The organism is Lacinutrix gracilariae (genome assembly GCF_042684485.1).
Classification (GTDB): domain Bacteria; phylum Bacteroidota; class Bacteroidia; order Flavobacteriales; family Flavobacteriaceae; genus Oceanihabitans; species Oceanihabitans gracilariae.
This window is the reverse complement of record NZ_JBHULM010000011.1, coordinates 1,326,445-1,441,787: the sequence shown is the minus strand read 5'-3', so window position 1 is coordinate 1,441,787 and position 115,343 is coordinate 1,326,445. Positions and strand designations below refer to the sequence as shown.

At 31.7% G+C, this 115,343-nt stretch carries 114 protein-coding genes and 1 tRNA gene (2 of these 115 only partly in view); 37 read left to right on the top strand and 78 right to left on the bottom strand.

Annotated features, from left to right (window positions below):
• On the bottom strand, positions 1-229 hold the 5' end (the start) of the coding sequence (locus ACFSSB_RS13335; RefSeq protein ID WP_379905067.1) for an outer membrane beta-barrel protein. The gene continues 407 nt to the left of window position 1, outside the view; the window shows 229 of its 636 coding nt (coding positions 1-229); its start codon is at positions 227-229; the stop codon falls past the left edge of the window.
• 44 nt (positions 230-273) lie between these two features.
• Between ACFSSB_RS13335 and ACFSSB_RS13330 the strand changes: the two genes are divergently transcribed.
• Genes ACFSSB_RS13330 through ACFSSB_RS13315 form a run of 4 tightly spaced genes read left to right on the top strand, consistent with a single transcriptional unit; the run spans position 274 to position 4,005 of the window.
• Complete coding sequence (locus ACFSSB_RS13330; protein WP_379905065.1) at positions 274-1,245, top strand: lysylphosphatidylglycerol synthase domain-containing protein; 972 nt, start codon at positions 274-276, stop codon at positions 1,243-1,245.
• Positions 1,242-2,384 carry a glycosyltransferase family 2 protein gene (locus tag ACFSSB_RS13325; protein WP_379905063.1) on the top strand — a complete coding sequence of 381 codons (1,143 nt, stop codon included), beginning with the start codon at positions 1,242-1,244 and terminating at the stop codon, positions 2,382-2,384. Before ACFSSB_RS13330 ends, ACFSSB_RS13325 begins: the two co-directional genes overlap by 4 nt.
• Before the next feature lie 56 nt (positions 2,385-2,440).
• On the top strand, positions 2,441-3,277 hold the full coding sequence (locus tag ACFSSB_RS13320; RefSeq protein ID WP_379905061.1) for a hypothetical protein: 837 nt from the start codon (positions 2,441-2,443) through the stop codon (positions 3,275-3,277).
• A complete protein-coding gene (locus ACFSSB_RS13315) occupies positions 3,277-4,005 on the top strand; it encodes a Bax inhibitor-1/YccA family protein (RefSeq protein ID WP_379905059.1) in 729 nt (242 codons plus the stop codon). The genes ACFSSB_RS13320 and ACFSSB_RS13315 overlap by 1 nt, the downstream gene beginning before the upstream one ends.
• Before the next feature lie 55 nt (positions 4,006-4,060).
• Here ACFSSB_RS13315 and ACFSSB_RS13310 read toward each other — a convergent pair whose 3' ends face one another.
• A complete protein-coding gene (locus ACFSSB_RS13310; protein ID WP_379905057.1) occupies positions 4,061-4,477 on the bottom strand; it encodes a hypothetical protein in 417 nt (138 codons plus the stop codon).
• A 522-nt stretch (positions 4,478-4,999) separates the two neighbouring features.
• Here ACFSSB_RS13310 and ACFSSB_RS13305 point away from each other — a divergent pair.
• Positions 5,000-5,509: a DUF456 domain-containing protein gene (locus tag ACFSSB_RS13305; RefSeq protein ID WP_379905055.1), complete on the top strand. Its 510-nt coding sequence runs from the start codon at positions 5,000-5,002 to the stop codon at positions 5,507-5,509.
• Positions 5,510-5,788: 279 nt separating this feature from the next.
• On the opposite strand, the gene ACFSSB_RS13300 is transcribed toward ACFSSB_RS13305, so the two are convergent.
• The 8 genes from ACFSSB_RS13300 to ACFSSB_RS13265 form a co-directional block, all read right to left on the bottom strand.
• Positions 5,789-6,463 (bottom strand): DNA-binding response regulator, encoded by a 675-nt coding sequence (locus ACFSSB_RS13300; RefSeq protein WP_379905053.1) that lies wholly within the window; start codon positions 6,461-6,463, stop codon positions 5,789-5,791.
• A gap of 17 nt (positions 6,464-6,480) precedes the next feature.
• On the bottom strand, positions 6,481-8,499 hold the full coding sequence (locus ACFSSB_RS13295) for a tetratricopeptide repeat-containing sensor histidine kinase (RefSeq protein WP_379905051.1): 2,019 nt from the start codon (positions 8,497-8,499) through the stop codon (positions 6,481-6,483).
• A 116-nt stretch (positions 8,500-8,615) separates the two neighbouring features.
• Complete coding sequence (locus ACFSSB_RS13290) at positions 8,616-8,783, bottom strand: hypothetical protein (protein WP_379905049.1); 168 nt, start codon at positions 8,781-8,783, stop codon at positions 8,616-8,618.
• Positions 8,784-9,258: 475 nt separating this feature from the next.
• Positions 9,259-9,332: transfer RNA gene (locus tag ACFSSB_RS13285), tRNA-Asp, on the bottom strand.
• 82 nt (positions 9,333-9,414) lie between these two features.
• A complete protein-coding gene (locus ACFSSB_RS13280) occupies positions 9,415-10,344 on the bottom strand; it encodes a DUF58 domain-containing protein (RefSeq protein ID WP_379905047.1) in 930 nt (309 codons plus the stop codon).
• 247 nt (positions 10,345-10,591) lie between these two features.
• Positions 10,592-10,909 (bottom strand): thioredoxin, encoded by a 318-nt coding sequence (trxA, locus tag ACFSSB_RS13275; RefSeq protein WP_215966684.1) that lies wholly within the window; start codon positions 10,907-10,909, stop codon positions 10,592-10,594.
• A gap of 123 nt (positions 10,910-11,032) precedes the next feature.
• Positions 11,033-15,418 (bottom strand): DNA polymerase III subunit alpha, encoded by a 4,386-nt coding sequence (dnaE, locus tag ACFSSB_RS13270; RefSeq protein ID WP_379905044.1) that lies wholly within the window; start codon positions 15,416-15,418, stop codon positions 11,033-11,035.
• A gap of 131 nt (positions 15,419-15,549) precedes the next feature.
• Complete coding sequence (locus ACFSSB_RS13265; RefSeq protein WP_379905042.1) at positions 15,550-16,422, bottom strand: DUF6252 family protein; 873 nt, start codon at positions 16,420-16,422, stop codon at positions 15,550-15,552.
• 136 nt (positions 16,423-16,558) lie between these two features.
• Here ACFSSB_RS13265 and ACFSSB_RS13260 point away from each other — a divergent pair, with 136 nt between their 5' ends.
• The 4 genes from ACFSSB_RS13260 to ACFSSB_RS13245 all read left to right on the top strand — a co-directional run bounded on the left by ACFSSB_RS13260 (position 16,559) and on the right by ACFSSB_RS13245 (position 19,791).
• A complete protein-coding gene (locus ACFSSB_RS13260) occupies positions 16,559-17,065 on the top strand; it encodes a 30S ribosomal protein S16 (protein WP_379905040.1) in 507 nt (168 codons plus the stop codon).
• Between the two features lie 148 nt (positions 17,066-17,213).
• The gene (gene rimM, locus ACFSSB_RS13255) at positions 17,214-17,744 is read left to right on the top strand and encodes a ribosome maturation factor RimM (RefSeq protein ID WP_379905038.1); all 531 of its coding nucleotides are present in this window, start codon (positions 17,214-17,216) and stop codon (positions 17,742-17,744) included.
• A gap of 42 nt (positions 17,745-17,786) precedes the next feature.
• Entirely contained in the window at positions 17,787-18,500 is a 714-nt protein-coding gene (locus tag ACFSSB_RS13250) for a tRNA1(Val) (adenine(37)-N6)-methyltransferase (RefSeq protein ID WP_379905036.1), read from the top strand.
• 112 nt (positions 18,501-18,612) lie between these two features.
• Positions 18,613-19,791 (top strand): acyl-CoA dehydrogenase family protein, encoded by a 1,179-nt coding sequence (locus ACFSSB_RS13245; protein WP_379905689.1) that lies wholly within the window; start codon positions 18,613-18,615, stop codon positions 19,789-19,791.
• Between the two features lie 157 nt (positions 19,792-19,948).
• Here the strand turns inward: ACFSSB_RS13245 and ACFSSB_RS13240 are convergent, their stop codons facing one another.
• From ACFSSB_RS13240 to ACFSSB_RS13155, 18 genes are all read right to left on the bottom strand, one after another.
• Positions 19,949-20,488 (bottom strand): hypothetical protein, encoded by a 540-nt coding sequence (locus ACFSSB_RS13240; protein WP_379905034.1) that lies wholly within the window; start codon positions 20,486-20,488, stop codon positions 19,949-19,951.
• A gap of 79 nt (positions 20,489-20,567) precedes the next feature.
• Positions 20,568-22,928, bottom strand: a complete 2,361-nt coding sequence (locus ACFSSB_RS13235; RefSeq protein ID WP_379905032.1) for a GumC family protein — start codon at positions 22,926-22,928, stop codon at positions 20,568-20,570.
• A gap of 8 nt (positions 22,929-22,936) precedes the next feature.
• Positions 22,937-23,722: a polysaccharide biosynthesis/export family protein gene (locus ACFSSB_RS13230; RefSeq protein WP_379905030.1), complete on the bottom strand. Its 786-nt coding sequence runs from the start codon at positions 23,720-23,722 to the stop codon at positions 22,937-22,939.
• 315 nt (positions 23,723-24,037) lie between these two features.
• The gene (locus ACFSSB_RS13225; RefSeq protein ID WP_379905028.1) at positions 24,038-24,796 is read right to left on the bottom strand and encodes a glycosyltransferase family 2 protein; all 759 of its coding nucleotides are present in this window, start codon (positions 24,794-24,796) and stop codon (positions 24,038-24,040) included.
• Positions 24,797-24,811: 15 nt separating this feature from the next.
• On the bottom strand, positions 24,812-25,747 hold the full coding sequence (locus tag ACFSSB_RS13220) for a UDP-glucuronic acid decarboxylase family protein (protein WP_379905026.1): 936 nt from the start codon (positions 25,745-25,747) through the stop codon (positions 24,812-24,814).
• Entirely contained in the window at positions 25,744-26,565 is an 822-nt protein-coding gene (locus tag ACFSSB_RS13215) for a glycosyltransferase family 2 protein (protein WP_379905024.1), read from the bottom strand. The genes ACFSSB_RS13220 and ACFSSB_RS13215 overlap by 4 nt, the downstream gene beginning before the upstream one ends.
• Position 26,566: 1 nt before the next feature.
• Complete coding sequence (locus ACFSSB_RS13210) at positions 26,567-27,115, bottom strand: putative colanic acid biosynthesis acetyltransferase (RefSeq protein WP_379905022.1); 549 nt, start codon at positions 27,113-27,115, stop codon at positions 26,567-26,569.
• Between the two features lie 7 nt (positions 27,116-27,122).
• Positions 27,123-28,073, bottom strand: coding sequence for a sulfotransferase family protein (locus ACFSSB_RS13205; RefSeq protein ID WP_379905020.1), 951 nt, complete (start codon positions 28,071-28,073; stop codon positions 27,123-27,125).
• The gene (locus tag ACFSSB_RS13200; protein WP_379905018.1) at positions 28,066-29,211 is read right to left on the bottom strand and encodes a glycosyltransferase; all 1,146 of its coding nucleotides are present in this window, start codon (positions 29,209-29,211) and stop codon (positions 28,066-28,068) included. Before ACFSSB_RS13200 ends, ACFSSB_RS13205 begins: the two co-directional genes overlap by 8 nt.
• Before the next feature lies 1 nt (position 29,212).
• A complete protein-coding gene (locus tag ACFSSB_RS13195; protein ID WP_379905016.1) occupies positions 29,213-30,253 on the bottom strand; it encodes a glycosyltransferase family 4 protein in 1,041 nt (346 codons plus the stop codon).
• The gene (locus ACFSSB_RS13190; RefSeq protein ID WP_379905014.1) at positions 30,250-31,470 is read right to left on the bottom strand and encodes a glycosyltransferase; all 1,221 of its coding nucleotides are present in this window, start codon (positions 31,468-31,470) and stop codon (positions 30,250-30,252) included. Before ACFSSB_RS13190 ends, ACFSSB_RS13195 begins: the two co-directional genes overlap by 4 nt.
• Before the next feature lie 113 nt (positions 31,471-31,583).
• Positions 31,584-32,180 (bottom strand): CatB-related O-acetyltransferase, encoded by a 597-nt coding sequence (locus ACFSSB_RS13185; protein ID WP_379905012.1) that lies wholly within the window; start codon positions 32,178-32,180, stop codon positions 31,584-31,586.
• Positions 32,181-32,238: 58 nt separating this feature from the next.
• Positions 32,239-33,432: a hypothetical protein gene (locus ACFSSB_RS13180; RefSeq protein WP_379905010.1), complete on the bottom strand. Its 1,194-nt coding sequence runs from the start codon at positions 33,430-33,432 to the stop codon at positions 32,239-32,241.
• Positions 33,433-33,492: 60 nt separating this feature from the next.
• Entirely contained in the window at positions 33,493-34,857 is a 1,365-nt protein-coding gene (locus tag ACFSSB_RS13175) for a lipopolysaccharide biosynthesis protein (RefSeq protein ID WP_379905008.1), read from the bottom strand.
• A gap of 80 nt (positions 34,858-34,937) precedes the next feature.
• Entirely contained in the window at positions 34,938-36,377 is a 1,440-nt protein-coding gene (locus ACFSSB_RS13170) for a UDP-glucose 6-dehydrogenase (protein ID WP_379905687.1), read from the bottom strand.
• A 13-nt stretch (positions 36,378-36,390) separates the two neighbouring features.
• Positions 36,391-37,353 carry a GDP-L-fucose synthase family protein gene (locus tag ACFSSB_RS13165; RefSeq protein ID WP_379905006.1) on the bottom strand — a complete coding sequence of 321 codons (963 nt, stop codon included), beginning with the start codon at positions 37,351-37,353 and terminating at the stop codon, positions 36,391-36,393.
• Positions 37,354-37,388: 35 nt separating this feature from the next.
• Positions 37,389-38,504, bottom strand: a complete 1,116-nt coding sequence (gene gmd, locus ACFSSB_RS13160; protein ID WP_379905004.1) for a GDP-mannose 4,6-dehydratase — start codon at positions 38,502-38,504, stop codon at positions 37,389-37,391.
• Between the two features lie 83 nt (positions 38,505-38,587).
• Positions 38,588-39,733 carry a glycosyltransferase family 4 protein gene (locus ACFSSB_RS13155; RefSeq protein WP_379905002.1) on the bottom strand — a complete coding sequence of 382 codons (1,146 nt, stop codon included), beginning with the start codon at positions 39,731-39,733 and terminating at the stop codon, positions 38,588-38,590.
• 574 nt (positions 39,734-40,307) lie between these two features.
• Between ACFSSB_RS13155 and ACFSSB_RS13150 the strand changes: the two genes are divergently transcribed.
• Complete coding sequence (locus ACFSSB_RS13150) at positions 40,308-41,207, top strand: serine/threonine protein phosphatase (protein ID WP_379905000.1); 900 nt, start codon at positions 40,308-40,310, stop codon at positions 41,205-41,207.
• Positions 41,208-41,305: 98 nt separating this feature from the next.
• On the opposite strand, the gene ACFSSB_RS13145 is transcribed toward ACFSSB_RS13150, so the two are convergent.
• From ACFSSB_RS13145 to trmB, 7 genes are all read right to left on the bottom strand, one after another.
• Entirely contained in the window at positions 41,306-41,638 is a 333-nt protein-coding gene (locus tag ACFSSB_RS13145; protein ID WP_379904998.1) for a ferredoxin, read from the bottom strand.
• Between the two features lie 128 nt (positions 41,639-41,766).
• Entirely contained in the window at positions 41,767-42,828 is a 1,062-nt protein-coding gene (locus tag ACFSSB_RS13140; protein WP_379904996.1) for an NAD(P)/FAD-dependent oxidoreductase, read from the bottom strand.
• A gap of 216 nt (positions 42,829-43,044) precedes the next feature.
• Positions 43,045-43,287 (bottom strand): NifU family protein, encoded by a 243-nt coding sequence (locus ACFSSB_RS13135; protein WP_379904994.1) that lies wholly within the window; start codon positions 43,285-43,287, stop codon positions 43,045-43,047.
• Positions 43,288-43,290: 3 nt separating this feature from the next.
• Entirely contained in the window at positions 43,291-44,427 is a 1,137-nt protein-coding gene (locus ACFSSB_RS13130; protein WP_379904992.1) for an Mrp/NBP35 family ATP-binding protein, read from the bottom strand.
• 182 nt (positions 44,428-44,609) lie between these two features.
• On the bottom strand, positions 44,610-44,939 hold the full coding sequence (locus tag ACFSSB_RS13125) for an MGMT family protein (RefSeq protein ID WP_379904990.1): 330 nt from the start codon (positions 44,937-44,939) through the stop codon (positions 44,610-44,612).
• Positions 44,939-45,568: a LysE family transporter gene (locus ACFSSB_RS13120; RefSeq protein WP_379904988.1), complete on the bottom strand. Its 630-nt coding sequence runs from the start codon at positions 45,566-45,568 to the stop codon at positions 44,939-44,941. The genes ACFSSB_RS13125 and ACFSSB_RS13120 overlap by 1 nt, the downstream gene beginning before the upstream one ends.
• A 2-nt stretch (positions 45,569-45,570) precedes the next feature.
• On the bottom strand, positions 45,571-46,245 hold the full coding sequence (trmB, locus tag ACFSSB_RS13115) for a tRNA (guanosine(46)-N7)-methyltransferase TrmB (RefSeq protein ID WP_379904986.1): 675 nt from the start codon (positions 46,243-46,245) through the stop codon (positions 45,571-45,573).
• 68 nt (positions 46,246-46,313) lie between these two features.
• Between trmB and ACFSSB_RS13110 the strand changes: the two genes are divergently transcribed.
• Positions 46,314-47,366 carry a glycosyltransferase gene (locus ACFSSB_RS13110; RefSeq protein ID WP_379904984.1) on the top strand — a complete coding sequence of 351 codons (1,053 nt, stop codon included), beginning with the start codon at positions 46,314-46,316 and terminating at the stop codon, positions 47,364-47,366.
• Here ACFSSB_RS13110 and ACFSSB_RS13105 read toward each other — a convergent pair.
• Both ACFSSB_RS13105 and ACFSSB_RS13100 read right to left on the bottom strand, forming a co-directional pair.
• Entirely contained in the window at positions 47,349-48,392 is a 1,044-nt protein-coding gene (locus tag ACFSSB_RS13105; protein WP_379904982.1) for a sensor histidine kinase, read from the bottom strand. The genes ACFSSB_RS13110 and ACFSSB_RS13105 overlap by 18 nt on opposite strands.
• The gene (locus tag ACFSSB_RS13100) at positions 48,392-49,075 is read right to left on the bottom strand and encodes a response regulator transcription factor (protein WP_379904980.1); all 684 of its coding nucleotides are present in this window, start codon (positions 49,073-49,075) and stop codon (positions 48,392-48,394) included. The genes ACFSSB_RS13105 and ACFSSB_RS13100 overlap by 1 nt, the downstream gene beginning before the upstream one ends.
• Before the next feature lie 256 nt (positions 49,076-49,331).
• On the opposite strand from ACFSSB_RS13100, the gene ACFSSB_RS13095 reads away from it, so the two are divergent.
• The 5 genes from ACFSSB_RS13095 to ACFSSB_RS13075 all read left to right on the top strand — a co-directional run bounded on the left by ACFSSB_RS13095 (position 49,332) and on the right by ACFSSB_RS13075 (position 54,839).
• A complete protein-coding gene (locus ACFSSB_RS13095; RefSeq protein ID WP_379904978.1) occupies positions 49,332-51,113 on the top strand; it encodes a T9SS type A sorting domain-containing protein in 1,782 nt (593 codons plus the stop codon).
• 198 nt (positions 51,114-51,311) lie between these two features.
• On the top strand, positions 51,312-52,847 hold the full coding sequence (locus ACFSSB_RS13090) for a T9SS type A sorting domain-containing protein (RefSeq protein WP_379904975.1): 1,536 nt from the start codon (positions 51,312-51,314) through the stop codon (positions 52,845-52,847).
• A 151-nt stretch (positions 52,848-52,998) separates the two neighbouring features.
• Positions 52,999-53,295 (top strand): T9SS type A sorting domain-containing protein, encoded by a 297-nt coding sequence (locus ACFSSB_RS13085; RefSeq protein WP_379904973.1) that lies wholly within the window; start codon positions 52,999-53,001, stop codon positions 53,293-53,295.
• Between the two features lie 84 nt (positions 53,296-53,379).
• Positions 53,380-54,360: a LuxE/PaaK family acyltransferase gene (locus ACFSSB_RS13080; RefSeq protein ID WP_379904971.1), complete on the top strand. Its 981-nt coding sequence runs from the start codon at positions 53,380-53,382 to the stop codon at positions 54,358-54,360.
• Between the two features lie 38 nt (positions 54,361-54,398).
• Positions 54,399-54,839, top strand: coding sequence for a YHS domain-containing (seleno)protein (locus ACFSSB_RS13075; protein WP_379904969.1), 441 nt, complete (start codon positions 54,399-54,401; stop codon positions 54,837-54,839).
• A gap of 193 nt (positions 54,840-55,032) precedes the next feature.
• Here the strand turns inward: ACFSSB_RS13075 and tyrS are convergent, their stop codons facing one another.
• Positions 55,033-56,340, bottom strand: coding sequence for a tyrosine--tRNA ligase (gene tyrS / locus ACFSSB_RS13070; protein WP_379904967.1), 1,308 nt, complete (start codon positions 56,338-56,340; stop codon positions 55,033-55,035).
• Positions 56,341-56,426: 86 nt separating this feature from the next.
• On the opposite strand from tyrS, the gene ACFSSB_RS13065 reads away from it, so the two are divergent.
• Positions 56,427-57,434: an NAD-dependent epimerase/dehydratase family protein gene (locus tag ACFSSB_RS13065; RefSeq protein WP_379904965.1), complete on the top strand. Its 1,008-nt coding sequence runs from the start codon at positions 56,427-56,429 to the stop codon at positions 57,432-57,434.
• Here ACFSSB_RS13065 and ACFSSB_RS13060 read toward each other — a convergent pair.
• Genes ACFSSB_RS13060 through ACFSSB_RS13050 form a run of 3 tightly spaced genes read right to left on the bottom strand, consistent with a single transcriptional unit; the run spans position 57,431 to position 60,001 of the window.
• A complete protein-coding gene (locus tag ACFSSB_RS13060; RefSeq protein ID WP_379904963.1) occupies positions 57,431-57,913 on the bottom strand; it encodes a DUF4296 domain-containing protein in 483 nt (160 codons plus the stop codon). The two genes, ACFSSB_RS13065 and ACFSSB_RS13060, sit on opposite strands and share 4 nt — an antisense overlap.
• On the bottom strand, positions 57,913-59,259 hold the full coding sequence (locus ACFSSB_RS13055) for a dihydroorotase (protein ID WP_379904961.1): 1,347 nt from the start codon (positions 59,257-59,259) through the stop codon (positions 57,913-57,915). The genes ACFSSB_RS13060 and ACFSSB_RS13055 overlap by 1 nt, the downstream gene beginning before the upstream one ends.
• Positions 59,234-60,001, bottom strand: coding sequence for a polyprenol monophosphomannose synthase (locus ACFSSB_RS13050; RefSeq protein WP_379904959.1), 768 nt, complete (start codon positions 59,999-60,001; stop codon positions 59,234-59,236). The genes ACFSSB_RS13055 and ACFSSB_RS13050 overlap by 26 nt, the downstream gene beginning before the upstream one ends.
• Before the next feature lie 107 nt (positions 60,002-60,108).
• On the opposite strand from ACFSSB_RS13050, the gene ACFSSB_RS13045 reads away from it, so the two are divergent.
• Entirely contained in the window at positions 60,109-60,759 is a 651-nt protein-coding gene (locus ACFSSB_RS13045; RefSeq protein WP_379904957.1) for a DUF4271 domain-containing protein, read from the top strand.
• Between the two features lie 21 nt (positions 60,760-60,780).
• Positions 60,781-61,530 carry a uroporphyrinogen-III synthase gene (locus ACFSSB_RS13040; protein WP_379904955.1) on the top strand — a complete coding sequence of 250 codons (750 nt, stop codon included), beginning with the start codon at positions 60,781-60,783 and terminating at the stop codon, positions 61,528-61,530.
• A gap of 72 nt (positions 61,531-61,602) precedes the next feature.
• On the opposite strand, the gene ACFSSB_RS13035 is transcribed toward ACFSSB_RS13040, so the two are convergent.
• From ACFSSB_RS13035 to ACFSSB_RS13025, 3 genes are all read right to left on the bottom strand, one after another.
• Positions 61,603-62,496 carry a T9SS type A sorting domain-containing protein gene (locus tag ACFSSB_RS13035; protein ID WP_379904953.1) on the bottom strand — a complete coding sequence of 298 codons (894 nt, stop codon included), beginning with the start codon at positions 62,494-62,496 and terminating at the stop codon, positions 61,603-61,605.
• A gap of 93 nt (positions 62,497-62,589) precedes the next feature.
• On the bottom strand, positions 62,590-64,203 hold the full coding sequence (pckA, locus tag ACFSSB_RS13030) for a phosphoenolpyruvate carboxykinase (ATP) (protein ID WP_379904951.1): 1,614 nt from the start codon (positions 64,201-64,203) through the stop codon (positions 62,590-62,592).
• A gap of 62 nt (positions 64,204-64,265) precedes the next feature.
• Complete coding sequence (locus tag ACFSSB_RS13025; RefSeq protein ID WP_379904949.1) at positions 64,266-64,658, bottom strand: DUF423 domain-containing protein; 393 nt, start codon at positions 64,656-64,658, stop codon at positions 64,266-64,268.
• 77 nt (positions 64,659-64,735) lie between these two features.
• Between ACFSSB_RS13025 and ACFSSB_RS13020 the strand changes: the two genes are divergently transcribed.
• Both ACFSSB_RS13020 and ACFSSB_RS13015 read left to right on the top strand, forming a co-directional pair.
• Complete coding sequence (locus tag ACFSSB_RS13020; protein ID WP_379904946.1) at positions 64,736-66,100, top strand: saccharopine dehydrogenase family protein; 1,365 nt, start codon at positions 64,736-64,738, stop codon at positions 66,098-66,100.
• A gap of 208 nt (positions 66,101-66,308) precedes the next feature.
• Positions 66,309-66,779 carry an Lrp/AsnC ligand binding domain-containing protein gene (locus ACFSSB_RS13015; protein WP_379904944.1) on the top strand — a complete coding sequence of 157 codons (471 nt, stop codon included), beginning with the start codon at positions 66,309-66,311 and terminating at the stop codon, positions 66,777-66,779.
• A 121-nt stretch (positions 66,780-66,900) separates the two neighbouring features.
• Here ACFSSB_RS13015 and ACFSSB_RS13010 read toward each other — a convergent pair whose 3' ends face one another.
• The 4 genes from ACFSSB_RS13010 to leuS form a co-directional block, all read right to left on the bottom strand.
• The gene (locus tag ACFSSB_RS13010; RefSeq protein WP_379904942.1) at positions 66,901-67,626 is read right to left on the bottom strand and encodes a Bax inhibitor-1/YccA family protein; all 726 of its coding nucleotides are present in this window, start codon (positions 67,624-67,626) and stop codon (positions 66,901-66,903) included.
• A gap of 95 nt (positions 67,627-67,721) precedes the next feature.
• Entirely contained in the window at positions 67,722-68,417 is a 696-nt protein-coding gene (locus tag ACFSSB_RS13005) for a zinc metallopeptidase (RefSeq protein ID WP_379904940.1), read from the bottom strand.
• A 104-nt stretch (positions 68,418-68,521) separates the two neighbouring features.
• The gene (locus ACFSSB_RS13000) at positions 68,522-68,881 is read right to left on the bottom strand and encodes a hypothetical protein (protein ID WP_379904938.1); all 360 of its coding nucleotides are present in this window, start codon (positions 68,879-68,881) and stop codon (positions 68,522-68,524) included.
• Between the two features lie 4 nt (positions 68,882-68,885).
• The gene (leuS, locus tag ACFSSB_RS12995) at positions 68,886-71,768 is read right to left on the bottom strand and encodes a leucine--tRNA ligase (protein ID WP_379904936.1); all 2,883 of its coding nucleotides are present in this window, start codon (positions 71,766-71,768) and stop codon (positions 68,886-68,888) included.
• A 241-nt stretch (positions 71,769-72,009) separates the two neighbouring features.
• Here leuS and ACFSSB_RS12990 point away from each other — a divergent pair, with 241 nt between their 5' ends.
• The 5 genes from ACFSSB_RS12990 to ACFSSB_RS12970 all read left to right on the top strand — a co-directional run bounded on the left by ACFSSB_RS12990 (position 72,010) and on the right by ACFSSB_RS12970 (position 75,637).
• Positions 72,010-72,885 carry a cell division protein FtsX gene (locus tag ACFSSB_RS12990; RefSeq protein ID WP_379904934.1) on the top strand — a complete coding sequence of 292 codons (876 nt, stop codon included), beginning with the start codon at positions 72,010-72,012 and terminating at the stop codon, positions 72,883-72,885.
• Between the two features lie 167 nt (positions 72,886-73,052).
• Positions 73,053-73,307, top strand: a complete 255-nt coding sequence (locus ACFSSB_RS12985; protein ID WP_379904932.1) for a DUF3098 domain-containing protein — start codon at positions 73,053-73,055, stop codon at positions 73,305-73,307.
• A 73-nt stretch (positions 73,308-73,380) separates the two neighbouring features.
• The gene (locus ACFSSB_RS12980; protein WP_379904930.1) at positions 73,381-74,175 is read left to right on the top strand and encodes an undecaprenyl-diphosphate phosphatase; all 795 of its coding nucleotides are present in this window, start codon (positions 73,381-73,383) and stop codon (positions 74,173-74,175) included.
• A gap of 1 nt (position 74,176) precedes the next feature.
• A complete protein-coding gene (truB, locus tag ACFSSB_RS12975) occupies positions 74,177-74,869 on the top strand; it encodes a tRNA pseudouridine(55) synthase TruB (protein ID WP_379904928.1) in 693 nt (230 codons plus the stop codon).
• Between the two features lie 69 nt (positions 74,870-74,938).
• Positions 74,939-75,637, top strand: a complete 699-nt coding sequence (locus tag ACFSSB_RS12970; RefSeq protein WP_379904926.1) for a hypothetical protein — start codon at positions 74,939-74,941, stop codon at positions 75,635-75,637.
• Here ACFSSB_RS12970 and ACFSSB_RS12965 read toward each other — a convergent pair.
• On the bottom strand, positions 75,634-76,272 hold the full coding sequence (locus tag ACFSSB_RS12965; protein ID WP_379904924.1) for a thioredoxin family protein: 639 nt from the start codon (positions 76,270-76,272) through the stop codon (positions 75,634-75,636). The genes ACFSSB_RS12970 and ACFSSB_RS12965 overlap by 4 nt on opposite strands.
• 70 nt (positions 76,273-76,342) lie before the next feature.
• On the opposite strand from ACFSSB_RS12965, the gene ACFSSB_RS12960 reads away from it, so the two are divergent.
• On the top strand, positions 76,343-76,906 hold the full coding sequence (locus ACFSSB_RS12960; protein ID WP_379904922.1) for a DNA-3-methyladenine glycosylase I: 564 nt from the start codon (positions 76,343-76,345) through the stop codon (positions 76,904-76,906).
• Between the two features lie 27 nt (positions 76,907-76,933).
• Here the strand turns inward: ACFSSB_RS12960 and aat are convergent, their stop codons facing one another.
• From aat to ACFSSB_RS12945, 3 genes are all read right to left on the bottom strand, one after another.
• The gene (gene aat, locus ACFSSB_RS12955; RefSeq protein ID WP_379904920.1) at positions 76,934-77,560 is read right to left on the bottom strand and encodes a leucyl/phenylalanyl-tRNA--protein transferase; all 627 of its coding nucleotides are present in this window, start codon (positions 77,558-77,560) and stop codon (positions 76,934-76,936) included.
• A 95-nt stretch (positions 77,561-77,655) separates the two neighbouring features.
• The gene (locus tag ACFSSB_RS12950; protein ID WP_379904917.1) at positions 77,656-78,033 is read right to left on the bottom strand and encodes a DUF3127 domain-containing protein; all 378 of its coding nucleotides are present in this window, start codon (positions 78,031-78,033) and stop codon (positions 77,656-77,658) included.
• Positions 78,034-78,078: 45 nt separating this feature from the next.
• Positions 78,079-78,948 (bottom strand): flavin reductase family protein, encoded by an 870-nt coding sequence (locus ACFSSB_RS12945; protein ID WP_379904915.1) that lies wholly within the window; start codon positions 78,946-78,948, stop codon positions 78,079-78,081.
• A 160-nt stretch (positions 78,949-79,108) separates the two neighbouring features.
• On the opposite strand from ACFSSB_RS12945, the gene ACFSSB_RS12940 reads away from it, so the two are divergent.
• Both ACFSSB_RS12940 and ACFSSB_RS12935 read left to right on the top strand, forming a co-directional pair.
• On the top strand, positions 79,109-80,284 hold the full coding sequence (locus ACFSSB_RS12940) for a sensor histidine kinase (RefSeq protein WP_379904913.1): 1,176 nt from the start codon (positions 79,109-79,111) through the stop codon (positions 80,282-80,284).
• 2 nt (positions 80,285-80,286) lie between these two features.
• The gene (locus ACFSSB_RS12935) at positions 80,287-80,634 is read left to right on the top strand and encodes a hypothetical protein (protein ID WP_379904911.1); all 348 of its coding nucleotides are present in this window, start codon (positions 80,287-80,289) and stop codon (positions 80,632-80,634) included.
• Here ACFSSB_RS12935 and ACFSSB_RS12930 read toward each other — a convergent pair.
• Positions 80,625-81,014: an HIT family protein gene (locus ACFSSB_RS12930; protein WP_379904909.1), complete on the bottom strand. Its 390-nt coding sequence runs from the start codon at positions 81,012-81,014 to the stop codon at positions 80,625-80,627. The two genes, ACFSSB_RS12935 and ACFSSB_RS12930, sit on opposite strands and share 10 nt — an antisense overlap.
• Before the next feature lie 127 nt (positions 81,015-81,141).
• Positions 81,142-81,615, bottom strand: a complete 474-nt coding sequence (greA, locus tag ACFSSB_RS12925; RefSeq protein ID WP_379904907.1) for a transcription elongation factor GreA — start codon at positions 81,613-81,615, stop codon at positions 81,142-81,144.
• A gap of 168 nt (positions 81,616-81,783) precedes the next feature.
• On the opposite strand from greA, the gene ACFSSB_RS12920 reads away from it, so the two are divergent.
• Positions 81,784-82,221, top strand: coding sequence for a hypothetical protein (locus ACFSSB_RS12920; protein ID WP_379904905.1), 438 nt, complete (start codon positions 81,784-81,786; stop codon positions 82,219-82,221).
• A gap of 198 nt (positions 82,222-82,419) precedes the next feature.
• On the opposite strand, the gene ACFSSB_RS12915 is transcribed toward ACFSSB_RS12920, so the two are convergent.
• The 8 genes from ACFSSB_RS12915 to ACFSSB_RS12880 all read right to left on the bottom strand — a co-directional run bounded on the left by ACFSSB_RS12915 (position 82,420) and on the right by ACFSSB_RS12880 (position 89,827).
• On the bottom strand, positions 82,420-84,603 hold the full coding sequence (locus ACFSSB_RS12915) for a TonB-dependent receptor (protein ID WP_379904903.1): 2,184 nt from the start codon (positions 84,601-84,603) through the stop codon (positions 82,420-82,422).
• Between the two features lie 336 nt (positions 84,604-84,939).
• Complete coding sequence (gene arfB, locus ACFSSB_RS12910; RefSeq protein ID WP_379904900.1) at positions 84,940-85,347, bottom strand: alternative ribosome rescue aminoacyl-tRNA hydrolase ArfB; 408 nt, start codon at positions 85,345-85,347, stop codon at positions 84,940-84,942.
• Positions 85,347-86,903 carry a DUF4301 family protein gene (locus ACFSSB_RS12905; protein ID WP_379904897.1) on the bottom strand — a complete coding sequence of 519 codons (1,557 nt, stop codon included), beginning with the start codon at positions 86,901-86,903 and terminating at the stop codon, positions 85,347-85,349. Before ACFSSB_RS12905 ends, arfB begins: the two co-directional genes overlap by 1 nt.
• Positions 86,900-87,469 carry an AAA family ATPase gene (locus ACFSSB_RS12900; protein WP_379904895.1) on the bottom strand — a complete coding sequence of 190 codons (570 nt, stop codon included), beginning with the start codon at positions 87,467-87,469 and terminating at the stop codon, positions 86,900-86,902. Before ACFSSB_RS12900 ends, ACFSSB_RS12905 begins: the two co-directional genes overlap by 4 nt.
• Positions 87,430-88,062, bottom strand: coding sequence for a nicotinamide riboside transporter PnuC (gene pnuC, locus ACFSSB_RS12895; protein WP_379904893.1), 633 nt, complete (start codon positions 88,060-88,062; stop codon positions 87,430-87,432). The genes ACFSSB_RS12900 and pnuC overlap by 40 nt, the downstream gene beginning before the upstream one ends.
• Positions 88,046-88,306 carry a hypothetical protein gene (locus tag ACFSSB_RS12890; protein ID WP_379904891.1) on the bottom strand — a complete coding sequence of 87 codons (261 nt, stop codon included), beginning with the start codon at positions 88,304-88,306 and terminating at the stop codon, positions 88,046-88,048. The genes pnuC and ACFSSB_RS12890 overlap by 17 nt, the downstream gene beginning before the upstream one ends.
• A gap of 87 nt (positions 88,307-88,393) precedes the next feature.
• Positions 88,394-89,128: a geranylgeranylglyceryl/heptaprenylglyceryl phosphate synthase gene (locus tag ACFSSB_RS12885; protein WP_379904889.1), complete on the bottom strand. Its 735-nt coding sequence runs from the start codon at positions 89,126-89,128 to the stop codon at positions 88,394-88,396.
• 69 nt (positions 89,129-89,197) lie between these two features.
• Positions 89,198-89,827, bottom strand: a complete 630-nt coding sequence (locus ACFSSB_RS12880; protein WP_379904887.1) for a 4'-phosphopantetheinyl transferase family protein — start codon at positions 89,825-89,827, stop codon at positions 89,198-89,200.
• Positions 89,828-89,959: 132 nt separating this feature from the next.
• Here ACFSSB_RS12880 and ahcY point away from each other — a divergent pair, with 132 nt between their 5' ends.
• Together ahcY and ACFSSB_RS12870 are read left to right on the top strand one after the other, a co-directional pair.
• Complete coding sequence (gene ahcY / locus ACFSSB_RS12875) at positions 89,960-91,276, top strand: adenosylhomocysteinase (protein ID WP_379904885.1); 1,317 nt, start codon at positions 89,960-89,962, stop codon at positions 91,274-91,276.
• A 287-nt stretch (positions 91,277-91,563) separates the two neighbouring features.
• On the top strand, positions 91,564-92,028 hold the full coding sequence (locus tag ACFSSB_RS12870) for a DinB family protein (RefSeq protein WP_379904883.1): 465 nt from the start codon (positions 91,564-91,566) through the stop codon (positions 92,026-92,028).
• Between the two features lie 10 nt (positions 92,029-92,038).
• On the opposite strand, the gene ACFSSB_RS12865 is transcribed toward ACFSSB_RS12870, so the two are convergent.
• The 11 genes from ACFSSB_RS12865 to ACFSSB_RS12815 form a co-directional block, all read right to left on the bottom strand.
• Complete coding sequence (locus ACFSSB_RS12865) at positions 92,039-93,418, bottom strand: hypothetical protein (RefSeq protein WP_379904881.1); 1,380 nt, start codon at positions 93,416-93,418, stop codon at positions 92,039-92,041.
• Positions 93,419-93,513: 95 nt separating this feature from the next.
• Entirely contained in the window at positions 93,514-94,284 is a 771-nt protein-coding gene (locus tag ACFSSB_RS12860) for a 3-hydroxybutyrate dehydrogenase (protein ID WP_379904879.1), read from the bottom strand.
• Complete coding sequence (locus ACFSSB_RS12855; RefSeq protein ID WP_379904877.1) at positions 94,277-95,059, bottom strand: alpha/beta fold hydrolase; 783 nt, start codon at positions 95,057-95,059, stop codon at positions 94,277-94,279. The genes ACFSSB_RS12860 and ACFSSB_RS12855 overlap by 8 nt, the downstream gene beginning before the upstream one ends.
• Before the next feature lie 11 nt (positions 95,060-95,070).
• The gene (locus tag ACFSSB_RS12850) at positions 95,071-97,566 is read right to left on the bottom strand and encodes a TonB-dependent receptor (protein WP_379904875.1); all 2,496 of its coding nucleotides are present in this window, start codon (positions 97,564-97,566) and stop codon (positions 95,071-95,073) included.
• 159 nt (positions 97,567-97,725) lie between these two features.
• Positions 97,726-99,141 (bottom strand): hypothetical protein, encoded by a 1,416-nt coding sequence (locus tag ACFSSB_RS12845; RefSeq protein ID WP_379904873.1) that lies wholly within the window; start codon positions 99,139-99,141, stop codon positions 97,726-97,728.
• 36 nt (positions 99,142-99,177) lie between these two features.
• Positions 99,178-100,122 carry an alpha/beta fold hydrolase gene (locus ACFSSB_RS12840; RefSeq protein WP_379904871.1) on the bottom strand — a complete coding sequence of 315 codons (945 nt, stop codon included), beginning with the start codon at positions 100,120-100,122 and terminating at the stop codon, positions 99,178-99,180.
• Positions 100,119-101,624: a class I adenylate-forming enzyme family protein gene (locus ACFSSB_RS12835; RefSeq protein ID WP_379904869.1), complete on the bottom strand. Its 1,506-nt coding sequence runs from the start codon at positions 101,622-101,624 to the stop codon at positions 100,119-100,121. Before ACFSSB_RS12835 ends, ACFSSB_RS12840 begins: the two co-directional genes overlap by 4 nt.
• Positions 101,599-103,110: a sodium:solute symporter family transporter gene (locus ACFSSB_RS12830; protein ID WP_379904867.1), complete on the bottom strand. Its 1,512-nt coding sequence runs from the start codon at positions 103,108-103,110 to the stop codon at positions 101,599-101,601. Before ACFSSB_RS12830 ends, ACFSSB_RS12835 begins: the two co-directional genes overlap by 26 nt.
• A gap of 290 nt (positions 103,111-103,400) precedes the next feature.
• Positions 103,401-103,661, bottom strand: a complete 261-nt coding sequence (gene rpmA, locus ACFSSB_RS12825) for a 50S ribosomal protein L27 (RefSeq protein ID WP_013869859.1) — start codon at positions 103,659-103,661, stop codon at positions 103,401-103,403.
• A 42-nt stretch (positions 103,662-103,703) separates the two neighbouring features.
• Positions 103,704-104,327, bottom strand: coding sequence for a 50S ribosomal protein L21 (gene rplU / locus ACFSSB_RS12820; protein ID WP_379904864.1), 624 nt, complete (start codon positions 104,325-104,327; stop codon positions 103,704-103,706).
• A 97-nt stretch (positions 104,328-104,424) separates the two neighbouring features.
• Positions 104,425-104,877, bottom strand: coding sequence for a DUF4199 domain-containing protein (locus ACFSSB_RS12815; protein ID WP_379904862.1), 453 nt, complete (start codon positions 104,875-104,877; stop codon positions 104,425-104,427).
• A 184-nt stretch (positions 104,878-105,061) separates the two neighbouring features.
• Here ACFSSB_RS12815 and ACFSSB_RS12810 point away from each other — a divergent pair, with 184 nt between their 5' ends.
• Positions 105,062-106,381: a M16 family metallopeptidase gene (locus ACFSSB_RS12810; RefSeq protein WP_379904860.1), complete on the top strand. Its 1,320-nt coding sequence runs from the start codon at positions 105,062-105,064 to the stop codon at positions 106,379-106,381.
• A gap of 19 nt (positions 106,382-106,400) precedes the next feature.
• Positions 106,401-108,464: a M16 family metallopeptidase gene (locus tag ACFSSB_RS12805; protein ID WP_379904858.1), complete on the top strand. Its 2,064-nt coding sequence runs from the start codon at positions 106,401-106,403 to the stop codon at positions 108,462-108,464.
• 49 nt (positions 108,465-108,513) lie between these two features.
• Here the strand turns inward: ACFSSB_RS12805 and ACFSSB_RS12800 are convergent, their stop codons facing one another.
• Entirely contained in the window at positions 108,514-109,389 is an 876-nt protein-coding gene (locus ACFSSB_RS12800) for a DMT family transporter (protein WP_379904855.1), read from the bottom strand.
• A 98-nt stretch (positions 109,390-109,487) separates the two neighbouring features.
• Here ACFSSB_RS12800 and ACFSSB_RS12795 point away from each other — a divergent pair, with 98 nt between their 5' ends.
• Positions 109,488-109,997: a heavy-metal-associated domain-containing protein gene (locus tag ACFSSB_RS12795; protein ID WP_379904853.1), complete on the top strand. Its 510-nt coding sequence runs from the start codon at positions 109,488-109,490 to the stop codon at positions 109,995-109,997.
• A gap of 48 nt (positions 109,998-110,045) precedes the next feature.
• On the opposite strand, the gene gldD is transcribed toward ACFSSB_RS12795, so the two are convergent.
• The 4 genes from gldD to mutY all read right to left on the bottom strand — a co-directional run bounded on the left by gldD (position 110,046) and on the right by mutY (position 113,616).
• Positions 110,046-110,627: a gliding motility lipoprotein GldD gene (gene gldD / locus ACFSSB_RS12790; protein WP_379904851.1), complete on the bottom strand. Its 582-nt coding sequence runs from the start codon at positions 110,625-110,627 to the stop codon at positions 110,046-110,048.
• Between the two features lie 71 nt (positions 110,628-110,698).
• Positions 110,699-112,003 (bottom strand): gliding motility-associated protein GldE, encoded by a 1,305-nt coding sequence (locus ACFSSB_RS12785; protein WP_379904849.1) that lies wholly within the window; start codon positions 112,001-112,003, stop codon positions 110,699-110,701.
• Positions 112,004-112,025: 22 nt separating this feature from the next.
• The gene (locus tag ACFSSB_RS12780) at positions 112,026-112,487 is read right to left on the bottom strand and encodes a single-stranded DNA-binding protein (RefSeq protein ID WP_379904847.1); all 462 of its coding nucleotides are present in this window, start codon (positions 112,485-112,487) and stop codon (positions 112,026-112,028) included.
• A gap of 88 nt (positions 112,488-112,575) precedes the next feature.
• A complete protein-coding gene (mutY, locus tag ACFSSB_RS12775; RefSeq protein ID WP_379904845.1) occupies positions 112,576-113,616 on the bottom strand; it encodes an A/G-specific adenine glycosylase in 1,041 nt (346 codons plus the stop codon).
• Positions 113,617-113,751: 135 nt separating this feature from the next.
• On the opposite strand from mutY, the gene ACFSSB_RS12770 reads away from it, so the two are divergent.
• Together ACFSSB_RS12770 and ACFSSB_RS12765 are read left to right on the top strand one after the other, a co-directional pair.
• On the top strand, positions 113,752-114,042 hold the full coding sequence (locus ACFSSB_RS12770; protein ID WP_019386001.1) for an HU family DNA-binding protein: 291 nt from the start codon (positions 113,752-113,754) through the stop codon (positions 114,040-114,042).
• A 425-nt stretch (positions 114,043-114,467) separates the two neighbouring features.
• Positions 114,468-115,343: the 5' portion of an Rne/Rng family ribonuclease gene (locus ACFSSB_RS12765; RefSeq protein WP_379904842.1), read on the top strand. It continues 672 nt past the right edge of the window; the window shows 876 of its 1,548 coding nt (coding positions 1-876); its start codon is at positions 114,468-114,470; its stop codon lies beyond the right edge, outside the window.

The window sequence follows — 115,343 nt, the reverse complement described above, 5'->3', positions numbered from 1 at the left end:
ATTTTGCACCAAAGTTTCTGTTGAGCATACGTTGTAAGCCAATATGAACCGTTGGAAAATTAACAGGTTTCGCTTCAAAATTAGTGACAAATGCGCTTTGACTTGGGCTATTAATTCCTACTGCAAATTGTGCTTTCCAGGTACTTGTTTCTGTTTGCGAAAAACCAGAAACAGACATAAACATAAGAGCTAAAAAGCAAAAGGAGTATTTAATTTTTTGTATTCGCATAATCATATAGCAATATTGTTTTAATTTGTGCTTTTTAACATAAAATGTTTAGAGCACTACCTTACAAAACTAATCAATTCTTTTTTGTACTTATTAAATTAAGCATTGTAATTGGTGCTTTTTATTTTATCTATTTAAAACTAACTACAAATAGCGATTTAGATTTTAATGAATTTCTTTATTTTTTATCTGAAAATCATGTTTTTTCATTAAAAAACGCGCTATTTCTAGTCTTTTTAAGTGTTCTAAACTGGTTTTTTGAAATTAAAAAATGGCAAATTTTAGTTTCTTCTATTAAAAAAATATCTTTTTCTGAAGCCTCAAAACAAAGTTTAGGAGCTTTAACAGCATCGCTTTTTACACCAAACCGAATTGGTGATTATGGTGCTAAAGCATTGTATTTTACCTCTAGTTACAGAAAACGCATTGTGCTATTAAATCTTATAGGGAACCTGATGCAAATGAGTATTACAACACTGTTTGGCATTGTTGGTTTGTATTTTTTTATTTTAGAATACAATGTAGATATTGCATATTTTAAAGCCTCCAGATTTTTAATAATCATTGCTATTGTCTCTATAATATCTTTTGTAGGCTTAAAGCAAAAACGGTTTAAAATAAAAGGATTTTCTATAGAAAAGCTTAGGCATTTTATTAAAAACTTAGGCTTAAACACAATAACTTCTAGTTTTTTGTTATCTCTTTTAAGGTACTTGGTTTTCTCGTTTCAGTTTTACTTTTTACTAGGTATTTTTGGTATTGAAGTATCTTATTTTCATGCCATGGTTGCAATAACAAGCATGTATTTACTTGCCTCTATAATTCCTTCTATATTTATTTTTGATGTTATTATTAAAGGAAGCGTAGCTGTATATATTTTTACAACGGTTCATGTAAATGAATTTACTATTTTAAGCATTGTATTGCTTATGTGGATCTTAAATTTTGTACTACCAAGTATACTAGGCAGTTATTATGTACTTACTTTTACACCTCAAAAAAACAAAACGGCATGATTTTATTACTTTTTGTTATTATACTTATTAATTACGTAGTTTTAATAGGAAGTTTAGCCTTTGGTTTTGACAAAGTAAAGGGGTTTACCTTAGAAGACGTAGAAGCTAAAACTAGCTTTTCTGTTATTATTCCGTTTAGAAATGAAGCCGAAAATTTACCAGAACTTTTAAGATCTATTGCAGCTTTACAGTATCCAAAACATTTGTTTGAAATTATCTTAGTAGATGATGCTTCTGAAGATGCTTCGGTTGCAATTATTGAAGCGTTTATTGCTGCAAAAAACAAAGCTTCTGCTATAAGCAATATACGTATTATTAAAAACGTTCGTAAAAGTCATTCGCCTAAAAAAGACGCAATAACTTCTGCTATACAAGTTGCAAAATACAATTGGATAGTTACCACAGATGCAGACTGCGTACTACCAAAATATTGGCTGGACAGTTTTGATGCGTTTCTACAAAAAAACAATGCGCATTTTATTGTTGCTCCTGTTACCTATAGTAAAGTAAATTCCTTTTTAAAACGCTTTCAATTATTAGATATTTTAAGCCTTCAAGGAGCAACCATTGGTGGTTTTGGTATACAAAAACCTTTTTTGTGTAATGGCGCTAATCTTGCTTATAAAAAAGAATTATTTAATACTGTAAAAGGCTTTAAAGGCAATACTACTATTGCTAGTGGTGACGATATTTTTTTATTAGAAAAAGCATTAAAACAAGACGCAAACAAAGTACATTATTTAAAATGCGAACAAGCTATTGTAACCACAGAAGCAGAAAAAACAATAGGCCATTTAATTTCACAACGCGTACGTTGGGCATCTAAATCTACTAATTATAAAAACAGCTTTGCAAAAATTGTTGGTTTGTTGGTTTTACTCACCAACGCTTCTTTAATTTGCGCACTAATATTAAGTATTGTAGGCAGTATTAACTTTAATATTTTTCTATATCTTTTTTTAATAAAATGCAGTATAGACTTTTTATTACTGTTTAAAACCGTTCGTTTTTACAAACAAGAAACCTTTTTATCTTCTTATTTATTTAGCTGTATTTTGTATCCTTTTTTTAGTATTTACGTGGTATTTGTTTCGGTGTTTACTAATTATAAATGGAAAGGTAGAGCATTTAAAAAATAATGGTAATTCCGTTTTAAATTTTGTAGATTTACAAGAACCTACCTAAAATATATAATATGAAAAAACTATTGCTTTTACTTTGTATTATTTTCATTAGCAGTTCTGCTATAGCACAAAAAACCTACACAATAAACAATGAAGAGCTAACGCTTAAAACCGAAGTAGATGGCACTTTAGATTTACTCTGGAACACCATTGACAGCCAGTTTAGGTATTTTGTAAAAACTACAGATAATACCATTATAGAACTTGTAAATACTAAAGATAGTAACAACAAGTATCAAGAAGAATATAAAACGGTTTTAAATAAAATAACCAACAATAACGTATCTACCCAAAAAGTAAATTTAACACTACCTAGCTTAAGATCTTTTTTTGATACTTATAATGCTTCACAAAATGCTAGTTACTCACAAACCGAAAGAACAAAAATAAAAACTAGAATTGGTGTATTTGGTGGTATAACTAATAATCCTTTTGTTGAAAATCCGGATAATACAGCTTCGGTTTTATTTGGTGCAGAATTAGAGTTTTTTGAATCTAAAACCTTACCAAGACATGCAGGTTTTATTGGTATAAGACACGCTGCAGAGCATAAAGATTTTGAGTATGCTGCCACACAAATAGCTTTAGGTTATAGATATAGATTTATTAACCAGTCTAATTTTAATATATATGCCAATGTAAAATTTGCAACCTACACTATTACTAACACAGAAAATGATAGTGGTGGCGCTTTTGATGCTCCTTTTATTTTTGGCTTAGGCTCAGATATTAAAATTAATGAAAACGGCTTTATAACTTTTACCTACAACGAGTTATTCTCTATTTTTATTGATAACCAAGGTAATTTTCCAATAGACTTTGCTGTTGGTTACAAGATGAATTTATAATGCGGTTAAACAAAACTTCGAACCCAGCTTTTACAGATTATTTTTGGAATGACAGAAAATCTTCTGCCCTAAAAATGACTATTACAGGTATTCTTTTTAAATCCCTTTTATGTATTGCCATAATTGCTACAATTACAGTAGGCATCTGGAAACTTAATAGCCTAGGATATGACATAGAATGGTTTTTGTATGGAGGAATTATTTCTTCTATTATAATTAGCATTGTTATCTCTTACAAAAACAATTGGGCTCCTTTTTTAGTACCTGTTTATGCGATAGCCAAAGGTTGTTTTTTAGGAGGAATAAGTAGTTTTGCGCATGCTAAATTCCCCAATATGCCATACCAAGCTGTTGGCGTTACCATTATTACCTTTTTTACCATACTCTTTTTGTACCAAACAAGAATTATTGTAGTTACACAAAAGCTAAAAAGCATTATTATTACTGCTGCTGCTAGTATATTTTTAGTGTATATTATTTCTTGGATTTTAAGCTTTTTTGGTATTCAGTCTTTTATTGGCGGAACCTCACTTATTGCCATTGCTTTTAATATTATTGCTGCCATTGTAGCGTCACTTACACTTCTTTTAGATTTTCAATATATAGAAAGACAAAAAAACAAAGCTCCTAAAAACAAAGAATGGCTAGCCACTTGGGGACTTTTAGTTTCTTTGGTTTGGTTGTATGTAGAAATTTTAAGATTAATGAAAAAATTAGCGATTAGATAAACCGTTTCTTTTCTTGATGGAAAAACCTTAAAACAAGAAAAAAAAAGGAATCAGACTAATTTACCTGAATACGTATAGGCAAAGTAAATTGTGTTTTTACTTGCTGTCCTCTTTTAATAGCTGGATATATTTTGGGAAGAAAAATTAAACCTTGGTGTAATAAAATTTCAAGATTTGGTATTTCTGCCATGGTAACAGAATCTATTTCTGCATCTACAAGTTGCAGCTCGCCTTTTTCTGAAATTTGAAAACGCACCTTTACAGTATCTGCAATGTCTTGACTTACCACTATTTTTTCTGAAGACAAGGTTTTATAAATAGTATTTGTGATTGTGGTTTGAAAACATTTTTTCTTACCAGCATTGTCTAATAACAAATCACAAGTTTCAAAACTTGGATAGACATCTACCTCGTTCCAATTAAACGCTTGTAGCTCTTCTTCAAGAATAGCTTCTGAAGATGTTTTCTTCACATTAAAATAGCTACACGACGTGAAACTTATAAGAATAAAAAAAATAATAATTCTTTGCATACTATTATTAAGAAACCGAAATGTACAATTTTATATTTAAAATCCTTACTTCTTTATAACAAACAGGTTAGAATACATCCTCTAGCTGTATGTATCTTTTAAAAGCACCAATTGCTCCTGCTTATTTTTTAAAAATAATATTTTAAAAAAGGTACTTTTATACTGTTGGCTTCAAATTTAAAAAAAGGATTTCGGTTTAGGTTACCTATTTATAAAAGTGTTCTTCTTTTTTACAGATTTTATAAATAACTTACGTTTACTTTTTGAGGGATTATGAATATAAAAAGATATTTTTAAACTAGCAAACTATTGATTTATAGCTACTAAAAAAATAACAGTATTCTTTTTAATTAAAAGACAACAACAAGGCATAGGTATACAACCTAAGATTTTACCTCAACAGGTTTTAAAGTAACAAAATGTAACATTCACGAACAGAATTCGTCATATAAGAAAAAATATATGGATCTAGCTTTAGCTCTTTTTGGTTTCCTTTTTATAATTATTGGCCTTATTGGTAGTTTTCTTCCTATACTTCCTGGTCCTCCTATGAGTTGGATTGGACTTTTACTCTTATACCTCACCAAAGCAGTACCTAATGACACTTGGTTTCTGGGTATTACTTTAGCGGTTGCTCTTTTTGTTTTTGCTTTAGACTATATAATACCAGCTCTTGGAACTAAAAAATTTGGAGGCAGTAAAATGGGTATGATAGGAACTACTGTAGGTTTATTAGTTTCTTTGTTTTTTCCAATATTTGGTGCTTTTGGTATAATAATCTGGCCTTTTATAGGCGCACTTGTAGGTGAGCTAATTAATAAAGCAGATTCTAAAACTGCTGTTAAGGCTGCTTTTGGTTCGTTTTTAGGATTTTTAACAGGAACCTTTTTAAAATTTATTGTAGCTGTAGTTTATTTAGGCTTCTTTATCCTTACTTTTTGGGAATATAGAGTTTCTATTTTTAGCTTCTAATTGCTACCTAAAATAGAAAAAGCCTTGTAGTTTCGTTAAACGAAATAACAAGGCTTAATACATGCTATGAATCAACTTATTCTAATTCGAGGGGATTAATTAATCATACTTTTGTTGATACCTCTAATATAGTTATAATCTTTAAAACTTGGTTACGGTTTTTCCGTAAAGAGATTACGTTAAAACCGTACTATTCAAGCTATTCAAGCGTTGAAAAGCCATAAAAAAAATTCATTTTTTTTCAATCTGTTACTTATAAAAACATAGCGCAGGCTTCTTTTATAGAAATCCTTTTTTTCTAGCCTCATTTAACAAGGTTTCATCCTGACTATCTAAAACAGAAAAAACTTCTTTTAAATTCTTTTTTCTTTTTTCAATAGAGCTAGTAGAAACTCCTAAATGATTGGTTAAACTTTTTGTTTTAACACCTTGAGATAATAGGTATAATATTTTTCTATCTATATCGTCTATTTCTATTTCAGACTCTAAAGTTGTTCTTAAAAACCTTGTAACAGTTGTACTATAAAATGGCGGATTATTAACTACCGCTTGAAACGCACTAGCTAGCTCTCTAGATGTTAAATCACTTTTAACAACAAAACCCTCAGGTTTAATTTCTTTAATGATATTATGTATTCTATAAGGCTCATTAAACATGGTAAGAATAACAATTTTTGCTTCTGGCAAAATTTCTCTAGCGTATTTAGAAAGGTCTTCACCAGAAGTAATAGTTTCATCTGCTGAAGGCGGCAAGCTAATATCCATAAAAAGAATATCATACGGATTTTCATCCTCAATAGACCTTTGCATTAATTGCATAGATTGGTCACAGGTATTTGCAATATCAATTTGTAATTCTTGAGTTTCTTTTTTTGTAGCTAATAATGTATTTTGATATCCTTCTATAATCATAGGATGATCATCTGTCATTAATATTCTAATTGTTTCTTGCATTATGTTAGGTCTTTGGGCTAGATTGGAATTTTAATGGTAATGTTTGTTCCTTTACTTAATTCTGATTTTATTTTTAACTCTCCATTAATTTCTTTTACTCTTGAGGTAATGTTTTTAATACCAATTCCTTTTTTAGATTTGTTAATTTCAAAACCAGAACCATCATCTGTAATAGTTAGACAAATTACATTTTTTTTAATACTAAAACTAATTTCTACTTTGGAAGCCTTTGCGTGTTTATATATATTTTGAAGTGATTCTTGCAGAATTCTATAAATATGAATTTTGGTTTTATTGGTTATTGCATCCCAATGTATAGAATCGTTATTGGTAAGTTTATACTCTAATTGATAGGCTTTAGTTTGTGTTTCTAATAGTGTTTTTACAATATCTATAAATCTAGAATTTGAAATAAAATCGGTATTTAACTCATGCGACACCTTTCTAATCTCCTGTTCTATAGCCTGTAACTCATCAATATAACTTTCTCTAGATTGAATTGCTTCTTCGGTATTACTTCTATTTAAACTATCTAAACTTAATCTAGTACCAAAAAGTCTTCCTAGAATACCATCATGAAGTTCTTCTGAAATCCTTCTTTTTTCTGTACTTCTTGCTTCATCTATTTTATTCTGCTGAGATAGCATCAGGTTATAGATTTCCTCATTTGTTTCCTGTTGTTGCTGCTTAAAGGTTAGCGCTTTGTTTTTGGAAAGCTGTGTGAAAATAATATATATCAAGGCTAACGTTACAAACAAACCTATGGAAAGCAATAAAAACATGAACCTCTCTTTAGATACTCTTTCTTTTTCTGCTTTTATTTGATCTGTTTCATAATCAATTCTAGCAAACTTATTTCGTATAGATCGTTCTGCCTTCTGTAGGCTATCACTTAATTTAATATAAGCATTTAAACTCGCTTCTGCTTGTTCGCCTGTTTCAATTTTAGACTTTAGCAAAAGAGCTTCTAATATGGTTTCATTAGCTACTAAATCATTTCCTATTGTATATGCTTTATCTACATAATGTCTAGCGCTATCTTTATTTTTTGTTTCAAAATAAAAATCTGCCATATCCATACTAATAGACAAAAGCCCTACCTCATCATCTTCTGTTTCGCTTATTTGATAGGCTTTATTAAACAGCTCTTTAATTTCGGACTCACTGGCTGTATTGTTTTTAAATTTTGCATGTGCCAAGCCTGATAAAATAATAGAATACGAAGTTGGATCAAAAGCTAATATAGAAGTGTCTTTATAGAGTTTTTTATAGAGTCTTTCTGCAGTAGCAAAATCTCCTTTTCTTCTATACAATGCAGCTATATTTATATTAGAAAACAAAGTTTTTTCATAAGCATCTTGCATTCTATTACAAATATCAAGTGTCTTATCATAATACTCTAGTGCTCTATCATACTGTTCTAGTTCTGCAGCAACAATTGCTATTAAGTTATGAGTATTCCATAACGTTTCAAGATTATAATCGTTTTCTGGTAACTGCTCTATTAAAGCAATAGACTTAATAGCATTACTTTCACAACCTATATAATCTCTTTCGGTTTCTTGTATATCTGCCATGTTAGCTAATACTTCGCCTTGATTTTTTATGTTATTTAATTTTTCAAATAACTTAACAGATTTAAAGTAGTAAAAGTAGGCACTATCATGTTTCTCATAAATATGATGATAGAAGCCTAGTATATTATAAGCATTAGCAATTGCAAAAGTATCTTTAACTTTTTCTGCTAATTTTACGTTTTGATGGTTAATTTTAAATACCGAATCATAGTCTCCTTGAATAAGAAATAAATAAGAAAGCACTCTTTTACTAGCTAACAGAGTAGAATCTGATAGCTTATAAGACATTTTAACAGCCTTTCTAGCGTATTTAAAACGATTTTCTAACTGTGTATTATTATCATTAGCAAGGCTACGTAAAGCAATGATACTGTCTAACTCTTTATTTTGTGCAAACAAACTAGAAGTAAAAAGACAGAGTACTACTAAAGGAAGTAATTTATTTAATGATTTTATCATATTATAAATCAAATTTATAATTTTTCATTAAATATAATTTAAAAACACCAAGAAAAGTAAAATTAAAAAAAGCGTTTCAAACAATATGGAAACGCTTTTTTTATTATTGTATTTTTTTACCCTTGTTGTGGTACTTTTATTCCTTTCTTTTCTTTTTTAAAGGTAACCTTTACTATGGTTTGATCGTTCTTATCTTTTTCTTTTGTTGGATTTTGTTGTGGAGTTAAAGATGCAAAAATTGCAGATACTACAGCTACTAATACGATAATTTTTAGGGATTTCATTTTATTTAAATTTATAGTTAATATTATTTTTAGTTAAACTATTTACAATGTATTACTGTATATAGTTGTATAAATAGAAATTTTCTATAATTACAAAAACAGACTTTTAGTCTATTTTGAATTTATTGAGGGAATAAATAAAATGGATTAGATATAAAAAAACCTTAAATAATTGATTATCAACAACATAAACTCGAACTAACATATCAAAAACACGATAAAACACGCTTTTTTACCGACTAAAGGTATAATTTAAATATATAACTACCAAACATTAAGCACATTAGCTGTAAGAATACACTTAGGAAATGGTATAAAACAAAAAAGCTTCACAATTTTCTATAAAGAAAAAAGGAAAGCTTTCCATCGGTTTAACTACTTAAACCATTGATAGACTTTAACATCTATCAAACAACACAACTAAATCTTATTGCCAAAAAAAGCTCCAATCTCTCGGAGCTTTTTGCAATTTTAGCGGTCTGGACGGGACTCGAACCCGCGACCCCCTGCGTGACAGGCAGGTATTCTAACCAGCTGAACTACCAGACCGTTGCGTTATTGCGAGTGCAAATATACGCACCTTATTTAATATCTCACAAGTTTTTTTGTGTTTTTTTTTAATTTTTTTTTGCTAAATAAATTTTTGTCGCTCTATCATATACGTTGTCAGTATATTATCGAAATTTTTATTTATATCTGCTGCAACATATTTTATTCGGTATTGCCCACATTTTAATCGTAATTGTTCAAAATAGTTAGAAACAGCCTTTTCATAATTCTCTTTTACTGTTTCTGAATAGAGATTTATGTGTTCTCCTGTTTCTACATCAACAAAACGTTTTGGTTTATTATCAAAATTAAAGTTTAGCTCTTTGTTCTTATCATACACATGAAAAAGCACTACCTCGTGTTTATTGTGTTTTAAATGCCTAAGTGCCTCAAAGAGCTTCTCGGCATCTTCAGTAGCCTGAAACATATCTGTAAAAAGGAATATTAAAGAGCGTCTGTGTATCTTTTCTGCAATAAGGTGTAAATACTCGTAAGTTTCTGTTTTCTTGTTTAGCGACTTTGTAATTACCGCATCACTTAATTGATGTAGCAACATTTGGTGATGACGTTCGCTTCCTTTTTCTGGTGCATAAAAATCATAAGCATCACTATAGATACTTAATCCTACTGCATCGCGCTGTTTTTTTAACATATGCATTAAGGAAGCAGAGGCTAAAGCAGAGAATGCTACTTTATTTAAGTGATCTATTGAAAAATCTTGCATTTCTGGATAATGCATAGAACTACTATTATCTAGAATAAGATGACAACGTAAATTGGTTTCGTCATCAAAACGTTTGGTGTATAGCTTGTCTGTTTTTGCAAAAAGTTTCCAATCTATATGTCTAGTACTCTCGCCTTGGTTATAGATTTTATGTTCTGCAAATTCTGCTGAAAACCCATGAAACGGACTTTTATGCATACCAGAAATAAAACCTTCTACCACTTGTTTGGCAAGTAATTCTAGGTTTTTAAAACCTCCAGCTTTATTTAGTTCGTCTCTTAAATTCATTTTTTTTATTTAAGGCTCTTATTTTTTAGAAAAGAATAACTTGATGCTTTTACTACACATAGTTAAGAGGGTTGCGTTAAGGATTGCAGCGATATCCTTTTTTGTTTTTCACAAAAAAGATTTAGCGGAAAGCCTGGTTTTATTTTGCTTTTTCTACAAAATAAAAAACGCCCAAATTATAATAGCTCTAAACTAAAAAAGGTTTGCCATTACAGCAAACCTTTTATCTTTTCTTTTACGTTTTATTTTACAAAAGCGCGTCTATTGCATCTGAATATGCTTTTTTAGGAGCAACTCCTACTTGACGTCCTACAACTTCTCCGTTTTGAAATACTAAAACAGTAGGTATGTTACGTACACCGTATTTTGCAGCAAATTCTTGGTTTGCATCTACGTCTAACTTACCAACTACAGCTTTACCGTCGTAATCTGTGCTAATTTCATCAATGATTGGTCCTACCATTCTACATGGTCCACACCAAGCTGCCCAAAAGTCTACCATTACTGGTTTGTCACTTTTTAATACTGTTTCTTCAAAGTTTGCATCTGTGATTTCTAATGCCATAATTTTATGTTTTAATTGAATTTTACTTCTTGTTTATATGCAATATTAGTCAAAAATTTTGCCAAAGCTTACAAACTGCCAATTTGTTCTGTTTATTGGCGTATTGTTTTAGTCTATATTATGCTAATTTAATTTATAATATACTTGTTGATTTTCTAGTGCATTCAACAGTTCTTGACTCACTTTTATTTTTTGCCTTCTGCTTATCATTGGCAGTTTTATCTGTTCTGCGTTATCATACACGACAAAGTTTAAGGCTTGATTACCTGGATGCATATTAAATAATTGTTTTAAAGCATGAATTTTTTCTGCTTCTAGCTCTTTAATATTTAATTGTACGGATAGTTTTTTAGCATAGGTATCCATCACGTCATGCAAGAGTTGAAAACTATTAAACTGCATTCTAGGATCACTTTTTTTACCAGTATCTTTGTTTACCCAACCTTCGCGAACAAACACTTTTACATACACAAAATTGTTTTGCATTAAAAAGTGTCTGAATTTTAAATATTCTTCGCCAAAAATTCGGAACTCAAAACTATCGTTATAATCTTCAATGGTAAACATTGCCCAACCTTTACCTTGTTTACTTACTCTATGTTGCACATCTGTTACTACACCACCAAAGGTAAGCTCTCTATTTACGTAGGTTGCTAGGTCATTAAATAGGGATAGGTTTGCATTACAAAAGGTTTTCATTTCGGTTTTAAAATCATCTAAAGGATGCCCTGAAATATAAACCCCAACTACTTCTCTTTCTTGTGCTAGTTTTTCCATGGTTCCCCATTCTTCACAAGGCGGAACTATTGGCTCATCTATTTGCACATCACTAGCTTCACCAAATAAACTTACTTGTGCAGAATTTTCATTTTCTTGGTGTTTTGCACCATATTTTACGGCTTTTTCAAGAAAGGTTACACCATCACCTTCATCGTGAAAATACTGCGCTCTGTGTGTATCTCCAAATCCATCAAATCCTCCTGCAAGAGCTAAGTTTTCGAATGCTTTTTTATTAGCTGCACGTAAATCTATTCGTTTTGCTAAGTCGAAAATAGACTTGTATGGTCCGTCTTTTCTGTTTTCAACAATGGTTTTTACCGCACCATGACCAACACCTTTAATGGCTCCCATACCAAAACGCACTGCATAATCTTGGTTTACCGAAAACTTATAGAAACTTTCATTTACATCTGGACCAAGTACATTAAGTTTCATACGTTTACATTCTTCCATAAAGAAGGTAACCGATTTAATATCATTCATATTATTAGAAAGCACTGCTGCCATATATTCTGCAGGATAGTGTGCTTTTAAATATGCGGTTTGATAGGCAATCCATGCATAACAGGTAGAGTGCGATTTATTAAAGGCATAACTTGCAAAGGCTTCCCAGTCTTTCCAAATTTTCTCTAATTTTTTAGCATCGTGTCCTTTTGCTTCTGCTTGGGCAATAAATTTTGGTTTCATTTTATCTAGAACCGCAATTTGTTTTTTACCCATAGCCTTACGTAGTACATCGGCTTCACCTTTGGTAAAATCTGCAAGTTTTTGCGACAGAAGCATTACCTGCTCTTGGTATACTGTAATACCGTAGGTTTCTTTTAAATATTCTTCCATGGCAGGAAGGTCATATTCTATTTCTTCGTCTCCATGTTTTCTTCTAACAAAACTTGGAATATACTCCATTGGTCCAGGACGATAGAGTGCATTCATGGCAATTAAATCTTCAAAAACCGTAGGCTTTAAATCTTTAAGGTGCTTTTGCATTCCTGGAGATTCATATTGAAATACACCTACTGTTTCTCCTCTTTGGAAGAGCTCATATGTTTTTTCATCATCTAGCGGAAAGCTATCAGGATCTAAAAGAATATCATGTTTTGCTTTTACAATTTTAACGGTATCTTTTATTAGCGTTAAGGTCTTTAACCCTAAAAAGTCCATTTTTAACAGTCCTGCATCCTCAACAACCGAGTTATCAAATTGGGTAACATATAAATCGGAATCTTTTGCTACAGAAACAGGTACAAACTTAGTAATATCATCTGGTGTAATAATTACACCACAAGCGTGAATACCAGTATTACGTACAGAACCTTCTAGTGTTCTTGCTAAGTTTACGGTTTCTGCTTGTAAATCATCACCATCAGAAATATTTAAAAGTTCATTTACTTTTTCTAAATCTTCGGCCCTAAATTTCTTTCCTAATTCTTTTTCATCTAAACCAAAAATCTTGTTTAGTTTAGACATGTTTGGTATTAGCTTGGCTATTCTATCTGCATCAAATAGAGGTAAATCTAATACACGAGCAGTATCACGAATAGAAGATTTGGCAGCCATGGTACCATACGTAATAATCTGCGCTACTTGATTGCTTCCGTATTTATCAATTACGTAATCCATTACACGACCACGACCTTCATCATCAAAATCTATATCAATATCAGGCATACTAACACGATCGGGATTCAAGAAACGCTCAAAAAGCAGGTTGTACTTTAAAGGATCTATATTGGTAATTTTTAAACAATATGCGGCAACAGAACCTGCTGCAGAACCACGACCTGGACCTACAGAAACATCCATATTTCTAGCTTCGCGAATAAAATCTTCTACAATTAAGAAGTATCCAGGATAACCCGTTTTTTCAATAACATTAAGCTCAAAATCTAAACGCTCTACTACTTCTTCAGATAGTTCTTGTCCATAACGCTCTTTAGCTCCTTCATATACTAAATGTCTAAGAAATTTATTTTCACCACGTTTTCCGTTATCTAATTTATCTTCTTCAAAAACAAATTCTTCTGGAATATCAAAGGCTGGTAATAATACATCACGTGCTAACTGAAATGCTTCTACTTTATCTACAACCTCTTGAATATTTGAAATGGCTTCAGGAACATCTTTAAACAAGGTTTTCATTTCTTTAGGAGACTTAAAGTAATATTCCTGATTTGGTAAACCGTATCTGTATCCTCTTCCTCTTCCTATTGGTGTTGTTTGCTTTTCACCATCTTTTACACAAAGTAAAATATCATGTGCATTGGCATCTTCCTTTTTACTATAGTAGGTATTATTAGTTGCAACCAGCTTAACATCATGCTTTTTAGCAAAATCAATAAGCACAGGATTTACACGATTTTCATCCTCTTGGTTATGACGCATTAATTCTACATACAAGTCATCACCAAACAAATTCTTCCACCATAAAAGTGCTTCTTCTGCTTGTGTTTCTCCTACATTTAGTACTTTACTTGGTACTTCACCATATAAGTTTCCTGTTAAGCAAATTAAGTCTTCTCTATATTCTTCTATTAGTTTTTTATCAATTCTAGGCACATAATAAAACCCATTTACAAAGGCATGTGAGGATAGTTTTGCTAAATTATGGTAACCGTTTTTATTTTTTGCAATTAGTATAACTTGATACCCATTGTCTTTTCTGGTTTTATCTAAATGATCTTCACAAACAAAAAACTCACAACCAATAATAGGTTTCATTTCGTTTAATGTAGCAGGCTCACCTCTTTCAACAGCCTCTGCATTTTTAGCTTGTACTGACTTATTATGCTTATTTACCGCATTTACAAAGTGAAAGGCTCCCATCATATTAGCATGATCGGTTAGTGCTACTGCAGACATGTTATACTCTGCTGCTGCAGCTACTAAATTAGGAATGCTAATAGTAGATTGCAAGACCGAAAATTGCGAGTGGTTATGCAAATGGGTGAATTCTACCGTTTCAAGACTCGCAATATTTTGTTTTATTTCTTGCGAAGAAAGATCAGTAGATTGCGCCTCTTGTATTCTTTTATTAATCTTAGCACTTTCTTGCTTTAAATTAATATGCTTTAGGCCTATTAGCTGTATTGGCTGAGGATTCTCTTTAGTAAAGTTCTGAAAATAATCTGGCTCTACATCTAATTGTTCTTGGGTATATTGCTCTCTTCTTATCAGTTCAAAAAAGCAACGCGTAGTTGCCTCAACATCTGCTGTTGCATTATGCGCTTCACCAAAAGGAACATCAAACAAAAACTGATGCAATTCTGTTAAGGTTGGTAATTTAAATTTACCATATCTACCACCAGGAATCTGACATAGGCTTGCCGTTTGTTCGGTACAAGTATCTAAAACAGGAAGTTCTTGCAGGTCATTCTCAAGCGCTGCACGTTCAAACTCAGCTCCCATAATGTTAAGGTCAAACTTTACATTTTGCCCAACAACAAACTTAGTTTTACCTAAAGCTTCATTAAACTTTTCTAAAACTTCTGCTAAAGGCACACCTTGTTCTTGTGCTAATTCTGTAGAAATACCATGAATTTTTTCGGCATCATAAGGAATATTAAATCCTTCTGGTTGCACTAAATAATCTTGATGCTCGATACAGTTTCCCATAGCATCGTGCAGTTGCCAAGCTATTTGTATACAACGAGGCCAATTATCTGTGTCAGTAATTGGAGCGTCCCAACGTTTCGGTAAACCAGTAGTTTCAGTATCAAAAATTAAGTACATATAGGTGTTTTCTTCAGAATAAATGAGAGGGTTAAAATTAAGAAAAAATAAGGTTTAACTGATGGAAAGTTATAAACAAAAAAAAGCGCAACCTATAAGGCTGCGCTTTTTATAAAAATATTTTATTTGTATTAGTTACAAGTCATACCAGAAGTTTCAAGGCCCGCAATATAATCATCAAAAGAAATCCCTTGTAAATCTACTGTGGTAGCCGGAAAACCAGAAACTGTAACAGTCATTGTTCCATCTTGATTATCGCAATATTCTGTTTCAGGAACAACAGTACTTGAACAGGTTTGGCAAGTTCCAGGAACTACAGTACCACTAGTACAATCTAAACCATCAATAATACCTTGTAAAACACCTGTATCATCACCACAACTAGTAATTTGTTGTGTTAAAGCCGCTTCATACGCACTACAAACAGCAGCATAATTTGCACTTGTAGCATCTGTTGCTTGATACACTGCTAATGCAGCAGCAGATGCAGCAACAGCATCATCACAAGAAACAACTACAGAACTTGAACCTCCTCCAGAAATTGGCACTTCATAAAAAACACCTTGACTAAAATTTACTTTATTTAATCCTGAGTCTGAAAAAGCATTAAACCAAAATGTACCAGAAACAGCATTACCAGATTCACTATATTCTGTTATCATAATTTCACCATCTGCAGGATATATTTGTATAATTGGATCTGGCTCATTATTAGTAGAATACGCAATATCTTGTGAGCTAACAAAACTAGCCTCACTAGAGCTACCTCCACCAAGTAAATAGGTACCTACATTTGCAGATTGTGTTTTTAAAGCGATTGTTTCGCTTCCTCTTCCTCCACTAATAATTAATTGTCCGCTACTATTAATTTCAGCGGTATAATAATCTGCTCTCCACAAGGCACTATCTTTTTTACCCTGTAACGCAGGTGTATTAAACTCTAGGTCTTCACCACAACCTACCATAAATAAAGCCGAAACAATCAATAGAAATATTTTTTTCATAATCTTTTATATAATTTGAGAGCCTAAAAATAGCATAAAAAAATGATTAACAATAAAAGATGAATATAAATTATTTATAGTATCTTTGCACACTTATTAATAACCAGAGGTCGAGAACCTCAATGAATTAATTATTATGCCTGTAAAAATTAGATTACAAAGACACGGTAAAAAAGGAAAACCTTATTACTGGATCGTAGCAGCAGATGCTCGCGCGAAAAGAGATGGTAAATACCTAGAAAAATTAGGTGCTTACAATCCAAACACTAACCCAGCAACTATTGATTTAAATATTGATGGAGCTGTAACATGGTTAGAAAATGGTGCTCAACCAACAGATACGGCTAGAGCTATTTTATCTTACAAAGGTGTTTTATTAAAAAAACATTTAAAAGGTGGAGTAACTAAAGGAGCTTTAACAGAAGAGCAAGCAGAAGCTAAATTTGCTGCTTGGTTAGAAGAAAAAGCTAGTAAAATTGGTAACAAAACTGATGGTTTAGCAAAAGCAGAAGCAGAAGCAAAAGCGAAAGCTCTTGAAGCTGAAAAAGCGGCTAACGAAGCTAGAATTGCTGCAAACGCTCCAGCTGTAGAAGAAACTACAGAAGAGGCTGCTACAGAAGAAGCATCTAACGAAGAAGAATAAAAAAATATTTTTTTATACTTTTAAACTCCAATACAAATTGTGTTGGAGTTTTTTTATGAATTCCTTTTTCAAAAAGGAATCGCATTAAGTTTTGATAAATCACGAATAGGTTTCCGTTTTCACGGAAATGAAAAAATTATATTTTTCAATGAAAAAAGAAGATTGTTTTTTTCTAGGTAAAATTGTAAAAAAATACAGTTTTAAAGGAGAGGTACTTGTAAAATTAGACACAGATGAACCTGAGCTCTATGATGGTTTAGAGTCTGTTTTTGTAGATTTAAGAGGTAACCTAGTTCCTTTTTTTATTGAAAACGCACAGTTACACAAATCGGAATTACTGCGTTTAAAGTTTGAAGATGTAGACACCGAAGATGATGCAGACGCTATACTTAAAAGTAATTTATATCTACCTTTAGAATTTTTACCTAAGTTAGAAGACGATAAGTTTTACTTTCATGAAATTATAGGCTTTACTATTAAAGATACTAATTTTGGAGACGTAGGAACTATTACAGGAGTGAACGATACTACTGCGCAAGCGCTTTTTGAAATAGACAGAGATGGTATTGAAATTTTAATACCTATGAACGATCATTTTATTAAAAAAGTAGACAAAGAAAATAAGGTAATTCTTGTAGAAACTCCTGAAGGACTGATTGATTTGTATTTAGAAGAATAAGCCCATACTAAATCCTTCCCAATAGGAAGGCCTTTTACTTTTATGAACAAGCCATTTACATTCAAAGAATTTGAGGTTCACCAAGACCAATGCGCCATGAAAATTGGAACAGATGCTGTATTACTTGGTGCTTGGACATCTATACAACAAAACCCTTTTGCTGTTCTAGATATTGGTGCAGGAACAGGTATTTTATCGCTCATGTTAGCACAACGTAGTACTGCTGAAGTTGTAGATGCTTTAGAAATTGACGATGCTGCTTACGAACAATGTGTAGATAATTTTGAAAATGCACCATGGAGTGACAGACTCTTTTGCTACCATGCCTCTTTAGAAGAATTCACCGAAGAGATTGAAGATACTTACGATTTAATCCTATCGAATCCTCCTTTTTATTCAGAAGACTTTAAAACCGAAAGTTCATCACGTGATATGGCAAGGTTTCAAGATGCTATGCCTTTTCAGCATTTAATAGAAAGTACCGCTTCCTTATTAGCTAAAGACGGTTTATTTTCTGTAATTATTCCGTTTAAAGAAGAAGAAGCATTTATTCAATTAGCTTCTAAAGTAGCATTGTTTCCTAATAGAATCTTACATGTAAAAGGCAATCCTACTTCCGAAATAAAAAGAAGTCTTATAGAGTTTTCTTTCCGCGAAAGCGAACTAAAAAAAGAGACGCTTATTATTGAAACAGCAAGACACCAATACACAGAAGACTACATTGGCTTGACAAAAGATTTTTATCTTAAAATGTGATATTTATATTTGGCAATGAAAACGATTTCGTTACTTTTGTTAAACTTATAAAATAACGCCTTCTATTTTGAGTAATTCTCAAAAATCAGAAGCCTTAAATATCATAATTAGAATGAAACCAGATTTATTCGAAGCACCAGATTATTATAACTTAGACGAATTATTTACCGAAGAACACAAATTAATTCGTGATGCAGCAAGAGAATGGGTAAAACGTGATGTATCTCCTATCATTGAAGAATATGCACAAAAAGCAGAATTTCCTACACAAATAGTTAAAGGCTTAGCAGAAATAGGTGCTTTTGGACCTTATATTCCTGTGGAATATGGAGGTGCTGGTTTAGACCAAATTTCTTATGGTTTAATCATGCAAGAGATAGAACGAGGAGACTCTGGAGTACGTAGTACAGCATCTGTACAATCGTCTTTAGTAATGTACCCAATCTGGAAATATGGTAACGAAGAACAACGTAAAAAATACTTACCAAAATTAGCTTCGGGAGAATGGATTGGTAGTTTTGGACTTACAGAACCTGATCATGGAAGTAATCCTGGAGGAATGGTTACCAACTTTAAAGATATGGGAGATCACTATCTTTTAAATGGTGCAAAAATGTGGATTTCTAATGCGCCTTTTTGTAACGTTGCTGTGGTATGGGCTAAAAATGAAGAGGGACGTATTCACGGTTTAGTTGTAGAACGTGGTATGGAAGGTTTTACCACACCAGAAACCCACAACAAATGGTCGCTTAGAGCTTCTGCTACTGGAGAGTTAATTTTTGATAATGTAAAAGTACCTAAAGAAAACCTATTACCTAACAAATCTGGACTTGGAGCGCCTTTAGGGTGTTTAGATTCTGCTCGTTTTGGAATTGCTTGGGGAGCCATTGGTGCTGCCATGGATTGCTATGATACTGCTTTACGTTATAGTAAAGAACGTTTACAATTTGGAAAACCTATTGGACAGTTTCAATTACAACAAAAGAAATTAGCCGAAATGATTACCGAAATCACCAAAGCGCAATTATTAGCTTGGCGACTTGGTGTGATGCGTGAAAACGGTACTGCTTCGTCTGCACAAATTTCAATGGCTAAAAGAAATAACGTAGAAATGGCTTTGAAAATTGCTCGTGAAGCTAGGCAAATGCTAGGAGGTATGGGAATTAGTGGTGAATACAGCATTATGAGACACATGATGAACCTAGAAAGCGTAGTTACTTATGAAGGAACACACGATATACACTTACTAATTACAGGATTAGATGTTACTGGCTTAAATGCTTTTAAGTAATTAGTTACAGGAAAACAAAAAGTAAAAGCGTATACCAATGTAAGTTTATACTTTATAACCTAATAATAAAAAAAAGAGCTCTTTAAGAAGCTCTTTTTTTTATTATTTATGAAAAGCTAAGAGAAGATAATAGCTTGACGATTAAAGATATAAAATACTATATTTCATCTACAAAACGCCATACTAAACCAATATTACATTGATAATAACTACCTAATGTCTCCTTATTATTCATTGCTGCGTTTGCTCTACCAGAAAGACTTACAGCTACTGATGGTAAAAACCAATAATTAAACCCAAGTCCTGGACTTACAATAACAGAACGAGTATCTGAAAAAGAATACATCCCTCCAGCTAATAAAACATACAATTCTCTATATTTCCTTGCGGTATTAGGAATGATATAATAATTCACTTCGGTTTGTACCGCATAAAGACGAGCTGAAGGATTTGCTGTTTCTATTCTGTTTGTAGAAGCATTTACACCAAAACTCCATTTACTATTTATTTGATAATCTAGTCCTAAATACAAAGGTTTATTAAAATCTAACTTATCAATAGACCAAGGCATATCGCGTAATTGAATATTGTTAATTATGTTAACACCAGCACTTAACTTAAAGTGTGGTTTTTCTTGTGCAATTGCTTTACCAATTACTAGACTTACAATAGCTATGTTTAATAATAGGGATTTCATTCCTGTTATTTTTTAACTTATTAATTATTGGCCTTAAACAAACTATTATTCTACCTCAACCTAAAATTTACTATGTTTTTTATTTCCAGAATTGATACCAACTTTTTTTAGGTGCTTCTGCAGAATAACCATAACCATAACCGTAGTTGTAACCATACCCATAAGAACCTTTACGGTCTATATCATTAACAATGTACCCCATATTGTTTATCTTTTTATCCTCCACTAACTTTTTAGAAAACTCAATTAGTTGTTTTTCAGTAACACCAGATCGAACCACGTAGGCAGTAAAGTCCATGTTATTAATAAAGGTTAAGGTATCTGCTACTAATAAGGTTGGAGCAGTATCTATTATAATATAGTCATACTGTAATCTTGCTTCGCTAATAAAGTCTTTAAAACGCTCACTAGATAACAACACGGTTGGCATTGGTGGAATTGGTCCTGAAAGTAACAAATCGAAATCATTGCTTCCTTTATTCATATTTAAAACCGCTTCGCTCCAATTAAAGGTATCATCACTTAAATAATTAGATAAACCTCCTGTTTCTTTAGACTCATTAATTAATGTATGTAATTGAGGATTTCTTAAATCTGAACCTACTAATAACACTTTCTTTTTTAATGTAAAATAGGTCTTTGCTACATTATAGGCAACCGTTGTTTTACCCTCTCCTTTTACAGAAGATGTTATACCTATAACATGTCCACCAACTTCTTTTTGTTTCCCTAGTATAAAGTTTAAACTATTCACTAATGTTCTAAAGGCTTCTTCGGTTTGCGAGTTGCCTGAAGTAGCTTTTAATACTTCTTTAGCGTTTTTAATTACAGGGATTTCTCCTAAAATAGGATTATTAGCATTTAGAACCTCTACGTCTTTACCTGTGTAGATTTTAGTATCGGTTAAAAACTTTAAGTACAGTATCCCGATTGGAAAACCTAAACCTAATAATAAACCAGCTAAAAGTATTATTTTACGCTTAGGCGCTACAGGAATAGAATTGGTAATAGCATAATCTATTATTTTTACATTAGGAGCAGTTACTGCCATAGTAATTGCTGCTTCTTCACGTTTTTGTAACAATAGTAAGTATAGGTTTTCTTTTAGTATTTGTTGACGTTCTATACTACGTAATATTTTTTCTTTATTTGGTAAAGTTTTAAACGACTGTTGCGCAATACCCTGTGCTCGTTTGTTTTGTTTTAGCGCTTGTTGTAGTTGATTTTTGTAACCTGCAAGGGAGCGTTGTATGTTGTTATTTAAATCTCTTATTGAGGCTTTTAAAATCTTAACATTGGGGTTATTATCACCAGCACTAGCTTTCCATTTATTGTATTCTAACACTGCCGTATTAAATTCGTTCACCAAGTTGTTTACGGCATCACTATTTAAACCAATATTTGCAGGCAATAATTTGGCATCCTCATTACCACTTATACTTTTTTCTAAAACATCTGCTAGTAATAGTTGTGTTTCTGCTTCAAAAAGTTGTTCGTCTTTAATTGATTTTTTTTGAATGACAGAGGCAGCATCTGCTTCAAAAATACTAAGATTATTATCTTGCTTGTAGCTTCCTTTTGCAATTTCTATAGAATCTAATTCGGTAGTTAGGTAAGAAAACCTTTCGTCAATAAAAGCAATGGTACGTTTTGACACCTCTTGTCTATCTGTAATACCATCTTGGGTATAGACCTCTATTAAAGTATTTAAAATAGATTGTGCTTTTTCTTTACTTTGATCTTCTAGACTTAGTATTAAAATATCACTATCCTTACCGTCAGCAGCAATTTTGATGTTATTTACTAAATTTTGGGTGGCTTGTGTTTCGCTAATAATAGAGACTTCGTAAAAATGATTTTCGCTATCTACCTCACTTTTCGCACTAGTTGGCTGTATGGTAAACGGAAAGTCTTGCGTTGGTTTATCGAAGTAAAAACTAGACACCTGTAAAGATGCTTCGGTTTCTAAATTAACTAACTGATAGCCCTTGTCTTGTACCGTTATTTGAAAATTTAACCCTTCCTTACTAATATCACCTAGTTCTGGCACGTAAGTAACCTTAAAAGGTACAGCAAACACTTCTGTTTTATTCACGTGCTCAGACTGGTAGTACTGCACTTGTAGGTTTAACTGATTAACCACCTGTCTGTTTAAGCGAAAGGATTGGAATACCGCGCGTTCGTTTTCTAAGTTAACGTTACTCTTACCTAATAATTGGTCAAGATCTAAATTTAAAGCTGTAGATTCTTTTTCAGTAAGAACCTTTATTTTAGCAGCAGTGTTGTAACTGTTTGGTGTGTAATGTAAGTACAAATAGGCTAGTATCAAGGCTACTGCACCACTTAATGCGATATAATGCCAATAGGAAAGATATTTATTGGCAATACCTTTAATATCTATTTGCTGGTCTTGTGAGTCTTGTTCAAAGTAGTTATCCATGGTCCTAATTATCTGGTCAATAAAATTATAGCACTAAGCGTTACCGATGCAATGGCCACTATGGTGGACACGTTACCAACATAACCTGCGGTTTTTACTTTGGCACGATTGGGTTGTACTACCAATACATCATTCGGTTTTAATCTGTATTCTGGATTATCCATCCAATTGGTAGCAGTAAGATTTAAATGTGTAATTGTACGTTTTGCATCTACCTCTCTAATTAACAATACATCATCACGACGCCCATTAATGGTTAAATCACCTGCATAGCCTAAGGCTTGCGGTACGCTAATATATTGCTCGGTAAAATTAAAAGTACCTGGTTGTTTCACTTCTCCCAATACCGTAATTTTAGCATTAAGTAGTCTTACCGATACTATAGGGTTAATTAAGTGTCCTCCTTCTTCTAAACGAGCAACAATTAAATTTTCTAATTCGGTGTTGGTACGTTGTGCTGCTTTGATTTTTCCTAAAACAGGTAAGGCTATAAAACCTTCTGGATTTACCAAATACCCTTGTAGTTTTAATATATCAATACTATTGATAGTTGTAGCTGAACTAACCGTTTTATTATACGGTATTGCAGCCTCTGGTATTGCAGCATTTATGGTTACCGATAGAATATCATTAGGCTGAATAGTATTATGTTGGTATTGTACGTTATCTTGACTGTATTGGTCTGCATCTTGAAAGTATAAAATTTCTTTATTACTGACACAGCTGCTTAATGCAATAGTGATTACGACTAGCGTTATTATTTTTGCTACTTGCTGGCTAAATTGGGATTGCATAAGTATTATTAATATTAGGAATTATTTTAAATTGGAACTACTATTTGTTAGGTTGTTTTAAACGTATTTATTTAACAATGTTTTTACTCTCTGTTTAGGTGTCCTTTAATTTTTGAGCAAAAATAGCAACAAAATAATAAACGACCTCCTATAAGCGCATTAAATTAGATATCATGTAAGTTTAAAGCAGCTAATTGTAAGGCTAATAGTACCGTAATTTTTCCATACACTATCCATACAGCATCCATACACTATCTATATGGCTTCTTTATTATGACTGTTTTTATGGTTTTATGGTACAACCTCATTATTAAATTATTTAAAAAACTGATTTAATTTGGAAACATTTTTATTGAAAATGATCCACCAACCACCAACCTTATTGGAGGTAACGGCCTTATAATCTTCTTTAGATTTTATCATTATATTTTTTAAGCTACGGTTACTAGCACCACCAGCTCTCATTTTAGTTATTACCTCTGACAAATACCCAAACCTTAAGGTGTTGTCTTTAAAAACACGCAAAATGAAGTCGTAGTCTGCTGCTATTTTATAGTCTAAATTAAAACTACCGTGTTTGGCATAAACCTCACGTTTTAAATATAGGGTAGGATGCGCAGGCATCCATCCTTTTTTTAATAGACTAGGAGTAAAGGTTTGGCTTTGCCAATGTCTAATTACTTTATTAGTATCTGCTTTTGTTACATATTGCAGATCCCCATATACGCCATCTAAATTATTCTTTTTCATGGTGGTGACCATGTTTTGAATGGTATTGGGATTAGCCAATATATCATCGGAATGTACAAAACCAATAACACCACCCGTCGCTAAATTAATCCCTTTGTTTAAGGCATCGTATATGCCTTTGTCTGGCTCTGAAAGTATACGCACCTCTATATTATTTAGGCATTCTGACTGTAATTGTTTTACCCGATCTAAAGTACTATCACTAGAATTACCATCGATAATCACATATTCTATATTGGCATACTTTTGTTGTATCACAGAACGCATGCAACTCGCTATGGTTGCTTCACTGTTATAAGTGGCTGTTATTATTGATACTTTCATAGGTTATAAACTATTTTACAATTTGGTTTTAAAATAGTCAATGGTCTTTATTAATCCCGATTCTAATTGTATATTAGGCTGCCAACCGTTTAATTTTTCCTTGGCTAAGCTAATATCTGGTTGACGTTGTTTTGGATCATCTTGAGGCAATGGCATAAATATTAATTTAGATTTAGAGCCTGTTAATTTTATTACCGCTTGCGCTAATTCTAACATGGTAAACTCATTTGGGTTTCCTAAATTTACTGGGCCTAAAAATTCTGGTTCTGAGTTCATCATTCTTATCATCCCTTCCACCAAATCATCTACATATTGAAAGGATCTAGTTTGTAAACCATCACCAAAAATAGTTATATCTTCTCCTCGTAAGGCTTGCATGATAAAATTAGACACCACACGACCATCACTAGGATTCATATTTGGACCATAGGTATTAAAAATTCTAATAATCTTTATGGCTACTTGATTTTGTATGTGATAATCCATAAATAAGGTTTCTGCGCAACGTTTTCCTTCGTCATAGCAAGATCTTATTCCAATCGGGTTCACATGCCCCCAATACTCTTCTTTTTGAGGATGTACTTTCGGGTCTCCATAAACCTCACTGGTACTTGCTTGTAGTATTCTAGCATTAATACGTTTTGCTAAACCTAACATATTCACAGCACCAAGCACCGAAGTTTTAATCGTTTTTATTGGATTATATTGATAATGCACAGGAGATGCAGGACAGGCTAAATTATAGATTTGATCTACCTCTGCAAAATAAGGATGAGTGATATCATGACGTACTAATTCAAAGTATGGGTTATCTAAAAGATGTACAATGTTTTCTTTAGATCCTGTAAAATAATTATCTAAACAGATAACTTCGTTACCTTCATTTAATAATCTTTCACATAAATGAGAGCCTACAAAACCAGCTCCTCCTGTTATTAAAATTTTTTTCATTTTGTATGTTTTAATTCTGCAATTTTAGTTTGTATTTGAAAAAAGTAATTGGCTTTATATTTTGCTAAGTGATATCCCGCAAGGCCATCAAGAAATCCGAGTTTAAAGACGAAAGAACCCAGAAAATAAATCATGGGTAAAAAACCGCTATTTATAAATTGATACTTCACTTTTTGTCTTTTTGTTAGCTTATTAAAACCTGTTTTTAATAAAAATAAGTAACGCTTAGCCTCCCAAGTAGAGTAGGCATTATGACGTGCTATATAATGCTCTAAACCTTTGTAATCTTTATGTATGATTGGGCTACCAATTTTACCTATTTCTCCATCGATAATGGGGTGCTCGTGCACTTCCATGTCTAGGTGACTCCATGAATCTTCCTGAATTTGTTCATATTCTCCCGAATCTTTTTTGAACAAAGCCAGTTTTTTCATTTTATCCCCATACTTCAACTCTTTACCCATAAAGTAGTTATTATAATTTAACCAGAAGCCTTTAAAGTTTGAGTCTTTCGTTTTTGCACCTATTTCTTTAATAAATGAGTCGGTTAAAAATTCATCGGCATCTAAAAACAATATCCAATCATTTTTAAGAGGCACATTACGTAATGTCCAATTTCTTTTTTTAGGAAATTTGCCATCCCAATTAAAGTCAACTATTTTAAAACCAAATTGTTTCACTATCTCAGGTGTACTATCTGTACTCTGAGAATCAATCACAACAACCTCTGAAAATTGACTCAGTTTTTCTAGACAATGTGGTAAATTCAGTTCCTCATTTTTAACAGAAACCACCACAGTAATTGATATTTTAGACATATTATTTTATCTCTCTTTTTTTAATGAATTTTGCAGGATTACCTCCAACAATTGTCCACGATTCTACATCTTTATATACAGATGCAGTAGCACCTACAACAGCTCCCTCTCCAATAGTTACCCCCATACCAATAAAAGCAGACGCACCAACCCAAGCTTGATTACTTATAACAATTGGAGCTGTTATTAAGGGATATGTTTTACTCGTTATATCATGTGAAGCTGTGCACAAATACGTTTTTTGGGATACTGTAGCATGCGCACCAATGGTTACTTTAGCAACATTATAACAATCTACTTCTGGTGCTAAACAGGCGTATTCCTCCATTTCTAAGTTCCAGGGAGCATAAACCCTAACCGAAGAGTACACAACAGCTGTAGAGTGTGTTTTAGCTCCAAATAAACGAAGTAAAAACAATTTCCACCTATTTCCAATACGCCTTGGTAAGGGTCGAGCTAACAAGAACCAAATTAGCCTCCATAATAATCTTGCAATTTGATTTTTACGGCTTAAGGTGTTTTTATATTGTGATAAATCTACTTTACTCATTAATATTTTATCTTTTTAAATACCCAAGTAAATATTGAAATTTGGATTGACCTTTACCGACTTCCAGCACATTTAAAAATCTAAAGAAAACAATGGGTAATTGAATTAATGATTTGACAATTGCGCTTAGAGAAGCATTAGATTTCGTTTTTTGACCTAGATGAGCAGTAATTTGTTGCCCAGCAATTATATTCATCCAGAAATAATCTATGGGTTCTAAAACAGGTTTAGAAACTTCATTTTTAAAACTACTATTATCTTTAGTTATAGGTTTTAAATCAGGACTTTTAATATAAAAAAATGACTGAATATCTGCCAAAGTTTGATTACTCTTTAATGCTTCTGTTTCTATTACTAATACGTCTTTGGGGAAATTATTTTTTGCTGTACTAATAGCATTATAATTTTTTCTCCATACTAATGCACAGCTTATTGGATGGTATATTTTTTCAAAGATACTACGCACAACTTCGTTTTTTTGTTGCCCCTGAAACTTATAAGATAACATAAAAGTATATGGATTTCTTACTAAAGCTATAAACTTTGCTTCAGGATTATACTTTTTAATTCTGTTTATATATTGTATATGATGTGGTGTTTTTTCTATAAACTGTTCTTTATTATGTATGTCACATAACACTTTACCAAATACATCTAAAGGAGTATTTACTGTAACCTCTTTACTTATATTTGCATGATAAATATCAAGTTCTTTTTTAATTTTTGGTTTAGCATCATTAATAATTTTAGGGTCCCAACTTTGATTAATTAAATTATTAAAAATCATCCCAACTTCTTTTTCACTATAATTACCTGAATCATTAGGAGTTACAAACTTTCTGCCGTAATACAATGTTTCACCCGAGCAAACTATATTTGGATGATTATTTAAAACCTTTGTTAAATAAGTAGTACCAGCTCTTGGCATACCGACTATAAAATTTATTCTACTACTCATAAATAAAGTGAGGTTTATTGTTATTATTTAAAATCCAATCGTACAGTTCTAACATTTGCTTAGCCACTGCATGCATGCTGTACTTTTGTTCTATTAATTCCCTACCATTTACACCCATTTGTAATAAATCTTTAGGTGATTTTTCCATCATATTATTAAGCGCATTTACCAAAGATGTAACACCTACCTCAACCCATTGTCCGCAATTGTGTGTATTTAATTCCTGCCAAGGCGCTCCTGTTGTAGTAATTACTGGTGTATAACTAGCTAAGGCTTCTGCCACAACAATTCCGAAATTTTCACTATAGGTTGGTAGTACAAATACAGAGGCTTCTCTAAAGATTTTTGTTTTTTGGTCATCAAACACTGGTGATTTGATAGTTATTTGGTGCTCTAAATTGGCTGCTTTAATTCTTGCTTTTAAGTTTTTAATATAGATTGGATCTCCATTACCATAAATATCAATAACCCAATCTTGCTTTAAATTAGCATCTACTTGTTGCCAAGCTTCAATTAGATTTTCAATTCCTTTTTTAACATGAATACGCGATAAAAACAACATGCGCTTGGGGTTATTTGCTTTATTGGGTATTTTCTCTGGAAATTGACTAATATTCACACCATTAGGTATCATAGCCACTGGATTTTTTAAACCCAAGGCTCTTATACTTTCTACTTCCATTGGTGCCGTAGCGTGTAAACAGGTTGCTTTTTCTAAATCTTTATACTGAAACAGCTTTAGTGCGAGTTGCTTTTTTAGTTTACCTTGTGTTAATGCCCATGGTTCTAACATCCCTCTTGGCGTAATAATATAAGGCACTTCTTTTTTACGTGCTACTTTAGCCATTTGATGCACTGGCATTTGCCATACCCCATGGCCATGAAATAATGACACCTGAGATTGCAACAAACTACTTACTAAACTCTTAGATCGTTGTAACTTTTTAAAAGCATGAAATCTAATCGCACTATTTGCAGTATTAAACGTGGTTATAATTGGCGTCTTACTTTTTAACGTATCTAATTCAATTTGTAATGTATTATCCAATTCAAGCATTGCAGCAATTAAGTACGTTACACTTCTTGCTGGGCCACCAGTTGTAATATCTATGGATGTTATGACGTGGTAAACCTTCATATTATGAATTAATTAAATTATTCATATTATTTATCCAATTATTACTAGAAATTGTCCCTGCTAAAGTTTGACTAAAAGCGCCCATTTCAAGAAGTTGTTCATCCGTTTTATTTACTATTTTTTTCATTGCGCCATATAAATCTTCCTCATTTTTTGTTTTAAAGATAATTCCATTATTTCTAGATACAAATTGTGAAGCAGCTCCAACACTTTCACTTATAATTAAGGGGTATCCGGACAGTGCAAATTCGTGGACTACAACACCCCAAGGTTCAAAGTGACTTGGAAGCACAAAAACACCACCTTTTTCTGTATATCTCTGTAAATCTATAGGCTGTAAAAAACCTAGATGCTTAATCTGTGGATGCTTTTTTCTTTTTTCAAATAAAGGACCTGTACCAATACATGTTAAAACCCAATCATTAGGTTCATTTTCTTGAAGTTTTATAAAAGCTTCCCACATTTCATTAACTCCCTTATAATCAACATATCGCCCTGCATAAATAAATTCATGGCGTATTTTTTTTCTTGTGGACTTAAATTTAGATTCATTAGCCACATACCAACCTTCCATTATATCCTTTTCTTTAAACCCCAATTTAAGTGCAAACTTCTTTTGAGGTTTTCCTGGAACCCAAATTTTATCAAAACGAGATACTATAAATAAACGGCTGTATAATGTACCTAAATATTGTTTTAAAGTACCATGCCATTGATTATCCATGGTTAATATACATTTTGTGTTGGCATAATGTTTGGATATTACAGCATTATATTTAGAGTTACTCCAGCCACTACAAATAATTATATCAGGATTTATTAAGTTTACTAAATCTAATATTTCTTGTCTGTCTAATTTATCTTCATCAAAAAAATCTATGTTTTTATGAGATAAATTAAACTCAAAAGGAGCCTCTTTTTTATCTGGTGATTTTTTTAAAACCGTAAGCGATACGTTTTCTTGGGAGCACCAAAGTTCAAACATATTTAGCATATAGTCTGATAATCTTGAAAATAATATAACTACTCTTTTACTTTTCATTTGTTTTGTATATCATTTAATAAATCATGGATACGTATACCTACTGGCAGTGTATCAAAATGGTTAAGAGCAAATTGCCCTACTTTTAATCTTTTGTCTACTATTTTAGAACGTTCGTCTATTGATTTAGAAAAACAACTTATCAAATTATCTGATGTTAGGGGAGCACAAATAGTAATTATATCATCCCCTAGAGATTTTAAATCACCTACATCTGTAGTTATAACAATTTTTGAATTCCCTAAGTACTCATAAACTTTAGAAGGGGTTTTATAATTTGAATGTCTTCCTGTTTCTTTTTGTAAAGCGACACAAACATCTGCTTGGTTTAGTAATTCTGTATATTTGACAGAAGATACAAATCCAAAATAAGTTATGTCTATAAGATTCAATTCTTTAATTCGATTTTTTAGCCATTCGGATTTTTGGCCTCCTCCAGTAACATAAAACTTTATTTTATCTTTTAGTTTGGTTTGTTTGCTTAATTTTATTAGAGCTTCAATAAAAACATCAATACCATGTTCAAATGCGATTTTTCCAGAAAACAATACAATTAATTTATCCAAGTTTTCAGAAAAAGGTTTTTGCTTAACGTCTATGCAGCCAGTGACAATTAATGTATGCTTTTTGCCTGGTAAAAAGTCTTTAAACCTTTTGGTTGGTATAATAATACCATCTGCAATTTTGGCTATAATATGCATACAGATATAGAAAACGATTTGTTGAAGAGGCCTGTCTTCAGATGTTGATTTAAAGTCGTTTAAAGTAGGCTTTGAAATGTCTTCTATATTATTTATTATTTTAATTTTCGGGTAAAATACTTTAAGAAGTAAAACAATAATTACTAATTGTGGATCAAAATTATAAACAACTATCTGTTTTGTTTTAGTTTTATTAATTAGCCTAATTACAGCGAGTAGATAGGTAATATATGAGTATACCAAGCCTAAAACAGGTACCGCTAAGGTTTTAGAAAAAAAATGCACTACATTTTCTTTGTGAGATATAATTGTTTTTTGGTTTATTTCCTGTCTATTAAATTTTATATTTAAACTTACACCTGGAGATATTATTATAGGTTTATAATGAACAGATAAAGCTTTAGCTATTCGGTACATTCTGTTTGATCCTGCAGGATTATTGGTAGGAAGTTGCCTTTTAGATACTACCCGCTCGTTTAAAAAATTACCTAGATATAATATATGTTTTTTTTTCATTTATAAAGAGCTTATTTATAGGGTTTCTAGAAACCTGTAAAGATACTTGTATTTTAAATAGTTATGGATTGAAATTTCACAATAATTTGCCAAATATTTATTATTAAAAAATGTCATAGTGTATTAGATTTAAAAAAATATGCCGGGGTTAAAAAGAGTTTTGCATTTTTTTTAATTTCGGTTAAATCTTTATCCCACCATTTAAAATTCAATAACAATTCCTTTTCTTCTTGGGTAAAACGTTTTTTTATTTCTTTTGCAGGAACACCTCCAACCACAGCATAGTCTGCTACATCCTTGGTAACCATTGCGCCCGATGCAATAATGGCTCCATTACCAATAGTAACCCCATCTACTATAGTAACTCCATAACCAATCCAAACATCGTTTTTTACAATAACCTCTTTATGTTCGATAACACCATCTAAAGATTGAATTTTTACGACACCGCTTGCTTTATCCGAATAAAATCCAGGATAGGTAGAAATAAAATGGGTAGGATGGATGCCTAAACCAATTTTTACATTTGGGGCTATAGAGCAAAACTTACCAATAGTTGCATTCATAATATGAGATCCACCACCTATGTAGGAGTAAGCGCCTATTTTTGAATTAGAAATTGCAGTTTTACCGAAGATTGTAACATGGTTTGCAATCTTACAATTACTTAAAACCACAGAATGTACTAATTTTACGTGTGGATATTTCATTATCGTGATTAAAGGTTTTAGACTTTCCTTTAATTTAAATTTTAAATAATTTAGAATTTTAATTAACATATATTCTCTTAATAAAAGGGGTAAACATACCTATTGCTACAAATAAATTATACAAGGACATATTGGGCATTCCATATATAAATGAATCCAAAAATTTTACAGAAATTATTATTCCAAAAACAAATAAGTGTTCCTTTTTTTGTTTTAAATTTAGTTTCATGGATCTGAAATAAAAATAAATTTGAAATAAAACAAAAACAAAACCAAACCAAAACGCTTGTTGCAACCAACCAATTTCAATTGTATTTCTTTCAACAAAAGATTTGTATTGTCCGAAAATACCTTTGCCAAAAATAATGTTGCCTATATTAAAATTATGAAAAGCGTCTTTTATAATGCGAGACCTAGAGTCTCCTTTGTAATCTTCTTCAATTAAAGATTGCTCACCTGAAAGACTTTCGTATAAGGACTCTATGTTGATTTTTTCATAGAGAGGTGTTTCTTGTAAATTAGTTAAAAGAGGACTATTAAATAAAACTAAGAGAATCAAAAATATAAACAGAGCTCTTCCTGTTTTTTTGAATTTGTCTTTTTCTTTATACAATTTGATATAGCCAAGAAAAGCCAATATATAAATGAAGACTAACAGGTATGATCTAGAGGCTAGAACGGAAACGAGAATAATTCCAATTGCTAAATTAATATAGCCAATTCTTCTATAGTTTTTGGTTTTATGAAAAACTAAAAAACTAAACGGAACCAATAGATTTTCTAATAAAAAATAAACGTCTCCAAAGCTCGTATAATTAAATAAAGTGATAAACAGTCCTAATAATGAAGCAAAAATAATCCAATAAGCTTTTATAAAACCTTTGAAAAAATTATCTTTATTAACAATTATTATAGCCTGTGATAGACCTATTAAAAATAAGACATAATATTGGAATCTCACATAAAAAGCATCAGTTAGATGTTTAAAAACAAATGAATTAACTAATATAACATCAATGACTAACCTTATAAAAGGGTATATTAGAAATATAACAAGCATTGGTTTTACTCTTTTCCAATTAACAAAATTAGAATACTTATTTATTATTGTTATGGACCAGTATATTGCAAAAACATATAGAACAATAGTGATGGGTTTTAATATTTCCAGCCCATGACTAATTGATAAATGTTTGAAAAGTGCAATACTAAAAACAATTAATATTAAATAAAATTGGGATAAAAATCTCATTAAAGTTTATTTATTGATAAATTAAAACAAAAAAGGTTTTCTAAGTAAAACTTATTCATCCTATTTGTTCCACAATCCCGTGGCTCTATTGTTAATCAACTTATTATATTGTAATGGACATAATATTGTATGTGGTATAATACAAATAATTGTTGCAATTATAACTCCCGTAACTCCATATTCCGTATTGCTCACAATAAAAATAGACAATGGAATGTTTAAAAGTGCCGTTAAAGCAATAGAATACATTTGTAACCTTATTTTACCAGTTCCATTAACAAAATAAGTAAACGGCTTATATATAATTGTTAATATAAAATACAAAGCCATGGCCATAGTTAATGTAAATGGAATACTAACACTATTTCCAATCCACAATTTATAACTTATAGGCGCGACTAAAACCATAACAATTATCAACAAAATAAAAACTAAAGCAAACTTAGTTAAGTTTTTCATGGCCATTTTAACCCATTTAAAATCTTTTTTTATGTAGGCTTCTGTTACACTAGACCAATATGGTGCAAGTATAATAGCAAACACCATTTGTGAAATACTCATATACTTATAAGCAATGTTATATGGTACAACTTCAGCAGGCGTAAATAATTTTGCAATAATAAAATTATCTGTTGAAAATAAAATTATACCAGATATTTGTATAATAAAAAAAGTAAAACCAAGACCAAAAATATCTTTTAAATATTTTTTTTTAAAAAAGCTTAATGATGGCTTTACGGATTTATAGGTGTTTGTAAAAGAAAACAGGTTCAAAATCACTAAAATAATTATAGGTATTGCGGAAAAGACAGTACCGAATAGTAATAACGAGCTTTTAGAAAACATACTTAATAGCCAAATAACCAATAAAGAAAAAGCAGCTGTTATAAATCCTATTTTCCCCTGCATGGAGTGCTTTTGGTCTGCTAAATAAATAGTCGTAATTAATTTTACAATTAACTGAAGACAGAAAAACCCAAATACTATAGGCATTAATAATTTTAGGTCATTAAAAAGGCTATTACTTGTATTGAAAACCTTAGTCCAATCAACAAAGTAGTTAACAATTATAAATATTATAAAAGTTACAAAAGCAACAATAGTAATCGTTAAATAAGCAGTACTAACATAACCTTTTGCTAATTCTAAATTATTATTAGCCCTTGCTTCTGCAAATTTATTCCTTAAACCATGACCTAAACCGATATCAAAAAAAGAAAACCAAGCTATAAAGGAACTTAAAGTTAACCAAATTCCATAATTTTCAGTATCTAAAAAATTAATAGTTAGTGGAACCAATAAAAAAGAAGCTAATATACTTCCTCCTTTATAAAAAAAGGATAAGAATACATGCTTACTGATATTTTTAGTTCTTGCACTATGTATGCCTAACTTAGAATATATCTTTAGAATTGAATTTTTCACCTGTTGATTTATTATATTTTTTTAATCTTCAATAGTAATTAAAAACTGAAACTTATTGGTCAAGCATTTCTAATTACTTTCTACCTCCCAATAGCATTAACTATAAACCCAATACTTTCTAAAGCTTCGGTATCTAATAGGTTTCGCCCATCAAAGACAAACGCTGGCTTGTTCATGCTATCATAAATACGTTGCCAGTCGTAGGTTTTAAACTCGTCCCACTCCGTTAACACAGCAATAGCATGGCTGTCCTTTACGGCGTCATACGGATTGCTTTCGGTACTTAAATAGGTCTTGTTTTGGTCTTCCGATCTTGTGTTTAAATAATTAAGATCCGACTGCATTTGTTTTGCATTCACCTTTGGATCATACACACTAATATTAGCTTGCTCGTCTATTAATCTATCGCCTACATAAATAGCTGCTGCTTCTCTAGTATCATTGGTATCTTTTTTAAATGCCCAACCTAAGAAAGCTATTTTTTTACCTGCTACTGTATTGTATAGTGTTTGTACTATTTTATTGGCAAAGCGGTCACGTTGGTGGTTGTTCATGATAATCACTTGCTCCCAATAGTCCGCCGTTTCTTGTAAACCTAAGGATTTAGAAATATAGACTAGGTTTAGGATGTCTTTTTGAAAACAAGAGCCACCAAAACCTACGGATGCTTTTAAAAATTTTGACCCAATACGTGAGTCCATCCCTATTGCTTTTGCTACTTCTTCTACATTAGCTTCTGTAGCTTCGCATAATTCTGATATGGCATTTATAGAAGACACACGTTGTGCTAAAAAGGCATTGGCTACTAATTTGGATAACTCTGAAGACCAGATATTAGTAGTTAGTATTTGTGCTTTTGGCACCCAAGTAGCATACACATCTACTAAGGCTTGTATAGCTTGTTTCCCTTCTGGGGTTTGGTCACCACCTATTAGTACACGATCAGGATCTATTAAATCGGTTATCGCTGTTCCTTCTGCTAAAAACTCGGGATTAGATAGTATTTGAAACTTCACCCCATTACCAGTATGGTTTAATATACTTTTTATAGCCTGCGCGGTTTTTACAGGAAGTGTTGATTTTTCAACTACTATTTTATCGGTAGTTGCCACTTTAGCAATTTGTCTTGCACAAAGCTCAATATACTTTAAATCTGCTGCCATCCCTTTACCAGAACCATAGGTTTTGGTAGGTGTATTTACCGATATAAATATCATTTGGGCTTCATTTATGGCTGTTTCCACATCTGTTGAAAAAAAGAGGTTACGCCCTCTGGCCTCTTTAACCACTTGATCTAATCCTGGTTCAAAAATAGGTAGTTTGGTTAAATCGGCATCATTCCAATCTGCAATACGTTGTGCATTTAAATCGACAACGGTTACTTTAATATCTGGATTTTTTTGTGCCATTACTGCCATGGTTGGGCCACCTACATATCCTGCACCAATACAGCAAATTGACGTTATTTTATTAGGACTTAGCACTGCAGCATCTGCAGTGTTTTGATATTGCTCTTGCATGAAATTGTATGTATTATAACTTAACTTGTTTGTAACTATTGGCATTGTTTAAAAACCACTGGTAGGTTTTTTCAATACCTTCTTCTAGAGGTATGCTATATTGCCAACCTGCTTTTTTTAATTTTGAAACGTCCATTAACTTACGTGGTGTACCATCTGGTTTGGTACTATCCCAAATAATTTCCCCAGTATGCCCTATTGTTTTTTGGATGGTTTCTGCCAATTGTTTTATGGTAATATCTGTACCTGTACCCACATTATATAAATGTTCTGCCAATTGGTTTTGCATGGCAAAAAGAACTGCTTGAGCAAGATCATCTACGTGTAAAAACTCACGCATTGGTGTACCGCTTCCCCAAAGGGTTACTGGTGCATTATCATTTAATTTGGCATCATGAAACTTACGTATCATGGCAGGTAGTACATGTGATGATTTTAGATCAAAATTATCATTTATACCATACAGATTGGTTGGCATTAAGCTTACAAAATCTTTATGGTACTGGTTTTTGATGTGTTGACACAACTTAACACCTGCTATTTTTGCTATGGCGTAGCCTTCGTTGGTTGGCTCTAGAGGTCCTGTTAATAGGCTATCTTCAGTTAACGGTTGCTGTGCTAGTTTTGGATAGATACAAGAGCTCCCTAAAAAGATTAGCTTTTGTGTGTTATTGCGGTGTGCAGCATCAATGATATTATTTTGAATTTGCATATTTTCTAGCAAAAACTGGTATTGAAATTGGCTATTGGCAAGAATCCCTCCTACTTTGGCTGCTGCTACTATAACCACATCTGGAGCTGTAGTTGCCATAAATTGGTTTACTGCTTCTTGGTTACGTAAATCTAATTGTTGGCTAGTTTGCCCGATTAGATTGTTATATCCTACTGTTTCTAATGCTCGCCAAATGGCAGATCCTACCATTCCTTTATGACCTGCTATGTATATTTTGGAATCTTTAGTTAGTGTGCTCGACATGTTTTGGTGTTTACTGTTGATACTCGGGGACTATACTACTCGTAATAATTAAGTGTTTTGTATCCTCCTTTTTTTAGCAATTGCTCTTTTTCCATTAGCTTAATATCTGACTGCATCATGTCTTCAATTAACTCTTCTAATTGTATTTTAGGAGTCCATCCTAATTTTTCTTTAGCTTTTGTTGCATCACCAATAAGTAAATCTACTTCTGTTGGTCTGAAATATCTAGGGTCTACAGCAAGCACCTCTTTTCCTACTTGTAGTTGGTAATCTGGATTAGTAGCTTCTTTAACTATTGCCACTTCATCAACACCAGAACCTACAAATTGTAACGTTACCCCAATGTGTTTAAAAGCTAATTTTACAAAATCGCGTATTGGCGTGGTCTTACCTGTTGCAATAACCCAATCTTCTGGTTGGTCTGCTTGTAAAATCATCCACATCATGCGCACATAATCTTTGGCATGTCCCCAATCTCTTTGTGCGTCTAAATTACCTAAGTAAAATTTATCTTGTAATCCTAGTCCTATTCTAGCTACTGCTCTAGTAATTTTTCTAGTCACAAAGGTTTCTCCTCGTAATGGAGATTCGTGATTAAATAAAATACCATTACAAGCAAACATATCATAAGCTTCTCTATAGTTTACGGTCATCCAAAACGCGTACATTTTTGCAACAGCATATGGTGATCTTGGATAGAAAGGTGTTGTTTCGGTTTGTGGCACTTCTTGCACTTTACCGTATAGTTCTGAGGTAGAAGCTTGGTAAATACGTGTTTTTTTCTCTAATCCTAATAATCTAACAGCATCTAAAATACGTAGAGTACCTAAACCGTCTGCATTACCTGTGTATTCTGGAACCTCAAAGGATACAGCTACGTGACTCATTGCAGCTAGGTTATAGATTTCATCTGGTTGTACTTCTTTAATAATTCTAATTAAGTTAGTACTATCGGTCATGTCTCCGTAATGCATAATAAAGTTACGGTTATCTACGTGCGGATCTTGATACAGATGATCAATTCTGTCTGTATTAAATAAGGAGCTACGACGTTTAATACCATGTACGATATAGTCTTTTTTCAATAAGAATTCTGTCAAATACGCTCCATCTTGACCTGTAACTCCAGTAATAAGTGCTATTTTTTTCATTTTTTTTAAGTCCCGAGTTTACTCGGTTTTCATTTTTTTATTTATTTACAACAATGTTCTTAATCAATGCTATATTATTTTCTTTAAGATTTAGACACACTCCACTTTAGTTTTTTCACCTTTTTCACCTTTACTACAAAAGGAGACAGTAAAAGTAGTATTCCTAACGGAAGAGTAATAGCAAATTCTATATTTATTGGCAAATGATTAAGAAAAAATGCTACCCCTGTTATTATAATAGTATAAAACCCTATAATTAAAGTGGCATATTTATGCTTTAAACCTAAATCTATTAATCGGTGATGTATGTGATTTCTATCGGCTGAAAACGGACTACGTTTGTTATAGATTCGTATACAAAACACACGTAGCGTATCAAATAAGGGATACGATAATAATGCCATAACAATAACAGGAGCATTCTTAAACAACAATAATTCTGTTTTGTGAGCAGCAATACTTAAATAGCTTATGACTTCAATAGCCAGTAAAAAACCAACAACCATAGAACCTGTATCTCCTAAAAATATTTTACGATGACGTGAAAAGTTAAACACTAGAAAACCAAATAAAGCGCCTACCAAAGAGATACACATTAGACTATAAAAAAAGTAACCACTAAAATAAAAAACAGCAGTCATATAACTAGAAATAACGACTCCTAACACACCTGCCAACCCATCTATACCATCAATTAAATTATAAGCATTAATGACTAGTATAATTACAAAAACAGAAAAAACAATTGCAAATAATGTAGATAACTGCTCAAATCCAAATAAACCCATAAAAGAATCTATGTGCACATTTGTTCCTACAATATATATAGTAGCGATTGCAGTTTGATACCCAAACTTTCTTCGAGGTGCCAAATCCATAATATCATCAAAAATACCCACTAACAAGAGTGATAATACTAGCGCATTAAAAATAAGTAAATCAATAAGTTGACTATAGTTTGCAAACAGTATGGCTACAATATTGATAGTAAGCATTAAACCTGTAAACACCCCAACACCTCCCAATGTAGGAACTATACCTTTATGTGATGTACGATCATCTGGTAGCGCTGTTAAATTTTTCTCTTTACTGATAGCGACCACCTTAGGCATTACTACAAGTGTTACTAATAAAGAAAATGCAACTGTTGCTATTATTGCTATACCTTTATAATTGCTTAGCAAGGCGGTAATCTCCTCGTGACTTGATGGTAAATAACTTAAAAGCATATTAATAATATATATCTAATTTTAAAAAAACACAACCTACTTTACAGTAACAAATGGACATATTTCACATGTGTTTGCCCCTTTGCTAGTTACTAGTATAGTGCTAAAAAAAAGCAATATGCTTTACTTTAACGATGTATTATTAAATTAAAACGAACAAAATAAAAAGGATAACTAGATATAAAAAAGAAAGATTTAGACTTTATCTTATATTCTAAATAGTACAAAAAAATATAAAATATATTTGGTTACTTACTTAGTAGATTTGACTAAAATACAATTACAACACTTTTTTAAACAGCTGATTATTTTATATTTGGGCGTTTTTAATAAGCTGCAATTTTACAACAAATCTTACCCGTTTCAAAATTCATTTTTGGTTTTTTTTAACAAAGCTACTACAACTTTATTTTAATTACACTTACTAAACACTAGTAATACTCCCGAAACAAGCACTAACACTATACCTTGCTCAATATCAACAAATTCCATTTTATTTTCTTTTTAAAATTCAAAAAAAAGGGCTCTCTTATAAGGATGCATTTTTTAATAATAATTTACTTACATTTACTTTATGTTTTCAGCAAAAAAACGATTAGACCGTGCATATAAAGAGGCTAAAATTATTGCTTTTGATAATGATTCAAAGTATATATTTTTTAGCGATTGCCATCGTGGCGATAATAGTTTTGCCGACGATTTTGCCAACAACCGAAACATTTATTTTCACGCCTTAAAACATTATTATGCCGAAGGGTTTACCTATGCAGAAATTGGTGATGGCGATGAACTTTGGGAAAACTTATCTTTTGCTCCTATATTAGAAGCTCATAAAAACGTATATATGCTCATGAAGTTATTTCATGAACAAGATCGCTTACATATGATTTGGGGAAACCATGATATGGTATATCGCGACCCAGAATATGTGAAAAGAAACCTATCGACTTATTTTGATCCTAAAATAGGGGAAGAAGTAGAATTATTTTGTGATTTAACCTACCACGAAGGCATTATCTTAAAACACACTAAAACCCAACAAGAAGTTTTTTTAACCCATGGTCATCAAGCAGATTGGTGGAACTATACCTTTTGGAAATGGAGCAGGTTTTTAGTGCGAGCACTATGGAAACCTTTAAACGTTATGGGAATTGCAGATCCTACTAGTCCTGCTAAAAACTACAAAGAGCTTATTAAGGTAGAACGAAGAACCAAAAATTGGATTAAAGAGAATAACAATTTAATAACTATTGTAGGTCATACTCACAGACCACGTTTTCCGGAACCTGGCGCTATTGCTTTTTTTAATGATGGTAGCTGTGTACACCCAAGAAGTATTACAGGTATTGAAATAGAAAATGGTGAAATCTCTTTAATTAAATGGCAAATTGCCACAACCGATGATGGAACACTTAAAATAGTACGTGTTTTATTAGAAGGCCCTAAAAAATTATTGGATTATAAAACGGAATAAAAAAGATAAATAGCATTACAAAGTTAAAGGACATACCAACTTTAAATAGAAACTAAAAACAAACAGATTGCTTTACTCTACTCGCAATGACGCTTACTTTAAGATTCTGGAGCCAGCTCTACTTCTAGGCCTTCCATTTCTGGCGTCATTTGAATTTGACAACCTAAACGCGAGTTTTCTTTAACATCAAAAGCCTCACTAAGCATTGCCTCTTCATCGTCTTGCATTTCTGGAAGCTCGGTATCACTTAACACATAACATTGGCAAGAAGCACACATGGCCATACCACCACAAATACCAATAGTACCTTCTGGAGCAAGCTCATAAGAACGAACTACTTCCATTAAGTTCATAGCCATATCTGTTGGTGCTACCACTTCATGCGTAACACCATCTCTATCTGTTATTTTTATATTTATGTCTTGTTCCATCTTTAGTTTCCACAACTGTGGAACGCTTTTTAATTATTACACTAAACGCCTTGAGCATATATAAAAACTCACAGCGTGTTATTTATATTTCAATTAAATAAAGCAGGTTTACTACAACAGTAAACGATTTACTCTATTTTTTTTACTACTGCTTTTGGCGCTTCTTTTCTTGTTCCGTCAAAACCATCTACACCACTAACTGTTGTATATTTTAAAACGAAACGTTTACCTGGATTTATAATTTGATACGCTGATTGACACATAAGCGTAGCTTCATGAAATCCGCAAAGAATTAATTTTAATTTTCCTGGATAGGTGTTCACATCACCAATAGCATAAATACCTGGAATATTGGTTTGATAGTCTAATGCATTATTTACTTTAATGGCATTTTTTTCTATTTCTAATCCCCAATTTGCAATAGGTCCTAATTTTGGTGAAAGTCCGAAAAGCGGAATAAAATGATCACATTCTATTTCAAATTCTTTTTCGATATGCTGTGCTTGTTTTACCACAACAGCTTTTACTTTTTTATCGCCTACAATACCAATTACTTCTGCTGGTGTAATTAGGTTTATTTTTCCTGCATTTTTAAGTTCTTGTACTTTTTCTACAGAATCTAAATGTCCGCGAAACTCATTTCTTCTATGAATTAAAGTTACCTCGCTAGCAATATCACTTAGATAGATACTCCAATCTAGGGCAGAATCTCCACCACCAGCAATGACCACTTTTTTATTTCGGTACATTTCTGGTTCTTTAATCATATATTCTACACCTTTATCTTCAAAGTGAGCAATATTATGAATTAATGGTTTACGAGGTTCAAAACTACCTAAACCTCCTGCTATTGCTACTACAGGAGCTTGGTGTTTTGTTCCTTTGTTAGTAGTTACAATAAAGGAACCGTCTTCTTGTTTTTCTATGATTTCGGCACGTTCACCAAGAGTAAATCCTGGTTCGAACTGCTTACACTGCTCCATTAATTTATGCGTTAAATCTCCTGCAAGAATTTCTGGATAGGCAGGAATATCATAAATAGGTTTTTTAGGGTAAAGCTCTGAGCATTGTCCTCCTTGTTGTGGTAAGGCGTCAATTAAATGACATTTTAATTTTAGTAAGCCAGCTTCAAAAACAGCAAATAATCCTGTTGGACCAGCACCTATAATAAGTATATCTGTTTTAATCATAATAATGCGCACAGAAGTGGGAATTTTTTTTTAAATATAAACCTACAAGGCTTTAAGGTCTTGCAGGTTTTTTTCTTTATTTTATTTGTTCAAAATTACGCAATAGATTTACTACATTTTATGACATTTATCAGTTTGCGTGAAGGATTGAACGGCCTGTTTGAGCTCCTCGAAGAGAGCGAGTAGTGAAAGCCTGACCCTTGTGGTCACGCCCAACTACACTTCTATATTAATGACTTGCTCTATTTGAGGTGCGTATTTTTTAATAGTCATTTCTACACCAGATTTTAGCGTCATTTGGTTAACACTGCAACCTACACAAGCACCTTGCAACTGTACTTTTACCAGCTTACCATCTTCTATAGATAGTAGCGAAATATCTCCTCCATCACTTTGTAAAAAAGGGCGAATTTCTTCTAGCGCTTTTTCTACATTTAGTCTTAGTTCTTCTGTGCTCATTTGCTATTTTTTTACTGCTGAACAACCAGCCATTGTTGTAATTTTAATTGCTTCGGTTGGAGGTAAATTATCATTTCTTCTTACTACTTCTTGCACCATATTTTGCGTAATTTTTTCGAATTCTTGCTCTAATGGTGTTGCGGTTTGTAGTGCTGCTGGATGCCCAACATCTCCTGCTTCACGAATGCTTTGTACTAAAGGCAGTTCTCCTAAAAATGGTACTTGTAAGTCTTCGGCAAGGTTTTTAGCTCCTTGTTTACCAAAGATATAATATTTATTTTCTGGTAGTTCTGCTGGTGTAAAGTACGCCATATTTTCTACGATTCCTAAAACAGGAACGCTAATGCTTTCTTGTTGAAACATTGCTACTCCTTTTTTAGCATCTGCCAAGGCAACGTTTTGTGGTGTACTTACTACCACTGCCCCTGTAATTGGCAGTGATTGCATGATACTTAAATGAATATCTCCTGTTCCTGGAGGTAGGTCTAAAAGTAAGAAATCTAATTCTCCCCAAGCTGCATCAAAAATCATTTGATTTAACGCTTTTGCAGCCATTGGTCCTCGCCAAACTACTGCTTGGTCTGGTTTTGTAAAAAAGCCAATAGATAATACTTTTACGCCGTAGTTTTCTACTGGTTTCATTTTAGATTTTCCTTCTACATTTACTGCTAGTGGTTTTTCATTAACCACATCAAACATAATTGGAATAGAAGGACCGTAAATATCGGCATCTAGAATACCTACTTTAAAGCCCATTTTTGCTAAGGTTACAGCAAGATTTGCAGTAACTGTAGATTTACCAACACCACCTTTACCAGAAGCTATTGCTACTATATTTTGAATACCAGGAATGGTTTTTCCTTTTATTACATTAGGAGCAGATTTTGTAGGTGCTTCTACTTTTACATTCACTTTTATTTTAGCCTTTTCATATACTAATTTATGAATGGTTTGTAGTATTTCTACTTCGGTTTTCTTTTTTGCTTGTAAACTTGGGTTTTTAATGGTTATATCTACCACTACCTCATCACCAAAAGTGATTACATTGGTTACAGCGCCACTTTCTACCATGTTTTGTCCTTCACCAGGAGCAGAAATGGTTTCTAAAGCTTTAAGAATGTCTTGTTTGTTGAGTTTCATGTTTTATATCTATTGAAAATATAGTCTGAAAATACAGGCTAAACTTTCAGATTCTATTAAGATTAATTCTAAACAGCAAATATAATTAATAATGCATTAAGACGGAAGTTAGTAGCAGGAAGTTTTTTATAGTATTTATGGGTAAAAATCTGTAGTTAAAATTACTTCAGAAAAACTATATGTTACAACTCCATAGCAGGATCCCAAAACAGGGCTTCAAAGTTTTGAATTTGGTTTTCTACCACCTCAACACCTTCACTTTCTAAAAGTTGTTGCATGAGGTTGGTGCCATCAAAATGGTGTTTACCTGTAAGCAAACCTTTTCTGTTTACTACTCGATGCGCAGGCACGTCTTTACCTGAAGATCCATTCATAGCATAACCAACCATTCTTGCGCTTTTTGCTGCTCCTAAATATTTTGCAATAGCACCATAACTTGTTACACGACCATGAGGTATTAACTTTGCAACAGCATACACTTTATCGAAAAAATTTAGAGTTTCTTGTTGCATTATATTTCCTTAATAATTTGAAACAAAGTAATAATAGAAATTATTCCTGTTATGGTACCAATAAGGTAATTCATGCTTTTTTGTGAGGTAAGTGTTTTGCTTTTTATTTTATCGAAAAAGAAAATATAAAAATAGAAAACCACAAAGCTTCCGGTTACAGCTCCTGCTACGTAGGAGAAAACTATTGATTTCTCAAAATTCATCCAACCAAAAGACACAATGGTAATACTCATATATGCTTGATACGGAATTGGAAACACGTTTAAAGCCGAAAGTAGCATACCTTGAAAAAACCTACTCTTTTTACTTTTAACTTTTAATTCTGTTTTAGGCTTGTCTTCGGTTTTTGCTATTGCCAAAAAATAAATTGTAATAAGCACAAATAAAACAAAAGCTACCCGTTGTAAAACCTCTACTACGTCTTGATGGTTGCTTAAATAACGAGCAAATAACACACCAATATAGGTTTGAAATAAAATAATAACGCAAGCACCTATAGAAAAAGTAATACCTCTGGAGTATCCATCTTTTAAACTAATTTTAGCAGCTGTCATATTTAACAATCCTGGCGGAATAACACCAATTAGCGCAACTAAAGCTCCTAAAAAAAAGGTTATGGTTATACTCAAAACTATTTGATTTTAAAACGAATATACGTAATTGCTTTATCCTGGCTCAGGTACTGACTTTCGTAAAAAGTTTGAATACTTGTTACCTCTTCAGGACTTCCTTCTTGCTTATACACATTATGGTTTGCATATAACACCTCATGACCTTCACCATGTAATAAACCTAAAGTATAGCCATGCATAAACTCACTATCTGTTTTAAGATTCATGATTCCTTCTGGCTTTAAAATGGTTTTATAACGTTTTAAAAACTCAGAATTTGTCATTCTATGCTTCGTACGTTTATATTTTATTTGCGGATCTGGAAAAGTAATCCAGATTTCATCTACTTCATTTTCTGCAAAAACATGTTCTACTAGCTCTATTTGCGTACGTATAAAAGCTACGTTTGGTATATTTTCTTCAATGGCTGTTTTTGCTCCTCGCCAAAAACGCGCTCCTTTAATATCTATACCAATAAAGTTTTTGTTTGGATATTTTTTAGCTAAAGCAACGCTATACTCGCCTTTACCACAACCTAGTTCTAAAACTAAAGGATTGTTATTTTTAAAAAATGTAGCATTCCAATTCCCTTTTAATTTATATTCTGCATCTACAAGCTCTTCTCTTGTTGGCTGAAATACGTTTTTAAAAGTTTCGTTTTCTTTAAAGCGTTTAAGTTTATTTTTACTTCCCACAATTATTTAATGTTTTGGCAAAATTAAGGAAATATAATGAGCATAGTTTATGCTTATCTTTGTTTTTTATGAATACCAAAAAACGAATCTTAATTGCACCTCTAAATTGGGGACTTGGTCATGCCACACGATGCATACCAATTATTCATGCTTTGTTAAAAAATAATTTTGAAGTAGTGCTCGCTAGTGATGGAGTTGCTTTAATGTTATTAAAAAAGGAATTCCCTAAACTAGAAGCTATAGAACTGCCTAGCTACAACATTGAATATGCTAAAAAAGCAAAGCTGTTTAAATGGAAGCTATTAAAAGACACACCAAAGGTTTTAAAGGCGATTAAAGCCGAAAAAAAAGCACTTAAAACCATTATTGAAACCCATAATATTACTGGTGTTATTAGCGATAACAGATTGGGTTTACATAGCAAAAAAGTACCTTGTGTATTTATAAGCCATCAACTGCAAGTTTTAAGCGGAAGCACTACTTGGTTAAGCACTAAAATGCATCAAAAAATAATGAAACAATTTGATGTTTGTTGGGTTCCTGATAATTTAGGAACACCAAATTTAAGCGGAAAACTTGGGCATATTGATATTTCAGAACTACCTATACATTACCTAGGACCTTTAAGCAGGTTTTGTAAAAAAGAAACAAAAATAACAACCGATTTATTGGTTTTATTATCTGGACCAGAGCCACAACGAACCCTTTTAGAAAACAAACTTTTTGAAACGCTAAAAGCGTTTAAAGGAAAAATTGTTTTTGTTAAAGGTGTTATGGAAGAAACACAAACAAAAGTACAAGAAGGAAATTGGACCATTTATAATTTTATGACGAGCGATTTACTAGAGCAAGCCATAAATGAAAGCGCATTGGTTTTATCGCGTTCTGGTTATACCACCATAATGGATTTAGCAAAATTAGAAAAGAAAGCTTTTTTTATACCAACTCCTGGGCAATTTGAGCAGGAATATTTAGCAAAAAGATTAGATAGTCTAGGTATAGTGCCTTATTGCAAACAAGAAGATTTTACTATTGAAAAACTACAAGCAGCAACGTTAAGTACAGGTTTAACGCATTTTGATTATGAGATAAACTACAAGAAGTTATTCGGACTTTTCTAAGGTAAAAGAAAACTCACTTCCTACTTCAAACTCACTTTCTATATAAATTTTTTCATCATGCGCTTCAATAATATGTTTTACTATTGCTAAGCCCAACCCAGAACCTCCTTCTTTTCTAGAGCCACTTTTATCTACTCTGTAAAAACGTTCAAATAATCTTGGTATGTGTTTTTCTTCAATACCTTCACCATTATCTGTTACACGAATAATAATTTTATTTTTTATAAGGTTTTCTATACTCACTTCTGTGGTACCTTGCTGTCTTCCGTATTTAATAGAGTTTACAATAAGATTTGTTAACACCTGTTGTATACGTTCTTTATCTGCAATAACATATATAGGCTCTTTATAATCTACATCAAAGGTTAAGGTAATATGTTTTTTAGATGCTTTCATTTCAAAAAGCTCAAAAACACTTTTAATTAATTCAACAATATCAAAAGTCTCAATATTTAAACTTAAATCACCAATTTCTAATTTGGTAATCATATCTAAATCTCTAACAATATAAATAAGCCTATCTACACCTTTGTTGGCATTATTTAAATATTTTTCGCGTACATTTTTGTCTTTTATAGCACCATCTAAAAGGGTAAGAATATACCCTTGTACTGTAAACAAAGGCGTTTTAAGCTCGTGAGATACATTGCCAAGAAATTCCTTTCGGTATTCTTCGCGCACTTTTAACATTTCTATCTCTAGCTTACGGTCTTTAGCAAACTTATCTATTTCTTTAGTAAGCGTTGCCATATCTGTAGTAATTCTTTCTTTTTTTAAAGTAGAAGACTCTAAAAGCGTAAGTTCATCATATACTTTTTTTACTCTTTTGTATATAAATTGCTCTACACGATATTGAATAATAACAAACGAAGATATAAAACAAGTAATTGCTATATATATAATTTGTACCCAATCAAGCGTATAAAATTTATATAAAAAAACACCCATTAAGAGCGTTAAAAAACAAGTAATGTACGAAGCTGTTTTAAAAGCAAACTTGTACGTTTTTTTTAATTTTCTTTGCATTATTCTACAAACTTATAACCAACCCCTTTAACGGTTTTAAAGTAATCATCGCCAATTTTTTCTCTTAGCTTTCTAATATGTACATCTATGGTTCTACCTCCAACTACTACTTCATTTCCCCAAACTTTATCCAGAATATCTTCGCGTTTAAAAACTTTTCCTGGTTTAGATGCTAATAAAGACAGCAACTCAAATTCTTTTCTTGGTAAAATAATCTCTTTGCCTTTAAGTTCTATTTTATATTCGTCTCTATTAATAACTAGGCTACCTATTTTAACAATATTTTCGCTAAGCTCATCATTTTTAAAACGTCTTAATAAAGCTTTTACTTTACTCACTAAAACTTTTGGCTTTATAGGCTTTGTTATGTAGTCATCTGCTCCAGCATCAAAACCTGCCACTTGTGAGTAATCTTCACCTCTAGCCGTTAAAAAGGTTATTATTGTTTTATCTAGATGCTCTATTTTTCTAATTTGCTCACACGCCTCAATGCCATCCATTTCAGGCATCATTACATCTAATATAATAAGTTGCGGCTTTTCCTTTTTCGCTTTTTTTACTGCCTGTAAACCATTTTCTGCAGTGATTACTTGATATCCTTCTGAGGTTAAATTATATCCTACAATTTCAAGAATGTCTGGTTCATCATCAACCAATAATATTTTAATGTCTTTCTTCTTCATTTATTTAAAGTAAAGTTAAGATAATGTAAAGATAAAATTAATCACAAAGATGCATAGGACTAAAGATACAAATAACATTATAATAACATAAGATTTCCTCTAACAAGTTTATACTCTATAAAATAGACATTATAAAGTATATTTCTAATATCTAAGTAGATAGCAAATGTTATCTTAGTGTGAATAAATAATTTTTCCTATGGCAAATAGTGAAATTTCTCATTATATTTGTATATTATATATAAACTATATTATTATGAAGAAAATTTACTTTTTATTATTATCTCTATTAATATCTACTGTTTCTTTTGGACAAGTGGTTATTAATGAAATTGACGCTGCCACTGTTGGTACTGACGTTGATGAATTTATTGAATTAAAAGGAACTCCTGGCGCTTCTCTAGATGGCTTAGTTGTTGTTTTATTTAACGGAAGTGGCGATACTAGCTATGCTGCTTTTGATTTAGATGGTAAAACACTAGACGCAAATGGTTTTTTTATTTTAGGGAATACACCTATTATTTCTGGTACTGATTTTGACATGGGAGCTAGCAATGTTTTACAAAACGGAGCAGATGCTGTAGCTATTTACAATGGCGATGATACAGATTTTGATACTGGTACAGCTGCTACTGTTACTAATTTAGTAGATGCTATTGTTTATGGAACTAATGATTCTGATGATGTTGATTTATTAGCTGCTTTAGGAGAAACTGTTCAATATGATGAAAGTTTAAATGGTGCTCAAGACACAGAGTCTTTACAATTAAATGCTGCTGGAACAGCATACGAAACAAAAGCTCCTACTTTTAGACTAGAAAACGATGCTGCTGTTTGTGAATTAAGTTTTACTGGTACTTCTGCAATATGTGATGTCTTTACTGTTGGTACAGATACGTATACTGCAACACTTAGTTTTACTGGTGGAGGAACTAGTACATATACTGTAACTGCAGATTCTGGAACAGTTGATTTAACAAGTGGAGACCCTTCTACAGATGCTTCTGGTACAATTACAATTACTGGTGTTTCTGAAGGTACAGATGTGGTTATCTCTATTACAGATGGTTCTCTTTGTGATTTAGAAGAAACCATTACAACTCCTATTTGTGAACCATCAAATACATTACCAATTTATGAAGGATTTGATTATACTGTAGGTGCTGACCTTGGTGATCAACCAAACTGGGATAATTATAGTGGTAGCAGTAATCCTATTGATGTAGTTGCTGGAAGTTTATCTTATCCTAACTTATTAGCTTCTACTGGAAATGCTGTTTATCTTGAAGGAGGTAGCATAGATTCTGAAATTACTTTTACTCCTGTTACAACTGGAGATGTTTTTTCTTCATTTATTATTAATGTAACAGATCTTTCAAACATTACAGACCTAACAGATGGTGGGTATTCTGTTATTCTTGGTAGTTTTGATGTTAGATTATGGATACACCCAGATACAGATCCTGTAGGAACAACTTATGATATAGCTATAACTAATGCAAGTTCTGGTTCTGATTTTACAGCAGAGAAATTTGATGTTGGTGAAGATGTATTTATTGTCATGAGTTACAATGTTGAAACTGGTGTTGTAAACGGTTGGATTAATCCTGCTGGTAGTGACTTAGGAGGTTCTGCTCCTGCTGCTTTAATAACAGCTACAGATTCTAGTGTTAGTACTTCTATAGATACTTTTGCTTTAAGACAAGACTCTACAGGAGAAACTGCTGGAATGATTTTTGACGAATTACGTATAGGTACTTCATGGGCTGACGTAACACCAAACACTTTATCTACACCAAGCTTAAACAAAACTACTTTTGCGGTATATCCTAACCCTGTTACAAATGGTTTAGTTACTATTTCTAGTACATCTAATGAAGTAATTTCTGTTGCTGTTTATGATATTCTTGGAAAACAAGTTTTAAACCAAGAAGTAAGCAACAACACATTAAATGTTTCTGCTTTAACTAGCGGTGTATATCTTGTAAAATTAGAACAAAACGGAAACGTTTCTACTAAAAAATTAGTAGTGAAATAAAACGTTCTAGTTATTTAATACTCTAAAGCGCTACTTAAAAAAGTAGCGCTTTTTTTATATCTAATTTTAAGATTTCATTAATTAATTGTCTCCTTAATTTTAATATTTAAAAAGGTAAGAAAATACACCTCTATTAATGACTGCCAACTACTTAAAAAGTATATTTTTGCGCAACTTAAATTATATAAACAAATATTCATGAAAAAAATTTACATTATAGCAGCCTTTTTAGTTGCTACACTAAGCTTTGGTCAAGGACTAGAAGGTTTTACCAACTCTAATGCCACATCTGGTTACAATACAAACTCATTTACGGGAAACAATGGTATTACTTGGTCTTATATAGCATCTAGAGATGCTAATAATGATAATAACGGCTCTGGTATAGATTTACCAGCTTTGATGCTAAGACGCGCTTCTAGTAATAGTAAAATAACTTCAAGTACTATTTCTGGAGGAATTCAAGATTTTTCTGTAAAACTTTATAAAGGGTTTACAGGATCTGGAGGAAGACAAGTAGAACTATATATAAATAACATATTGCAAGGAACATCAGAGTCTTTTGATGATTATAATGAACATATATTTTCTTTAACCAACTTAAACATTACTGGAGATATAACTATTGAAATTAGAAATACCACGAGCAAACAAGTAATTATTGATGATATTTCTTGGACAGGATTTAATGTAAACTGTAACGTGACTCTAGAGACTGCAAACTATTCGTGTACAACAAATACTATTGGAGATAACAACGATGGAGTTACCATTAGCATACCATACTCAGGAATAGATGCAAACATAACAGATGTTACAACTACCTCTGGTGGTACTATAGCAGGTGATAATCCTGCAGTAACAGAAAACGGTACTATTACACTTTCTGGTTTATCTGAAGGAGACGCTTGGGACATTCAATTAGTTGGTGGTGACTGTGCTGCAATTAATGCTTCTGGAATTGTACCTGCTAACCACTGTGATCCTTCTTTAAACACTTGTTTTGATATTAGCAACGGTACAGAAAACTTTGAAATATTTAATGCTGAAACTAGTACTGTTTGGGAAGAAAATAACGGAACATACTCTGCAAACGGTTACTGTGGAAGCGGTTGTGAAATTGCCGTAAACGGATGGTTAGTTTTTGGACCACTAGATGTAACTTCCGTTTCTGGATTACTATTAAAGTTTGATGCTTATGAAGACTATAGTGATACACCTTTAGCAATAAACTATACAAGTAATTATGATGGTTGTCCTTCAAATACAACATGGACTAACGCACAAACATTAACAGGAGATGATGAAGGAGCTATTGAAATAGACCTTTCTGCTGCAACAGGAACAGCATTTTATATTGGTATACAATACCTTGATGATGGTATAGATGGTTACTCAGACTGGGAATTATCTAATATAGAACTAGCAACTTATGGAGCTTGCCCTGTATTAGGAACAAGAACTGCTGCAGATTGCTCTACACTTTCTACTGTAGAAACAACAGCAGATGTGTTTTCTATATTCCCTAACCCAGTTACAAACGGTTTAGTAAACATTACTAGCAAAACAAACGAAACGATTAAGGTAAATGTTTTTGATATACTTGGAAAACAAGTAATCAACCAAACCGTAAATAACAATACATTAAATGTTTCTGCTTTAAATAGTGGAGTATATATATTAAAATTAGAACAAAACGGAAATGCTTCGACTAAGAAATTAGTTATTAAATAGTATCTTTATTTAGTTATTATTAAAAGGGCTAGTATATTTTACTAGCCTTTTTTTTGTAACATACATAGCCACTTCATTTTAAAAGTTACCTACTATTCCTGATGGAATGGCATAATTTTTGCCTCAACAAACACAAACAAATTTATTGATTATGAAAAAAATTTACTTGTTATTATTTACTCTATGCAGTATTACTGCAGCTATTGGTCAAAATGAAATTACAGAATTCTCCATATACCCAAACCCTGTAACCAATGGTGTAGTAAACATTAAATCTAGCAATAACGAAGCTGTTTCTGTTTCTATTTACAATGTTTTAGGAAAACAAGTATTAGCACAAAACATAACCAATCAAATTTTAAATGTTTCTAGTTTAAATGCAGGAGTGTATGTTTTAAAATTAACACAAAACGGAAATAGCATAGCTAAAAAACTAGTAATTAAATAATTTCCTTTTACATTATATAAAAAGCGTTACTCTATAGAGCAACGCTTTTTTATTTTACATACTTTTGTTATTCATTAAAAAGCCATGATTAATACAGAGAATATATTTAGTATTAAAACCCAATCTGATTTTAATACTGTAGCATTAGAAGTTTTTAAATTTCAGTTTGAAAACAATGCTGTATATCGTTCTTTTTGCGATTTACTATACATACACCCAAGCGATGTTAAACGCGTAGAAGACATTCCGTTTTTACCTATTTCGTTTTTTAAAACCCATAGTATTTTAAGTACTACAGACAAGATACAAGAAACATTTACCAGCAGTGGTACTACAGGAAGTGTTACAAGCAAACACCAAGTAACTAATGTTTCTATTTATGAAGAAAGCTTTTTAAAAGGTTTTAAACACTTTTATGGTAACATTGAAGAATACACCATTCTTGCTTTACTACCTAATTATTTAGAGCGTGAAGGTTCTTCATTAATTTATATGGTTAATGATTTAATTACTAAATCTAAAAAACCAGAAAGTGGTTTTTATTTAAATAACCTTAAAGATTTAACCACCAAACTAGAACGTTTAGAAGCACAAGGCGAAAAAGTATTACTCATTGGTGTTTCTTTTGCATTATTAGATTTAGTAGAAAAACATTCGTTTCAATTAAACAACACCATTATTATGGAAACTGGTGGCATGAAAGGAAGACGAAAAGAATTAATACGAGAAGAACTACACGCTATTTTAAAACAAGGTTTTGGTGTACAAAACATACACAGTGAATATGGTATGACCGAACTTTTAAGCCAAGCATACTCTACAGGAAATGGTGTTTTTAAATGTCCTAACTGGATGCAAGTTTTAACTCGTGATATTGAAGATGCCTTAACCATACAATCACCAGGAAAAACCGGAGGATTAAACGTTATTGATTTAGCAAACATAAACTCCTGTTCTTTTATAGCAACGCAAGATTTAGGAAAAGTAAGCCAGGATAGTTCTTTTCAAATACTTGGTAGGTTTGATCATAGTGATATACGAGGTTGTAATCTTATGGTATTGTAATTATATCATGTTTTTTTCGACCTATAAAAAAACATGATATGAAAACGCTTTTTGTATTCTTTATAGCAGTTTGCACAATGCAAGCGCAAGAAATAGATTATAACACCGATAAAGGAGTAGCTGCTGAAGGTTATGATGTAGTTGCTTATTTTAACAATCAAGCCTTAAAAGGAAACAAAACATACACAACACAACATGATGGTGTACGCTATTTATTTTCTACTAAAGAAAACCTAAATACGTTTATTAAAAACCCCAAAAATTACATTCCTCAATTTGGTGGCTATTGTGCCTATGCTATTGCTGTAAAATCTAAAAAAGTAGGCATAAACCCAGAAGCTTTTAAAATTAAAGACCATAAACTATATTTATTTTATAATGCTTGGGGAACCAATACGCTACAACTTTGGAATGAGGAAAACCCAGATCTATTACTTGAAAAAGCAAAAACAAACTGGGAAAAAATAAAATATAAATAATGTAAGTTTATTTAAAAACAAACGACTAATCAAATGCTAGAAAAAGAAAAATTAATTTTTTAGTTAATTGGTTAATTTTTAAAGCCTGGTTAAACATAACCAGGCTTTTTTTTGTGTTCAATAATAAATAAAAACAAAAATGCTCCTTACTATATAAAAGTAAGGAGCATTTTAAAATAAGGTATTATGCTATTTATATCGCTTTTATAATATAGGTATTACGTTTTCCTTTATTAATAATTACGTAGGTACCATTAATTAAATCTTGATTGGTAATTTTATAATCTTCTTTAACCTTTTCTTTATTTACAGAAACCGAATTTTCTTTTAATGCTCTTCTTGCCTCTCCATTAGATGCTAAAAAGTTAGTTTTTGCAGCAAGTGCAGCAATCATATCTAATCCTTCTTCGATCTCTTGTTTAGAAACCTCTGCTTGAGGCACACCTTCAAACACATCTAAAAAAGTTTTTTCATCTAGTGTGTTTATGTCTTCTTTAAAAGACTTACTAAACAAAATATTAGATGCTTTTTCTGCATTTTCAAAATCTGCTTTAGAATGCACTAAAGTAGTTACTTCTTCTGCTAAACGTTTTTGCAATATACGTACATGTGGCATTTGCTTATGTTCTTCTACTAAAGCATCAATAGTCGCTTTATCTAAAAAAGTAAATATTTTAATATACTTTTCTGCATCTTCATCACTTGTATTTAACCAAAATTGGTAAAACTTATATACCGAAGTCTTTGTTGCATCTAACCAAACGTTTCCTCCTTCACTTTTTCCAAATTTAGAACCATCTGCTTTTGTAATTAAAGGGCAAGTCATAGCATAGGCTTTTGCTTCTTCACCTACGTTCATTCTTCTTACCAGTTCTGTTCCAGTAGTAATGTTTCCCCATTGGTCACTTCCTCCCATTTGCAACAAACAGTTGTATTGCTTGTACAGGTGATAAAAATCATACCCTTGTATTAATTGGTAAGTAAACTCTGTAAAAGACATACCTATGTTTCCTTCTTCACCAGAGAAACGCTTTTTAACAGAGTCTTTTGCCATCATGTAGTTTACTGTAATTCGTTTACCAACATCACGTGCAAAATCTATAAAACTAAACGTTTTCATCCAATCATAGTTATTTACTAAAATTGGAGCATTTTTTTCTTCCGAAGAAAAATTAAGAAAACGCGATAACACACTCTTAATTCCTGCAACATTATGGTTTAAAGTTGCTTCATCTAATAGGTTACGCTCATCGCTTTTACCAGAAGGATCACCAATCATTCCTGTAGCACCACCAACCAAAGCAATTGGTCTATGGCCTGCTTTTTCTAAATGCATTAATAAAATAATAGGAACCAAACTACCAATATGTAACGAGTCTGATGTTGGATCAAAACCAATATACGCAGTGGTCATCTCTTTATTTAATTGCTCCTCTGTTCCAGGCATGATATCATGTACCATTCCCCTCCACGTTAATTCTTCTACTAAATTATAGTTCATTTTTTGTTTATTATTCTATTGTTTAGCAAAGATATGTTTATCAAACAAAAGAGAAAAGCTAAATACAAAATTACTATTTTAGCTTTATGATTTTAGTTACAGGAGGAACAGGACTAGTAGGTTCGCATTTACTTTATGAATTGGTTAAAAACCATCAAAAAGTTCGTGCTATTTATAGAAATAAAGCAAAAATAGAGGCCGTAAAAAAGGTGTTTTCATACTTTACGGAAGAGGTTAATATTCTTTTTAATAAAATAGAATGGATAGAAGCAGATATTTTAAACATTCCACAACTAACCGAAGCGTTTACAGGTATTACCAAAGTATACCATTGTGCTGCGTTTATTTCTTTTGATGTTAAAGATTACTATGCACTTAGAAAAACAAACATTGAAGGCACCGCAAATATTGTAAACTTAAGTATTGCCAATAACATTGAAAAATTGTGTTATGTAAGTTCTATTGCTACTCTAGGAAACAAGGAGGATGGTAGTTTAATTGATGAAGATTCTTTTTGGAATCCGGAAGCAGTTAACAGCGTGTACAGCATTACCAAAAATGGTGCTGAGATGGAAGTTTGGCGAGGTACACAAGAAGGTTTAGATGCTGTAATAGTTAACCCAGGAATTATTTTAGGTGCTGGTTTTTGGCATTCTGGTAGTGGCTTACTCTTTAAAAAAGTAAACAATAAATTATCTTATTATACTACAGGAACTACAGGATATGTTGATGTTAAAGATGTTGTACAATGTATGGTACAGTTAATGACAAGCAGTATAGTAAACCAACGTTTTATTGTAGTTGCTAAAAATTTAAGCTTTAAACAATGTACCGAAATTATTGCGAAGCATTTACATGTTAAACCTCCTAAAAAACAAGCTACACCTTTAATATTAGCTATTGCTTGGCGCGCAGATTGGTTAAAAAGTTTTTTTACCGGAAAACCCAGAATGTTAACAAAACAAAATGCTAGCTCTGCTTTAAGTATTACAAACTATAACAACCAAAAAATAAAAGAAGCCTTAGATTTTAATTTTACACCTATTGAAAAAAGCATAGAAAATATTTCTAAATCCTTTTTAAAAGAGCACTAATTTGATTTTTCTGTTCTTTTTTGTTCTTTTTTAGAAACTGCTGCTTTTAGAGGTTGGCTTAAATAGTTTTTCTTTGCAACACTGTTTAATTTAGATCGCTTAATAGAGTCTTGCACTTTTTTCTGCTTACTTTCTACCACGTCTAGTGCTTTATACTTTTTTTTAAGTTGGTTTAAGCTATCTTTAACTTGCGTATATATTTCTTCATATTCCTCTGTATTATAGGTATAGTAATAATTACTAGCAGCAAACTGTGCACTATCAATTTCATGTTTTGCGTAAATTTGCTCTTTTAATTTTACTCCTCTATTTTCTAGCACTTTTTTATTAACCCCTTTTGCAGAATTATATAAAGACATATCTACCAAAACAGTAACCATTTTATCTTTAGCAATAAGGTTGTCTGGTTTTTTAGGTGTGTTCTTATTGTAACAAGAAACAAATAACAGCAAAAAAGAGATATAAATAAGATGTTTCATTATCTATTAAATGTTAATTGTTTAGCTGCTTTAACATCATAAAACTTAAAGTTTTTATAGGCTAAACTTCCATTTACAAAGGTGTGTGTAATTCTTGACTTAAAGGTGGTACCTTCAAAAGGAGACCAACCACATTTGTACAAGATATTATCTTTTTTCACAGTCCATGGGCTACTTAAATCTACCAATACTAGATCTGCAAAGTATCCTTCTTTTATAAATCCGCGTTTTTCAACTTCAAATAATATTGCAGGATTATGGCACATCTTTTCTACTAACTTTTCTAGTGTAATATTTCCTCTATGGTGCATTTCTAACATTGCAGGAAGCGCATGTTGCACTAAAGGACCACCAGAAGGTGCTTTTGTATATACATTTTTCTTTTCTTCTAAAGTATGTGGCGCATGATCTGTAGCTATTACATCTATTCTATCGTCTAATAAAGCTTTCCATAAACCATCTTTATCACTTTGTGATTTAACAGCAGGATTCCACTTAATAAACGTGCCTTTACTATCGTAATCTTTATCTGTAAACCACAAGTGGTGTACACAAACCTCTGCAGTTATTTTTTTATCTTTTAAAGGAATTTTATTAGTAAATAAAGCGGTTTCTTTAGCAGTAGAAAGATGAAAAACATGCAATCTTGCTCCTGTTTTTTTCGCCAGTTCTATGGCTTTAGAAGAAGAGATATAACAAGCTTCTTCGCTTCTAATATCTGGATGGTGTTTAATAGGAATATCATCCCCAAATTTCTCTACATATTCTGCCAAGTTACTTTTAATAGTACCTTCATCTTCACAGTGTACAGCGATAAGTAATTTTGTGCTAGAAAATATTTTTTCTAGTACTTCAGGATTATCTACTAGCATGTTTCCGGTTGAAGAACCTAAAAACAACTTTAAAGCAGCTACTTGCTTAGGGTCTACTTTTAAAATTTCGTCTAGGTTATCATTGGTTCCACCAAACATAAAAGAATAATTAGCCGAAGAGGTTTTTGACGCAATTTCAAATTTCTCATTAAGCTTTTCTATAGTCGTGGTTTGCGGATTGGTGTTTGGCATTTCTATAAAAGATGTAATACCACCAGCAATTGCAGCCTTAGATTCTGTTTCTATATTTGCCTTGTGTGTTAATCCTGGTTCTCTAAAATGTACCTGATCATCAATAACACCTGGAAGTAAATATTTACCCTCTGCATCAAAAATGTGTACATCAGCAGATTTTGCACTAATAGATTCGCTTATTTCTTTAATGTATTCTCCTTCTATAAGAATATCACCTTGAAAAATACTACCTTCATTAACAATTCTTGCATTCTTAATTAGTGTTTGTTTGTGTTGCATTTTCTTTATTTGCTTTATTTACTTTTTTAAATATACTTTTAACTTTCATAGAGATTACTCCAAAAATTGCTTCAGAAATAATACCTGAACTTAATTTAGATTCTCCTTTGGTTCTATCTGTAAAAATAACCGGAATTTCTTTGATTATAAAATTTTTACAATAGGCTTTAAATTTCATTTCTATTTGAAAAGCATAGCCTTTAAATTTTATTTTTTCTAAATTAAAAGACTCTAATACTTCTCTTTTATAACATACAAATCCTGCAGTGGTATCATGAATTTTCATTCGCGTAATAAAACGCACATATTTAGATGCCAAATAAGAAAGTAGTACTCTACTCATTGGCCAATTTACAACATTTACGCCTTTTACATATCGTGATCCTATGGCTAAATCTGCTCCATCTACATGACAAGCATTGTATAAACGCAATAAATCTTTTGGGTTGTGAGAAAAGTCTGCATCCATTTCAAAAATATAGCGATACGCTCTTTTTAAACTCCATTTAAACCCATGAATATAGGCAGTACCTAAGCCAGATTTTTCTTTTCTAACTTCTAGATGTAAACGACCCGGAAATTGTGCTTGTAATTCTTTTACTTTTTCTGCTGTTAAGTCTGGTGACGTATCATCAACCACCAAAACATCAAACGCTTTTTCAAGAGAAAACACTGCTAAAATAATAGCCTCTATGTTTTCTATTTCGTTGTATGTTGGTATAATAACAATGGCGTCTTGCATAAAAAGCATTTAATTTTAGCAAATGTAAGCTATTTAAAGGTTTATTTTTTTTAAATATTCCTTAAAAAATGGAAGTAGAATAAGATTATTTATAATAATTTTACGCTATGCTTCGTGAAATAATATCTAATGAAATCTTTACAGTGTTACTAATGCTATGCTTAGCTTTAGTTGCTACTACTAAAATATTATTTACAAAACGATTTGATGACTTTACAAACCTGCTTAGTAATTTCAGGTATTTAAAAGTATACTCTAGAGATTTAAAAGTTATTGATGGCTTTAATATTTTACTCTCGATAAACTTATTTATTTCTGCCAGTATTTTTTGCGTATTTATATACCAAAGCTTTGTTGGTGAAATACTAGACATACCTACTTTTTTGCTAAAAACTATTATAGGAATTGCTATAATTATTTTAGCAAAAACATCTGTAGAACACCTTTTAGGTAATCTATTTAATATAGATACTACTATGGATTTTTATGTTTTTCAGAAAATGAGTTATAAAAATTTTATAGGCATACTATTAATTCCTATTAATTTTATATTGCTATTCAGCCTAGCGCCTACACCAATTATACTGCAAATTCTTTTAATTGTTTTTGTATTAATTAATTGTATTAGCATTATTACTTCATACAAGACCTATCAAAGTTTAATAAAAGCCAATTTATTTTATTTTATTTTGTATCTTTGCACACTTGAAATTTCACCTTATCTAGTATTATATAAGTTGTTTATAGACTACAGTTAAGATTTTAAATTTAGCTATTATATGAAAGTCAAAACCATTTTAGTATCTCAACCAGAACCTAAAATAGAAAACTCGCCTTATTTTGATTTGCAAGAAAAGCAAAAAGTAAAAATTGATTTTCGCCCTTTTATTCACGTAGAAGGTGTTCCTGCAAAAGAAATAAGACTACAAAAAGTAGATTTAAGCCAGTATACTGCAATTATTTTAACCAGTAGAAATGCAGTAGATCACTTTTTTAGAGTTGCAGATGAAATGCGTTTTAAAGTACCAGATACTTTAAAATACTTTTGCCAATCTGAAGCCGTTGCTTACTACTTACAAAAATACGTGGTATACAGAAAACGAAAGATTTATGTTGGTAAAAGAACTTTTGCTGAGTTATCGCCAACTATTAAAAAATATAAAGACGAAACTTTTTTATTACCTACAACAGATAAACTTAAACCGGAGGTTCCTAAAATATTAGATGGTTTAGGTGTTAATTGGAAACAAGCGGTATTTTACAAAACAGTAATTAGTGACCTGTCTGATTTAGCAAATGTTTACTATGACATTTTAGTGTTTTTTAGCCCTTCTGGAATAGATTCTTTATTTCACAATTTTCCAGACTTTAAACAAAACGATACTAGAATAGCTGTTTTTGGTAATACTACTATTAAAGCGGTTGAAGCACACGGACTACGTGTAGATATTTCTGCACCAACACCAGAAACTCCTTCTATGACTATGGCTTTAGAGAAGTACATAAACAAAGTAAATAAAGGAAAATAGTTTTTAAAACAATACAAATAAAAAAAGCGCAACTTAAGGTTGCGCTTTTTTTTGTTAGTCTTTTTAATTGTTTTACTGAATCAGTATTTTTTTAGTTTGTGATTTACCATTTGCTAATATTCTTGCTAAATAAACTCCTGGAGCCATTGCACTAATATCTATAGTGTTTTCGCCAAACTGTATAGGTTGATTTAGTACTAACTTACCTGTAATGTCATAAACTTGCATCTGTGATTCTTGTAAGTTAGAAGCAACATAAATACTGTTTTTAGCAGGATTAGGATACACACTAAAAGACAAGCTAGTTTCACTTGCTACTGAAAGCGTAGAACAACCTGCTTCATCATTTACATAAGTACCACTGTCTTTTAACCAACTAGCTAAATAAGCTGCATCTTTATCATCTACAAAAATACACCCAAGAGATGAATTAAAACGCACATCAAATGCAGTTACGTTTGCATTGTTACCATTACGCATATCTAAAGATGTTAAACCAGTTTGTCTTGCATCTAGAGAGGTTAATGCTGTATTTCCAGATAAATCTAAATCACCAACTGGTGACCCTGGAATAAGTAATTCAGTTAAAGAGGTATTTGCTCCAGTAACTAAAGTCGTTAAAGCAGTACTTCCTTCTGTATTCAGAGATGTTAAACTTGTATTAGCAGAAACATCTAAGCTAGTTACTGCAGAATTATAAGTAATAACCAAACCTGTAATACCTGTTAAGGCTTCAATACCAGTAAAATCATCAATAGCATTGTAAGGCGCTGCAGAACCTAAATTTATTGTTCCAGTAACTGCAGCAGCCTCACTATCTAATATATAACCATCTAATGGTCCGTTAATAGTGGTAAATGTGATTAAAAATTGTTCAAAATCCGCATTAGGTACAGCGGTTAACTGTGCCTGAATTTTCGTCTGCATGGCTATAACGATAGCCACAAAAAGTAGTGTTTTTTTCATAATTAATAGCTTTATAAATTTATACTTATAAAGTTAAAGTATTATTAAAAATCCTACAAGGCGGTTTAACAAATATAACTGTATTTCAACCTATTAACTCTCCTTATTTGGAGCTCCATCCATTATTTCTTGGTTTGCAAACTCTTCAAATTGCTTAAAATTGGTTCTAAATGAGTTTGATAATTTATAAGCCGTTTTGTAATAGCCTTCGTCATCATTCCAAGTAGATCTCGGACTTAAAACTTCTGTTGGTACATTAGGGCAAGTTCTAGGTTGCTTTAATCCAAACACAGAGTGTATATGGTAATTATCTTTATTAGCAGCCTCTAAACTTCCGTCCATAGCAGCAGTAATCATTGCTCTAGTATACTTTAATTTCATTCTAGAACCAACACCATAAGGACCTCCTGTCCAACCTGTATTCACCAACCAAACATTTACTCCTGCTTCTTTCATTTTCTGACTAAGCATTTCGGCATATTTTGTTGGGTGTAAAGGCATAAAAGGCGCACCAAAACAAGCTGAAAAACTTGGTAAAGGCTCATCTATTCCATCTTCTGTTCCTGCTACTTTAGCAGTATAACCCGAAATAAAATGATAGGCAGCTTGACCTGGAGTTAGTTTTGAAATTGGAGGCAATACACCAAAAGCATCTGCAGTTAAGAAGAATATATTTTTTGGGTTTTTACCTATAGAAGGTACTCTAATATTTTCAATATGATAAATTGGGTAACTTACTCTCGTATTTTGAGTAATAGAAGTATCTGCAAAATCTACTTCTCCTTTATCATTCATTATTACATTTTCTAGAATGGCTCCTTTTTTAATAGCGCCATAAATTTCTGGTTCTTGTTCTTGAGACAGGTTAATTACTTTAGCGTAGCAACCTCCTTCAAAATTAAAAACAGTATTTTCTGCTGTCCATCCATGCTCATCATCACCAATTAAACTTCTTTCAGGATCTGTAGATAAGGTTGTTTTTCCTGTCCCAGACAGTCCAAAGAAAATAGAAGTATCTCCTTCTTTACCAACATTAGCACTACAGTGCATTGGTAAGGTATTTTTATATACAGGAAGTATAAAGTTTAAGGCAGAAAATATACCTTTTTTAATTTCTCCAGTATACCCAGTACCACCAATTAAAATAACTTTTCTTGTAAAGTCTAAAATAGCAAAGTTATGTTGACGTGTACCATCTACTTCAGGATCTGCCATAAAACCTGGTGCATTTACAATGGTCCATTCTGGTGTAAAGTCTTTTAATTCTTCTTCTGTAGGACGTAAAAACATATTATAAGCAAACATGTTTGTCCAAGGATGCTCATTAATTACTCTAATATTTAATTTGTAATCTGCATCAGCGCAAGCATAACTATCTCTAACAAAAACTTCTTTGTCTGATAGATAGTCTGTTACTTTATTATATAGTTTTTCAAATTTTTCAGAATCGAAAGGAATATTGATATTTCCCCACCATACTTTATCTTTAGTTACATCGTCTTTAACAATAAACCTATCTTTTGGCGACCTACCAGTAAACTCTCCTGTATTAACAGCTAATGCTCCAGATGCAGAAGTTACACCTTGTTTTTTTTCAACAGTAATTTCGTGAAGTTTTTCTGGTGAAAGTTGATAATTAATTTTTGCGTTTTTGATTCCATATTTTTCTAACGAAATCGATTTCGTTAATTGAGTATGATTAACCATATTTTTATGTGTTGTTTAAGCCACAAAATTATAATTTTATTTGGAAGTAGCCATCTAAAATTTTAATTATCGTCTTTTATTTTAAAAAAACTTACCAACAAGAGCAACCACGATGCTATTAATAAAAGCCCTCCTAATGGCGTTATTAGAGCTATTTTAGTGAAGTTTACACTGGTTAATACATTAGTAGATAACCCATAAATAGAACCAGAAAAAAACAAAACACCAACCACAATAAGTGTATAAATGGCTTTTATATATTTTATAGACACCCTTTGCATGCTCCCTAAAATTAAAAGCAAAATAGCATGATACATTTGGTAACGTACACCAGTTTCAAAAGACTGCAATGCGGTTTCAGAAAGCAAAGGTTTTAAGCCATGCGCAGCAAAAGCGCCTAATATAATTGCTATTATTCCAAAAATAGCTCCAGTTATTAATAATTTTTTATCCATAAAATTAAGTTTTTCATATAATTTACCCACAGTATTTATTACATTCGTAATTACAAAATTACTCAACAAATCTCATTATGCGAAAGATTTTAGTCATTGGTTCTGGAAAATCATCTTCTTACCTTATAAAATACTTATTAGAAAAATCAACAACAGAAAATTTATTAATTATTGTTGGAGACATCAGTTTTACACATGCTAAAAATTTAATTGGCAATCATGAAAATGCGCAAGCAATCTTACTTGATGTTTTTGACAAACACTCGCGTCAAGACGCTATAAAAAACGCAGACATTGTTGTTTCTATGCTACCTGCAAGATACCACATAGAAGTTGCTAAAGACTGTATTAGCTTTAATAAAAACATGGTAACAGCATCTTACATTAGCCCAGAAATGCAAATGTTAGATAAGGCTGCAAAAGACAAAGGCCTCATTTTTATGAATGAAATTGGTGTAGATCCTGGTATTGACCATATGAGTGCTATGCAAGTTATAGACAAGATAAGAGAAAAAGGTGGAGAAATGATTTTATTTGAATCTTTTACTGGCGGACTAGTAGCACCAGAAAGCGACAACAACCTATGGAATTATAAATTTACATGGAACCCAAGAAACGTAGTGCTTGCAGGACAAGGTGGTGCTGGTAAATTTTTACAAGAAAACACCTACAAATACATACCATATAACAGACTTTTTAGACGTACCGAGTTTTTAGAAGTAGCAGGATATGGTAAATTTGAAGCATACGCTAACAGAGACTCTTTAAAGTACCAAAGCGTTTATGGTTTAGATAAAATTAAAACACTATACAGAGGTACTATACGTAGAGTTGGTTTCTCTAGAGCATGGAATGTTTTTGTACAATTAGGCATGACAGATGATAGCTACACTATAGAAGATAGTGAAAACATGAGCTATCGCGATTTTGTAAACGCCTTTTTACCTTACAGTCCTACAGATTCTGTAGAGTTAAAATTTAGACATGCATTAAAAATAGACCAAGACGATGTCATTTGGGATAAGTTTTTAGAACTTGACCTTTTTAGTAAAACAAAAATGGTCGATTTAAAAAAGGCTACTCCAGCACAAATTTTACAAAAAATATTAATGGATAGCTGGATTCTTGATCCAGAAGACAAAGATATGATTGTAATGTACCACAAATTTGGCTACCAATTAAATGGTAAAGCACATCAAATAGATGCAACCATGGTAACCATTGGCGAAGACCAAACCTACACAGCCATGGCAAAAACCGTTGGCTTACCAGTAGCCATTGCAACACTTGCAATACTAAACGAAAAAATAACAACTCCAGGTGTACAAATGCCTATTAACAAAGAGGTTTACGAGCCTATTTTAAAAGAACTAGAAGAAAACGGTATTTGCTTTAAAGAAACAGAGGTTCCTTATTTAGGCTACAACCCTTTACATGTTTAACATTACAGCAGTATTCCTCATTATTTTAACAAGTTGGGCGTTTCGCTACTTCGCTTTAAAGAGCAAAGTAGCGTCAGGCTGTACATTATATCTTTTTTTGCCATATATGCAAGCAAAAAAAGGATGCCATTTCCATCCTTAACGCAAAAGCATCTTTCAATTTAAAATCATTTGCATACATTTATGTTTTTAACGGTAACCATATTTCATGAAAAACATAAATAACAACATACAAATAGATGGTATAGACAAAAAAATACTTCGCGCCTTAATGGAAGACGCAAGAACACCTATTCTTGAAATAGCAAGAAGTGTTGGTATTTCTGGAGCAGCCATACACCAAAGACTGCGTAAGCTTGAAAAATCAGGATTAATTTCTGGATCTAAATTTGTCATAAACCCAAAAGTATTAGGTTATACAACTATGGCTTATATTGGTATTTACCTAGATAAAGCCATGAGCAACCCAGAAGCTGTAAAACAACTAAAACGCATTCCCGAAGTTTTAGAATGCCATTACACTACAGGAAACTGGAGTATTTTTATTAAAATTCTTTGTAAAGACAATGAACACCTTATGCATGTATTAAATAAAGACATTCAATCTATTGAAGGTGTTTCTAGAACAGAAACCTTTATTTCATTAGACCAACAAATAGACAGACAAATTAAAATATAAATATACACAAAGGCTTTTATTATACTACCCAGCAGATTACTATATTACATTTTAAAACAAAATTAGTTACAATAAAAAAAGCTCCTACTAGAGGAGCTTTTTTATATATCTTTTTCTAGAATTAATCTCTAAACATAAAAATCTGTAATACATACCAAAACAATAACATTAAAGCTGCAAACAAGCCTAAGGCTGCAGGTATATAATCCTCTACGGTATATTTGTCTACCAAGTTAGAAGTTTGGTATAAAATAGATCCACCAGCTAATAAGCACATACCAACAGAAAACCACAAACCTAGGTTAAAACCAAATAATGTTCCTGCTATAATTAATCCTATTGCAATAAAAAAGCCAATAGTTAATCCTGTTTTTAAAAACGAAAAATCTTTTTTAGTAACAAAAACCACAGCTGTTAAACCACTAAATAAAGACAAAGTAACAATTGCTGCTTGCTGTAATATTTCTGGACCAGACTCCATGTAGAAAGCCGCAATATAAATCATTGGAACAAAAATAAAAGCTTCGGCTAAAATGTATAATGCAAAAGCTAAATATTGCTTGTTTTTATCTGGCGTTTTTAAAGCCATGCTTTCGGCATAATTTGTAATAAACATAAAACCTCCTAACATGATTAGCCATTTAAAACCATCTGTCATTGAAAGCGCAAAACTTACAATAGCATCACTTTGTAATAATAAATACTCAAAAAGAATAAATACTAAAACGCCTCCTGCAACATGTGCATAGGTTTTTTTGTAAAATTCTACTCGGTCTACTTGTTCTAAAGTACCAATAAGCACTTTAGGTTCTTCCTCTTGAAAAGGACTTAAGTTATTGTTTTCCATTACTATTGTTTTATTTTGTTGCTGAAAAATAAGAAAAAAGAGACACTAAAATACATTAATGTCTCTTTTTTCGTACTCTTTATTTTTTTTAAAAATTAATCTCTTCCGCCAAACACTTGAAAAGCCCAATATAATAAAGATGCTAAAGCACCAATGGCAGCAACTAAATAAGTTCTAGCTGCCCATTTTAAGGCATCTTCAGAACCTACATATTCTTCTGGAGTTACCATATTTTTATTTTTCAACCAAGCTAGAGCTCTATTACTAGCATCATATTCTACAGGTAAGGTAATAAAGCTAAATAAGGTAGCAAAGCCCATAAATACTAAACCTGCTACTGCAACCCAATATCCTAAACCTACTCCTGCTCCAGCACCAAGTACTAAACCTCCTATAACTAACCATTGTGACATACCAGAAGTTACACTTACTATTGGTACTAATGCAGAACGCATACCTAAAGCACTATATGCTTTTGCATGTTGCACAGCATGACCACACTCATGTGCAGCAACAGCAGCTGCAGCAGCATTTGCATGATTATATACAGATTCACTTAAATTTACTGTTTTGTTTTTTGGATTGTAATGGTCTGTTAATTGTCCTGGAGTAGAAATAACCTCAACATCATAAATACCATTATCTGATAACATTTTTTCAGCAATTTCTCTACCAGTCATACCATTACGTAAATGAACTTGAGAGTATTTTTTAAACTTTTGCTTTAATTGATTACTTACCAACCAACTTACAAGGGTTATGGCTCCTAATAATATATAATATCCAATCATTCTTTTTTATTTTAGTTTTATAAATGTACCATATATACAGCAAAAAATAAGCCAAAAAATAGTTAAGAAATATTGTCAGTTTTCAGCTAAAAAAAAGAAATCGTTTACTCTTGTTGCTGTATCACCTTAATTACTAGATGGTTTTCAAAAATAACCACAAGAATTTCGTTTTTGGGTTCAAAAAAACTTGGTGGTTTTCCTAAGGCATACACCAAATGTTCTTTTCCATTTAAAGAAGAAGGAATAGCTTCACCCAATAATAAGATTACTTCCTGTTTTGTTTTTCCTATTAAGATGTTGCTTTCTATAATATCCTCAACCATTTTATAGCGTGTTAATGGTTGGCTGTGCCATTGTTCTGCATTAAAACGCTCTTCAAAAAGCCAAGTTAAGGAGGTACTTAATACAAAAGCTAAAAAGAAGAATAAACCAATTTTATCATTTCTTTTTAGCTTTATATTCATCTATTTATCCTACTATATTTACAATTTTACCAGGAACTACAATTACTTTTTTAGGAGTTCTACCATCTAATTGTGCAATGGTTTTTTCATGAGCCATAACGGTTTTTTCAATTTCGTCTTTAGGCATATCCATTGGCAACTCTAAAGTAAAACGCATTTTACCATTAAATGAAATTGGATAGTTTTTAGAACTTTCTACCAAATGGCTTGCTTCAAATTTTGGAAAAGCAGCAGTAGCTATAGAATCTTCATTTCCTAATTGGCTATATAATTCTTCAGCAATATGTGGTGCATAAGGAGAAACTAAAACCAATAAAGGCTCTAACACTTCTTTGCTTGTACATTTTTGTGCAGTAAGCTCATTTACAGCAATCATAAAAGTAGAAACCGAAGTATTAAAAGAGAAGTTCTCGATATCTTCTTCTACTTTTTTTATGGTTTTATGAAGCGTTTTCAGATTATCTTTTGTAGCTGTTGCATCATTTACTTTTAATCCGTTATCGTCAACATATAGTTTCCATAGTTTTTTAAGAAAACCATGTACACCTGTAATACCAGCAGTATTCCAAGGTTTAGCTTGCTCTAAAGGACCTAAAAACATTTCGTATAAACGTAAGCTATCTGCTCCATATTGCTCACAAATAGCATCTGGATTTACTACGTTGTATTTAGATTTAGACATTTTTTCTACTTCACGTAGAACAACAATTTTATCGTCAATAAATTTTGCGTTTTTAAATTCAGGTCTCCAATCTCTAAACTTTGAAACATCCAATTCATCAGATGAATTCACAAAACTCACATCTACATGTATTTTACTGAAAGTCGGTGTATTTGTTCCTGAAACTTCTAATATTCGTTTAGCTGCTTCTTCATTTTTTTCAGGATTATTGAAATCTTCAACAGTCTGACATGAAAGAAAAACATCTCGTCTTTCATTAACTCTATAAATAAAAGCACTAGTACCCAAAATCATTCCTTGGTTAATTAGCTTTTTAAAAGGCTCATCTACACCAACAAATGCTCTATCTTTTAAAAACTTGGTCCAAAAACGAGAGTATAATAAATGCCCTGTTGCGTGTTCGCTACCACCAATATAAAGATCTACGTTTTCCCAGTATTTCAATGCCTCTTCACTTGCAAAGTCTTCTCCTCTTTTGGCTTTTTCTTCCATATAACTAAAGAAATACCAAGAGCTTCCTGCCCAACCAGGCATGGTGTTTAGCTCTAGAGGATGTATTGTTGTATTATCTATTTTATCATTACTAACTACTGTATTTGTAGTAGTATCCCAAGCCCAAACGTCTGCACGACCTAAAGGTGGTTCACCAGTTTCGGTTGGTAAATATTTTTCTACTTCTGGTAATGTAATTGGTAAATGTGCTTTATCAATCATTTGTGGCATTCCGTTAACGTAGTATACAGGAAAAGGTTCTCCCCAATAACGTTGTCTAGAAAATACCGCATCACGCAGTCTGTAGTTTGTTTTCCCTTGTCCTTGACCTAATTGTTCTAACTCATAAATAGCACGTTTAGAAGCTTTTTTGTAGTTCATGCCGTTTAAGAAATCGCTATTTGCAATTTTTACATTGTCTTTAGCAGCATAAGCTTCTTCCGAAATATCTACACCTTCAAAAATATTAGGTATTTCAATATTAAAGTATTTAGCAAAATCATAGTCACGTTGGTCACCACAAGGCACAGCCATTACAGCTCCTGTACCATAACCAGCCAATACGTAATCACCAATCCAGATAGGAATTGGTTCTTTACTAAAAGGATGCTCTGCATAAGCACCTGTAAAAGCTCCAGAAATGGTTTTTACATCTGCCATACGCTCGCGTTCGCTACGTTTTGCTGTTGCTTGTATATATGCTTCTACTTCTTCTTTTTGCTCTGGAGTAGTTATTTTTTGTACCAATTCATGTTCTGGAGCAAGTGTCATAAAACTAACTCCGAAAATAGTATCAGGTCTTGTTGTAAAAACCTCGATAACCTCCTCATGATTATTTACATTAAAAGTTACAGATGCTCCAACCGATTTACCAATCCAGTTACGTTGGCTTTCTTTAAGCGAGTCTGTCCAATCTATAGTATCTAGACCTTGCAGTAAACGTTCTGCATAGGCAGAAATACGCATGCTCCATTGTGTCATTTTTTTACGTACCACAGGATGACCACCACGTTCTGACACACCATTTACAATTTCGTCATTTGCCAAAACGGTTCCTAAAGCAGGACACCAGTTTACTTCGGTTTCCGCTAAATAAGTAAGTCTATATTGCAGTAATATTTCTTGTTGTTTTTTAGCATCGAAAGCATTCCATTCTTCTGCAGAAAATATTGCTACAGCATCATCACAAACCGCATTAACATTTGCATTTCCTTCTGTAGAAAACTTTGCTACTAGCGTCGCTATTTCTTCGGCTTTATCACTTTCATTATTGTACCAAGATTCAAACAATTGAATAAAAATCCATTGTGTCCACTTGTAATATTCAGGATTAGAAGTTCTTACTTCACGAGACCAATCGAAAGAAAATCCTATTTTATCTAACTGACGTCTGTAGGTTTTTATATTGGTTTCTGTAGTAATTGCTGGATGTTGTCCTGTTTGAATGGCATATTGCTCTGCAGGCAAACCAAAACTATCATATCCTTGCGGATGCAATACATTAAAGCCTTTATGGCGTTTGTAACGTGCATAAATATCACTTGCTATATAACCTAATGGATGACCAACATGTAATCCTGCTCCTGAAGGATAAGGAAACATATCTAAAACATAATATTTAGGTTTTTCACTATTATTAGAGGCTTTAAACGTTTGGTTTTCTGCCCAATATTTTTGCCACTTGGCTTCTATGTCGTTAAAATGGTATTGCATTATTGTATTTTATCTCTTAATAAGGCAACAAATTTAAACTTATTATAACAGTATTAAAAGTTTAAACGTTATAATCATACAACTTAAGAAAACCGTTTTTTAATTATTAATTGTCACAGACTGTTTATTGGATTTTGGCAATCTTAGAAAAGACATTTTTAATTGCAGACAAAAGACTTTGGTCTTTTAAAGTTTCTTTTGTTTTTCTTTATTATTTTTACATCGTTAACAAAATTATTATATGAGTGCATCTTTTGAAAAATACCAGAAACGTAAACTAATTTCGTCTTACTTTTCTGTGGTATTAAGTATTGCGTTAGTCTTATTTTTATTAGGCTTATTAGGTATGCTAATACTTAATGCCAAAAAGGTATCTGATCACTTTAAAGAGCAAGTAGTGGTAACTATCTATTTAAAAGATACTGCAAAAGAAGTAGAAACCAAGCAGCTTGAAAAAAGCTTGGCTTTGGCAGATTATGTAAAATCTACAGATTATGTTACCAAAGAACAAGCCGCTGCATCTATGAAAGCCGAAAATGGCGAAGATTTTATGGAGTTTTTAGGGTACAACCCTTTACAAAACTCTATTGATGTGCATTTAAAAGCAGACTATGTAACTGCTGCTCATTTAGAAGAAATAGCAAAAGAAGCTACCAATAAAAACTTTGTAGACGAGGTACGTTATGACAATGACTTGGTAACTTTAATGAACAACAATGTAAAAAAGATTAGTTTTTGGGTTTTAATACTAAGCGGTATTTTTACTTTAATTGCTGTGCTTTTAATTAACAGCTCTATACGTTTGGCTGTTTATGCAAAACGATTTACCATAAAAACCATGCAAATGGTTGGTGCTACCAAGCGATTTATACGTAAGCCTTTTGTTTTTAAAAGTGTACAATTAGGTATTATTGGAGCAATTATAGCCTTAATAGGTATGGCTGTTGTGCTGTATTACTTAAACCTTACTTTTCCAGAATTAGATTTAATGCGCAACCCTATTTTAATTGGCGCTTTATTTGCAGCTGTTTTTATTTTAGGAATTATAATCACCTGGATTTCTACCTTTTTTGCAACACAGCGTTTCTTGAACTTAAAAACCGATCAGCTTTACTAGCTTATAAACAGCGAATTACTAAACCGATTAATTTTAGATTCTCTTAACGTTAAAGTTTTAAATAAAACCGTTACTTTGCAATTAGCTACATGCATTGGTAGAGCAACCTAAGCACCTATTGTAAAATTGGTTTTAGGTGATAAAATCATTTATATAGAATTAAAAAAATGGGAGAACAAAAACGAAAAGAACAGAGTAAAAGCGAATTTATATTTGGTAAAAAAAACTATAAATTTATGTTTATTGGTATCGCGTTTATTACCCTTGGTTTTATATTAATGTCTGGAGGTGGAAGTGATGATCCTTCGGTATTTAACCCTGAAATTTTTAGCTGGAGAAGAATTAGATTAGCACCAACTTTAGTGCTTATTGGCTTTGGAATTCAAATCTATGCCATTCTTTTAAATCCGAATAAAGAGTAAAAAAAACAGCTTAAATCTTTAAATTACAAGTACAAAATAACATTTGGTAATAGTATTTTAATACTTTTGCGGCATGAATGTTATAGACTCCATTATTTTAGGAATTATACAAGGATTAACAGAGTTTCTTCCTGTATCATCAAGTGGCCATTTAGAACTTGGTAAAGCCATTCTTGGCGATCATTCGGTTCCAGAAGAAAGCTTACTTTTTACTGTAGTTTTACACTTTGCAACCGCTTTAAGTACTATTGTTGTTTTTAGAAAAGACATCTTTAGTATTATTAAAGGTATTTTTAAGTTGGAGTGGAACGAAGATTTACAATTTGTATCTAAAATTGCACTTTCTATGTTACCAGCAGTTATAGTTGGTTTGTTTTTTGAAGAACAATTAGAAGCCTTATTTGGAGGTAACATTTTACTTGTAGGCTGTATGTTAATAGTAACTGCTATTCTGTTGTTTTTAGCAGACAAGGCCAAAGACACCAATAAAAAAGTAACCTTTAAAAATGCATTTGTAATTGGTATTTCGCAAGCCATTGCAATGCTTCCAGGAATTTCACGTTCTGGTGCTACTATTTCTACTTCGGTTTTATTAGGAAATGACAAAACCAAAGCGGCACGTTTTTCGTTTTTAATGGTAATTCCTTTAATCTTCGGAAAAATTGCTAAAGATATTTTAAGTGGAGATTTAACCTATGACGCGCAAAACTTTACCTCTCTATCTATAGGCTTTATTGCTGCTTTTGTTGCAGGACTTTTTGCTTGTACCTGGATGATTGCTTTAGTGAAGAAAAGCAAGCTTTCGTATTTTGCTATTTATTGTGCAATTGTTGGTGCTATTGCCATCATTTTTTCTCTTTTAAACTAATATGTTAAACGAAGAAGATTACAAATCAGGACAGGTTTTATTAATTGACAAACCGTTAAACTGGACCTCTTTTCAAGTAGTAAACAAACTACGATGGAAAATAAGACAGACCTTTAATATTAAAAAAATTAAGGTTGGTCATGCAGGAACTTTAGATCCTCTTGCTACAGGTTTACTTATTATTTGCACAGGAAAAATGACCAAGCAAATAAACACCTTTCAAGCACAAATAAAAGAATACACAGGAACCATTGTATTAGGAAGCACCACACCTTCTTACGATTTAGAGACTGAAATAAACGAAACGTTTGCTACCAAGCACATAACACCAGATTTAGTTGCTGAAACCACCAAACAGTTTATAGGCGAAATAGATCAATTTCCTCCAATATTTTCAGCAATTAAAAAAGAAGGAAAACGCTTATATGAATTTGCTAGAGCAGGCGAAGAAGTAGAAGTAAAGTCTAGAAAAATAACTATTGAAGCTTTTGAAATTACTCGTTTTGAAAATAACGAAGTAGATTTTAGAGTGGTTTGTAGTAAAGGTACTTATATACGTTCTTTAGCACACGACTTTGGAAAAGCATTACACTCTGGAGGACACCTTTCGGTTTTAAGACGCACAAAAATAGGCGATTATAATGTGTCAGATGCTATTAGCATTGAAGATTTTATAGCACAGCTAGATTCTTAAAACATCTATTTTTATTTTTTTAACGTATATTTAAGTGCCACAGACATTTAAAATACGTTAAATACCTACATGTTATTCACTAATAAACAAAAAGCTATTTGCATTACGCTCCTTATTACAGGAACGATAGTTTTTTCTGTGTTTAATCTTCATATTTTAAAACAACAACAGCAGATTACCGAAACTTTTTATGAAATAGAGCCAGAAATAGAGCATAAAGAGACCGAACTTACAGAACAAAATACAGCTAGTAAAGCAGAAACCAATAAAGCATATAACCAAAACCAAGAGCGTAAACGTTTTGCATATGCACAAAAAAGAATTGCTCCTCCTGAAGATTATGTAAGACCAGATTTTAGTACATCTAAGTACGTGAATACGGTTAAAAAAGATTTTTCTAAAAACAATTCTAGCGTTCAAGAAGAAGAAATGCATTCTTTTAACAAAGTAAATACATTGCTTAAAAAGCAATTAGAAGAAAACAATAATGCAAAAAGTGCTATACAATACTCTTTGGTAAACAGAAAACACAAACACTTACCAATACCCATTTATTTATGCGAATCTGGTGGTAAAATTGTAGTAAACATTACTGTTAATGCTTCCGGAAAAGTTACAGAAGCATCTTATAATAGCGCCTCTAATTCTTCAAACAATTGCCTTATTGACCATGCTTTAGAGTATGCAAAAAAAGCAAGGTTTAACTCTAGCAGTTCACAAGAATTACAAATAGGAACCATTACTTTTTGGTTTGAAGGCAAAGGTTAAACGTTTAGCAATGACACTAAATCATTAATTGCATTTTGCCCTTTATCTTTATTGTACCAACGTTGTAAATCTTCTTTAAACTCAGGAGTTAAAGCACCATACTTTTCTTTATAATTGTTAACCAACTGTGTTGCTTCACTAGGTCTTGGTCCAAAAGTATTTATCACTTCACCAGAAGCATCATCTACCATAATTAATTTTGGTATTGCTTTTCCTCCATTGGTTAAAAAGTTATTCATTAAAGCTTCATTTTCATCACGCAGCACCACTTTTACATCTATGTTTTTATTCAGTTCTGCAACTTTTTGCATTACAGGAACAACATGAGCAGCATCACCACACCAACTTTCTGTAAGTACCAACCAAGTTATTTTTTTATCTATTTTTTCAATTTGCTCTTTAACAGCCTCATTAACCTTTAAGGTTTTATCCCAACGCTTCATTCTTCTTGCATTAAGCTTGGTATATTCTACAAGATTTTCAGATTTATCTGTTCCTGTAGTATCGTTATTTTCGGCTAAAGTATTTACCAATGTAGCATATTCTGGATAGGTAATACTTTTATCTAAACTTTCTTTAATTATATCTGTCATTGTCTTATTTCTTTGTGTAAAAATAGTAGTATCTCTACTCATAAATTATGATTTATGTCATATCTATGTCTATCTTTATAACCAAAACTTACAATAAACATAAATTGGTAATATGGAAAAACATAGGTGTGGTTGGTGTGTAGGAGATGCTTTATATGAAGCATATCACGATCATGAATGGGGAGTTCCGGTTTATGATGATGAAACCATTTTTGAATTTTTAATTTTAGAAACCTTTCAAGCAGGACTAAGTTGGATAACTGTTTTACGAAAACGTAAAAATTTTCATGATGCTTTTGATCAGTTTGACTATAAAAAGATTGCAAAATACAAGCAAGAAAAAGTAGATTCGCTTTTAGAAAATGCTGGAATAATAAGAAATAAACTAAAAATAAAAGCAACCATAACCAATGCGCAAGCTTTTATAAAAATTCAAGAAGAATTTGGCAGTTTTTCTACATACATTTGGGCTTTTGTAGATGGAAAGCCTATAAAAAACAACATTAAAAACTACAAAGATGCTCCTGCAAATACTGCTATTAGTGATGCTTTAAGTAAAGATTTAAAAAAACGAGGTTTTAAGTTTGTAGGTTCTACTGTTATATATGCACACATGCAAGCAACAGGAATGGTAAATGACCATGAGGTTGGTTGTTTTAGGTATAATGAGGTATAATTAAAACTTTAGAGTATTAAGCAAAAGCTAGTATAGGTATTGTAAAAATTCTTCTCTAGCAATATCTTCAGCGCCTAAGCTTTCTAAATGATTGGTATATACTTGGCAGTCTATAAGTTTGTAGTTTGTGTTTTGTATAAAGGTGATAAAGGCAACTTTACTAGCATTGCTTACTTTAGTAAACATACTTTCGCCACAAAAAACACCATTATTTAAATCTACACCATACAATCCTGCTACAAGTACCTCATCTTGCCAAACCTCCACAGATTTTGCATAACCCAATTGGTGTAATTTCAAATATGCTTGCACCATAGAATCTGTAATCCATGTTCCCGATTGTCCTTGGCGTTTTGCTATAGAACACTCTTGAATTACACTTAAAAAATCTTGATTTACTGTTACTGTAAAATTTGCTTTTTTAAGCACTTGTTTCATGCTTTTAGAGACTTTTAGTTTTTCTGGAAATAGCACAAACCTTGGGTCTGGAGACCACCATAAAATAGGATCGTTACTGTTAAACCAAGGAAATATGCCACTTTTGTATGCTAACAAAAGTCGTTCTACACTTAAATCGCCACCAATAGCAAGCAAACCATCGTCGTCTGCTTCTGTAACGTTTGGAAATTCTATATTTTGATTTAATAAATGCATACGCTAAAATAAAAAAACCTCAATGACATTTAAGCATTGAGGTTTTTTATTTGAAACCTTTAGTATGTACTTAAGGCTACACCATTTATTTATTACTAAAATGGTAAATCGTCGTGATCTTCTTCTTTTACATTTGAAGCAGGCTCAAAAGCATCTGCTGGTGGTACTGGAGGCATTTCACCTGCTGCACTTCCTGCTTGTAAAGCTTCAATTCTCCATCCTTGAATAGAGTTAAAGTATTTTGTTTCTCCTTGTGGATTAACCCATTCTCTACCTCTTAAATTGATGTTTACTTTTACTGCTTGTCCTACTTGGTAGTTGTTTAAAAGATCTGTTTTATCTTGCACAAACTCTACAAGTATATGTTGAGGATATTGTTCATCTGTTGTTACTACTAATTCTCTTTTTCTAAACCCATTACTTCCAAAAGTTTGAGTTTCTCCAATCATTTTTACTTTTCCTTGTACTTCCATGGTATATAATTATTAAATATTCGTCTAAATTTTAAAAATGCTATTTTACGATAATAGCAACTTTAAAGCACTATCTACGTCATTATTTTTTAAATAATCTTGTGCTTTTTTATGTTTATCTTCAGTAGATGCTTTTAATATATGCGGACATTTATCTTCAGCTTCTTTAATAAACAAATCTATATTTTCTTGTGTTGGTAATGCTGCAACATTTGCTAGCATACCTAAATCATTTCCTGTTAAAACCGAGCTCTTTTTTATTTCTTCTGGCAAAGCATCTACTCCAATTCCTAAGGTAGTTAATGGTTTAGGTATTTCAAAAAAACCATTTTTCGCTCTACTATAATAACTTCCTCCTGCTCTTGCTACTAAATCTAAAAGCTCTTGGTTAATAGATTGATCTTCATTTAAAACGTGTTCTGCAATATGTAGTTTTACTACTTCGCAAATCACTAAATTACCTGCTCCACCTTCAGCACCTAGTTTTACAATTTCGTTTACTTTACACTCTAGTTGCACTGGAGATTCTGCTACACGAAACGGCTTTACTACATCTGATGCCAACATGCTTAATCCCGCTTTTTCAAACTCATTTACACCTTCAGCATACTCTGTACTACTTAAAGACATTTGTTGTACCAAATCATGATTTACTACATTAATCACTACCTCTTTTACAGCTTCTACATTTTCAAGTGTATGCTTTGTAGTATTATCTCTAACTCTTCGCGCTGGCGAAAATATTAAAATTGGCGGATTTGCACTAAACACATTAAAAAAACTAAAAGGTGACAAATTAGGATTGCCATTTGCATCTATAGTACTAGCAAAAGCAATAGGTCTAGGCGCAACTGCACTTAATAAATAAGCATGTAATTTTCCTGTTGAAAGCTCTTTTGGTTTAAATGATAACATGAGAAAAATAATTTATGCAAAACTACGCCTTTTGATGCGCAACAAAAAACCTATTTACTAACAAGTAGACAATAATATTAACAGAATTGCATTATATTTAAAATTTATATCTAGAATCAAGTTCTAGAAGACCGTTAAAAAATATTTTTCAATTTACACTATGCTTTTTTTTAAAAACAGAAATCTTATTAGATGGATTATTGTAATAGCTTCTTTTGCTATTATTTCACTTATTTTATGGAATACCTATGTATTCTTTCAAAAATTTAAAGCAGAAGAACGTATAAAAATTGAAAATTGGACTTTTGCACAAAATGAGTTATTTAAGGTAATAGACAATAATGCACTTAATGAAAACATTGATGTAAATACAGATTTAATATTTAAAATCTTATCAAGTAATAACACAACACCAATTATAGTTGTAAATCAAGATTCTTCTATTTATTCTTTTAGTAATATAGGTAAAGGCACAAAGGCAGACTCTATTTATGTAACAAAGAATTTAAAAAAATTAATGCATCAATTTAGTCAAGAAAACACACCTATAGTCATTAAGGAAGTGAACCAAACGCTGTATTATGCTAACTCGCCTTTATTAAACAAACTAAAATATTATCCTTTAGCATTATTGCTTATTATTATTTTATTTGGAGCAGTAGTTTACTTTTTTTACCGAAGCAATAAAACAGCTATAGAAAACAAATTATGGTCTGGAATGGCCAAAGAAACAGCGCATCAAATTGGTACACCTTTATCTTCTTTAATTGGTTGGACAGAAATTTTAAAAACCGAAAACACCAACCCTGAATACATTAAAGAAATTGAAAAAGATATTAGCAGACTACAAACCATTACAGAGCGTTTTAGCAAAATAGGCTCTTTACCTAAATTAGAAAAAACAGATATTGTTGCAGAAACAATAGCGTCTTACGACTATTTAAAAGCGAGATCTTCTAAACTTATAGATTTTGAAATTGTGGTACCAAACCATAAAATTTTTGTAAATTTAAACAAACAGTTATTTAGCTGGACTATTGAAAACCTTGTAAAAAATGGCATTGATGCCATGAAAGGAAAAGGAAAACTTAAAATTGAAATTATACAACTAGAAAACAACATTAGTATAAACATTACAGATTCTGGAAAAGGTATCGCTAAAAACCAATTTAAATCCGTATTTGAGCCAGGCTTCACTACTAAAAAGAGAGGTTGGGGCTTAGGACTCTCATTAGCCAAACGAATAATTGAAGAATTTCACGATGGTAAAATTAAAGTTTTACACTCTGAAATAGGTAAAGGTACAACCATGCAAATTGCACTAAAAAGCATTTAAATATGGACGAAAAATTAATTACAATAAAAGAAGTAGCGTTAAACAATAACTGTCCGGAATGTTACAATACCAATGGTTTACAATTAACTTTTAAACAAAAGTATATTGAAACATCACTTTACAAATCTATAACCAACGAAACCACACAAACTATATATTGCAGGACTTGCCATTCAGATATTTTTCCGGTTATGTGGACCGAAGACATTGAACGTGTATTTGCTTATCAACAAAAGGCATTCACACCTAAAAAAGCATCTACCAAACTAAAAAAGAAAGCTTGGCTATTGATTAGCTCTTTTGGTGTATTAATAATTATTGGAATTGTATTGGCTATTCTTTATAAATAAGACTGGATAGCCTTTGCTACCTCTTGAAATTCTTCTGTAGTTAATTTTGTTTTCTGCATAAAACTTGCGTCTTGCATAGCATTTAAAGGTATTAAATGTACATGCACATGTGGTACTTCTAAACCAATTACAGAAACACCAACACGCTTACAAGGTATTGCTTTTTCTAAAGCAATGGCTACCTTACGTGAAAACTGCATTAATCTAGTGTAGGTTTCTTCATCTAGATCAAAAATTTTATCTACTTCTTTTTTAGGAATACAAAGTGTATGTCCTTTAGCATTAGGATTTACATCTAAAAAAGCTAAAAAATCATCGGTTTCTGCAACCTTATAACATGGTATTTCACCTTGAACAATTTTTGTAAATATAGAAGCCATAATAAAACGTTTATTTGTAAATATAAAAATTCCTATCAAAAACCGAATTGTTTTCAGTTAAAAATAGGAATCTTAAAAAAATATTGAATTAAGATTTCCGCCTTCGCAGAAATAAAAAAGACACAATTTATCTTGAAATTTCAATAATATCAAATTTCATTATACCACTAGGTACTTGAATTTCTGCAACATCACCAACAGATTTACCTAATAAACCTTTACCAATTGGCGAATTAACAGATATTTTTCCTGAAGCTAAATCTGCTTCACCATCTGCAACCAATGTATATAACATTTCCATTCCGTTGGTTTGGTTTTTTATTTTCACTTTAGAAAGCACTAAAATCTTAGAGGTATCCATTTGGCTCTCATCAATAACACGAGCACCAGCAAGCTGATCTTCTAATTTAGAAATACGCATTTCTAGCATCCCTTGCGCTTCTTTAGCCGCATCATACTCTGCATTTTCACTTAAATCTCCTTTATCTCTTGCTTCTGCAATTGCCTTAGAAGCTTTTACGCGCTCAATGTCTTTAAGCTGTTTTAGCTCTTCTCTTAACTTTTTTAATCCTTCTGCTGTATAATAAGATACTTTACTCATAATTTCTTCGTTTAAATACTAATTCTATAAAAGAAAAAAATATGCTGGAACTCCCGAACCTTCGGGACAGCATAAAAAAAATCTCGCATATACGAGATTCTATGGCGAATATACAAAATATTTAATTCAATGTACATTTTTTGTACCTTGCTAAACAAAAAAAAATTAATGAAAAAATTGCTTTTAACCGTATTAACTAGCTTTATACTAATTGCTTGTAGCAGTAGTGACAACAATTATGAAAACGAGTTTTTACCAAGTCAGTCTTTTGATACAGGCACAACAATCAACACTAGTTTCCCGCAATACAATGATTTACTGTACCCAGGAAATCATGTTGTACTCTATGGTTACGGCTTAAGTGGCATTGTGGTATACTATTCAGGAAGTTCTTATGTTGCTTTTGAGTTGAGTGACCCAAACCACTATTACCAATCTTGTTCTTCTTTAACAGTAAATGGTGTATTAGCAACTTGTGGTTGTGAAGACGAAAACACTTATGATATTTTAACAGGACAACCTAACGGAAGCACTACTGGGTCTTACGGATTAACACCATATTTTGTAGAAGTTAACGGAAGTATTATTAGAGTGTACAATAATTAGGTAAAAAAAGCATATTCGCTATATCTTTTTATACCTAATAAGCCTAAGATTATATAAAAGATATCATTGAAAAAGCTGCGTTTTCACAATTTCCTTATTATTAAATATTACTAAAGAATAAATCTTTAAGCAAATAAAAACCCACAAACCAATTGGTTTGTGGGTTTTACTTTAAAAAATGGAAGGAATGTTTTTACCTTAAAACTTTAAGGTAGCTCCAACTAAAAAGTTTCTTGTTGCTTGCGGATAATATCCTGTTCCTTCAATAGTAGTAGTTTCATTTGGTACAGACCACGTATCATCATACGTGTAATAATAACCATTAGAAATATATTTTTCGTTAAAAATATTATTTACCAAAGCAGAAAAAGTAATAGACTTTACAAACGCATTGGTATCTAATTTATAAGATACATTTATATCATTTACAAAATAGCTATCTAACTTAGAAGCATCACTATCTGTGTTTCCCATATACTGCTCACCAACATATTTAGTTAATAAAGATAAATTAAGATTATTTACTGGATTAAACACTAATGCGTTAGAAAGCACTACTTCTGGTGAATAAGAGATGTTTGTTTCTCCTAAATCTGCCAAAGCACCATCTCTGGAAACCACAGTACTTTTGTTTTTATTAGAACTAACTGTAATTGCTGGTTGTACCATTAACCACTCTAGTGGTTTTACTACAGCCTCTACCTCTAGACCTAATCTATAACTATCACCACTATTGGTACGTATTGGGTTACCAACATTATCTCTATCTCCTGTTAAAACTAGCTGTTCATTATATAGCATATAATACAGGTTGGTGTTGATGCTAAAGGTTTCTGATTGGTGTCTATAACCTAATTCAAAATCGTTTAACTGTTCTGGTTTTACAGTTTCGTTGTTTTCAAAATCGTCTCTATTTGGCTCTCTATTTGCTCTAGCATAAGAAAAATAGATATTATTATTTGTATTCAACTCATAAGTAACACCTAATTTAGGGTTAAAAAAGCTGTAGTTTTCATCTATAAGTAATGGTACTCTATCTGATGTTAAACCAGTGGTTTTATAATCTACAAAACGCATTTGTAAATCTCCAAAAAGAGAGATTTTATCATTTAACTTAACGGTTGCTTTGGTAAAGAAACTTGCATCTTTTTTCTTTCCGTTTCCGTCATAATAGGTATCATTAATTTCGCTAGAACTTGCATTTCGTGCCCAAATAATTTCACCAAAGTGATCACCATCATAAGCACTATAAGATCCTCCAAAAATCATATCTAGCTTATTCTTTTTATAATTTGCATTGGCATTAACCACATAAAAATCATTGTCTAACCAACGACGACGAATTAAATCTGTGGTATTTACAGTTTCACCACCAATAGTGATTTCTTCTAAATCATAATCTGCAAAATCTTCGTCTTCTTTATATTGCTCAAAATACCCCTTACCATGTGTATAATTTAAGCTTAAATTAGTAGACCAGTTATTATTTATACGCTCTGTATAATGCAATTGGTAATGATCTTGTTGGTAGTTGTCTTCTTCATTTTCATGAAAACGCGTATTACCAAATTCATCGGTATACATTCCTGCTGTATTAAAGGTTCTATCATTTTCTAAAAGATCTAAATCTTCTAAACCATTCCAAGATTGGTAGGTTACTTCATGACCACTAAAAGTGATTGCTTTTATTAAACGATTGTCATCTACATAAGCACCTTGTAAGAAATATGATTTTAAGTCAGAGCTCGCTCTATCTATATAACCATCAGACTTAATTTGTGATAAACGACCAGCAATTTCAAAGTGGTTATTTAATTTTCCTGTGCTAAACTTTACATTGTGTTTTCTGGTATTATAACTACCAAAAGAATTAGATATTTCGGCATTAGCAACATCTGAAACGGCGTCTGTAAGCACATTAATACTTGCTCCAAAAGCACCAGAACCGTTGGTAGATGTACCAACACCACGTTGTAATTGTAAACTCTCTACAGAAGATGCAAAGTCACCAAGATTTACCCAAAAAGTACCTAAAGATTCGGCATCGTTATACGGAATACCATTTAAAGTAATGTTGGTAGATTGTGCATTAATACCACGTACACGAATGTAGGTATAACCAACTCCTGCTCCAGCATCTGAAGAAGTAACTACAGAAGGCAAAAAGTTTAATAAAACAGGAATATCTTGTCCTAAATTGCGTTTTTCAAGATCTTCTTTACTTACATTGGTGTGTGTAATTGGTGATGTTGCGTTTACACGAACGGCATTTACAAGAACCTCATCTAGCTGTTGTAGTTTTGTAGAGTCTTGTTGTTTTTCTTGTGCGTTTGCACAGACACTTAACACTAAAAGTGTTAAAAAAAGAGATAGGTTTTTCATTACGATTATGTTTATAATCGAATAAAAAGAGGTAATTATTCTTTTGTTATTAATTGATTTTTTTTTGTGAAATACATAGACAAGCTTAGTACAACACAACAACACAAAATGTGTTAACATTTCCTTCGCAGCATTACCTGCGCAGGTTCAATGGGTATGATCTCAGCCTCTTGGATTTTTGATTTTTGAATTTTTGAATTTGGATTTCAGAATTTATAAATTCATCCATCGTTTATTCATCATCATTAATCAGGCATCTTTAAAGCACCCCTTTTTTGAGAACGCTGCAAATATATTGTAGTTTTTTGATTTACGAATTACGATTTAAGCTTTTTTTTAATCGATTTTAGGTTTTTTCCTATTCGCCTTTTTTTCAGAATTAGAACGTTTTGATTTTAAGCGTTTTATTTTTACTGCTCTAGGCACTTTTGTAGGCTTTCTTTTTTTAGGAACAACCAAAGCTTCTTTTATTAACTGAAGAAACCTTTGTATAGCAATTTGTTTGTTTTTATGCTGACTTCTGCTTTCACCACACTGTAGTATTAGTGCGTTTTCTTTGGTTAGCCTAGTATGTAGTTTTGTTTGTAAACGTTCTTTTTGTGTTGGATTAAAAACAAGAGTATCTTCTAAATAAAAAGTGATTTCTATTTTAGAAGATACTTTATTTACATGCTGTCCTCCTGCTCCAGAACTACGTATTGCTTTAAATTTTAACTCGCTAATTAGCTTTTTTTCATCAAACATTACTCTTTAATTTGATGCGCAGATTTTAGCAAGTCTACAACTGTTTTCACAGGATTAAAAGTTATTAATGGTACTTCTACAAAAATGGTATTCCAATCTGCCATTGCTCCATTCCATAAACCAGGAAGCTCAAGCGCTTTTAAGTCTTTTCCAAATTTAGTTTTTTGAGTAATAAAAGCTGTTTTAGGATCTACATATTTGTTAAGATCAAATTTTTCGCCTTTATAGTTTTTAATACCACAAACAAGATCTACAGGATTAAAATGGGTAGCGTTTTTTAATAGCTTTTTTTGACTTTTATTCTTTTTGTCTATTTGTGCTGTTTCTACAATTTGTAAAGAAACATTTCCACCTTCATCTTTTATCCAAAAAGGTCCTCCTCCTGGTTCTCCTTCATTTTTCACCATTCCGCAAACACGAATAGGACGATTTAGTTTTTCTCTTAAATACTCTATTTGATAGGTTTTAGAATATTTTTCAAATTCTATATTAATAACAACATGCAGTTTGTTTTTTAAAAATCTAGCGATGGTTATTAACTCCTCTTCTGTAATCGTATCGTCTTCTAGTCGTTTTAAAAACGTAAATGCTTGTTCTTGTAATTCTATTAAAAGGCCTCCAAGCATTTTTTTATTATCTGCTACTTCCTTTTTGTATTTAGAAACTACAGTATTATCTATATTTTTAATAAAAATAACATCTGCATCTAGCTTGTTTAAATTGGTTAAAAGAGCTCCATGACCTGATGGTCTAAACAATATTTCTCCGTTATCATCTCTAAACACTTCATTTTTTGGAGTTACAGCAATAGTGTCTGTACTTTCACATTGATTAGAAAAGGTAACATTAAATTTGGTGTTGGTTATTTTCTCTACCGCTTCTTTTATACTTTGTAATTCTTGATCAAAAATATGTTGGTGCTTGTTTGAAATGGTAAAATGTAAGTTGGCTAAATTATTAGAAGAAGCGTATAGTGCCGCTTCAAATAAGTGCTCTCTAAAGGCTGTAGATACATGATCTTTATATTCATGAAAAGGAAGTAACCCTTTTGGGTAAGCACCAAAATTAAGTTTATCTTTTGCTAATATGGTTTTAATAAAAATTAATTTTTTATTAATTTCTGATAGCGTATGATAATCTGGGTTATCTTCTTCTATTTGTAAAAGCACTTCTTTGTAAAACGGAAACTTCTCTAAGCCTACCAAGAACAAAGATAATTCTACGGCTTTATTTCTATTAATATAAGAATTAACGGTTTCTGTTTCTTCATCAAACTCACGAATAAACTTAAACAAAAACTTAAACATTCTTGTTGCTGCACCTGATGCAGGAACAAACTTAAGTATCTTTTTTTGGTTTCGTTGCTCTTCAAAAACCTGAATTTTCTGCTTTTTTTCTTCTTCAGAAAGCTTTAAAATGCCATTTCCTACGTTGGCAGCATCTTTTAAATTTACAAACGGAATTCCTTTTTTAAAAACTTGTATCTGAGCATTTACTTTATCTAAACTTAAGTTTTTTGCTTCTATTTGTTTTAAATCTTTTTCTGTTAAATTCACGGTTTTTTATTTAGTAATGTATCTATATGATGTATTGCTGTATCTAAACGGGTTTGCTTATCCCCTTTCAGCAAAACATATGGTAAATTATATTTTATTAATGTTTCTTGAAAAGTATGAAACATAGATAAACGCTCTTCTGGTTTATCTCTTAAATCATCTGCTTCCCAAGGTGTGTCAATATACGTTAAAAAGTATAAATCATATTTATTTTGTAGAGCAAATTTTTCAAGAACAGGATCACAAGTCCCTGAATAATACGTTTCTGAATACACTTTAGTTTCTAACAAATTGGTATCACATATTAAAACAGAGTCTGTTTTTGTTGCTAAAGTATTTTCTAATTTCATTTGCCCAATAGCAATTGGCAACAAATCTTTTGGCTCACATGTTTTACGCTCGTTATTCCATTTATCTTGCAGGTATTCTCTTGCGTATTCTGGTGCCCAAACCGAATTATAATGTCTTGCTAACTGTTTTGACAAGGTTGTTTTTCCAGTAGATTCTGGACCAAACAAAACTACTTTTATGCAGTTGCTAGGTTGTTGTTTAAGCTTTTCTTCCATGCTAAATATCCTAATATTGCTATAATGGTAAATCCTAAATATTGAAAACTTGTAAATGTAAATCCTTTATAAAAATATAAAGGAATAGAAATAACATCACCTATAATCCAATAAATCCAATTTTCTATTTTACGTTTTGCCATAAGCCACATACCTACAAAAAATATTGCTGTAGTAATAGTATCTACATAAGCAACCCAACTATTCCATTTATCAAAGGATTTATAGACAATAAAAACAAAAACAATAGTTGCTAAAAATATAGCAATGCTTATCTTTTTTTCTTTTAAAGTGGTTCTAGAAATTGGTGTTTCTTTATTTGCATCTCCTTTACGCGTCCAGAAATACCAACCATAAACACTCATAATAAAGTAATACGCATTAATCATCATGTCTCCTAAAAGCTCCCACTTTAATAATAAATACACAAAAATACAGGTACTTACCATTCCTGTCGGAAACACTAAAATGTTATTTTTTCTAGAAAACCACACCGAAAGAAAACCAAAAATTACAGCAACAATTTCTAGCACAACATCTAATGTTTGGTAATTAGAATATTGGCTGAAAAAAAAATCAAAAATGTGGCTCATAGTCACTTCTATTAGTTTTAACCACTTTCATGGTTAACACAGAAATATCAACATCTTGAAAGGAACGTTTTATTTCCTGTGTTAAAAAAGGCATTAAAGTATCATAATCTCCAAAAATTTGTGTGCTTAAAGGGTTTTCTAAGACTTTAAATTCAGAGTTTCTTAATGCTTTTATAAAGTTAATAACATGTTTTTCATAATCATCCAGTAAAGGAGATAAGGTTAGGTCTACAGATATTTCCATATTTATTTTCCGTACAAAGGGGAATATTTTTAATTAAACATTAGTATTTATTTTGCCTATAACTAATTAGTATTAGGCATTTCTTTTTTATTTTTTTAATTCGTTAAAAAACGATGCATCCTCTTCAAAAGCAGTACCAATAACTACCACATCTGCTCCTGCTTGGTACGCAGCATCTATTTGTTGCTTGCTTCGTATACCACCACCAACAAGTACTGGAATTTTAAGTTCTTCTTTTACGGCCTGAATAATAGACGAAGAAACCGCGTGTATTGCTCCACTTCCTGCTTCTAAATACATTAGTTTCATACCTAGGAGCTCGCCAGCTTTTGCTGTATCTACAATGGCTTGTATATTATTTATTGGCATTGGTTGTGTTTGGGTTACACGCTGTACAGCTGTTTCTTTACCGCTTTCTATTAGCAAATAACCTGTTGGTATCACTTCTAGATTGGTATTTTTTAATTTAGAAACCGACGCTATATGTTGCCCAATTAAATATTCTGGATTCCTGCCAGACAACAACGACAAATACAATATAGCATTTGCATGATTGGTAATTTGCGATACATCTCCAGGAAACAATACAATAGGTAATTGGGTCTGTTTTTTAATTTCTAAAACTAGATTTTCTGTTGCATCAGCTTCTACAGTACTACCACCAATAAATATATGAGTTGCAATAGAATTATTTAGTTTATGCATAAAACTACTTAACCCTTCTGGTTTCGTTTTATCAGGATCTATTAATACTGCTAATCCTTTTTTTTCTTTAGAAATAGACTCTAATATTGTTGAATATGTTACTTTTTGATTGACCACAAATACACAAATGTTTTTCTCTTTTTATCTAAAAATATTTATTTTTTCTCTGTTACTTATTCACAAACTTTAAGCAGGTAAAGCATAAGCACAAGTAAAACCTTCAAACTCAAAAAAAGTAGTTTGGTATCTATGTTTTTTTTCTTGATAATCAATCCAAGCAATAGTTTCTGCCGCTTCTATAGTAAACGGAATCACTAAAGTATGCTGTAAAAAACTCAATCCTGGTGTAGCAAAAAGTTTATACAAAGACTCTTTTATACACCAAATAACAGTTAGCTTATTTATGTAATCATCAGCTTTTTGGTCTAGATATATGTTTTCATAGTCTAAAAACTTATGTGCAATAACACCAATTTTTTCACGCTGCTTTTCAATATCAATACCAACAACTGCATCACTAACTACTACTGCAGAAAAGGTAAATGAATGTGTAATAGAAACATGCCTACCATCTTTTAAATGTGGTTTTCCGTGTTGGTCATAAAACAAATCTTCATCTGTATAACCAAAGGCTTTAAGCAAATGTCTTACACTTAAAAAGCCACGTCTATGCAGTTCACTTTTCATACCTAAAACGCGTTTCATATTTTCAGGTTTTAGTGTTATAGGTTCTAGCAAATCTTCATAAGACTCTGTAATCTTCCAGATTTTAACAGTAGTTTGTGAGTTTGGTGTAAGAGTTTTATAAATAGGCATTTAATATTCTAAAAGTTATTGGTTATCTTTGCAGCGCCTAAGGCAAGCTTGGCAAATTTAATTAAAGCGAATTTAGTTATTTAAGCCATAAACCCAAAGGCAAGTGCAATTTATAACAAGATAAAAAATAATATGAGTACAAAAACTGTTGCTTACGTACCAAATAAGGTAAAAGACATGTCGCTTGCGGCTTGGGGAAGAAAAGAAATTAATTTAGCCGAAGCAGAAATGCCAGGTCTAATGAGTTTACGTGAAGAATACAAAAACGAGCAACCATTAAAAGGTGCACGTATTGCAGGTTGTTTACACATGACAATACAAACTGCTGTATTAATTGAAACTTTACAAGCTTTAGGTGCAGAAGTTACTTGGAGTTCTTGTAACATTTTTTCTACACAAGATCAAGCTGCTGCTGCTATTGCTGCTGCAGGAACTGCTGTGTACGCATGGAAAGACATGACAGAAGAAGAATTTGATTGGTGTATAGAGCAAACCTTATTCTTTGGTGAAGACAGAAAACCATTAAACATGATTTTAGATGATGGTGGAGATTTAACCAATATGGTTTTAGATAAATACCCTGAATTAGCAGAAGGTATTAACGGTTTATCTGAAGAAACTACAACAGGAGTTCACAGACTTTACGAAAGAGTAAAAAACGGAACTTTACCAATGCCAGCAATAAACGTAAACGACTCGGTTACAAAATCAAAATTCGATAATAAATATGGTTGTAAAGAATCTGCAGTAGATGCTATTCGTCGTGCAACAGATATTATGTTAGCAGGAAAACGTGTAACTGTTTGTGGTTATGGTGATGTAGGTAAAGGTACTGCTGCTTCTTTTAAAGGCGCAGGAAGTATTGTTACAGTAACAGAAATTGACCCAATTTGTGCGTTACAAGCTGCTATGGACGGTTTTGAAGTAAAGAAACTAGAAACTGTTGTTGCAAATTCTGATATCATTATTACTACAACAGGAAATAAAGACATCGTTCGTGCAGAGCATTTTGAAGCAATGAAAGACAAAACAATTGTTTGTAACATTGGTCATTTTGACAACGAAATTCAAATGGATTGGTTAAACAAAACCTATGGTGACACTAAAGACACGATTAAACCACAAGTAGACAAATACAACGTAAACGGAAAAGAAATTATCATTCTTGCCGAAGGACGTTTAGTAAACTTAGGTTGTGCAACAGGACACCCAAGTTTTGTAATGAGTAACTCATTTACAAACCAAACCTTAGCGCAAATTGAACTTTGGACAAACGTAGACGCGTACAAAAACGACGTATACATGTTACCTAAGCATTTAGATGAAAAAGTAGCAAAATTACACCTAGAAAAAATTGGAGTAGAGCTTACAGAGCTTAAACCATACCAAGCAGAATACATTGGTGTAACGGTTGAAGGACCATACAAACCAGAACATTACAGATATTAATTTGTCATTCCCAGGAAAGAGGGAATCTCATTAATGGAAACTAAATTATACTAAAATCTCAAGCATTCGTGTTTGGGATTTTTTTTATTTGGGCAATTTGCTTTTGGTAGAAAAAACCAAAAACAACCAGGCTTTACACTACTAGTTTTGTAAAACCATATATGTAAGTTTTACAAAAGCTAACCGTTGCAATCCTTATTGCAGGCTAAGCCGCTAAGCTCTTTTTAAATTGCAGCACTTTTTTAACCTAAATAATTTCTATCTTCACAAGCACAAAGCAACAACACATGAGTCTAAAAAAATTAAACCTTGTTCTTCAAACTTTAGAATCGCATATAGAAAACCATAGCGTTTCTAACCCTAAAGTATCTAAAAGTAATGTTGCTTGGCATATAGACCACAGTTTAAAAGTGATTAACAATGTCATGCTTGCACTTCAAGAATCAGACCCAAACACCTATAAAAACAATTTTAGTTTTTTAGGAAAACTATTCTTTACACTAGGTTTTTTCCCTAGAGGAAAAGTCAAAGCACCAAAACACGTACAACCACCAGAAATGATTGTAAAAGAAGACCTAATTGCACAGATGCAACAAGCAAAAACTAATATTAGTAGTATTGCTGCCTTAAACAAGAATGCTTATTTTAAACATCCAATATTTAAACATGTTAATAAAAAAAGAGTAACTACATTTTTGGCGCTTCATACTACGCATCATTTGAAGATTATAGAGGATATATTAAAGAAATAGTGAAAAATAATTATTTCCTAACATATTTCCTAAAAGACCTAACAAGCTCAAAAACAGCGATTGCGATAAAAATTCTAAAGAAAAAATCAATAACTATAGACAGTGGAGAATAACGACCCAAACCATCTATAAAATTTATTCCACGCAACGGATTAATAAATAGAAAATATTTTGAAATAGTATCTAAAATCACATCTACAGATAAATCTAACACAGTATCTGACAATGTAAATAGCAATGTGATATAAGTGGGAATTGAAATAATTAAAATCCTGCTAATTACTTTGAGCCAATCAGTGCCAAAACTACTAAGCCATTTTGACAACTTTAAAGCGATTATACTGCCGCACCTCTCTCTAGATTTAGCCTCTGAAATTTTTACTTTTAGTAAATTCTCTTGAGTGGCTTTATAATAATCTACTTTATCCTTTGTATTACTACTTTTAATAGCTGATGTATACAAATCATTATAAACACCATATAATTTTGTCGGGCTTCCTTCAATATCAATTGGAAAAGAAGAATTATAAAGCTTTAACGAAGAAAGGTCTGAATGTTCAATTTCAACTTTTTTAAATTTTTTTATAAAAACATCTCTAAATTTAGACAAACCTAAATCACTAATAACTATACTAAAAGTTGAATCTAAACTTCCTGTTAATGGCCTTATAAATGACAAATCTATCTCACCAAAATTAAAAAGGCTATCCATTTTAAAATCTTTAACCTCAATATCTCTTATTAAATATTTAGAATTAGCACTTATTTCTCCATGAAGTTCCAAATAGTCACATTCAATTTTATAAATTAATAAGTCTTCAATACTACGAGAATTTATTGCCAAATTTTTTATAAAAAACCTTTTACTCTTATTTAATCCAATAAAAGGAGGACTAATTCTAATCTCTTTATATATTCCTTTTTCTTTACCAAAGACAGAATCAGAAAGACTAACAGTTAGAAAATCGCCATTCAAAAGTACAAATGATTCTATAGGTGAAGTAATAAAAATATGATTAAACTTTCCATTATAAATTCTTAGTTTTAAGAACTCTGAATCCTCAACATTCACTTGCTTAACTATTGTTGATTCTCCTTCAATATTAATATTGAAAACACTTTCATTCTTTTTAACATTAACCAATTTAATATTACAATTCTTGAAATCTATTTCCTTAAACTCTATTATTGATTCAACTATTACAGTATCAAAGACACAATTTTCAAAAGATATTTTTCGTACTTTATAATTTTCAAAAACCAACTCTCTAATAAATATTAAGCCCTCAAAATTTACATTTTTAAAAAACAAGGAGTCCGATTCTATAAATGCATTATCACTTGTTTCAAAGCCATAATCATTAAAATATTTGATAGTAATCATTTCCATGTTAATCTTTTTAATAAATGTAGAACATTAGTTCCATACAAACAAAAAACCCTTTCCAAATGAACGGAAAGGGTTTTTACAAACTAACTCAATTATCACTGTGCACTCCAGCCTCCATCTAGCACAAAAGAAGAACCTGTTATGGTTGTCGAGGTCTCTTTTGCTAGTAGTAAAGCCATATCTGCAATAGCCTCTAGAGGTACAAATTGTTTTACTGCTTGCTTTTTAAGCATTACTTTTTCTACCACCTCATCTTCTGTCATACCATGTGCTTTAGCTTGATCTTTTATTTGCCCAACAACTAAAGGTGTTTTTACATAACCAGGACAAATAGCATTACAAGTAATATTAAAAGGAGCACCTTCTAAGGCCAGCACTTTGGTCAAACCAATTACACCATGCTTTGCAGTAACGTAAGCCGATTTATATTCGGATGCTCGAATACCATGTACCGAAGACACGTTAATTATTCTACCAAATTTTTGTTTTTTCATTTGTTGCCAAACTGCTTTTGAAGCATAAAAAACAGCATTCATATTAATAGCAATAATATTTTGGTATTTACTATTAGGAAAATCTTCAATTGGCGAAACAAATTGTATTCCTGCATTATTCACTAACACATGAAGCGCACCAAAAATTTTTATGGTTTCTGCCACTAAGGCTTCAATAGCTTCGGCTTGCAATAAATTAGCATTAGAAAAGGCCACTTTTACTTGGTATTTTTCACCAACCTCTTTTGCTATTTCTGCTCCATTAACCTCTAAACCATGAAACATAATATTGTATCCTTCTTTAGCAAATTGATTGGCAATACCTAAACCTATTCCGCTAGTACTTCCTGTAATAAGAACTGTTTTATTCATGGTTTAAAAATTTTTCAAGGGTTAGATTAAAAGCCTCTGGTTGATCTATAACAACACCATGTCTTGAATTTTTTACAACAGCTAAAGTGGCATTAGGCAGTTTTTTTACATAGTCTTCTTTAAAGGTAATTGGCGTATAATCCATATCAGATGCTACAACAAGGGTTCGGGTTTTTATGTTTTTTATTTTCTCTCCCAATCCCCAAGCCATCAAGGTTACAAAAGATTTATAATAGGCATTGTAATCGTTATTTCTACAACGTGTATCAAAATCATTTCGCATTTTTATTTGATGTGGTTCTGGAAACATATTAAAAGATATTTCTTTTGCTAAAGCTTCTAAACCTTTGGTTTCAAGAAATTCAATTCTATTTTTTAAAAGGTCTTCACCAGTTTTTCCCATATCATTAAAATCTGGACCACTATTTACAATCACCAAATTATCTAAATACTGCGGATAACGCGCAGCCATTTCAAAAGCTATGGCGCCTCCCATAGAAAAACCTACAACAGTAGCTTTTTTAATATGTAATTGGTCTAAAAACTGTTTTACATCTTCTGTCATTAAACCTACACCATAGGCATTTAATGGTTTTGTAGAATCTCCATGACCTCTTAAATCTAGTGTAATAACACGATATTTTTTTGAAAAGAAAGGGACTTGAGCATCCCAATCTTTTTTTGTGGACCCTAAACCATGAAGTAATAAAAGCACGTTACCTTTTCCATAATCTTCATAGTCAAGTTGAATATCCTTAACTTGTATTTTTGGCATGGTTAAAAGACTTAGTTAATAGTTGAAGTACTCTTGTTAAAGAAATTTATTTTATACTTTAACTCAAAAGAAACTAGCGTTTCAACAATAGGAGAAGCTACAAACTCTCTGTTTTTAGCATTAAATAAGTTTGTAATGTTTAATCCTAAAGACAGTCTATCATTAAAATTATAACCAGCATTAGCATCTACCGAAAAACCACCTAATTGTCCGTAGTTCCAGGTTCTTCCTACTTGTGCATCTTCAACAATTTCATTAACACCATCACCATCTTGATCTTGTGTTTCTGCTGCTACATTTATACCAGAAAAGAAATCATATTTTTCAACAAATCTTCCGTAAAGGGCTCCATAAAACTTCCCTTTATTATAATGTACTCCTACACTAAACTTATGGTTAGGTGTATTAATTGGCAATTCACTTTCTAAAACCTGACCATCTAAATTACCATCATTATCTAAATCATCTTTATCTAGATCTCTACCAAAATAAGAGTAGTTTAAAGAGGTTCTAAAACTATCTGTAAAATAATAATTAAGCCCTACATCTAATCCGTAGGTATCTACATGACCAAAGTTTAAATAGGTTAATATAAAAGAACCATCTGAACCTTCAACAACATCACCAATTGGCTGGTCACCAATATGTGTTACATTGTTACCATTGGCTGCATCTGCAATATTACGTAATGGACTAATAAAATTATCAGATTGGTTATAGTACGCATTGGTATCTATAAATAATTTTTCAGACAGTTGACCTTTGAAACCAATTTCATAAGAGTTGATATTTTCAACATCTAATTTTTCAATTTTAGTTCCGTCTGTTAATGTAAATCCTTCTCCATTTCCTAAAACTAAACCACCAAATAAGTTTCCTTTAAGGTTTAAAATAGAAGGTACTGCAATTCCTTTTCCGTAGGTTACTCTAAAGGTTCCGTTTTTCACCTTTTTAGTAATTGCTGCTTTTGGTATAAAGTTAGAACCATATAATTCGTGATTATCTATTCTTCCTCCTAACAAAAATCCCCATCCAGAATCTTCTAATTTATATTCTAACTGTGTATAAACACCTGTTTGATCTAGATCTATTCCGCCTTCATCTAAAAGATAGGTACCTTTAGAGTCTGCCATATCTAACTGGTATTGTGCACCTAATGTTACATAGAACTGATTCCAATTATTGTTGTATTGTGCTTCTGCATTAAAACGTCTTGAAGCATCTTTAAAAACAGCTCCTCTTTGCAATGCAATACCATCTCCTTGATTAGGACCTGTTTGCAACCATTGTTCTGTAAAGGAGCGTTCAAGAGCTTCTTCTTCTGAAAAACCATTATTTATAAACGACACATAGTTTTGTGTACGTTGGTTCATGGCATAAGTATCATCTGTGTTACTCCAAGTATAGTACGTATTTGCAAAGAAGTGTTTAGACACAAATTTTAGTTGTGCAACATCTATACTCCAATCTTTAATTTGGTTACGTCCTGCATTTGTAACTGCAATATTATTGCTATTACTATGTCCATAATATCCTGATAACTCAGAGCTTTTTGTAGGTTTATAAAATAAAGAAGCACCATATTTTTGTGAATCAAAATCACGATCTAGATCTAATTCTTTGTATGCTGTTGTACCAACATACACACTATCTACGTAGTTAAATTCTGTTCCTTGTGATCTTTCAAAATGCACCTTATACGCAAACTTATCATTAATTACCTGTGCATGTCTTAATCTTGCTGTAAGTACATTTTGATTTCCTGCTCCAACAGCAAAAGTGGTACCTTCTGATTGTCTTGGGTTTTTAGTTATAGTACTTACCAATCCGTTATGAGCGTTTGGACCATATAGTGTTCCGTTTGGACCTAGTAATATTTCTACACGAGAGATATCGTCTTTTGAAACGGTAGAAAAAGATCCCATTGGTAATCCTGTAGCAATTAAAGTAGATAATCTATCATCTGTTACTTGTAAGTTTTTAGAATTAAAAGCAGAATTAAACCCTCTAATATTAATTCCTGTTCCTAAAACACCACTTCTTACAAAGTCTACTCCCTTTTGTCTTGCTGCTAATTCGCCTATATTAAAACTAGGAAACTCTTCAATTTCTCTAGCTGTAATTACATTTACTGTAGCAGGTACATCTGTGATTTTTTGAGGCTTTTTTCCAGCTGTTATAATTACTTCATCTAAAACACTGTTAGATTCGCTTAACTGTACTTGTAACTTTGTTACACTTCCAGAGGTAACAGAAACCGATTGTTCTTGGGTTTGAAAACCAATATAAGAGATCGATACAGTATACGTACCTTCTGTTACGTTTTCAATAGTAAAATTACCATCAAAATCGGTTACACCTCCTTTATCTAAAGTTTTAATATATACTGCTGCTCCAGCTAAAGGCATACCACTTGTTTCGGTAATAGTACCTTCTATGCTTCCTGTGTCTTGCGCATGAATAACCAATGAACTAATCAAGGTCATTAAGAAAAGTAGTTTTTTCATAATTAATAAAATTGTTTTAAGTTAGATTATAGTGGCAATCTATTATGAAAAAGAAAATAAACAGAAGCAAAAACCATCAATAACAAGTGTGACTTAAGTTTTAAATTTTTAACTATTCAAATAAAAACACTAGCAAAAACGACGCTTTAAGCCATTAAACTACATATATGACTTTAGCTTTAAAAAAGCTTCTGGCAAGTTATTTGAAAGCGTATCTATAACCTTAATCATTAATTGTTTCTGACTTTTTGTTGGCTTTATACCTTTAAGTGGTGCTTTAATTTCTTCTAATAAACGTGAAGAATTTATTTTACCTTCCATATATCTAGAAAGTGATATACTCCAGGATATATTAGGTACGTAGTTATTTTTCTTTTGTCTTTCGCTTTCCTTTTCTATTAAATTAAATTTAGAGGCTAGTTTAAGCACTTCTTCATACTTTTCTTGAATTATTAAAACATTTATATACGAGGTAAAGAAATGATGCCAACGGTGTTTTAATACTTCTTTTTTATACTTTGTTAAAAATGTTTTTGCAGTTGCTTCTGCTAGCTTGTTGTTTTGAAGCTCTGATAATACACGAATTTGATACGAACAATACCCAATTTTTTGATGGTAATTATGGCTTTGTTTATACAATTCTTGATAGTCTTCTAATAGTGCAAAAGCTTTTTTAGGACTATTATTTCGCAATAAAATGGCTACTAAATTATTTAAATACATTAAGGTATCGTTATTGTTTTGTCTTATTGACAAATAGCCATAAAATTCTGCTTCTACCAGTTCATTTTCTTTGGAGTGCAGTAACACACGACTAGCATAATAATTAGACAACAAACGTCTGGAATACATTTCGCCTTGACTAAAATAAAAGTCTATTTGATTAAAAATAACTTTTAACTTATTACTCTCATTATAATTAGTATACAAAAAGGCAAGTAAAACAAAGGCTTGGTACCTGTTTTTACCATCTATACTTTTATTATTAAAAACGTCAAGCAACCACGTTTCTAGATGCTTTGTTTCATTATTATTAAGGGTGTATTGATTTGTAATTTCTGTAGTGGCAGTGTATAATTTTTCATTAATATCTTTAACCTCAATATATTTATCTTTATAGGTTTCTATAAAATTTGCTACAATTTGATGGTCTTTATAGCGCATTCTAACTAATAAATACGACTTGTATTCTTTGGCTAAATCATATAAATTCTGAAAGTTAAACTCAATGTTTTTATAGCTTGCAATATAATGTAGAAATGCTTTTTCTTCGCTAGACGCTATAGCATCTGTAAGTATTTTTTGCTTAAGAGCTATTAACCAAGCAATGGTTACATCTACATCAATATTGGCTAATTTTTTTTCAACCCAATCTTTAATGTAGGAATATTTACGTTTATTGATGCTCGTATCAAAATCTACAAAATCTTTTTGCGATAAGGCATTCGCTATTAAAAGTTCTATAATTTGAAGCTTTTCACCATCCGTAAATTGATATCTGTTTTGCAAATACTTCGCTTCATTTGGTAGGATGGTTTTACTAAATTCGGTAAATTTTTTAAGTTTAGTTTTCATTATACACCAAATAAAATTAGGTCCAGATTATCTATTTTAATTATTTGCTACAAACTCTTGAATAAGCAGATTTACTTCTAAAGGTTTTTCAAACTGAACAAAATGACCAGCATCTTCAACAAAGGCTACCTGTACTTCTTTAATTTTTTCTGATGCTATCGCACCAACCTGAGCTGTTGTTAAATTAGGATTGAGATAACGATTAGGTATAAGCATGTCTTTAGTACCAAAAACAACTAGCGTTTTTTGTGTTATATGCTCTAAATCATCATACACAGGATCATTTAGCATTCCAGAAATACTACTTACAATAGCATGGCAATGTGCATTAAAATCTGCTGCTAGTTTAATTTGTTTTCTATCTTCAATCATTCGAGCAGCTTCTTCAGGTAATTTATAAAAATTTAAAGCGTAATTTTTTTCAATTTGCTCATCTGTTGTGTTTTTTACCATTTCTTTCGTAAAAAACCCTTTAAGTACATTGGCGTTTACTTCTGAAAACTGTTCTAATCCTGCTGGAGCAACAAGTATTAACTTTTGTATATCTTCTTTGTAGACAGTTGCTAATTTAATGCTTGCTTGTCCTCCCATAGAATGTCCAACAAGCACTATATTATTTAGCTCTAATTTTTGGATAAACTTGTGTAACATTTCGGCAAAATAAGAAGAGGTATATACAACATCTGGTTTTGATGACTTACCAAAACCTGGCAAATCTAACGCTACACATGTGTATTGATTTTTTAAAGTATGTATGTTTTTTGACCATGCATCAGAATTACTGCTTAAACCATGAACAAACAGCATCGTTTTTTCACCAGCACCTTCTTTAATATAACTTATTTCGGTACTATCAATTACCACAGAATGCGATTTAAAATCATATTGAGAAATTATTTCTTTCATAAGTTTATCTGATTTTTGTGATACTACAGTAGTACTAATTAAAGTAAAAACGAATAATAGAATTAGTCTTTTCATTGTTGTGATGTAACAGTATTAAAATATTTAAATAATTTTTTTCTAGACACTTTACCTAAACTAGTTAACGGAATTTCATCTAAAATAAAGAGGTGCTTAGGATGTTTAAAACTCACTAAATTTGCTTTTAATTCTTCTCTAATTTGTAGTACAGAAAGCCCCTTATTTACTGTAGTTACAAACGCTATACCACATTCTCCCCATTTTTCATCTTTTACACTTAAAACCACTGCTTTTTTTATGCCTTTTATTTGCTCTAGATGTTCTTCAATTTCTTGCGGATAAATGTTTTCACCTCCAGAGATATACATATCATTTTTACGACCTTTCATATACAAAAAGCCTTCTTGATCTGTGTATGCAAAATCTCCTGTAAACAACCATCCTTTTTTAATTTTACTGCTTGTTCTTACAGAATTATTCCAATAACCAGGTGTTACAATGTTTCCTCTAATACAAAGCTCACCAACTTCATGCGCCTTAACTACATCGCCTTTTTTATTTACAATTTTTAAATCTAGATAAAAGTTAGGCTTTCCAATAGAATTTGGTTTTAGCTCTGCCATTTTATGATGTAAAGAGGTAATACTAGGTCCTGCTTCTGTTAATCCGTAACCAGGTCTTATATAAATGTTTTTTTCATTTTTCCAGAAGGAAACCAATTCTGAAGCTACTTTTTCGCCACCAGAAATAATATAGCGCAGTTTTTTAAGGCTTACATTTTTAAATACAGGAGTTTTTTGCATCATTAACAACATAGTAGGCAAAGCCATAAACAATGTAGTTTTATTCAGCTCTAAAAGACATAGAATTTTTTCGGCATCAAATTTCTCTAACATACCAATATGCGCTCCTTTATGCAGTAATGGTGTTATAAAAACATTCCAACCAGAAGTATGATAAGGAGGCAAGGTATTTATGGTAGAATCTCTAAACGTAATACCCAATTGCATAGATGTGTTTAGGCTATTCCAAAACAACATTTTATTTGTGTATATAACACCTTTTGGTGCACCTGTTGTTCCAGAAGTATAGAATATAAATAACGGATTATCTTCTTTAATCACAAAGGTTTTTACAGGCACCTTTTCATCGGTATAAAAAAACTGGCTTAGTGTTTTTAAAGAAAGTTTTGTTACGTTTTCAATAGGTAATTGCGCTGCTTTTTCTTGGTGGTTTTCATTACATATAAATAAACTTGGTGTACAATCTACAATAAGCTTAGCTATTTCATTTATAGATAACCGATAGTTTAAAGGCACTAATATTAGTCCCATACGCTGGCAAGCCACAAAAAGAACAATATACTCTAAACTGTGTTCTGCTAAAACAGCAATTCTATCGCCTTCTTCTAACTGAAGTTTTACAAAAGAATGGATTAATCGGTTGGCATAGGTATGTAAATCACTATACGTATAACTTTTATTTGCGTCATACGATGTTATAGCGATTTTTTCTGGCGTATAATCTGCCCATTTAGCTGTCCAATCTAATGCTTCCACTTGCTACTTTTTTTGAATCTAATTTATAAATACTATAACCAACAACCAAAGAAGCAACAATACCAAGTGCTGCCGAAACACCAGGATTATTTACAGGCTCCTGCATATAAGGTGTTATTCTTCCATAATAAACTCCAAAATGAACTACAATTGCAGTTATACTAGCAATAGAAACTGCTCTTGTAGATACGTTATTTAAAAAGGTGCCAAAAAGAACAGGAACAAAAGCTGCAGCGAAGTAGGCATACACGCCATTTTGAGCAAAAATAGCCACACTCACATTTGGGCTTTTTATTTGTTGCCAACTCAGCACAAAACTCACAACACCAAGTATGATAATAACCATTTTATTTATTGTTATGGTTTTTTCGGTAAACTTATCTTTAAATAAAGGATTAATAATATCTGATGTAATGGTTATAGATAAGGATTGAATTAAACTCTCTAAGGTAGATAAACCTGCAGAAATTAAACCAACTACAATTACTAATCCAACACCTACAGAAAATTTAGTAACCACATAAGTTGGAATAATTTCATCCATGCGTAACTTTTCACCATTAACCATTAAATCTGGAAAACTTATACGTGCATATAAACCAACCACTACCACTAAAAAGAAAACAATCATAAAAGCAATACCACTAAAGAGGTAACTGTTAATTTTACTAGAATCTTTTAATAATAAAGACTTGGTTATAATATGTGGCTGACAAACAATAGCGACTCCTATAATAATTTGAGTAACAATTATTTCAAAATAATCACGAAAAAGAAAACTTGAAGTATTAGTAGGCTTTGTTAAATTAGAATCAATGCTATTTAATTTATCGAAGAGCCCTGTAATACCCTCAGTAAAATATTCTGAACCAGAACTAATTAATATTATAGCTACAATAAACATAATAATAGCTTGAATGGTATTGGTGTACACCATAGAGTTAGCACCACCAAACATCATATACCCAAAAACAAAGGCTGTTATTGCTAGAAGCACATAAAACGGATCTGCATTAAGCGATTTTGAAATTACTTGTGTAAGTCCTACATTAATAAGTACAATAAAAGTAATTAGCAAAAGCGCAATAACACCAAAGAAAAACGCATAAGACTTGCTTTTATAGCGTTTACCAATCCATTGTGCCATAGTGGTAGCCTTAACAGCATTACCTTGTTTTACAAAACCTTTGGTAAAAACAATTAACGATATAAATGCAGCTATTGGTAAGACAATTGCAAATGAAATAACACCAGAAACTCCGTAAAGCGCAATAAAGCCTGGATTAATAATAAAAGTAGCAGCACTTGTCATAGAAGCTGCTAAAGACAGACCTACAACCCATGGAGAAAAACCTATATTACCAACAGCATAATCTTTAATATTTGTATTTTTTTTGGCCCCTCGAATTACAAAATACAATATTACAGCTGCGTAAACAGCCAATAAAATCCACATATAAGTCACTAACTTTTCTGATGCTATCATTTGTATATTTCTTTAAAAACAAATAACAAACTTTATATTATTTTGGTTTTAAGTTTTTTACCTTTCTAAGGTATGACTTATAAACCAAAAATAGTCATTATTAACCAATTAAGTTAAATAACAACTATTTACATAAGCTATGACTTTTAATTTAAAATGATAATTAATAGGTATTTGTAGACACTTTCTATTAATTACAACAATTATAAATACCGTAAAAGTTAGGCATAAAAAAAACACCTTCACTTAAAAAAGTAAAGGTGTTTTTTAATTTTTAGGATTTAAAATTCCTAAGCCTCAAAAGGCTCAATAGAAACGTAAGACTTATTGTCTTTTTTCTTTGTGAATTTTACTAAACCATCAACTTTAGCATGTAAAGTATGATCTTTTCCTTGGTATACATTTTCACCTGGATGGTGTGTATTACCTCTTTGTCTTATGATAATGTTACCAGCAATAGCAGCTTGTCCACCAAAAATCTTAACACCTAAGCGTTTTGATTCTGATTCTCTACCATTCTTCGAACTACCAACTCCTTTTTTATGAGCCATGATCTTAAGGTTTTATATTGTTATACTTAAGTGGTTTAGCAATTAAGCTTTTCCACCATCTAATTCGTCTTGCCATTTCTTTAACTCATCCCACTTACCATCAGCAGCTAATTTAGCTTGTGCTGGCCAAGTATCTGTTACGTGGCTTCCACGAACACCTGCAATGATTTCAGAAATTTTAGCTGCATCTGTTTTTGCTAATTCAGCAAAAGTTGCAACACCTGCTGCTACAAGAGTCTCAGCAATTTTAGGTCCAATACCTTCAATTTTCTTTAAATCATCAGCTTTACCTGTTGCTTTTTTAGCAGCTGGTTTCGCTTTTTTAGCTGGAGCAGCTTTTTCTGCTTTAGCTCCTGAAGCTACAATATTTTCAATAACGATTTCAGATAAAGCTTGTCTGTGTCCATTCTTAACACGGTAACCTTTTCTTCTTTTCTTTTTGAAAACAATAACTTTATCACCTTGAAGGTGCTTTAAGACTTTTGCACTTACTTGTGCTCCGCCTATAGCTGGGGCGCCTACAGTTACATTGCTACCATCTGCAATTAAAAGAACATTATCAAAAGATACATTCTTTCCTTCTTCTATTGCTAAACGGTTAACAAAAACTTTTTGGTCTTTTTCAACTTTAAATTGATGCCCTGCTATCTCTACAATTGCGTACATAGCGTAACGTTTTTATTAATTAATTTATATAAAATAATCTCATTTTCCTTAGAAAACGGATGCAAATATACTCCTAATTAATTAAACTACAAACGTTTTATGCTTTTTGAACAATATTTCTGCTGTTTTTAAATAATTGCATACAAGTTAAGGTAGCTACAACTGTTGTTGCAAAACCCATAATAGCTGTTACAAAAGCTACTATACCTATGTGTACATCATAATCTCCTTTAAAAACAGTTAATAATTCATTTAAAAAATTAACGTTTACTTCGGTAGCATAAAAAGTAAAGAAAACAGTAAAGATTAGGGTAGCAATAAAACCTGCTGTTATACCCACAGTAAATCCTCCTGTATAACTAAAACTTCCTGCTTTCTGTAATTTGTAATATTTAATAGTTTCATAAATACCAAACCCTGTAATTACACCATTAAACAAACTAAAAAAAGGATTAGTATGTAAATGGAATAAAGATAAAAGTAAAAAGTAAGCTATTAAACAAGCACTTATAACTAAACCGAATCTAACAGGTAGCGATATATTTTTCATAATAAATTGGTTTTTAGATTATTACTCATTCTTAAATTTCGTGAAAATCAAATCAAATTACTACAATTTGATGTTAATTTTTAATAAATTAAGCTTTAAAACAGGCTTCAATTCTTATTTTTGTTGTTAATGTTGTAACAAAAGGCCTACAACAGCATACTAATACTGAAAAATTAAACACACAATGAAAAAACGCATTTTTGCTTTAGCTTCTTTTTGTTTAGCTGGTTTTACTTTAACAGCACAAGAAGTCACCTATGAAGAGTATGATTTAGATAATGGCATGCACGTTATCTTACACCAAGACAACTCGGCTCCTGTAGTAACAACCTCTGTTATGTACCATGTTGGTGCAAAAGATGAAAACCCAGAGCGAACAGGTTTTGCTCACTTTTTTGAACACCTTTTATTTGAAGGAACAGAAAATATTAAAAGAGGAGACTGGTTTAATATAGTTACCTCTAACGGAGGAAGCAATAACGCAAACACTACAGACGACAGAACATACTACTACGAAGTTTTTCCTTCTAACAGTGTAGAGCTTGGTTTATGGATGGAGTCTGAAAGATTAATGCATCCTATAATTAATCAAATTGGTGTAGATACACAAAACGAAGTTGTTAAAGAAGAAAAACGCTTACGTGTAGACAACTCTCCTTATGGTAAGTTTTTTGAAAACGTGAAGAAAAACATGTTTAAAAAACACCCTTACAGATGGACAACTATTGGTGAAATGTCACATTTAGATGCTGCTACTTTAGAAGAGTTTCAAGCATTTAATAAAAAATTCTATGTACCAAACAACGCAGTATTAGTAGTTGCTGGAGATATTGATGTTCCTGCAGTAAAGAAAATGATTCAAGATTATTTTGGACCAATTCCTAGAGGAGAAGAAATTACTAGAAACTTCCCAAAGGAAGACCCAATTACTTCACCTATAAAGGCAACAGCCTATGATAGCAATATTCAAATTCCTGCTATAGTTGCTGCTTACAGAACGCCTTCTATGAAAGAAAGAGATGCCTATGTTTTAGATATGCTTTCTAGCTATTTAAGTGATGGAAAATCTTCAAAACTGTATAAAAAGTTAGTAGATGACAAGAAAATGGCTCTACAAGTAGGTGCTTTTAATAATAGCCAAGAAGATTATGGTACATATATTTTATTTGGTTTACCACTAGGAGACGTAAAACTAGAAGACTTAATTAAAGAAATTGATGAAGAAATTGTAAAAGTGCAAAACGAATTAATTTCTGAAAGAGATTACCAAAAACTTCAAAACAAGTTTGAAAACCAATTTGTAAACTCTAATTCTAGTGTTCAAGGTATTGCTGGTTCTTTAGCTACATACTACATGCTATATGGCGATACTTCTTTAATTAATAAAGAAATAGAAATTTATAGATCTATTACTAGAGAAGACATTCAAGCAGTAGCTAAAAAATACTTAAACCCTAACCAACGTTTAGAGTTAAAGTATTTACCAAAAGAAAAAGATCAATAAAAAATTAAACGCATACAAAATGAAAACTAAAATATTTACAGTATTAACCTTGTTTTTTATGGCTCTTGGCACACAAGCACAAGTAGACAGATCTAAACAACCAACACCAGGACCTGCTCCTAAAATAGCCTTAGAAGTTCCTGGAGAATTCACACTACCAAACGGTTTAAAAGTTTTAGTAGTTGAAAACCACAAACTACCTCGAGTATCTTATAGCTTAACCATAGACAACAAACCAGTTTCAGAAGGTGATGTTGCTGGAGTTTCAGGATTACTAGGAAGCATGTTAGGTAACGGAACCTCTACCATAAGCAAAGATGCTTTTAATGAAGAAATAGACTTTTTAGGAGCTAGAATGAGCTTTAGATACAATGGTGGTTATGCTAGTTCTTTATCTAAATATTCTGATAGAATTTTAAAATTAATGGCAGACGCAGTAACAAATCCGTTATTAACAGAAGAAGAATTTCAAAAAGAAAAAGAAATAGCTATTGAAGGATTAAAATCTAACAAGAAAAGCGTAGACGCTGTAGCTAGTCGTGTTGGTAAAGCTTTAGCATACGGAAAAACACATCCTTATGGAGAATTTGTAACCGAAGAAACCATAAATAAAGTAACCTTAAAAGATGTTAAAACTTTTTACCAAAGATATTTTACACCTACAAACGCTTACCTAGTAGTTGTTGGTGATGTAGATTATAGCACGATAGAAAAACAAGTTAGAGATTACTTTTCTTCTTGGGAAAGCAATATAAAAGTAGTTTACACTGTACCAAAAGCGCTACCAAATGCGCAATACACACAAATTAATTTTGTAGACATGCCTAACGCTGTACAGTCTAACATCTCCTTAACTAACAATGTAAATTTAAAAATGAGCGACCCAGATTATCACGCTGTTTTAATAGCTAATAAAATTCTTGGTGGCGGATTTAACAGTTATTTAAACATGAATCTTCGTGAAGAACATGGTTATACTTATGGAGCACGATCTAATGTTGGAGCAGATAAATATGTATCTCGTTTTACTGCAGGAGCAGCAGTTAGAAATGCTGTAACAGATAGTGCTGTTGTGCAAACTTTAAAAGAAATTAAGCGTATAAAAACAGAACCTGTTACTACAGAAGCACTAGTAAATGCAAAAGCTAAATATGTAGGTGATTTTGTATTAGCACTAGAAAACCCACAAAACATAGCTAAATACGCCTTAAACATTAAATTAAACGATTTACCTAAAGATTTTTACACGACCTATTTACAAAAAATAAATGCCGTTTCTGCAGAAGATGTAAACCGAGTAGCAAACAAATACTTTAGTACAGAAAATGCTAGAATTGTAGTTGTTGGTAAAGGTAGTGAAGTATTAGAAAATTTAGAAAAAGTTACTTTTAACGGAAGCAATGTACCAATTAAGTATTACGATGCATATGCCAAGCAAATAGAGAAACCTAACTACAACATAGAAATGCCTACTGATGTAGACGCTAACACAGTACTTAACAAGTATATTGCTGCTATTGGTGGAAAAGAAAACCTAAGCAAAGTAAACTCTGTACTTATTACTGCGGAAGCAGAATTACAACCAGGAATGATGATGGTTTTAGAGATGAAGAAAACTTCAAAAGATCAATTTGCTCAAGAAATTACTGCAATGGGACAATCTATGGTAAAAACAGTAATGAATGGAGAAACAGGTTATATTGTAATGCAAGGGCAACGTAAAGACATGACTACAGATGAGGTTAGCAAAACCAAAACCGAAGGTGCTCCTTTTCCTGAACTTAACTATTTAAATAAAGAAGTAAGCTTAGAAAAAATTGAAGATGTTGATGGTGAAAAAGCCTACAGAATTAAAATATCTGAAGAACAAACAAATTTCTACAGCGTAGAAACTGGATTAAAAATAAAAGAAGTTAAAACATCACCAATGGGTTCTGCTTCTGTTTATTTTACAGATTATAAAGAAGTTTCTGGAGTACAATTTCCTTTTAATATTAGCCAAACTATGGGACCTCAAAAATTTGATTTTACAGTAAATGAAATCAAAGTGAATGAAGGTGTTACTGATGCTGATTTTAACTAAGTAAAACCATTATACAAACTAAAAACCGAAGTTTATGCTTCGGTTTTTTTTATGCTCTTTTTTGAGATAAATACACTCCAATTAATATTATTCCTGAAGCAAAAGCTTGTAATAAGCTAAAATCTTCACCATCTAAAATTCCCCAACCTAAAGCTACAATAGGCATAACATAAGTTACAGAAGATGCAAAAACAGGTGTTGATATTTGTACTAGCTTATTAAAAAACACTTTAGCTAATGCTGTACCAAAAAAGGATAAAATAACAACATACATTATAGATTCTGCCAAGGCTGGTTTACTAAAAGTTTCCTTTGTAAAAAAACCAGTAAACAGCAAAACGAGAATAGCAGGAATAAAAATAACTACATAATTTCCGGTAGCAATAGCCAATGGCCTAATATCTTGTAAATGCTTTTTTATAATATTTACATTTATTGCATACATAATAGTAGAAGCTATTATAAAACCTGCATACCAATAATTTTGTTCCGGATTTAATGCTGCTCCTTTTAAAATTAATATTGCAGTACCTACAAAACCAACCATAACCCCAAAAACCTGTTTTCTTGTAGATGCTATTTTAAACACAGCAAGACCAATTAAAATAGTATTTAAAGGCACTAATGAGTTTAATACAGACACCACAGCACTGTCTATTTCTGTTTCTGCTATAGCAAAGAAAAACGCAGGAATAAACGAACCAAAAAAACCAGAAATAGCAATCCATTTCCAGGCTTCTTTTTTTATAGTTTTTACTGTTTTATAACCAGCTATAAACAAAAACAAACCCGTTATTATTGTTCTTAATGCACCTAACTGATAAGGATTTAAGCCAATTAATGCTTTTTTTATTAGTATAAATGAAGTTCCCCAAATAAGGGATAACACTATAAGGTAAAGCCATTTTTTATTATCTTGAAACATACTGCTGTTATTAACACTACAAAAGTGCTACTTTTTAACACAAATAACAGTAAATAATCATTAGATTTGCAAAGATTTGAATAACAAAAATTTATACCATGAAAACAATAAAAAATATAGTACTAGTTGCAGTAGTTACACTTGCTGCTTTTAGTTGTAAAAACGAACCTAAAGCCGAAGTAGTAACCGTAGAAACAGAAACTACTGTTGAAACGAAAAAAGCCACTTTAGACCCAAACGCAACATACGCAAAAGCAGAATTCACTATTGAAGGTATGACTTGCGCTATTGGTTGCGCTAGAACCATTGAAAAGAAATTAGCTAAAATGGAAGGTGTAAAATCTGCAAAAGTAGATTACGACAAAAAATTAGCTATGGTAGAGTATGACGATGCTAAAGTTACTACAACTTCTTTAGAAGAAACCGTAGGTAAAGTTGGTGATACTTATACAGTTAAAGACATGAAAACGGTTACCTCTTTTTCAGATAAAAAAGCTTGTAGTGCAGATTGCAAGAAAGATTGTTGTGCTAACAAAACAGATGCAGAAAAGAAAGCTTGTTCTAAAGATTGTAAAAAAGCTTGTTGCGCAGACAAAGCTAAAGCTTAATAAAAAAAATAGCAATACTAAAAAAGCTTCTCAAAAGAGAAGCTTTTTTTATTTCCAGGTAACAGACTCCATAATGCGCTGTATATCTTTTTGTAAATAATTTGCAGCTGGAAGTATAGAGTCAAAATTAGGCTTTGTAAAAAAATACAAGGAACCTGTTAAAAAATGATCTGTACTGTCTGTAACATAAAATTGCGACTGCGAAGCGGCATTACCTCCTACTTCATAAAACATACCATACACTTTTCTTTTCGTATTTTCATAAGGTCTTTCAACAATTTTATCTGCTTTTTTGGTATGCTCTTGGGTGAAGTTTTGTGCATCTCGCAAATACGAAATTAACTTTTCTTCGCTTTTATTTATTGCTTTGTAAGTAAGGTAAATGGTTCCTTTTAATGCTGGATACTCTAAGTTTACACCATAACTATCTTCACCATTTAGTTTTCTTGTTTTTACATTTGTTGCTAAAGCATTTTTTTCAAAAGCAAAAGGCATGTCTAAATTTATTTCTTCATATGTAGGTTCTGCATACTCTAAACGAAGCTTTGCTGCTGGTTTTGGTGTGGTTTCACTTCCGCAAGAAGTGCTAAGTAAACAAAGGATTATAGGTAAAACTAAAAACTGTTTCATAAATATATTTAAATAGGCACTGTATACATTCTAATTATAAAAACAGAACGCTTAAAATGCCTTTTTTACAATTAAGGTAAAGTAACTTTTATGCGAATTATTCGTTTGTTATCTAATGCTTCAATAGTAAAAACATAATCTTCAAATAGTATTTTACTATTGGTTTTAGGAAAACTACCAGAAATTTCTAAAACAAAACCTGCTATCGTTTCTGCTTCTCCTTTATTATTTTCAAAACAATCGGAATCTTCAATCTTTATAATTTTATAAAAATCTTTTAATGCTGTTTTTCCTTCAAAAACATAATTTTTATCATCTAGCTTAGAATACACCAAGCCTTCATCATCAAACTCATCACTTATATCACCAACAATTTCTTCAATAATATCTTCTAATGAAATAAGCCCAGAAGTACCTCCATACTCATCTACAACAACAGCTAGATGCACTTTCTTTTCTTGAAACTCTGCCATTAAATCATCTAACTTTTTGTTTTCTGGCACAAAAAACGGTTCGCGTACTAAGGTTTTCCAATCTAATTGCTTTCTATCAATAAAAGGCAACAAGTCTTTAATATATAAAACGCCTATAACCGTATCTATATTATCTTTATACACAGGAATTCTAGAATAGCCATTTTTAATAATTTCTGGCAATATCTCTGCGTACTTTTGCTCTGCATTCAGGGCAAAAATATCTATTCTTGGACGCATTACTTGTTTGGTATCTGTATTACCAAAAGACACAATACCTTGCAGTATTTTTTGTTCTTCTTTAGTAGTATCTTCATCACTAGCTAATTCTAATGCTTGAGAAAGTTGATCTACACTTAGGTTAGATTTTTGCTTACCAAATCTATTATTAATTGCTAGTGTAATGCTTCGCATTGGTAAACTTATAGGCGAAAAAACAAAGTCTAAAAAACGCAAAGGATACGCCATAAACATGGCAAACTTTAACTTATTTCTAATCGCGTATACTTTTGGTAAAATCTCGCCAAATAGCAATATTAAAAAGGTAACTAAAACAACTTCTACAATAAATTTTAAAATTGGTGAATCTATATTAGCAAACATAAAGTTTCCTAAATATGCAAAGAGTATTACAATTGCAATATTTATAAAGTTATTAGCTACAAGTATGGTTGCTAGAAGCTTTTTTGGTTTTTGTAATAAATAAGAAATGATTTGTATTGGTTTAGATTTTTGCTCTAAACCTTCTTCTATATCTATTTCTGTTAAAGAAAACAAAGCTACTTCTGCACCTGATATTAGCGCAGAACAAAGTAATAGTACAAATAAGAGCACAAAACCAAGTACAACTGAAAATTCAATTGCTAAATTTATCATTAAAAAACTCGAGGGTTCGGGATCCAAGGATTATAATTTTAGTTAAACTTTAAAAAGGAAGATCATCACTATCATCTTCTATTACAGACGCATCAGCTTTTGGTTGTGCCACTTGCTGTTGCTGTTGCTGCTGTTGTTGTTGTGATACAGGATTATTGGTAGCTCCACTTTCATTTTTTGTAGTTAAAAAAGTAAAGTCATTACATTGTATTTCTGTAGAAAAACGATCGTTTCCGTTGTCATCTTGCCATTTTCTGGTTTTAATTCTACCTTCAATATATACTTTGTCACCTTTGCTTAAATACTTTTCGCAAATTTCTGCACCTTTATTACGTACTACTATATTATGCCATTCGGTATTGGTAACACGTTCATTAGTTTGCCTGTTGGTATACGTTTCATTTGTTGCAATAGGAAAACGCCCTATACAGCCACCTCCTTCAAAATAGTGCATTTTTACTTCATCACCCAAATGCCCAATTAGCATTACTTTATTTAACGTACCTGACATATTATCTTATTTATATTATTGCGCAAAATTACGATTTTGCAATTGATAAATTTAAATTTAATAAAAAATTATGAAATAGTCTATAGCTTTAAAAATTAAAACTTTTCATAAAATTAGAAACCAATACAGGAACTGGGTACTCTTTGGTTTTTTCTATTAAAACCCCTTCAACAGGTAGCGTATCTATTTCAAGTATCCAGAATTTGGTATATAAGTGTTGGTGTGATAATTTATGCACAATAGGTTCTTCATTATATAAGGACAAAGTAAACAAAGCATCTTTAGTTAATGTATGCGTATTTAAATAGGAAGTCATTGTAGTATAGTTCATACTTTCTTTACTTTCTATTAAAGGAAATTGATATAGGTTTTGCCATATACCTTTACCTTCTCTTTTTTGTAAAATTGTTTTTTTATCGGAAGAAACAAATACTAAAAAATTGAAATATTTTTTTGCTGCTTTTTGGCTTTTCTTTTTAACAGGTAGTTGTGTAATTGTATTTTTTTGAAGAGCAACACAACCATTTTGCAAAGGACAAACCGTACAATCTGGATTTTTAGGTTTACATTGTCTAGCACCAAACTCCATAATAGCTTGATTAAACTCAGCAGGATCTTCTTTATCTATAAGTTTTTGAGCTAAAGCTTTAAACTCTTTTTGACCTTGTGAACTATTAATAGGAGTATCAATACCAAAATATCTAGAAAAAGCTCTGTATACATTACCATCTACAACAGCACAAACTTCATCAAAACTAATAGATGCAATAGCACTAGCTGTATAATCGCCTATTCCCTTTAGTTTTATTAAATCTTTATAATTATCAGGAAAAACGCCGTCTAGTTCTGATACCACATATTTTGCGGTTGCATGCAAATTTCTAGCTCTAGAATAATAACCTAAACCTTGCCATAATTTTAAAACCTCGCTTTCTTTTGCATCTGCAAGACTAAAAATTGTTGGAAAATTAGTAACAAAAGCTTCATAATAAGGTAATCCTTGTTCAATTTTAGTCTGTTGTAAAATAATTTCTGATAACCATATAAAGTAAGGATTTTTAGTTCTTCGCCAAGGCAAATCCCTCTTATTTACTGAATACCAATTTGTTAAAGTTTTATTTAAAGTCATACTATATATATACTAAGTGCAAAAATAAACGTTTATTAGGTTAAATTTAAGTGAATTAGGTTTGAAATATTGAAATTTTAATTCCTATATTTGCATCCCTTAATAACTGATTACAATAATTTAAAATAATAGAAAATGACTAAGGCTGATTTAGTAGCAAAGATTTCTGAGAAATTAGGAATTGAAAAAGGAGATGTTCAAGCAACAGTTGAAACTTTTATGGAAGAAGTTAAAACATCTTTAGAAAGTGGAGACAATGTATACCTTAGAGGTTTTGGAAGCTTTATAATTAAAACAAGAGCTGAAAAAACTGGTAGAAACATTTCTAAAAACACAACAATAAAAATACCTGCTCATAATATTCCGGCATTTAAACCTGCCAAAGTATTTGTAGAAGGAGTGAAAACAAATGTAGACGTTAAGTAGGACGCTAAAATAATATTAATTTAAAAAACAATCAACTTATGCCAAGTGGTAAAAAACGCAAAAGACACAAGGTTGCAACGCATAAGCGTAAAAAAAGAAGACGCGCTAACCGTCACAAAAAGAAGAAATAAGTTAAAAAAGTAGTTAATAGCTACTTTTTTAGTTTATAACAACGTTCTTTGAAATGAGTTCTATTTAACACGTATTACCTTGCGTAGTTAGAACTCCACGGATTTTAAAAAATCCTGTGAAATCTAATCATAGTTAATTGTATTAACTATGATTAGATTAAATAATGTATAATCCATCTGTATAATTTGGTTATAAGTTGCTAGCTTGTAGTTGCTGGTTGTTATTTAAAAATTTTAACTTAAAACACATCACGAATAGCTTTTAACTAAAGCGTATGGATAAAAATTAACAAAATGGAAAAAGAATTGATCATTAGATCTAGTCCAGACCACGTTGATTTTGCCTTATTAAAAGATGGAAAACTTATTGAATTACATAAAGATGAAGATGGTAACAACTTTTCTGTTGGCGATGTGTTTATAGCCAAAATACGAAAAGCTGTTCCTGGTCTAAATGCTGCATTTGTTAATGTAGGTTATGAAAAAGATGCTTTTTTGCATTATCATGATTTAGGACCAAAACTACCTTCTCTTTTAAAATTCACAAAAAGTGTAAGCACAGGTAAACTAAATGATTTTTCATTAAAGAATTTCCCATTTGAAAAAGATATTGATAAAAACGGAAGCATAGCTAACGTTATAAAATCAAATCAATCGTTACTAGTACAAATAGTAAAAGAACCAATATCTACAAAAGGCCCTAGAATAAGCTCTGAGCTTTCTATTGCTGGTAGATATATTGTTTTAGTACCTTTTTCTGACAGGATTTCTATTTCTCAAAAAATAGAAAGCAAAGAAGAAAAAGAAAGATTAAAACGTTTGGTTAAAAGCATTACTCCAAAGGGATTTGGTGTTATCATACGTACAGTAGCAGAAGGCAAAAAAGTAGCAGAACTAGACAAAGATTTACAGAATTTGTTAGGTCGTTGGACCGCAATGTGTAAAAAGCTACACAAAGCACACCATCCAAGTAAAGTATTAGGAGAAATGAACAAAGCTTCTTCTATATTACGAGACATATTTAATGATTCCTTTACTGGAATTTATGTGGATGATGAAGCGCTTTACATTCAAATTAAAGAATATGTGCAAGAAATTGCACCTAAAAAAGAATCCATAGTTAAATTGTATCAGTCCAACGTTCCAATATTTGAAAAATATGGAGTAGAA

Excerpts from the sequence above, each read along its gene's own strand:
- ACFSSB_RS13170 (WP_379905687.1), bottom strand. The coding sequence starts at position 36,377 with ATGCAAGAGCAATATCAAAACACTGCAGATGCTGCAGTGCTAAGTCCT.
- ACFSSB_RS13240 (WP_379905034.1), bottom strand. The coding sequence starts at position 20,488 with ATGAAATCCCTATTATTAAACATAGCTATTGTAAGTCTAGTAATTGGT.
- ACFSSB_RS13215 (WP_379905024.1), bottom strand. The coding sequence starts at position 26,565 with ATGTCTAAAATATCAATTACTGTGGTGGTTTCTGTTAAAAATGAGGAA.
- ACFSSB_RS12810 (WP_379904860.1), top strand. The coding sequence starts at position 105,062 with ATGAAAAAACGCATTTTTGCTTTAGCTTCTTTTTGTTTAGCTGGTTTT.
- ACFSSB_RS13045 (WP_379904957.1), top strand. The coding sequence starts at position 60,109 with ATGCTTCGTGAAATAATATCTAATGAAATCTTTACAGTGTTACTAATG.
- ACFSSB_RS13230 (WP_379905030.1), bottom strand. The coding sequence starts at position 23,722 with ATGCAATCCCAATTTAGCCAGCAAGTAGCAAAAATAATAACGCTAGTC.
- ACFSSB_RS13095 (WP_379904978.1), top strand. The coding sequence starts at position 49,332 with ATGAAGAAAATTTACTTTTTATTATTATCTCTATTAATATCTACTGTT.
- ACFSSB_RS13165 (WP_379905006.1), bottom strand. The coding sequence starts at position 37,353 with ATGTCGAGCACACTAACTAAAGATTCCAAAATATACATAGCAGGTCAT.
- pnuC (WP_379904893.1), bottom strand. The coding sequence starts at position 88,062 with ATGAGCCACATTTTTGATTTTTTTTTCAGCCAATATTCTAATTACCAA.
- ACFSSB_RS13250 (WP_379905036.1), top strand. The coding sequence starts at position 17,787 with ATGAACAAGCCATTTACATTCAAAGAATTTGAGGTTCACCAAGACCAA.
- ACFSSB_RS13040 (WP_379904955.1), top strand. The coding sequence starts at position 60,781 with ATGAAAGTCAAAACCATTTTAGTATCTCAACCAGAACCTAAAATAGAA.
- ACFSSB_RS12805 (WP_379904858.1), top strand. The coding sequence starts at position 106,401 with ATGAAAACTAAAATATTTACAGTATTAACCTTGTTTTTTATGGCTCTT.
- ACFSSB_RS12890 (WP_379904891.1), bottom strand. The coding sequence starts at position 88,306 with ATGGAAATATCTGTAGACCTAACCTTATCTCCTTTACTGGATGATTAT.
- ACFSSB_RS13000 (WP_379904938.1), bottom strand. The coding sequence starts at position 68,881 with ATGAATATAAAGCTAAAAAGAAATGATAAAATTGGTTTATTCTTCTTT.
- ACFSSB_RS13290 (WP_379905049.1), bottom strand. The coding sequence starts at position 8,783 with ATGAAATCCCTAAAAATTATCGTATTAGTAGCTGTAGTATCTGCAATT.
- ACFSSB_RS13025 (WP_379904949.1), bottom strand. The coding sequence starts at position 64,658 with ATGGATAAAAAATTATTAATAACTGGAGCTATTTTTGGAATAATAGCA.
- ACFSSB_RS13145 (WP_379904998.1), bottom strand. The coding sequence starts at position 41,638 with ATGGAACAAGACATAAATATAAAAATAACAGATAGAGATGGTGTTACG.
- mutY (WP_379904845.1), bottom strand. The coding sequence starts at position 113,616 with ATGACTTTAAATAAAACTTTAACAAATTGGTATTCAGTAAATAAGAGG.
- ACFSSB_RS13305 (WP_379905055.1), top strand. The coding sequence starts at position 5,000 with ATGGATCTAGCTTTAGCTCTTTTTGGTTTCCTTTTTATAATTATTGGC.
- ACFSSB_RS13200 (WP_379905018.1), bottom strand. The coding sequence starts at position 29,211 with ATGAAGGTTTACCACGTCATAACATCCATAGATATTACAACTGGTGGC.
- ACFSSB_RS13320 (WP_379905061.1), top strand. The coding sequence starts at position 2,441 with ATGAAAAAACTATTGCTTTTACTTTGTATTATTTTCATTAGCAGTTCT.
- ACFSSB_RS12845 (WP_379904873.1), bottom strand. The coding sequence starts at position 99,141 with ATGAAAACTAAACTTAAAAAATTTACCGAATTTAGTAAAACCATCCTA.
- tyrS (WP_379904967.1), bottom strand. The coding sequence starts at position 56,340 with ATGAACTATAATTTAGTAGAAGAATTAACGTGGAGGGGAATGGTACAT.
- ACFSSB_RS12795 (WP_379904853.1), top strand. The coding sequence starts at position 109,488 with ATGAAAACAATAAAAAATATAGTACTAGTTGCAGTAGTTACACTTGCT.
- ACFSSB_RS13140 (WP_379904996.1), bottom strand. The coding sequence starts at position 42,828 with ATGATTAAAACAGATATACTTATTATAGGTGCTGGTCCAACAGGATTA.
- trxA (WP_215966684.1), bottom strand. The coding sequence starts at position 10,909 with ATGGCATTAGAAATCACAGATGCAAACTTTGAAGAAACAGTATTAAAA.
- ACFSSB_RS13245 (WP_379905689.1), top strand. The coding sequence starts at position 18,613 with ATGAAACCAGATTTATTCGAAGCACCAGATTATTATAACTTAGACGAA.
- ACFSSB_RS13235 (WP_379905032.1), bottom strand. The coding sequence starts at position 22,928 with ATGGATAACTACTTTGAACAAGACTCACAAGACCAGCAAATAGATATT.
- ACFSSB_RS13075 (WP_379904969.1), top strand. The coding sequence starts at position 54,399 with ATGAAAACGCTTTTTGTATTCTTTATAGCAGTTTGCACAATGCAAGCG.
- ACFSSB_RS13100 (WP_379904980.1), bottom strand. The coding sequence starts at position 49,075 with ATGAAGAAGAAAGACATTAAAATATTATTGGTTGATGATGAACCAGAC.
- ACFSSB_RS12780 (WP_379904847.1), bottom strand. The coding sequence starts at position 112,487 with ATGTCAGGTACGTTAAATAAAGTAATGCTAATTGGGCATTTGGGTGAT.
- ACFSSB_RS12960 (WP_379904922.1), top strand. The coding sequence starts at position 76,343 with ATGGAAAAACATAGGTGTGGTTGGTGTGTAGGAGATGCTTTATATGAA.
- arfB (WP_379904900.1), bottom strand. The coding sequence starts at position 85,347 with ATGTTTGATGAAAAAAAGCTAATTAGCGAGTTAAAATTTAAAGCAATA.
- ACFSSB_RS12915 (WP_379904903.1), bottom strand. The coding sequence starts at position 84,603 with ATGAAAAACCTATCTCTTTTTTTAACACTTTTAGTGTTAAGTGTCTGT.
- rimM (WP_379905038.1), top strand. The coding sequence starts at position 17,214 with ATGAAAAAAGAAGATTGTTTTTTTCTAGGTAAAATTGTAAAAAAATAC.
- dnaE (WP_379905044.1), bottom strand. The coding sequence starts at position 15,418 with ATGTACTTAATTTTTGATACTGAAACTACTGGTTTACCGAAACGTTGG.
- ACFSSB_RS13065 (WP_379904965.1), top strand. The coding sequence starts at position 56,427 with ATGATTTTAGTTACAGGAGGAACAGGACTAGTAGGTTCGCATTTACTT.
- ACFSSB_RS13295 (WP_379905051.1), bottom strand. The coding sequence starts at position 8,499 with ATGATAAAATCATTAAATAAATTACTTCCTTTAGTAGTACTCTGTCTT.
- leuS (WP_379904936.1), bottom strand. The coding sequence starts at position 71,768 with ATGCAATACCATTTTAACGACATAGAAGCCAAGTGGCAAAAATATTGG.
- ACFSSB_RS12770 (WP_019386001.1), top strand. The coding sequence starts at position 113,752 with ATGACTAAGGCTGATTTAGTAGCAAAGATTTCTGAGAAATTAGGAATT.
- ACFSSB_RS13125 (WP_379904990.1), bottom strand. The coding sequence starts at position 44,939 with ATGCAACAAGAAACTCTAAATTTTTTCGATAAAGTGTATGCTGTTGCA.
- ACFSSB_RS13205 (WP_379905020.1), bottom strand. The coding sequence starts at position 28,073 with ATGAGTAGTAGAATAAATTTTATAGTCGGTATGCCAAGAGCTGGTACT.
- truB (WP_379904928.1), top strand. The coding sequence starts at position 74,177 with ATGTTAAACGAAGAAGATTACAAATCAGGACAGGTTTTATTAATTGAC.
- ACFSSB_RS13130 (WP_379904992.1), bottom strand. The coding sequence starts at position 44,427 with ATGAAACTCAACAAACAAGACATTCTTAAAGCTTTAGAAACCATTTCT.
- ACFSSB_RS13010 (WP_379904942.1), bottom strand. The coding sequence starts at position 67,626 with ATGGAAAACAATAACTTAAGTCCTTTTCAAGAGGAAGAACCTAAAGTG.
- pckA (WP_379904951.1), bottom strand. The coding sequence starts at position 64,203 with ATGGTTAATCATACTCAATTAACGAAATCGATTTCGTTAGAAAAATAT.
- ACFSSB_RS13110 (WP_379904984.1), top strand. The coding sequence starts at position 46,314 with ATGAATACCAAAAAACGAATCTTAATTGCACCTCTAAATTGGGGACTT.
- ACFSSB_RS12800 (WP_379904855.1), bottom strand. The coding sequence starts at position 109,389 with ATGTTTCAAGATAATAAAAAATGGCTTTACCTTATAGTGTTATCCCTT.
- greA (WP_379904907.1), bottom strand. The coding sequence starts at position 81,615 with ATGAGTAAAGTATCTTATTATACAGCAGAAGGATTAAAAAAGTTAAGA.
- gmd (WP_379905004.1), bottom strand. The coding sequence starts at position 38,504 with ATGAAAAAAATAGCACTTATTACTGGAGTTACAGGTCAAGATGGAGCG.
- ACFSSB_RS12985 (WP_379904932.1), top strand. The coding sequence starts at position 73,053 with ATGGGAGAACAAAAACGAAAAGAACAGAGTAAAAGCGAATTTATATTT.
- ACFSSB_RS13055 (WP_379904961.1), bottom strand. The coding sequence starts at position 59,259 with ATGCAACACAAACAAACACTAATTAAGAATGCAAGAATTGTTAATGAA.
- ACFSSB_RS13135 (WP_379904994.1), bottom strand. The coding sequence starts at position 43,287 with ATGAGCACAGAAGAACTAAGACTAAATGTAGAAAAAGCGCTAGAAGAA.
- ACFSSB_RS13315 (WP_379905059.1), top strand. The coding sequence starts at position 3,277 with ATGCGGTTAAACAAAACTTCGAACCCAGCTTTTACAGATTATTTTTGG.
- ACFSSB_RS12990 (WP_379904934.1), top strand. The coding sequence starts at position 72,010 with ATGAGTGCATCTTTTGAAAAATACCAGAAACGTAAACTAATTTCGTCT.
- ACFSSB_RS12900 (WP_379904895.1), bottom strand. The coding sequence starts at position 87,469 with ATGGAAGAAAAGCTTAAACAACAACCTAGCAACTGCATAAAAGTAGTT.
- ACFSSB_RS12945 (WP_379904915.1), bottom strand. The coding sequence starts at position 78,948 with ATGTTATCATTTAAACCAAAAGAGCTTTCAACAGGAAAATTACATGCT.
- ACFSSB_RS13015 (WP_379904944.1), top strand. The coding sequence starts at position 66,309 with ATGAAAAACATAAATAACAACATACAAATAGATGGTATAGACAAAAAA.
- ACFSSB_RS13060 (WP_379904963.1), bottom strand. The coding sequence starts at position 57,913 with ATGAAACATCTTATTTATATCTCTTTTTTGCTGTTATTTGTTTCTTGT.
- ACFSSB_RS13085 (WP_379904973.1), top strand. The coding sequence starts at position 52,999 with ATGAAAAAAATTTACTTGTTATTATTTACTCTATGCAGTATTACTGCA.
- ACFSSB_RS12965 (WP_379904924.1), bottom strand. The coding sequence starts at position 76,272 with ATGAGTAGAGATACTACTATTTTTACACAAAGAAATAAGACAATGACA.
- ACFSSB_RS13080 (WP_379904971.1), top strand. The coding sequence starts at position 53,380 with ATGATTAATACAGAGAATATATTTAGTATTAAAACCCAATCTGATTTT.
- ACFSSB_RS12930 (WP_379904909.1), bottom strand. The coding sequence starts at position 81,014 with ATGGCTTCTATATTTACAAAAATTGTTCAAGGTGAAATACCATGTTAT.
- ACFSSB_RS12870 (WP_379904883.1), top strand. The coding sequence starts at position 91,564 with ATGAGTCTAAAAAAATTAAACCTTGTTCTTCAAACTTTAGAATCGCAT.
- ACFSSB_RS12970 (WP_379904926.1), top strand. The coding sequence starts at position 74,939 with ATGTTATTCACTAATAAACAAAAAGCTATTTGCATTACGCTCCTTATT.
- ACFSSB_RS13225 (WP_379905028.1), bottom strand. The coding sequence starts at position 24,796 with ATGAAAGTATCAATAATAACAGCCACTTATAACAGTGAAGCAACCATA.
- ACFSSB_RS13220 (WP_379905026.1), bottom strand. The coding sequence starts at position 25,747 with ATGAAAAAAATTTTAATAACAGGAGGAGCTGGTTTTGTAGGCTCTCAT.
- ACFSSB_RS13150 (WP_379905000.1), top strand. The coding sequence starts at position 40,308 with ATGTTTTCAGCAAAAAAACGATTAGACCGTGCATATAAAGAGGCTAAA.
- ACFSSB_RS13260 (WP_379905040.1), top strand. The coding sequence starts at position 16,559 with ATGCCTGTAAAAATTAGATTACAAAGACACGGTAAAAAAGGAAAACCT.
- ACFSSB_RS12860 (WP_379904879.1), bottom strand. The coding sequence starts at position 94,284 with ATGAATAAAACAGTTCTTATTACAGGAAGTACTAGCGGAATAGGTTTA.
- ACFSSB_RS13020 (WP_379904946.1), top strand. The coding sequence starts at position 64,736 with ATGCGAAAGATTTTAGTCATTGGTTCTGGAAAATCATCTTCTTACCTT.
- ACFSSB_RS13325 (WP_379905063.1), top strand. The coding sequence starts at position 1,242 with ATGATTTTATTACTTTTTGTTATTATACTTATTAATTACGTAGTTTTA.
- ACFSSB_RS13195 (WP_379905016.1), bottom strand. The coding sequence starts at position 30,253 with ATGAAAAGTAAAAGAGTAGTTATATTATTTTCAAGATTATCAGACTAT.
- gldD (WP_379904851.1), bottom strand. The coding sequence starts at position 110,627 with ATGAAACAGTTTTTAGTTTTACCTATAATCCTTTGTTTACTTAGCACT.
- ACFSSB_RS13210 (WP_379905022.1), bottom strand. The coding sequence starts at position 27,115 with ATGAGTAAAGTAGATTTATCACAATATAAAAACACCTTAAGCCGTAAA.
- ACFSSB_RS13330 (WP_379905065.1), top strand. The coding sequence starts at position 274 with ATGTTTAGAGCACTACCTTACAAAACTAATCAATTCTTTTTTGTACTT.
- ACFSSB_RS12815 (WP_379904862.1), bottom strand. The coding sequence starts at position 104,877 with ATGAAAAATATATCGCTACCTGTTAGATTCGGTTTAGTTATAAGTGCT.
- ACFSSB_RS12830 (WP_379904867.1), bottom strand. The coding sequence starts at position 103,110 with ATGATAGCATCAGAAAAGTTAGTGACTTATATGTGGATTTTATTGGCT.
- rplU (WP_379904864.1), bottom strand. The coding sequence starts at position 104,327 with ATGTACGCAATTGTAGAGATAGCAGGGCATCAATTTAAAGTTGAAAAA.
- ACFSSB_RS12980 (WP_379904930.1), top strand. The coding sequence starts at position 73,381 with ATGAATGTTATAGACTCCATTATTTTAGGAATTATACAAGGATTAACA.
- ACFSSB_RS12850 (WP_379904875.1), bottom strand. The coding sequence starts at position 97,566 with ATGAAAAAACTACTTTTCTTAATGACCTTGATTAGTTCATTGGTTATT.
- ahcY (WP_379904885.1), top strand. The coding sequence starts at position 89,960 with ATGAGTACAAAAACTGTTGCTTACGTACCAAATAAGGTAAAAGACATG.
- ACFSSB_RS12855 (WP_379904877.1), bottom strand. The coding sequence starts at position 95,059 with ATGCCAAAAATACAAGTTAAGGATATTCAACTTGACTATGAAGATTAT.
- ACFSSB_RS12940 (WP_379904913.1), top strand. The coding sequence starts at position 79,109 with ATGCTTTTTTTTAAAAACAGAAATCTTATTAGATGGATTATTGTAATA.
- ACFSSB_RS12865 (WP_379904881.1), bottom strand. The coding sequence starts at position 93,418 with ATGGAAATGATTACTATCAAATATTTTAATGATTATGGCTTTGAAACA.
- ACFSSB_RS13105 (WP_379904982.1), bottom strand. The coding sequence starts at position 48,392 with ATGCAAAGAAAATTAAAAAAAACGTACAAGTTTGCTTTTAAAACAGCT.
- ACFSSB_RS13190 (WP_379905014.1), bottom strand. The coding sequence starts at position 31,470 with ATGAAAAAAAAACATATATTATATCTAGGTAATTTTTTAAACGAGCGG.
- ACFSSB_RS12920 (WP_379904905.1), top strand. The coding sequence starts at position 81,784 with ATGAAAAAATTGCTTTTAACCGTATTAACTAGCTTTATACTAATTGCT.
- rpmA (WP_013869859.1), bottom strand. The coding sequence starts at position 103,661 with ATGGCTCATAAAAAAGGAGTTGGTAGTTCGAAGAATGGTAGAGAATCA.
- ACFSSB_RS13185 (WP_379905012.1), bottom strand. The coding sequence starts at position 32,180 with ATGAAATATCCACACGTAAAATTAGTACATTCTGTGGTTTTAAGTAAT.
- ACFSSB_RS13180 (WP_379905010.1), bottom strand. The coding sequence starts at position 33,432 with ATGAGATTTTTATCCCAATTTTATTTAATATTAATTGTTTTTAGTATT.
- ACFSSB_RS13035 (WP_379904953.1), bottom strand. The coding sequence starts at position 62,496 with ATGAAAAAAACACTACTTTTTGTGGCTATCGTTATAGCCATGCAGACG.
- ACFSSB_RS13280 (WP_379905047.1), bottom strand. The coding sequence starts at position 10,344 with ATGAATTTAAGAGACGAACTAAATAAAGCTGGAGGTTTTAAAAACCTA.
- ACFSSB_RS12880 (WP_379904887.1), bottom strand. The coding sequence starts at position 89,827 with ATGCCTATTTATAAAACTCTTACACCAAACTCACAAACTACTGTTAAA.
- ACFSSB_RS12950 (WP_379904917.1), bottom strand. The coding sequence starts at position 78,033 with ATGGAAGTACAAGGAAAAGTAAAAATGATTGGAGAAACTCAAACTTTT.
- ACFSSB_RS13300 (WP_379905053.1), bottom strand. The coding sequence starts at position 6,463 with ATGCAAGAAACAATTAGAATATTAATGACAGATGATCATCCTATGATT.
- ACFSSB_RS12935 (WP_379904911.1), top strand. The coding sequence starts at position 80,287 with ATGGACGAAAAATTAATTACAATAAAAGAAGTAGCGTTAAACAATAAC.
- ACFSSB_RS13005 (WP_379904940.1), bottom strand. The coding sequence starts at position 68,417 with ATGATTGGATATTATATATTATTAGGAGCCATAACCCTTGTAAGTTGG.
- ACFSSB_RS13090 (WP_379904975.1), top strand. The coding sequence starts at position 51,312 with ATGAAAAAAATTTACATTATAGCAGCCTTTTTAGTTGCTACACTAAGC.
- ACFSSB_RS12840 (WP_379904871.1), bottom strand. The coding sequence starts at position 100,122 with ATGAAAAGACTAATTCTATTATTCGTTTTTACTTTAATTAGTACTACT.
- ACFSSB_RS13050 (WP_379904959.1), bottom strand. The coding sequence starts at position 60,001 with ATGCAAGACGCCATTGTTATTATACCAACATACAACGAAATAGAAAAC.
- aat (WP_379904920.1), bottom strand. The coding sequence starts at position 77,560 with ATGCATTTATTAAATCAAAATATAGAATTTCCAAACGTTACAGAAGCA.
- ACFSSB_RS13155 (WP_379905002.1), bottom strand. The coding sequence starts at position 39,733 with ATGCTTTTAAGTTATTTACCATCAAGTCACGAGGAGATTACCGCCTTG.
- ACFSSB_RS13265 (WP_379905042.1), bottom strand. The coding sequence starts at position 16,422 with ATGAAAAAAATATTTCTATTGATTGTTTCGGCTTTATTTATGGTAGGT.